Below are 115,343 nucleotides of genomic sequence, written 5' to 3' on the forward strand. Positions count from 1 at the left end.
TACCTGCTTATTTTTTACGGAATTAAGTGTTGGAGCGTGGGGCAACATAACCTTTCATGGCATGTTTCTTGGGGGAAAATATATTTTTGCGTTCTCCTCAGCTCTTGTCCCACTTGACTTCTAGAACATCGCAATTACCTCAAGAAAACTAGGGCTTGCGCCAAGCTTCTAGCGCAGGCGGAAACCTTAGTTGAACTTCGAGTTTATCAACCGATAAAGTTGGCAGTTTTTAAGAAGTAAAATATTCCAGTGCCTTGGGACATCGGAAAAAATAGCTACAACGCAAAAAGCTCTTTCCATATTCTTATTGATGGGCCAGTAAAATTATGGTAAAATATATTCAGTAGTAATTACCATAATAGGGGTGAAAATAAATGGAATTAGATAATAATAATCATTCGGTATTCTTGATGTATTATCACCTTGTTTTGGTTATAAAATATCGCCGGGAAGTCATTGATGATAAAGTTTCCCATCGGCTAAAAGGGATTTTTGAGTATATATCACCCCATTACAATGTTGCTTTACAGGAATGGAACCCTGATAAAGACCATGTTCATATTCTGTTCAAAGCGCAACCCAATAGCGAATTATCAAAGCTCATCAATGCCTATAAAAGCGCATCCTCACGTCTTATCAAGAAAGAATATCCTCTCATCAAAGAAAACCTTTGGCAAGAATATTTCTGGTCCAGAAGTTTTTGTTTACTCACGACAGGGGACGCGCCGATTGAAATGATCAACCGCTACATTGAAAGCCAAGGTGAGAAGAGATGAATAAGGCCTTCAAATATCGTATATACCCTACGCACGAACAAGAAATTCTGATTAATAAAACCTTTGGCTGTGTCCGATTTGTCTATAACAAAATGCTCGCGAACCGGAAAGAAATCTATGAACAATTCAAGGATGACAAGGAAGCGTTGAAACAACAGAAATATTTATTACCGGCGGACTTCAAGAAAGAATTTGAGTGGCTCAAAGAAGTGGATAGTCTGGCTCTGGCCAATGCTCAACTGAATTTGCAGACCGCTTACAAGAATTTCTTTCGGGATAAATCAGTCGGTTTTCCTCAATTCAAAAACAAGCACCGTGACAAGAAATCCTATACGACCAACAATCAAAAGGGCACCATTCGGCTGATGGACAGCAAAACAATCCGGTTGCCGAAACTAAAAGATGTACGGATTAAACTCCATCGGCAATTACCAAAAGAGGCCGTTATAAAATCGGCAACGATCAGCAAAACCCCTACAGGCCAATACTCTATCTCCGTATTGGTGGAGTACGAAACCGACATAGTGCCAATAACGCCCACAGTAGAAACGGTATTAGGTTTGGATTATTCATCCAAGACATTGTTTGTCGACAGTCAAGCCAACAATGCGGACTATCCCAAATTCTACCGTCAAGCGGAAGCAAAATTGAAGAAAGCCCAGCGCAAATTATCCAAACGTCAGAAAGGGAGCAAAAACCGCGAAAAACAACGTCGGAAAGTAGCAAAATTACATGAGAAAGTAGCGAATCAGCGTAAAGACTTCTTGCATAAACTGTCCAGGCAGATAGCCAATGCCTATACAGCGATTGCAATTGAGGATCTAAATATGCGGAGTATGGCTCAATGCCTCAATCTTGCAAAATCCACAAATGACAATGGTTTTGGTATGCTAAAAACGTTTCTAGCCTACAAACTCGCTGAACAAGGAAAACAGTTAGTCGTTATTGATAAGTGGTTTCCGTCCAGTAAAATGTGCAGGTTCTGCAACAACGAAAATAAAGAACTATCCCTATCCGATAGAACATGGACTTGTACTCATTGTGGAGCGGCATTAGACCGCGACATAAACGCGGCTATCAATATCAAAAATGAAGGCTGTCGCTTGCTTGGCATAGCCTAATCAAACTTAAGAACCGTTGGGCAAACGGGGATAGCTTGGTCATTATACTGGCGTTAGCTGGTACGTCCCAAGAAGCCCCCACTTCTAAGCGTTAGCGTAGGTGTGGGTGGGAGTATGTCACCTACTTTACTTCTAAAAGAAAACTCCTAGAATATACATTGCACTCAATTAACCAGTATTATAAGGAATTTGAATTATAATCAAAGGCTTCATCGGCATTCACATTTTTTGCTTCCTTCTTAATCATGAGCAAGCGAAACATATCATCCAAACTTATAAAAAGACGAGGAATGAATCCTCGTCTTTTTATATAAGTTATTTTCTCTCCATCTCAAATCAAATAATTATAATTCTTCTCAATCATTTGCAGAACTTTCGCGATATGACCGCGAACCACCTCTTCGGCTGGTATGATAATAGAATCGGACAATGCAATTACTTAATGAGTTTTGCGAAAAGTTGCTTTTAACTTCGTTGTATAGAGTGTAAGGACTTTTACAAGGAAAGGGGGGAAACCATGAAGAACAATAACGATTACATACGGCGCTTGAAAAATAAAGAGGAAGATGCTCTGGAATTTATTATGGATAAATACTTCCCTTTAGTGAAGGGGATTGTCAGTCATGTCCTGCTTCCTATTGGGAGTCAGGAGTTGGTGGAGGAATGCATTAGCGATGTTTTCCTTGCCGTTTGGCATCATGCGGAAAAGTTTAAAGGAGATGGGGAAGAGGATTTTCGCAAATGGCTCTGCGCTATCGCTAAATACAAGGCTATTGACTTTTATCGCCGGGAAAGAAAATGTGTTGAAATTCCTTCTTCCGATCGTGAGGGGATAGACCTGTTTCCGTCCCAAGCTTCGGCAGAGGAGCAGGTGCTTTTTAAAGAAAATACAAGGGAAATGAGAAAATTGCTGAACTCCTTTTCTGCAACGGACCGCAACATATTTATAATGAAATTCTTTTGGGATATGCCTTCGGAAGAGATCTCCAGAAAATTAGGATTGACAAAATCCGCTGTCGATAATCGTATTTACAGGAGTAAAAAACAACTGGTAAAAGGTGTTATGAGCTTAGGAGAAGGGGGAAATTAACCGTGAAAGACCTTTATGAATTTTTTAATGAGATAGATATTGACCCGAATGAGTTTGCAGAGGCAGAGGTGGATGAGCTGGAAAAATCAAGAGTCAAAAAAAGGGTAAGAGAAGGGATTGCCGAAACGGGTCATCCGAGCGGACCGAAGAAATGGAGAAAAAGCAAGGCCATGACGGCTGCAGCCGCTGCCATGATTATGGCGGTAGGGATCTCCGGCTTTGGCTTGGCCTTTCCCGCTTATGCCAAGGAAGTTCCGGTCATCGGTGATATTTTCCGCTTTTTAGATGACGGACGTACGGGAGTTTATGATTTATATACAGAAAAGGCCTTGGACATCAATATGGTCAAAGCAGATAATGGCATTGAAGTGACGTTGAATCAAGGCATTTATGATGGAAGAACCTTATCCCTCACCTATACCATAAAAACCGCTAAGGATTTTGGGGAGAGACCCTATTTGGATAGCAGGATTGATGTTGATTCTGCCCAGGGTTCCGCAGGCAGCGAGCATTTAAAACGGGTCAGCCCCGGCGTCTATGTAGGGCAAAGCAACTATACATTTTTTAGTGAGGAGGAAGCCCGGGATGCTATTTCTTTCCGCTGGGGAATTTCCGGGATGACGAATATAGAGGAGGGAGCAACCGAAGAAAATAAGAAAACACCCTGCAAGCTGAGTTTCAGCGTAGCTTTGAATGCTCTGGACTTTACCGAGGTCAGGATTGATGATAATCAGGATCGGGCCCGGGATGTGGCTATTAGCTTAAATCGCCTCTCCCTAACCCCCATCAATACTCTTCTCTACTACTCCGAAATAGTCCCTAATAAACTTACCCATGCTGTGCAGATGGATTGGGAAATCAAGGACGATTTGGGCAATATCTATGAGTATGAAGAGAATGGGGGGCAGGGGAAAATCGGTGATGAAATGACCGGAATGACCGAAATGGAAAGCATCATCACCTTTAAACGCATTGATCCCAGGGCGAAAACCCTGTTGATCACGCCGACCATGAAACTGATTCCTACCCGGGGTGGCGGTGTGACAGTCGATGAAAAAGGCCATGAAACCCAGTTCAGCTACGAAGGGTTGCCAAAGGGGGTCACTGCCGGAGAGTGGAAGATGAAAGAGATTAACATAGACCTCAGTGCCGTGAAATAAATTCAATCACCGGTCCTCAGAAACAAGAGCGCGTGCCTGAGTAGGGCACGCCTTTTTATTTGCACCTGTTTCGTTAATTTCCAAGAATTTTTATATTGTAATCACCTTAACAAGGCTTTAAAATGGAGTAAACTCTGAATAAACAGTTTTTTACAGTTAGCAGGCAGTTTAAAATATAATCGAAAGGGGATGACCTTATGATTGAACTTAAAAAGGTGACTAAGATTTTCAGCCCTCCTGTGAAGGCCGTTGACAATATTGATCTTTCGGTAAGAAATGGGGAGATTTTCGGCTTTTTAGGACCTAATGGTGCCGGTAAGACGACAACGATCAAGATGATTACAGGGATATTAGCCCCCGACAGCGGGAGTGTAATGATCGATGGGGTGGATATTATCAAAGATCCATTGCAAGCCAAAAAACATTTTGGCTTTGTCTCGGATAGTCCCAATAGTTTTCTAAGACTTAAAGGAATAGAGTATCTCAATTTTATTGCGGACATTTACGATGTTTCGTCTCAACAAAGAAAAGAGCGAATAGAGATGTTGAGCAATCGCTTCGAGATAACCCATGTTTTAGGCGACCGCATCCAAAGTTATTCCCATGGTATGCGGCAAAAAATTATGATTATGGGAGTTCTTGTCCATAATCCTTCCGTGTGGATTATGGATGAACCCATGACAGGACTTGATCCCAAGGCCTCCTTTACATTGAAGGAAATGATGCGGGAACATGCCAATAAGCAAAATACAGTTTTCTTTTCTACTCATGTCCTTGAAGTTGCGGAGAAAATATGTGACCGGATAGCTGTCATCAATAAGGGCCAAGTCCTTTTTTGCGGAAAGTTGGAAGAAATGAAAGATCACTTTAAAGACCAAGATGAGTCTTTAGAAAAAATGTTCTTGGAAATGATCGAAGATGAATAAAAAAATAATTGTATTAACAAAAACCTTAATGAGAAATTCCTTTAGCTTTACAACAGACCCGAAGAAAAGGATAAGGCAAGCCATGCTTTTGGCCTTCATGGCGCTCTGCTTTTTGCCGATGGTTGGGGGTCTGATTAAATTTGTAGCAAAAACGTATGATGGGCTTGCTTTAGTAGGAGAACAAGGAGTTTTGCTAAGTCTGGGTATGGCCTTAAGCGCTTTTGTCATTTTTTTCTTCGGACTTTTCTACACCATGAATACCTTCTATTTTTCCGAGGACATTGAAACTTTGCTCCCGTTGCCGGTTAAATCATCCCATATCTTAGGGGCTAAGTTTATTACGGTGACAATCTTTGAGTATTTGACAGAAGCGCTCATAATGCTGCCGCTATTAATTGTGTACGGGATTAAAGGCGGACAGGGTCTTTTATATTATATTTATGGTTCCCTTCTATTTTTAAGCCTGCCTGTGTTGCCGATTGTCTTGGCTTCAGCTGTCGTAATGGTCATCATGCGGTTTACCAATCTTGCGAAGAACAAAGATGCCTTTCGGATAGTCAGTGCCATAGTTGCTATATTTTTTGGGATTGGGGTCAATATTTTCACGCAGAAAATGGTATCGAACCAGGGAATAGGCCAGCTCGGCGACAACTCGCTAGTGACAACGACTTCGGCTATTTTCCCGCCGGCGAAGCTTGGTGCACTTGGCCTCATCAATAATGCGACTCTCGGTGGACTGGGGTATATCTGCCTATTTTTAGCCTTATCTTTGATGGGGTTTTACCTCTTTTTAATCCTGGGCAACCTGCTTTATTATAAAGGGGTTACAGGTGCAACCGTTTCGAAATCACGGCATAAGTCTATCACCGGTCAGGAATTGAGCCGGCAAACTGAACGAAACCCTGTGCTTAAAGCTTACGTGTTAAAGGAATTACGGATTCTCTTCAGAACCCCCTCTTATTTCATCAACGGTATCCTGGTAAATTTCATCTGGCCCGTATTCTTGATCATACCTATGGTCATAAAGCCGAAAGACATGTCCGAACTTGTACAGCTCAAAGCAATGCTGCAAAACCCGACCATTGGCGGGATAGTCATCGGGGTAGGATTCGGTATTATGCTTATGACGGCTTCCATCAATGGTATAGCATCGACATCCATATCCAGAGAAGGAGAGAATATCTTATTTAACAAATATATCCCTGTCAGCTACAGGACACAAATATTGGCAAAAGTAATTACCGGAGTACTTTGGGGGATTGTCGGAATGTTGATAATGTGTGCCGTTGCGGCATTTTTGTTCGATTTTCCGGGGTCTCTAGTGGCTGTGATTAGCGTTGTAAGCCTGCCGGGAATTCTTTTTGCTAATCTGGTTGGCGTTTTCATTGACCTTTTGAACCCAAAACTGCATTGGAGCGATGAACAAAGAGCGGTAAAACAAAACCTTAATCTATTATTTAGCCTTGTTATCTGCGTTTTATTCACCGGTTTAAGCATTTGGATCTTGGTGAAGTTTCATTTCACGATCAATCAGGCCGCAATCAGTTTGATTTCTTTCTACGCTCTTCTGGATATAGTGCTTTATGGGGTTCTAATGAAGAAAGGCAGTGCTCTGTTTAGTAAAATTGAATACTAATCTCCTTATTTACAAATAGCCATTCTTGTCATATACTAGAGCCATAGTACATTACACTACTAACGTACTATGGCTCTAGTATTTTTCCGGAGGTGAAAGCGGAGGTGAATGGCATGATCTTTAATCCTGACAGCATTAAGCCTATCTATGTTCAAATCGCGGATTGGCTTGAAGCGGAAATATTAAGCGGAAACCTTCCGGAAGAGGAACGAATCTACTCTCAGTATCAACTCGCCGAGATGTTTACGATTAATCCGGCCACCGCAGCCAAAGGCCTTAATCTTCTTGCAGAGGAAGGGATTGTTTACAAGAAACGGGGGCTGGGAATGTTTGTATCCCCACAGGCCAAGGAATATATTTTAACCAAACACAAGAATCAAATCCTGGGCAAGCTGATTAGGGAGCTTGTGGAGGAGGCCCAGCGTCTTGGGGTGGGGGAAAGGGAACTCATCCGGATGATCGAAAAAGCCCGTAAAGAAGAACAGGAAGAGGCTCAGGGAGAAGGGGAGGTTAGACAATGAGTTTCATCGAAGTGCACGACCTGAAGAAGACCTATGGAAACATCCAGGCGATCCATGATTTATCCTTTGCCATCGAGGAAAATACCATCACCGGATTGATTGGGAGAAACGGTGCCGGAAAGACCACCCTGTTAAGAATGATCGCCGGTCATCTGAAGCCTACCCAAGGCGAAATAAAAGTGCTCGCACGGGACCCCTTCGATGATCTTGCGGTTGCCGGGAATATGATTTTTGTGGATGACACGATGGTTTTCCCGGATTCCTTAACCTTGGTGAATATCTTAAAGGAAGCCGCGGCCTTTTACCCTTACTGGGATAGCCGGATCGCTGACGGGCTGTTTGATTATTTTCGACTGAATCCCCAACAACGCCATGGAAATTTATCTAAGGGAAGCAAAAGCATCTTTAACGCAATTATCGGCATTGCCTCCCGCTGTCCGCTGACCCTTATGGATGAGCCTACCACGGGGATGGATTCGGCCGTGCGCAAGGATTTTTACCGGGCCTTGCTTAAAGATTATATAGACCACCCCAGAACCGTGATTTTGTCCAGTCATTTATTAGGAGAGCTCGAGGATATTTTGGAGGATATTTTACTCCTTGACCAAGGAACCAAAAGGGCTCATCGTTCCATCCTGGAGATGAAGGAATATGCCCTAGGCTTTAGAGGAAATGCCCAAGTTATCCGCGAGAAGCTTCTTTGCCGCCTTGAGGAAGAAGAGATTCTGTATCAAGAGGAGTTTGCCAAGGGGAGCTTGTACCTGGTGGCCGAGACCGAGCACCTTCCCGAAGGTTACGAAAAGCTGAGACAGCATGAGGTGGAGATTGTCCCGGTAGGTATTGATGATCTGTGTATTTACCTTACGGCTGGGAAAAAGGGAGGGATAGATGATGTCTTTAAACGAGGTTAAGCTTTCATCCGTTCGCTTTAAAGATATTGTCCTGAAACAATATCTCTATAAACTTAAAGGTCATTCCGGGTGGATCCATTCCTTGATCCTTATCCAACTGATAAGTTTGCTGTTCTCCATGAGTCCAATGGGCGGTATGTCCTCAGGAGGAGATTCTTTTCATATCAATATCAACACTTATACAGGGGATGCCTTTTTAGTATTGACTATGATCTGGATGGCTGTGATGACGTCTTTTCTGGGCTCACAAGCTTATCGGAGTATAGATTTTTCTTTGGTGTCGAACCGAATCACCAGCTACGTATCCAATGCAGCGCTTATCCTCACCTTTGCCGTATATGCCGGGATAACGGGAACTCTGATGAGTCTGCTTCAGCGAATGGTCCTGGTTAAATCTCTGGGTGAATCTGAATTTATTTTTGGGGGAGTGCAGATGGCCCCTTGGGATATCCTTCTGAGTATTTTCGTCGCGACCCTCTATCTGCTTCTTCTGGCTTCGGTCACCTATCTGATCCAGATGGTTAGCGCACTGAACAAGGCCGCCGGAATCGCTTTGGGAGTTTTTATCCTTGCCTTTGGGTTTGGATGGATTCGGATTTTTGAATTTAAGGTTGAGAATGTTCTGCTCTTTTACACTGCGGAAAGCTCCTTGGGGCTCTTCGCCTTAAAAGTAATCGGCTCGGTTGTCCTCCTTTTGGGGCTAAGCATGCTTATTTCCGGGAGAATGGAGGTTAAGAGATGAGTATAAGTTTTATTACCTTGTCACTGATTATTTTGATTATGATAATCCTCTTTTCCTTTATAAAAAGAGCGGTGAAACCGAGGCTGAACAGGTTCAATCAATGGAAGAGCAATTTGCTTTTGGCGGGGGGTTATCTGGCGTTGCTGATTCTCCTCATACCCATAACCGGATTATTGGATAAAGGGGAGTCATTTATATCCCCAAATCCAGACAAGGAACTCTTAGCTCTAACTCCCGCGGACTGGTCAAAGGATGGGCAGAAATACCATCTTCCCGCGGATGGGCGCTTCGAGGAACAAACCGGACTATACGAAAATAGCCATCAAACGTTTAAAGCCGAAGCCCCTCAATTAAAAATAACGACTGCAGAAAATCTAGGCAATGGGCAGATTTTCCTGGAACGCAGAGGAAGTGCTGATGGGATCATCGAGGTCGCTACCTATGTGGCACCTTATTATGCCAGCGCCAACGGAGCCATGCCCCTTGATTTCACTAAATTGATTGCCCCTCCGCAGATATCTCTGGAAAAAGGGATTTTGAAGATTGAAAGGCCGATTGAACAAAGCTGGGTGTTTATAAACTTTAACGATAGTTTTACGGTGAGACAATTTAAACCCGAAGCCCAGAGCGCCGGCGGAAGTAGCATGATGATTCAGGGACAGCAGGGGATTCTGGTCCGCATACCCTCTGATCTGGAGATAGTCAGTGATGATAACACCCGGGTCCAATGGGTGAGGTAGGAATAATTAAATCATCCGAAATATAAATCCGGAGATATAGGGTATTAACCAGATAGCCCAAACCCAAAGGCTGAATTGATGAAATTTAGCAATCATCACCTTATCTCTTTTAATCAAGACAAAAGTTGCCCAAATGGCATGAACAAGCATTAAGATTATGGCTAAAGCACCGGTAATTCCATGGAAATATGAAGTCGATGTGATCATTCCCATGGTTTTGGTTATGGCCTCCATAATCAGGGTGCCTGTTGTATCACAGACTAAGCCTAAATAAAAGAACACCAGGTGCCAAACTTTTAGCGTCCCTTGAATCTTTTCAGACCAAACTCCTACAGTGTAAAAAACTAACGCGAGACTGATAAAAATAATGGCATAACTTAACATCTCTTTTTCCTCCGATCTATTTCTTGATCTGTCTATGCATTAGATTTTAATGAACGTCGTTCATATTAGGAGTATATGAACGACGTTTATTAAAAGGCAAAAAAATATATTAAAAATCAAATTTTTAAATGATTATATAATTCATCAAAAGTTATATATTCGTTTCTATTCAGGTAGATCAAATTAGACATGATAAACTGGGCCAGCTTATACGAGGATAGCGAAGAATTAATATGGCCTTTCGTTCTTTCAATATCTATTAATTCACTTAGCTTATTATAAAGAAGATAAAATTTATCCGGGGACTCGTGATCACAACTGATCCTATTGCTCGGTTTTTTAATCGCAGCCATTTCAATGAATATTAAAATGTAACTACTAATAAATTGCCGGAGTGATAGATATATTTTTCTAATCTTTTCTTTGAATGGCTCATCTGTAGTCATCAATTGATCGACTAAGTTGGAAATTTCCCACCAGTCCTCTCTGACAATCTCCATAACAACTTCATCTTTAGTCGGAAAATAATTATAAAAAGTACCTAAGGCAATATTGCATTTTTTCGCGATCTCCCGGACATTGAAATCATTATATCCTTTTTGGGAAAGGAGATTTCGGCTTTCCAGAATAATAGTCTCTTTCAGATTTTCAATAATCTTGGGCATGACTACCTCCAAAGTTTCCTTTATGAACTATGTTCACATTATACTGCATTTCAATTTTAGACGCAAGTCTTTCTGAAGGGCAGCGTTCACAAATCATCCTGTTTCCCTTATAATTAGCGTGTCAATGTTAATGAAAATTATGGCAGTCTAAATGAAAAAATGAGAGGAGCGAACAACAATGAAAGCATGGCAATGTGTAATTTGCGGTTATATTCATCGGGGCGAGAACCCTCCGGAAACGTGTAAAGCCTGCGGCGCAGGAAGCGATCAATTTGTTCCGGTAGAAGTTCCGGATAAGAAACCACGCCAAAAATAAGGAATTCCTCTAAGGCAGGCACTGCTCATTAATAAGAAAAACTCAGGGACTCGAAGTAACGGAGCTCCCTGAGTTTTTAATTTAAGCTTTGTCGGTTTAGGTGTTAAACCGTAAATTTATCGGCGGTACTCGTCAACTCGTTGGCATTGCGGTTTAGTTGAATCATGACATGATTTATTTTTTCCAGCCCCGTAGAAATTCCTGTGGCCGCAGCGACAACCTGCTCAGCACCGGCTGCTCCTTGACTTATGGTCTGATTGATATTATTCATGGCTGATGCAATCGAAACAGCCATTTCATCTAGCGTTACTACTGTACCTGAAATTTGGCGTGCAAGGCCTGTCAATGTGTCGGCATCAATTTGGTATTGATTACCGGTCTCCACAAGATGGTTATAATCAGGTACAACAACGTCATTAATGAATTGTAATGTATTCAAAGCTCCATTTGAGAGGTCCTCATGGGCTTTGATTACTTTCGTCACTAAATCTTCGATCTCTTTAACGGTTTCCGAGGACTGTTCTGCCAATTTACGCACTTCGTCAGCCACGACAGCAAAACCACGTCCGTTTTCTCCGGCCCGAGCTGCCTCTATCGCGGCATTTAAGGAAAGTAGATTGGTCTGGTCCGCAATAGCGGAAATGCCTTGGGTCAACTCCGCTATTTTTTGTACAACTTTTGATTCCTCAATTGCATTTTCGAGGGATTCTTTTTCATTTTTATAGATTCCCGTTGCGTGGATTTGGGCTTGAACTGCCTGACTTTTTAATTTCAACGCCCGTTTTTCGATCGAACTTGCCTCATTGCTGCCATGATTAGCCTGTTCTCCAAGTTCATGAATATAGCGTGTGAGTTCTTCATTTGAAGCAGTAATCTCCTGAGACGCTGCTGCAATTTCTTGAAAGCCTGCTGATACCTGTTCGGTAGACGCTACCATTTCTTCTGAACTGCTCGAAATGTTACTAATTGCGTCAGTACAATTCATAGTTGCAGAAGTCACTTGTTGAGTAACATCTTGGGATTGTTTAATTAAATTTTTCAATTTACCGGAGGCATTACCTAAATGCTGTACGAGTTGTCCGATTTCATCATTGCTAGCTTCGGCTTCAACTGTAAAATCACCCATGGCCAAGGCTTCGGCAATAGCCTGCCCTTTAGCAATTGATTTTTTAACGGAACGAATAATATAGACTGAAAGCAATAGGGTTATCACTAAAGCAAGCCCTAAGATGATCAAAATCGTAGAAATGAGCTTATGTATTTGGACACTAATATTCATTTCTTCAGATTGCAGCTGACTGTTTTGATAAGCAATAAAATCTTCTATTACCTTTAATGTTGATGCATTAACTGCTGAAGCAACATTTACCCCATATTGGTTGGCCGCAGCTGCCCCTTCGGTTTGGTATAATTCAATCATTTTCTTTTGATGGGGAGCAAATTCAGCCATTTTTTCGGCAACTGCATCGAGTTGCTCTTTATCTTCTGCTGATACATTCGCTTGAAGTGACTCCAAATCTTCATTTGCCTTCTGAATCGAACTATTTAACTCATTATAGAATTTTACGTTGCCGGAACTAAAATACCCTCGCTGGGCAGCGGTTTGGTTTGCAAATTGTAAAGCAATATCCTGTGCGGTGCTTTGCGTTACAATATGATATTCGGAGATGTTGCTGGCAATTTTGCCCAGCACGTTGACTTGATAATAAACAACACCGACAATGATTGACATAAGTAAGATAAGAACCGTGTAACTACAAGTTAGCTTTGTTGATAATTTCATCCCTTAACCTCCGAGAATTATTGCGATATTCTAAATAATTAACGACATTCAATGATTATTATATGACAAATATTGTCGAATATAAAGTGCTTTTAGGATATTTTGAAAATGATTCTGCCGTTGAACCCCTAAATCAAAAGCCATTGCTATTGAATGCGTCTAAAAAAAGCAAAATCAGCAGATGTTAAAAATCTGCTGATTTTTTGCTAAAATTTAAGCTATTTTACTTTTCTAATGACTATTCTGTTTCGATCGTTAACTTATTCCCAGTTTCTTCAACGGCTACTACTTGCTCAGTAGTATCAATTTCAGAAGCGTTCTCATCTTTAGGCAACTTTCCCAGACATTCCGAGATCTTTTGATTGATGATACCGATACCAAATAAGATAAAAGAAATACCACCATAGACAGCGATGGGTTCAAATATTCCGGGGAGCAGCTGACTCGGTACTAATTGCTTAATAACTTCATCAGAAGGATAGCCTTGAGCTACATACTGATCAAGAACATTTTTAAATAATAAGACATTATTAACCAGAAAGGCAATCGCAATAAGAGCTATTAAAGTAGCAACACAATATAATACGATTGAACTGATAGGACGTTTAGAATTTTTTTCTTTTTTAAGTTTCATAGTTAAATCCTTTCTTAAAAAATTGCTTACAATCTAAATAAGGTACTCCACCCAATTATGCCCAAGCTTTCTTTTTTTAATTACTGATAACCATGGTTACTCCTTTCCGGCTGGAGGATGACTTTCTACAATCCTATTTTATAGCGGGAATCTGAATAATAGCTGAGGATTATCTGAGAGTTTACTGAACGAAGTAGAGATGCTTCTCGCTAATTGAAGGGGCTTTTTTTAGATAATTGTTAGATAATTGGAAGGAAAATGATAAAATGAAGAGAAAGTTAAATAAAACATACGAATTTTCAGTTTTAAAATATCAGATGCTTGGAAATGTGTTAATAACACTTATTTAACGTCTGATTTCATTTGGTAATTACAGGGCAATAGTTAGTATTTAGATTAAATAGCGGGAGGTATTAAATAATGGAATCCATTTTTTTTGCAGCACTGACGCCGGGTATGGCTCAGATTGCCAAGCAGGCGATGCAAGAACTCCATTTATCTTTCCCGATTCAAGTCGTCAATTTTGATCAAGGATCAGAGGTAATTCGAACTAATCCCCAGGTCGATGTCATGATCAGCAGGGGCCTTATGGTTGATAGGTTACGGGAACTTACCGACAAACCGGTGGTAGGAATAATCATGACGATTGCTGAAGTTTTAGAAGCGGTGCAGCGGCTGACCGCAGACGGTGCATCAAATGTGGGAGTAGTCGCTCATAGTGGATTTATGGGAATGGACAGCTCGGATTATGTTATAGGTGAAACAACGATACATCTGAGACCCTGGAATTCGTCTCAGGACATACCCAAAATACTGGAGCAGTTGAGTCAGCACGGTGTTGATGCAATTACAGGAGACAAAGGCGCTTATACTGCGGCTAGTGAGCGGGGTTATAAAGTGGACCTGCTGGAATCAGGATTATTGGCCGTGAAACGAGCTATCAATGAGGCCTTAAAAATTGCTCAGGCTCAGGAGCGAGAACGAGTAAGGGAAGCAGAGAAAGCGAAGCGCTTTGAGCAGGTGGTATCTGAACTCTATTCAGAGCTAGAACAGTCGGCTGCTTCTGTAGAGGAACTAGCGGCCTCATCAGAAGAACTTGCGGCTTCAAGCCAAGAATCCTCTAATATTGCCCAATCAGCCGCACATGAAGTCAATGGTATCACAGAGATATTGGATGTGATTAGGCGGGTGGCTCAGCAGACTAACTTGCTGGGACTTAACGCCGCCATTGAAGCTGCCCGTGCAGGTGAACAGGGAAGGGGATTCTCAGTTGTAGCAGAGGAAGTACGTAAGCTGGCTGAGGAGAGCAACAAATCGGCTCGGGAAATTAATGAGATGTTAGAAAGATTCCGTGAGTCGGTAATTCAGGTACAGAAAAACGTGGAACAGAGTGATGTAATCACTCAGGAGCAGGCTAAGGCCACACAAGTGCTGGCTCAGAAGTTGGATGGCCTTAGAGCGGTTGGGGAAAAGCTAATAAATATGGCCTAAATGCAATGTCAGCCAGAATGGCTTTGGGGGTAATGCAATGTCGTATACTAACCAACTCTGTGTCACGGGTTTAACTCACTTGTTTAATAAAGATATAGTTGAAGCATGGATGAATGAGGGAAAAGAGTATTATTTTAAAAAGGGTGACTTCATTGAAAACAGCGCTATCAATGAGAGCCATGTCTTCCTTGTAAAAAAGGGAAGCGCTCGTATTTTTCATCTTCATGAAGACGGAAAAGAATGTGTGATTGGTTTAATCCAGCCCGGAGATTTTATTGATTTATTAGATATATTTACGCATAAAAACAATGCCGTCCTATCGAGGGCTTTGACCGATGTGACCGTTGCTGCCGTTTCGAAAAAAGAAATACGGAAAATTGTTGAGGAAACACCGGAGCTTGCGATGGCCTTGCTTGAACATTTTTCTTTTAAAATTCAAGAAATGATCGAGATTTTAGAACAGGTCGGGTATGGAAAGGTCGAAGAAAGACTGATCTATTTATTCAAAAAGCTGGGTAATTTACAGCAAGGGCAAGAGGGGTGGTATCCTTTGCCGACATCGCTGACCCATCAAGATATTGCCGGTATGATTGCTTCGTCTCGGGAAACGGTGACCTTGCTCATCAATAAACTTCTGGGCTTAGGGGTTTTAAAACAAAGTGAAAATAGGCTTTGGATCAACATCCGTAATAAAAATTAAATTAGTGAAAAATACGTAATCTTCCTAACATACGAATGTGAGCAATGCTATTAATATGAAGCTAAAGTTTGATTCGTATTACGAGGAGGAGATCATATGAACAATATTGGATTTGAAAACCTTGAACAAACGGCAAAGGCTATCCAAAAGAATCCGGAATTGGCGATGAAAAATTGGTTTGCCCATGTAACTTGGAAAAATGGAATTCAGAATGAGGCTTCAATTCGGAACTACAGCTTTTTGATGGACGAGCCTGCGCCGCTAGGGGGAACGGATACTGCCCCTAATCCGGTAGAGTATTTAATTGCGGCTGCTGCGAGTTGTTTTGCAATTACGTTTGAAGTTATGGTCAGTCAACAAGGCATCAAAATTGAAAAAGTTGAAGCGGATATCCAAGCCGATTTAAATGCTGCTGTATTTTTAGGCTTACAAGAAGGAAACGGCGGAATTCTAAATCCTGTTATTAAATTAAAAGCAGTAACCTCCGCACCCCAAGAACAAATAAAGGAAATTGCCGAAGCGGCCCTTGCCAAATCACCTGTACTGGCAAGCCTCAACACTCAAGTTGAGTTAATCTGCTGTTAATAAAAAGCTGCAATAGAAGTTAAGCTTCTGTTGCAGCTTTATTTGAACTCAATTAAATAGGAAGGCTTTTATTTCACAAGATGAAATATATTCCAATAAGGGTAAAGGATTGCTATGAAAAAGACAAAGGTTAAAATTGTCTTTGCAGTATTCATCTTGATGAAGTGTCCCATTGAGATTTTGCCAAAACCGAACATTAAGAGATAAGGGGCAACCTCATAAGGGAAAAAGACCATATCGGTGGAGATCACTAATGTCATGACTGTGGCCATCGGGTTTAAGCCAAGATCGACAGCGATCTGAGCAAAAGGCAAAGATAATCCCGCCATCATCGCATAAGGCGTCATGAAAAGATTGCCGATCATACCAAAGAACATCATCACAACCAGGGCCAAAAGCGGAGTTGAATTTTGCAGCATTGGAGTGACCAAACCGGATATCAATTTGCCGAAACCTAAGGCTCCGCCAACGACACCAATTCCGAGACAACTGGCAATAAAGAAAAAGATGCTAAAGTTAATCTTTTTAATCGATGCTTTTGTTCCCACATTCACTTTAGGTAAGAAAAGTACATACGGAAGAAGCATAAAACCATAGGCTGCCGGGAGTTTATGAATTGGGGTAGTGAATAGATAAGCCATCAACATGACCAATACAACCATGGCTTTTTTCTCATTAGTGGAAACGGGGCCTAAGGATTTATATTTATCGCGGAAATACTCTTTTCCGCCTTCGAGCTCAATCGATTTTGTGTTAAATACCTTGGCTAAGATAAAAAGGAATAGGATGAAGAACAGAAGGATAGGTCCGTTATAAATCAACATTTCATACCAGTTAGCGAAAAAACCGGGAACAACTTGACGGATACCTTCTTCAGCTAAGCCCAGATAACCGGGATTATACATAAAGCTGCTGGGGGCACCTTCACCGCCTAACATTGCGGCAAAACAAAGCAATGCGCTTTCTTTCGATAAATCAAGGTTTAGAGCTTTGACAATGCCATATCCGAAGACCATCATGATAATAAATGCCTGACAAAAAGTGACAAAGTTGAGGGCTACACCTGCGAAAAATACGCCAAACATGATTCCTGTGAAATTACCGCCGCATTTATAAATACACCAGTAAGCAATTCTTGGCAGCAAGCCGCATTCTTCCAAAACATTGGCCAGCAGCATGGCGCCAAAGATCATCCATACCGTATTGCTGGTCCAGGATCCAAAAGCTGTTGCGGGGTTAACAATACCGCTGATCATATAAAGTGTAGGCAGCATGATTGCGGGTAAAATTGGATCAAAGAATTCAAAGGCCATGACAATAATAATAAAAGTAGTGATCACGAAGAAGATTTTTAAGGGAGCTGTGTAGAGTTCAGAAGTTGGAATGAGATATACTATAAGTGGGACTAAAAAAGTTATAAGCCATTTGATGAGTGTTTTACTGCTGTGCTGTGATTCCTCCATAAATAATCGTTCCTCCTAAGCGACTTGTATTGGTGCAGCAATACGATTTTGTTAATGGTGCGATAAAGAAAATCGCTTGACAAGTTGAAGTTTAACAGAGGTTATAGATCATAAGATATAACCTGGGTTATATTTCAAAAGATTATGTGAAAGTAATTATTTACATAATCAATTTATAACCGGGGTTATATTGTATAATGGTTTTTTGAAATATAATTTTACTTAGGACATTCTTAATGTACGTAATGAACTAAATGTTATGTAATGAACTAAAAACAAACGATTTGCTTTAGCCGGCTTACAGGGAGGGATACTTATGGAAAAGCAAATGAAAAACTTTATCATGAGCTTAAAGGATTCTCACATATGCTATTTTAAAAAAGGGGATATCATCATTAAGCAGGATGAGAAAGTAGAGTTTGTGTATTATCTTGTCGATGGATTGATTTATCGTACTGTTCTGTCAGAAAAAGGTGATGAAACAATCTATGATACAAAATCTGGAGATAACTATTTGAAATCGTTATTAGGGATTTTATATTTATTTGATACCGGGATTAGCTATACCAATTTCATTGCTAAGACGAATTGTATTTGTTATCAGATCCCTAAAGCAACGATATTAAATTATATTCTGGATAAGCCGAAAATCCTGCGCGAACTTATTGATATCGCCATGAATTTTTATAATTCAACGATTGTCTTGCTTCAGAATAAACAACAAAGGAACGCCGTCAATCGATTGTGCCAATTTTTATTGGAACAGGCCAACGTGGTCAATGGCAAACTAGCCGTTCGCAAGGCATGTACTAACGTTGAAATAAGTAAGTTCTTAGGAATTCATCCGGTTACAGCCGCAAGAATTATTAAATGTTTAATTGACGAGAAAGTCATTATCCGATGTAGAAATGGATTAACGATACTCGACGAAAATAAGCTCAAGGAATATGCTCAAGAAACGCGTACTATGACATATTCGTAATATATTAGCTCGAATGCAAGAGGGCAGGGCTTTATGGGTTAATTTCCATAAAGCCCTACCCTCTTATCTTTGGAATTTAATCTCGAATATTTTGACGGATATAACCGGGGTTATTTTTAGTTTAAATTATTTTAGCTATGCTGAAGTAGAAATTATCTCTGGTCTGCATGTGCAGATGCGGCCGCGATAATTGATGTTTTGAAAGTTGTGAAATCATGTAATCGTGTAATATGGGAGGTATTAGGCATGGCTAAAGTCGTTGTTAAATGGGAAGAAAATATGAATTTTAGGGGATTCGATTCCGACGGACGAGATGTTTTATTGGATGCTGCGGCCATTTATGGCGGGTTGGATAAAGGAATAAGACCGATGCAGCTTATGCTGATTGCTCTTGGAGGCTGCGCCTCAATCGAGATCGGAAATGTTTTAAACAAAATGCGGATCGCCTATGAAGAGTTTAAAGTCGAATTAGAGGGTGAGAGAGCAGAAACAGTACCCCAAGTCTTTACGAGCATCTCGATGAAATTTATTGTCAAGAGTAAGGATTTATCGCAGGAGAAACTGGAAAGAGCGATAAAACTAGGGGAAAGTTATTGCTCCGCCGCCAATATGATCAAAAAAGCCTGTCCTATTGCAGTCAGCTATGACTTAAATGGTATAAGCTACACACTTTAGATAAACGTTTTAGATAAACGATAGATGGAAATATTGCTAAAAGGGTTAAATGGGAGGAGGAAAGAAAGAATGACCAAGCCAATTAAGGAATTAGCGTTCAGAGATGATATCCTCTACTCCGACAAACATACCTGGGCAAAAGTCGAAGGTGATCTTGTGAAAATTGGTATCACTGATTTTGCACAGGATCAACTCGGAGATATCATCTTTGTGGAATTGCCCAATAGCGGAGAAACTTACAGCAAAGACGATACATTTGGTCAAGCTGAATCGGCGAAGAGCGTTTCCAGTCTATACATGCCTTTGAGTGGGACAATTGTAGAGGTTAACACCCTGTTGGAGGATTCACCTCAATCTGTTAATGGGGAGCCCTATGATAAAGGTTGGATGATCGTGGTTAAGTACAGCAACCCTGATGAATTGGCCGAACTCCTATCTAAGGCAGATTATATGAATCAAATAAAATAGACTAAACTAAAATAAAATAAGCTAGACTAAAATAAAATAAGCTAGACTTTTGTGCTTGCAATGATTAGCGCATAAAGGAAATGAGTATTGCCTTTGGAGGGAAAAAAGTGACGTATAAAGCTGTGGTAATTGGCGGCGGACCTGCCGGCTATGTGGCTGCCATTAGAATAGCTCAACTGGGGGGTCAAGTTGCAGTCGTCGAAAAAAACAAATTAGGGGGTACTTGTCTTAACAGAGGATGCATACCCACAAAATCTCTGATCGCTGCGGTCGACAAATTAAAAGCGGTTGAAGATGCTGTTCAATTTGGGATTGAAGTAAGCAAACCGGACATTAACTTTGTTAAGATTCAGGCCAGAAAAGATGAAGTCGTTGCGAAGCTGGTAGAAGGTATTCACTTCTTATTGAATAAAAACAAGGTTAAGCTGTTTACGGGCTCTGCTAAAATCAAAGCTGCAGGTGTGGTTGAAGTCGAAAATAACGGTGAAACGGAAGAACTGTTGACTGAAAACATCATCATTGCTACCGGTTCCAGTCCTGCTTTAATCAAATCTTTAGGTTATAACGGGACGAGTATCATGACCAGTGAAGAGATATTAAGATTGCCCGAGATTCCTAAAAGCCTCCTTGTCATTGGCGGGGGTGTCATTGGCAGTGAGTTTGCCCACATTTATGGGAGCCTGGGAACAGAAATTACGATGCTAGAATTGGCACCCAGCATTTTAAGTATCCAGGATGCAGAGATTGCCCGCCGCATGCAGAGCATCTTTAAAAAGAGAAAGTATAAAATCGTAACCAATGCAGTCATTAAAAAGATCACGGAGATCGAGGGGGGTATCCGGGCCGAATTAGAAAATGGGGATACCATTATAGCTGAGAAGGCCTTGATCTCTATTGGCCGTACGCTCAATACCCAAAATCTGGGACTCGAAGAGATGGGTATAGAAACCGGTTCCAAAGGCGAGATAAAAGTCAATGATCAGATGGAAACCAATATCAAAGGTGTTTATGCGATTGGTGATGTGGTCATGAAGTATCAGTTGGCACATGTCGCTTCAGCCCAGGGTATTGTTACGGCTGAAAATATCATGGGCCGGAAAGCAACCATGGATTATTCGGCCGTACCCAGCTGCGTTTTTACAAGCCCTGAGATAGCGATGGTTGGGTTGACCGAGAAACAGGCTAAAGATAAAGGAATTCCGGTTAAAATCGGTAAGTTTAATTTCATGGCTAACGGCAAGGCCCTGAGCATGGGCGAAGGAGAAGGCTTTATTAAGATTGTGACGAATGCGGAAACGGATGTAATCTTAGGGGTTCACATTATCGGACCCCATGCCTCGGATTTGATTGCCGAAGGTACGCTGGCTGTTAAAAATGGCTTAACCGCCGGCAATATTGCCGCGACGATTCATGCCCATCCCACTCTTGCGGAAGCCATGATGGAGGCTTCAGAAAATGTCCATGGCTTAAGTATACATGGTTAATTTTTACAGACTCGCGTAGGGTTCTTTAGAACATAAGGATGAGTTCCCTTTGTATTATATGAGGAGGTCGGCAGACAGAAAATGGTCAGCCGACCTCCTGTTTTATCCGATAGCTAACTGCCACTAAGTCACTGGACATAGGAAGCTTGCTTGCTTTGCAAGCTTAGCAGACTTGTCCTCTGTGGGGATAGTCAACTAAACTGCAGAAACAAGTGCGATAGTTCCACCGGAACTATCGGGAGTCAAAACTCCGCCTGCAGTTTTCTTTACAATCCATTTTTTATGATTCACTTTAAGAGTATACTAGAAATTAATGAAGAAGGTTGACCATAATCGGAGCGGCAAATATCGTAATGAATCCGGTTAAAATCATGGATACGCTCGATATTGTTCCTGATGTAGTTCCAAATTCAAAAGCCTTCGTTGTCCCTGAAGCATGTGCACTTGTACCGAGAAGGATGCCTCGGGCAATGCAATTATTGATTTTCAGGTGTTTAATAATCGTTGGCCCGATGAGGCTGCCGATGATCCCTGTGATAATGACAAAGACGGCCGTGATTGCCGGGATACCGCCGATGACCTGGGAGATATCCATGGCCATAGGTGTGGTTACCGAATGGGGGATTAGACTTCCAATCATTTCAGAATCTAAATGGAACAAATGGGCGAAGAGTTCTGAAGAGGAAAGAGCGACACCTGTTCCGAATAACACACTAAGAACAATGGGAAGGGCATTTTTCTTAAATAAATCAAAGTATTTATAAAGGGGAACCGCAAGGGCTATTGTTGCCGGCTGCAGGGCGTACGATATGTACTTAGCGCTTGTGTTATAGGATTCATACGGAGTATTGCTCCAGAGTAAAAGGATAATTAAAAAGAGGGGGGTTATAAAAAGAGGGGATAGTAATGCTTTATTATTAGAGGAGCGATAGATCCTTTTTGCGCCCCAATAAATTGCAATTGTGATGATAAAACCGAATACATTAAAGATCATTAAGTGTTTTTCTCCTTTTCTTTATTGCTTTGAATGTTTTGGGCGAATAGTCCGGTAAAGACCATGACCACGACAGAACTGATGACGATCACAGCAATCAAGCTTAAGCCATTCTCAGAAAGCATAGTTTTGTATTGAATTACTCCGACAGCAGAAGGGATTAAGAAAAGCATGATGTTGCTAACGAGCCAATTTGCTCCGGTCTCAATCCATTCCAGACGAATGAGCTTCGTCTCGAGTAGAAAAAATACAACAATAATTCCTAAAACAGTACCGGGTATCCTTAAGTTGAAGTAATCAGCGATTTGATTGGTACACAGTGATATCAGAAATAATATGATAATTTGTGTTATCGCTTTAATAATTTGTGGCATATATTGATCTCTCCTTTAATTAAAGTTTACAGTAATTCTAATATTAGGTAAAATACATATAAGGAATAAGGATGATTCCTTTTGGTTATCCATTGAGAGGAAGGAAGAGAAGATGGATATACGCCATTTAGAATACTTTATGGAGGTCGCGCGCTATTGTAGTTTCACAAAAGCTGCGCAAACCTTGTATATCAGTCAACCCGCCATTAGCAAGGCGATTAAAAGTATCGAGGACGAATTTGGAATTATCTTATTTGATCGCTCAGGGAAGCGGGTTGTATTAACCGATGCCGGGAAAATTCTTTATAAGCAAGCGAAGGGTATCGTGAAGTCCTTTCAAAACATATCGACGGAGATCAATGATCTGATGAATTTAGAAAAAGGCAATATCACCATAGGCCTGCCGCCCATGATCGGATCTAATTTTTTCCCCAAGGTTATCGTTCAATTTCATGAAAAGTATCCAAACGTGGAGATCCACCTGGTTGAAATCGGAGCAAAAAGGGTAGAAACAGAAGTCGGGAATGGAAATCTGGATATGGGGGTTGCTGTTTTACCCACGAATGAGGAGATTTTCCATACCCTGGAGTTTGTAAAGGACAGCTTAAGATTAATAGTGCACCCAACGCACCCCTTGGCAGGAAGGAAAGCGGTGACCTTATCCGAGCTGGCCAATGAAGATTTTGTATATTTTCATGAGGATTTCACACTGCATGACCGAATTTTGGAAGAATGTCTAAAGCTGGGTTTTGAGCCGCGTATCCTATCGAAAAGCTCCCAGTGGGACTTTATTGTTGAGATGGTCGCTTTTAATCTCGGAGTGGCTTTAATGCCGGAGACCATTTGCAGAGAGCTGACTTGTGTTAAAGTCCTGCCCCTTATCGAGCCGGAGATTCCTTGGCACTTAGGGATAATCTGGCGAAAAGACGGCTATCTTTCCTTTGCCGCGCAACAATGGATCAGGACGCTGGAGTCATTTTGGGAAGAAGAAACATTAAAAGCAAAACCAGAGGAGATAATGCCGGATGGAAATTGTGAATAATATTAAAGACACAGCTTTGATTTTCGAGGGCGGTGGAATGCGGGCAAGTTACACAGCAGGCATTTTAAATAATTTACTGGAAAATGAAATATATTTCGATTATGTTGCAGGGATTTCCGCGGGATCCAGCCATTGTGTCAATTATTTATCACGGGATACCGAGCGTGCCAAGCGCTCATTTGTGGATTTAGTATTAGAACCGAATTTTGGCGGATGGAAATTCTTTTTTAAAGGGGAAGGGTTTTTCAATTCCCGGTATATTTACGAAGAGACTTCCTATCCCGATGCCGCACTGCCTTTCGATTACCAAACATTTATAAATAATCCCGCACAATTGCGCATTGGTACGTTTGAGCGGGATAGCGGAGAAATCAAATATTATACGAAAGAAGATATCCATGACATCAAGGACATCATGAAAATTGTCCGTTCTTCGTCATCTATGCCCATCTTCATGCCGCCGACCCATTACGGCGAGCACTACTATATCGATGGGGGGCTAGGCGGGGGAATCGCTCTCGATATTGCCAAAAGGGACAAAATGCAAAAGTTCTTTGTGATTCTCACCCGTGAAAAGGGATACCGAAAACGTCCCTTAAAATTTAAAGGGGCGATTAAAGCCTATTACCGGAAGTATCCCTTAGTTGCAGAAGCCATGATCAACCGATATGTTAAATATAATCAAACGCTTGAGGAGCTTGAACAATTAGAACGTGAAGGGAAGGCCTTCTTGGTCTATCCGGACATCATGCCGGTTTCCAATCGTGAGATCAATTTTAACAAGCTCTCTGAAAGCTACAAACTGGGGTATGCCCAGGGCAGGCGAGATTTACAGCGGTGGAAGGAATTCTTGGCTATAGAATAGAACCGTTTTACTAAGATATTAAAATACATCAAGAAAAATGATTAAATTTAACACTGTTGTTCATAGAATACATTTGTTATCCTATTTATTAATGAAAGGCAAAGAAGAGGAGTAGTAATTATAAACCTGATCTCAGAAAGCTGTTGGACGATGTAAAACAGCAGAGGGAATATAATGAACTCGCCTTGGAGCTTCTGATAAAACAGACGGATTTCCACCGTTAGAGGGAAGGGATATAGACATCATGTCTGTATTCAAAGAGTGCATGATTTGATCATGAAATAGAGTGGTACCACGTAAGAGTAATCTTTCGTCTCTATTTGTGAAGTTTCACAAGTAGGATGAGAGATTTTTTTTATCAAGATTAAAGCATTTTTATTTAGAGGGATGGGGTTAATAATGAGAAATTACGAAAAATATGAGAGAGCTTATTTTATGCCACCTGTTGTAACCTATGATTGGGTAAAGAAAGATCATATTGAAAAGGCGCCGATATGGTGCAGTGTTGACCTTCGGGATGGGAACCAAGCGCTGATTGAGCCGATGAGCATCGACGAAAAATTAGAGTTTTTTCAATTGCTGGTGGAGGTTGGCTTTAAGGAAATCGAAGTCGGTTTTCCGGCGGCCTCAGATACGGAGTATCATTTCATAAGGGCGTTAATCGAAAAAAAGATGATTCCCGATGATGTCACGATTCAAGTGTTGACCCAAGCCAGAGAGCATATTATTAAGAAGACGTTTGAAGCGGTTAAAGGGGCCCCACATGCGGTTATTCACCTCTATAATTCAACCTCTGCAGCCCAGCGTGAGCAGGTATTCAGAAAGAGCAAAGAAGAAGTTAAAAAAATTGCGGTAAAAGGTGCGAAATTATTAAAACGGCTCGCAGATGAAACCCGTGGAAATTTCTCTTTTGAATATAGTCCTGAGAGCTTCCCCGGTACGGAAGTTGACTATGCCCTTGAGGTGTGCAATGCGGTATTGGATATATGGCAGCCGACAAAGGATAACAAGGTCATCATTAATATACCGACAACGGTAGAAAATGCGATGCCACACGTCTTTGCTAGCCAAGTCGAATATATCAGCCAAAATCTTCAAAACCGCGATTCCGTCGTCTTAAGCATCCATCCGCATAATGACAGAGGCTGCGGTGTTTGTGATGCGGAGCTCGGAATTTTAGCGGGAGCCGACAGAATTGAAGGGACATTATTTGGTAACGGTGAAAGAACAGGGAACGTCGATATTATTACGGTTGCCATGAATATGTACTCCCATGGTGTGGATCCGATGCTGGATTTCAGCAATATGCCTGAAATCAGCAAAAAATATGAACGCCTTACGAGGATGAGGGTATACGAAAGACAACCTTATGCCGGAGAACTTGTATTTACCGCTTTTTCCGGTTCCCATCAGGACGCCATCGCCAAAGGAATGAAATGGAGAGAAGAAAGAGAAGCGGCTAAGTGGACCGTTCCTTATCTGCCCATTGACCCTAAAGATGTGGGAAGAGATTATGAATCAGACATCATTCGTATTAACAGCCAATCAGGTAAAGGTGGAGTCAGTTATATTTTAAAACACAATTTCAAACTATCCCTTCCGGAAAAGATGAAGGAGGAAGTGGGGTATTTTATCAAAGGGGTTTCCGATCAAGAGCATAAAGAGCTATCACCTGCCTTGATCTATCAGATATTTGAAGATCAATATGTCAATAATTCTCCGGCCTTTCAAATAAGGGAAGCGCATTTTAGACAGATCGATGGGATCATGGCCGAAATCGTGATTGACCATGCAGGGACGCCTAAAATTGCAACGGCCAACGGCAATGGACGTTTAGATGCTGTCAACAACGCGATTAAAGAGTATTTTGGCGTAAATTATGAAGTGGCGATCTATGAAGAACATGCCTTGGAAAAGGGTTCATCCTCCAAAGCGGCAGCCTATGTCGGCATAAGCTCTGATGACAAACTTTACTGGGGTGTTGGCTTTGATGCAGATATTATCAAAGCCTCAATTGCCGCGCTTACGGTTGCCGTGAATCAGCTTCCCGAAGTTAAAGGGTTATCCGAGGACAAGGATAAGAGAATGTCAGAAATCCTCAATTATGTACAGGCCAATTACCGAACGATTACTTTGGATGATTTAGCCAATAAATTTTACCTGAGCAAACCCTATTTATCTAAATTGATTAAGGAAAAGTCAGGACGGACATTTGGGGACAATGTAAAAAAAATCCGAATGTCAAAGGCTTGTATGCTCTTAAAAAATGGGAACATGACTGTTGAACGGATCGCCGAGGCTGTCGGCTATCAGAATGTAGAGCACTTTAACAGATTATTTAAGGAAAGCTATGGAATGCCGCCTGTCCAGTTCAGAAAGCAAAAGGAAGTAGAAACAGGCTCTGCTAACTAAATTGACATCTATGAAAAAGGAAATTCCCTTCATGCTGTAGAATTTAGAGAGACTATCAAGAAATATATTTTGTTATTAAGAAGGGATTAACGTGAAACTCATATCATGGAATGTTAATGGCATCCGCGCTTGTATAAATAAGGGCTTCCTAGACTTCTTCGAAAAGGAAAATGCCGATATTTTCTGTATCCAGGAAACAAAAATACAGCAAGAACAGATTCCCTTTCAGCTTGAAGGCTATTATCAGTATTGGAATTTTGCACAAAAGAAAGGGTATTCAGGGACAGCCGTTTTTTCGAAAAAAGAGCCGCTCCATGTTTTCTATGGTATCGGAAAAGAGGAACATGATCAGGAAGGAAGGGTCATAACCCTGGAGTTTGCAACGTATTATCTCGTGACGGTTTATACGCCGAATTCCCAGAGGGGACTTGCGCGGCTGGAATACCGCATGAAGTGGGAAGATGACTTTTTGAATTATTTAAAAGAGCTGGAGCGGTCAAAACCCGTAGTCTTTTGCGGCGACTTAAATGTGGCTCACAAAGAAATCGACTTAAAGAATCCCAGTACCAACAAGAACAATGCCGGTTTTTCGCTTGAAGAAAGAGGTAAATTTGATGAAGTAACGAACCATGGTTTTATTGATACTTTTCGTTATTTTTATCCGGATCGGACAGAGGCCTATACCTGGTGGTCCTATATGTTCAATGCCCGAGCGAATAATGCGGGATGGCGAATCGATTATTTCTGTGTTTCCGCAGGACTCAAAAATTCCCTAAAAGACGCCTTCATCTATAAAGAGGTTTTAGGTTCGGATCATTGCCCGATCGGGCTGGAAATAGATGTTGAAGATTAGGTGTGTTTTCATTAAGAAATTATAATCTCTGAAAAATTTGAAGTTCGATCCCTGTAAGTCAGCGATCTCCACCGATAACATTTCAGCATCCCAGCCCACATTTAAGGCTAGGCGATTGTTGGCAATAATGTATGCCTGATTCTAAGCTTTGGTCAGGTGCTCTACAAAGACGCAAGAAACCTCGTGATGCCTTCTCCCTTGGCAGCGAGGATGCGCCCATGACCTGCTATGAAGTTCAAAATCTCGTCCACAATGACTGGGTTGACGAAGCCGAATTCCCGTAACGATGCCCGCAGCTGGGGGATCTGTTCCTTGCTATGGGTTCGGGCATACGACACGAGTTTATCTATATTCACTTTCTCAAATCGTGTTTTTCAATGTCTATTAGTGTTCTCTAATGTTATAATTGTTTATTATAAAGAGCGCTACAACATATAGGAACAATTGGAACGTGGAGGATACTTTATGGGGTATAAAAACATTGATGGCTTGATGCGGCATTTGCGAAACAACGGGATCGCTATAACAGGCAGTACTCAAAAGCGCCAACTGATGAATACAGGCTATTTTCATGGTTACAAAGGATATCGTTTCTTTAAGACATCAAGTCGTCGACTACCATTCGTTTCCTATGAAGAAGTCTATGCTACTATTCAATACGATGCACGGCTAAAGTCCCTTTTTTATGACAAAATGATGCTCATAGAGACTGCGGTAAAGAATATCGCACTTGAGTGCATTTTAAATAAAGCCAAATCCGAAAACATCCAAGATATGTATGATAAAGTGGTTAGCAGCTACAATAACGTGCCAGCAGGAGCTGACGCGGAGACAAAGAAAAAACTTCAACAGAAAAAGCTAAACCTGCAAAGCACCATCCAGTCGTATCTCTCTAGAGCTTATAAAGATAACAATCCAAAAATTACACACTTTTATAACAATATGAGTTATAGCGGGGTCCCAATTTGGGCGTTATTTGAAATAATGACAATGGGAGACTTTGGTTTTTTGCTTTCTAGTCTGACGTATGATACACGCGACACCATCTCCCGTAAAATTGGCCTAAATGTCGCAGGGGACACAAACCGCGAATTGGTATACAAATACATCTACACACTAAAAGATCTCCGCAATGCCATAGCACACAATGCAGTGATTTTTGACACTCGTTTTAGGAATATCGACCCAACGCGAGCAATGAAGCAGTGCCTCATACAAGAGATTGGTTTACCTTATGTAAATTTCAAGACGTTAGGAGATTATCTTATTCTCATGTGTTATTACTTGAAAATCTTGAAAGTGCCCAAGACTGAGATGAGAGCATTTATTCGTGAGTTCGAGCGTATAACGAATGACTATATAAAAGCAGTCAATCCACAGGTTGCCTCCATTGTGATCCATGCCGATTTACCCGTAAGACTAACGGTTTTGAAAAATTATATTTAGACTTGCATTTTTTTCTGGCCAACTGTATAATTTAATTACTAATTGGGGTATGTGTTTGCGGATGCATACTTGAGGGAGTCGGAGTGATCCGGCTTCCTTTTCGTTATGTTAATATATGCTGAATCCGGCCGACTCTTTATCTTTATCTTTTTCGATTAATAGCTCATTGCTTTGAAAGCGGGTTCGGGTACCTTTAGCGCACGTGTATGGAGTTTGTGGAGGTATCGGATATCATAGCCCATCTGCTATTATGTTGATCCCCTTCGCCAATAATCAATTATCAAACATAATTACTCGTTATTACCAATTTAAGATACATTACGCCGTTTAAAAATAATGAAGCCCCTCAAGGATAGTCATAAGACTAACTTTGGGGGGCTTTTTAAGTTGGAATACATTTGAATGCATTTTTAAAATTATGAAGAGACATAATAAGCAGTGTTAACAAGGAGGGTGATTGTATGACGGTGGCTTCTCAAGTGAAACAAACTCTGGCGAGTTTGAAAGGGGCCAGTGGTACGCTGAGAGTGTATAGCACGCAAACGAGAGATGAAGAAGCAAGGGGCATGTTTACAGAGGCACTAGAAGAAACGCAAGCCATTATTGAAGACCTGGAAAATCGTTTGAAGACGCTTGAATTTGAAGAACCCCAATATAAAGGGAACTAAAAGGCGGGTATACAAATGCAGGAATGGGTACTGATACTGTTAAAAACGATCGGATTATTTATTTTAGTGTGGGCTGCCGTAAGGCTATTAGGCAAAAAAAGCTTGACCCAGATCGATACGGTTAATTTTATGTGCTATTTTATCATCGCTGATATTACTTTATTAGCCTCGGTTAATATTGTCCCCTTGTTTTATGCTTTTATTGTTCTGATCACCTGGATTTCGTTACCGATTGCCTTAGATTATCTATCGATCAAAAGTAAAATGCTCCATGACTTGATTAAAGGGAAAGAGTCTGTGCTTGTTAAACACGGCAAGATAATGGAAGAAAATCTCCTGAAGACAAGGATGACAGGAGAGGATCTCTTGGCCCAGCTTCGTTCGAAAAATGTTTTCAACTTGGCAGATGTCGAGTTTGCCGTCATGGAAACAAACGGAGAAATTAATCCTTTTTTAAAATCTCATAAAAAACCAATAACCGCTTACGATCTAAGCATTAAAGTTGCTCCTCAAGCGGAGCCGCAAACAGTAGCCTTGGATGGAAACCTGTTAGAAGAGCCTCTCGCTTCCTTGGGTCTAACTCCGGAGTGGTTAAAGACAGAACTCAATAAAATGGGAGTGGCCCTTGAGAATGTTTTTATTGCCCAAGTTGACTCATCCGGCGATTTATACCTTGACCTCTTTGATGATGTGCCTCAGCTCCCGCCCCCGAAAATTAAAGAAATGCTCTATGCCACCCTCGAAAAATGCCAGGCTGACCTTACGACGTTTTCCTTAGAGACAGAAGACACTGAAGCAAAAACAATGTATTCAAGAAATGCCCAAAAACTTGAAGACCTTCTAAAGCGGTTACGCCCTTACTTATTGCGTTAAGTCATATCTAATTCTTAGAGGTGTTGTTATGTCCAGTAAAAAGAAAAAGAAGCTAACTCCTGCGCAGCAGGAATACCAGAAGTTTGCCCAGGAAAGGGAGCCGAAGCGGCCCATCCTTTTTAACTGTGTTAAGGCGTTTTTTGTAGGAGGGTTTATTTGTATGCTGGGTCAAATCCTCCAAATGTTCTTTGTGACCTATTTCCACTTTTCTCAAGAAGCGGCAGCCAATCCCGCAACAGCGGTTCTTATCATTGTTACGGTTTTACTTACGGGCATAGGCGTTTTTGACCATATTGCCCAATTCGCAGGGGCAGGTACGGTAATTCCGATCACAGGCTTTGCCAATACCATCGCTTCAGCGGCGATCGAGCATCGAAGTGAAGGATATGTTCTCGGAGTCGGCGGAAATATGTTCAAATTGGCCGGACCGGTTATCGTTTATGGCGTATTCTCGTCTTTTGTGGTGGCCCTTGTCATTATAAGTTTAAGAGCATTGGGTGTGATGTAGATGTTAAAAGGTCATCAAACATGGGTTTTTGAATCTAAACCGGCGATTATTGGATCGGCTGCAATCGGAGGTCCTTTTGAGGCGAAAGGGAACTTAGCAGCAGACTTTGATCTCCTTCACGGAGATATTTGGCTGGGGCAGGACAGTTTCGAAAAGGCGGAACAGAAACTCCAGGAACAAGCCTGTGAAACCGCGATTAAGAAGGCCAATATGAAGAAGGAAGATGTGCAGTTTTTGTTCAGCGGGGATTTAATCAACCAGATTCGTCCTAGCAGCTTTTCGGCCCGGACGTTATCTGTTCCCTACTTTGGACTTTATGGCGCGTGTTCGACTTCGATGGAGGGGCTCTCCCTGGCATCCCTGGTTGTTGATAGTCAATTTGCTCAGAATGCCCTTGTTTGTGTTTCCAGTCATAATGCGGCTTCGGAGAAACAGTTCAGGTATCCGACAGAATATGGTTCCCAAAAGCCGCCGACAGCACAGTGGACAGTCACTGGGGCAGGGGCTGCTTTAGTATCATCCAAAGGGGATGGACCGAGAGTGACGGCGGCGACGATAGGGCGGGTTATTGATATGGGGCTCACTGATCCCTTCAATATGGGTTCGGCGATGGCCCCGGCCGCAGTCGATACCATTGAGGCCCATTTCCGGGATTTGGGTCGGGACCCAGGTTACTATGATGTCATCACCACTGGTGATCTTGGACGGGTAGGGCATCGGATTGCGGGCGACTTATTGCAGAAACATGGCCTGGATATCCCGGAAGAGATATTTACCGATTGCGGCGTACTCATCTATAAGCAGGATCAACCGATTGTCATGGCGGGAGGCAGTGGGTGCGGCTGCTGCGCCGTTACAACCTTTGGCCATTTCCTCAATCGGATGCGCAAGGGAGAACTGAGGAGGATTTTGGTTATTGCAACCGGCGCTTTACTGTCTCCTATGAGTTTCCAGCAAAAAGAAAGTATTCCTTGTATCGCTCATGCGGTTAGCATTGAGATCTAAAGGAGAGGTTTTCATGGATAAACTGATTTGGGCGTTTATTATCGGGGGGCTGATCTGTGTCATCGGCCAGTTGCTTTTGGATGGATTAAAACTCACTCCGGCGCATACAACCGTTACCTTGGTTGTGGTAGGCGCGATACTGGGCGGTCTCGGCCTTTATGATCCACTTGTCAAATTTGCAGGTGCAGGAGCGAGTGTGCCGATCAGTAGTTTTGGTAATTCTCTGGTTAAAGGGGCCTTAGATGAATATGCGGCTGTTGGACCGATCGGGGTGCTCACGGGTATTTTTCAGATCACGAGCGGTGGGATATCCTCAGCCATTATTTTTGGCTTCCTTGGAGCGCTTATTTTTAAACCTAAAGGATAAGACTTGGCCGGTGGCGAGTTAACGAGGGGAGGTGAAAATAATGACAGTTGGAACACAAATTCAGCAAGCTATCGCAACGGTGCAAAGCGCAGCGGCTTCGATGAAGACGTTTGCCTTGGAAACTCAGGATCAAGAAGCTAAACAAACCTTTGAACAACTGGCTCAAACGTTTGATTCAGCACTAACGGATTTACAAGGAAGAGAACAGTATATACAAGGCCAAGAACCCCAGTATAAACAACAATAAAGAAGACTTGGTAAGTGGCGAGCGAAGCGAAGACAGTTACCTAGTCGCGCTTATCCTGCCAGACTTAACAGCATGCATCGTAGGATAAAGAAGACTTGGTCGGTAGCGAGCAAAGCGAGGTAGCGTCCTAGTCGCCCTTATCCTGCCGGACTAACCCACATGCATCGTAGGATAAAGAAGACTTGGTCGGTAGCGAGCAAAGCGAGATAGCGTCCTAGTCGCGCTTATCCTGCCGGACTTAGTAGCATGCATCGTAGGATAAAAAACTTACTTCAGGTGGAGTTTTGACTCCATCTGAAGTTTAGACTTTCTATACGAAAGCCCCGCCGAAGGAAGTAGACTCGACTTAGCTTGTGTTACTGTCCCTCTTGAAGTAAACTAAGTTTATCATTTATAATGAGCGATCTTATTTGTAGTAAGGAGAAAGAGGCTTCTAATATGTCTGGAACAGTAATCAAAGTGACGAAAAGTTTTACTTTTGACGCAGCCCATTTTTTACCCAATCATAAAGGCAAGTGTTCTTCCATGCATGGTCATACCTATCGCTTGGAGGTTATGGTAGTCCGTGAGGACGGGAAATTGATTGAGCATGGTTCAGAGGAAGGAATGGTTATTGATTTTTCTGATCTCAAAGCGATTGTTAATGCTGAGGTGATCGAAAAAGTAGACCATAAACTCCTAAACGAAGTATTCTCGTTCAGGACAACGGCGGAGAATATGGCCGCACATTTTTTTAGTGTTCTTACGGATAAATTGCAGCCGTATGGCGTTAAGGTGGAGAAGATCAGATTATTTGAGACCCCGGATTCTTATGTGGAAGTCGAAGACCATGAATGATATAAATATCAAGTATCCATTGATTGAAAGCTTTACAAGTATTCAGGGTGAAGGAATTCATATGGGTAAGGGTGCGACTTTCCTTCGGCTTGCAGGGTGTAATCTGAGGTGTCGCTGGTGCGACACAGAATATTCCTTTGATCCTTCGAAGGCACGCTGGATGAGTGCCCAAGAAATTGTGGATGAAATCGAAATGCCGCACCAACATATCGTGATTACCGGTGGCGAACCGACCTTATATGATCTTGGGCCTTTGGTTCGGGAACTCCATAAGCGGGGCAAATATGTTGCGATTGAAACGAATGGAACCCATCCAATCCCGGCGGAATGGGAAATTGATTGGATTACCGCATCTCCTAAACCTGCCGGCGGGTTTGTTTTAGCATGTCCGGCGGACGAGCTTAAGTATGTCGTGGATGATGATTTCAGCATAGACTGCATTACTGACCGAGAAATGCCGGAGGGACGGATTTTTCTTCAGGTCGAAAGCGGACGGCCTGAATCGGCCCAAAAAGCCTATGATTTAATCCAGCAATATCCGGAGCGCCGCTTAAGACTGGGAATTCAATTACATAAAATTCTTGATATAAAATAACCGGGGTAATATTGGAGGAAATATACCGGAAGGATTTCTGATGAATACATTTGCACTGATTTTAATTGTATTAGTAGCTTCGACTCTGCAAGCTGCGACTGGATTTGGATTTGCAATTATGGCTATTCCTTTTCTGCTTTTATTATTCGAATCCCATGATGCAATTCAGCTTAATATCATACTCTCCCTAATTATTTCACTTCTTATGATTTATAGAGTTCGCCATGAAATTAATATTGAGATGCTCAAACGTCTAACTCTAGGCAGTTTAGTGGGAATTATTCCGGGACTTATACTTTTCATATTATTTGATGTACGGCCTTTAAAAATGTTTGTGAGTATCGTAATTATTGCAATAGCAAGTTTATTAGTCGCTAATATTAAGTTTAAACAAAGCAATATTAAGGAGTTATTTGTTGGAGCTTTTTCCGGTTTTCTTACGACAAGCATAGGTATGCCCGGTCCTCCGCTGATGATCTATTTTGCTGGAGCTAGAGTTGATAAAGCAACTATTCGCGCTACCACGGTAGCTTATTTTGTGGTTGTTTCTTTGGTAAGTCTTGCTCTTCAATTTTCCTTCTATAATACTTCGGTTGTTGTTTGGAGATCAACCTTATGGTCGATCCCCTGTATATTGGTTGGAACTTTATTGGGGCAATGGATATTTACACGAATGAATCAGCGGCTTTTGCAGAAGATAATTTATCTGCTATTATTTTTTACAGGTATATATTTGTTAATTTCAACTCTATTTTCATTTGTGAAACAATAATAGTTGCAAGATAGAAACAAGAGACACTACATTTTTCCCCCGGCCATTAACTTTGCTTGGGGAATTCTTCGTAATATTATTGCGGAAAGAGGCGCAAGCAAAGCCCCGAGACCAAGTACGATGAAGGCCGGTGCCCAAATTTGCATCGTTGACGTATCTACTGAACCATTATAAAATTCGAGAATATGACCAAAGATAATGGGAGCAATAATCGTCATCGAATAGCCGATCATAAATTAAGACCCCCAATAGATAGCGCTTTCATCCTATCGAAGGGGGCCTTTTGTTTAACCAAGTCCGTCCAAACTAATTCGTGGGAAGTTCTCCCTTTAGGGGACGGAAATGTTGAGCGATCTTTTCAAAATGATGATAGAAGAGATCTAATTCACCTAGATATTCCTTTTTCCAAGGCTTATTTCTTCCACAATAGTGGACAACAACAGTATTTTCACGGATCCAATCCATATCAATTTTGGAGTCCCAATTTTTGGGATGGAGATTGTGGAGAATATAGTAGCGTTCATTAAGGTTATAGATTTTCGGATCGACAGCTAGGGTTCGATCGCCATAGACGCCGTTGAGAACATCCTGATCAGGTAAAACCAAACGATTCTTATAGTCTTCAATATAGTCAAAGACTTCGTGAATATCCTGCTGTTTTCGGAGCAATACCAGATTTAGCATCATTACTCCGGAGTTGACATAGGTGCTTTCCTCGGGCATTTTCAGGCGGACCCGATTGATCTTTTCCAAAGGCTCATTGACATGGGATGCCGCTGCAAACAGATTACCCTGAAAATCAATGTTATAGAGGTCCTCTATGGGGTTGATCACGACAAGGTCAGGATCAAGATAGAGGATTCGATCAAGGGCTTTGGGAAGAAAGTGCGCGGCGAAAATCCGGTAATACATTTCTTTGGGATAACGGCTTGTAGTAGGGGCCTCACTCAGCCAATCATCGGCAATTTTAATGTTGATAACAGAACATACGTCAGGATGAATATGATTTTCAATCCATGTGAAGTCTTCCTCGGACATCGTAGTATGGGCAATGTAAACGGTGAACCGGATTCCCGGATTTGAGTGGATTAAGGATGTAAGCATAACAACCAGATGTTTGATGTAATTGGAATTTAAGGTCACAAGTACATTCATAAAAGTTCTCCTTTTATTCATTACTCTTGGAATTATCTTTGGTGGGAGCGGAAAACTCTTGAATTAAGAAATCACATAAATTCTGGGTCGAATAGGGTCTGGCTAAGGTTTTAATTGCATTTTTAATGGTGCGCTGCCGTTGGGGGGAGTCCAGCAGGAGATGGAGAGATTCATCAATCGAAAATGTTTTTGTAGCAAGAAGAGCAGCCCCATTATTCAGGAGAAATTCAACATTGCGATCCTCGACGCCGGGCAGTTGGTCAATCATGATCATCGGCAATCCTTTGGCTAAGGCTTCGGAAGTTGTAATCCCGCCCGGTTTTGATAAAATGCAATCACAAGCATCCATAAGAATATCGACATTATGGATATAGCCATAAACAGTCAATTTTTTGCGGGTGGATTTACCTTTGAGCTTTTTATACAAGCTTTTATTGCTTCCGCAGACGACAAACATCTGCAGGTTTAAATCACAGTGATCAATTTCATCGATATATTTATCAATATTGCCAAAACCCATACCGCCTCCCATAATGAGGACATTCTTGGGATGATCATCCACCCCAAGCAGGGAACAGGCACTTTTTCTGCTTCGTTTAATTGAAAATCGGGTGTCTATGGGGATTCCCAATGGCAAAACCCGCCCCGTTTCTATTCCCCGTTTCTGCAACTGGTGGTTTAATAATTCACTGCCCACGACAATGTATTCAAAGTGCTCGACATCCTCCCAATAGGTTTGAACGGTAAAGTCGGTGATAATTCCCACGGCTGGAGCCGTTACTTTGCCTTTTTCCTTGAGGACATCTACCACTTGAGCGGCATAAACCTGGGTGCAAAGGATCACATCCGGATTATATTCGGCGATAACTTTGTGGAGCTTAGAAGCAAGCATTTGATTTTTAACATGAGCGATTGAGTATTCCGAAGTTGCATCTCTTTTTTGGTTAAGGTCATAAATATCTGAAGCAAAGTCCTTGACAAAGGTCATCGATTTCATGGAAAGATAGTAGCCCTTGGAGATAATATCCTTGAGCAGAGGCTGAATGTTCTCATATAGATCCAAGACAATGTTCTCAACATCATGCTCGGTTAAATAGGAGGACAAGGCCTGCGCAACAGAATTATGACCGTTGCCTAACGGTACCGTAATAATAATAGCTTTCATAAATTCACCTCTAAAAAGTTTCATGACCCGCAAGCGCAGCTTACCGTGCTTCCGCCGCAGGTGGCTGCTGCGGAAGCACGTGTGCTAGCTCTAATATTAGCGAGATAGTATAGCCATAAATTCATTTCCGGTGATGGTCTCTTTTTCCAGCAAATAGCGGGCAAGCTCATGCAGCTTATCGCTATTATCCTTCAGAATGCCAATCGCTTTCTCGTGGGCATGCTTAATAATGGACAGAACCTCATCATCGATTTTGGCTGCTGTATCTGCGGAGCAATTCAGGGAGGTATCTTCACCGAGATAGGGGTTGTTGACCGTTTCTAAAGCCATCATGTCAAAGTTTTTACTCATTCCGAGACGGGTAACCATGGCCCGCGCAAGTTTTGTCGCCTGTTCGATGTCATTGGAGGCTCCCGATGTAAAGGTATTAAATATTAATTCCTCCGCGGCACGTCCCCCGGTAAAGGTCGTGATCTTGTTAAAGGCTTCTTCCTTATTCATCAGGACACGTTCACCTTCTTCGACTTGCATGGTATAGCCCAGTGCCCCTGAGGTTCTGGGGATAATCGTAATTTTATGCACAGGAGCGGAGTCTGTTTGCTTAGCGGCTACAAGCGCATGCCCGATTTCATGATAGGCAATAATTTCTTTTTCCTTCTGGGAAATCACGGCTCCCTTGCGTTGGTATCCGGCGATAACCACTTCAACGGATTCCTCTAAATCACTTTGGCTGACGACTTTTCTGCCGCATTTAACAGCGCGCAGTGCGCCTTCATTGATAATATTGGCTAAATCTGCACCTGAAGCCCCTGAGGTTGATCGAGCGATAGCGTTGTAATCAATAGCGGCTTCCATTTTAACCGACTTGGCATGAACCCTTAAAATCGCTTCCCGGCCCGCTAAATCCGGAAGTTCAACAGGGATGCGGCGGTCGAATCGACCGGGGCGCAGCAGCGCTTTATCGAGCGATTCCGGGCGGTTGGTTGCGGCAAGGATAACAACCCCTTTCTTTCCGTCAAAACCATCCATTTCTGTCAGCAGCTGATTGAGGGTTTGCTCACGTTCATCATTGCCGCCAAAGTTGCCGTTGCCCCGTTTTTTTCCGATCGTATCAATTTCATCAATAAACACGATACACGGCGCCTTTTCATTAGCCTGCTTGAAGAGATCACGAACTTTGGCAGCTCCCATCCCGACAAACATCTCTACAAACTCCGAGCCTGAGATGGAGAAGAAGGGGACCTTTGCTTCTCCGGCTACGGATTTAGCGAGCAGTGTTTTACCTGTTCCCGGAGGACCCACAAGCAGAGCACCTTTTGGCAGATTGGCTCCAATATCGGCATACTTGGCAGGGTTATGCAGAAAATCGACGATCTCCATGAGGGCCTCTTTTGCTTCATCCTGTCCGGCAACGTCGGCAAAGGTTTTTCCGGTCTGGGCTTGGACATAGATTTTGGCTTTACTATTGCCAAAGGACATAGGAGAAAAGCCGCCTCCCATTTTCTTTTGCATTTGCATGGTCAATAATTGCCCAATCCCCAAAAAGAAGAGAATCGGCAAAATCCACGTTAATAGGAAACTCATAATTGGGGAATTCTCTTTAGGGTAAACCTGGGAGAATTTAACCTCTTTATCAAGCAAGCGATTAACAAGATCAGGGTCAGTCACTTTACCTGTCGTGTACTGCTTGTTTGCTCCGGAATCGTCAGTAGCGACGAAATTAATTTTCTGATCCTGAATTTCGACTTCAGTGACAGCCCCTTTATCAACCATAGCTAAAAAAGTACTATAGTCCACATCCGTGATCTGCTGCTTAAAAAGTTGAGGGAACACAAAGGCATTGAGTACAAAGAGAACAAGCAGCATGATGGCGTAGTACACAATTAAAGATTTTTTCGTTCTCATTGGTTTTTTGGGCTTTTTGGGGTTGATCGGGTTATCCATTTTTTTCACTCCGTTATCTGCTTATTTTTCGGGAGAATCGAGGCGATACATTTTTTGAATAAAAGATCTCACTTTTTTCATGCTCTCAAAAACGGAAAACACCTCTTCGTCAGATGTATTTTCCCAAAAAGCACCATATTTCAACTCAAGAGTATCTCCGATTTTTCGAAGGGTGTCCAGCCCCGTTTCCGTAAGAGCAAGCTGAACATAACGTTCATCTTCAGGATTGCGAAGTCGCTTTAAATAGCCTCCTTTTTCTAACTTTTTGCACATTGAGGAAGCATTGCCGCTAGAGAGACCCATGATATTTCCTAAACTGCCTACGGTATGTCCGCACTCTCTTATTTCCATAAGAATCCGTGTCTGCATCAGAGTTAGGCCATGTTCTTCAGCAATGGGGCGGAAATCGCTGACAAAACATTCGGTAATCGTACGTAAAAAATCCCAGAGCTCATTTTCGAAAACTATGCTTTTCATATTCATCCTCCGCAACGTATATCCATAATACATATCCTATATCTAATAATATGTTTACACTATAGATATTATTTGTTACAATTATTTTTGTCAATAGATGATTATTGAAACCGGGGGCGCAAAATGAAGAAACTTTTTAGACTTTTTGCCAGCAGGGCTTTTTTATTCGGAATACCGATCCTGCTTCAAGCGTTTTTTCTGATTTTATATATCTGGAAATTCAGCATTTATTTTGTATATTTCTATACATTCTGTACGGTGCTAAGTGTTATCGCTGTTTTAAAGGTCTTGACAGGGAGGAGCAATCCCGCTTATAAGATAGCCTGGATTATTCCGATCATGCTGTTTCCCATCTTCGGAGGGCTGGTCTACTTATTGCTTGGGCAGAACAAATCAAGCCGGCGTACGAAATTGAAAATGCATGAGATTCAGGAAATCACGACTGATTTACTGGGTCAAAATGAGACGGTTATTGAGGAAATTCAGCTCAAAGATCGAAGTGCGGCAAACCAGTCTCGGTATATCAATAATTATTCCCTTTGCCCGGTCTACAAGAATACAACGTCCGAATATTTATCAACCGGTGAAAAAATGTTTGAACGTTTTCTAATGGAAATCAAAAAAGCGCAGCACTTTATTTTCCTTGAATATTTTATTATTGAAAAAGGGGTTATGTGGGATTTCATTCTGGAGGTTCTCGTTGAAAAAGCGAAGCAAGGCGTTGATGTTCGGGTTATTTATGATGATGTGGGTTGTCTCTTAACCTTACCGTATGGTTATGATAAGCAGCTTGAGAAACTCGGAATTAGATGCTGTGTGTTTAATCCGTTTGTTCCGATCTTATCTTCGCGCTTAAATAACCGCGATCATCGTAAAATTGCAGTGATTGATGGCACTACGGCATTCACCGGGGGGATCAATCTTGCGGATGAATATATTAATGCTTATGAAAAGTATGGACATTGGAAGGACTCGGCCATCATCATTCAGGGTGAAGGTGTTTGGAGTTTCACGGTGATGTTTCTGGCGCTTTGGAATTATATCAGGAAAACAGAGGAGGATTTTAAATCATATCGGATATCGCAGGAAACCGAAACCTTTGCTTCGGATGGATATGTTCAGCCCTTTACGGACAGTCCTTTAGATGATGAGTCGATAGGGGAAATCGTCTATCTTAATCTGATTACTAACGCAAAGCGCTATGTCTATATCAACACACCTTACCTTATTCTTAACTCAGAGATGGCTATGGCTTTGTGTGCGGCTGCCAAACGTAGCGTCGATGTTCGAATTACAACCCCCCATATTCCGGATAAATGGTTTGTTCATGCCGTGACCCGGGCAAATTATGAGATTCTTGCGGAAAGCGGCGTGAAAATCTACGAGTACACGCCAGGGTTTAATCATGCTAAATCCTTTGCTGTGGATGATGAGTTCGGAGTAGTGGGAACGATCAACCTTGATTACCGGAGCCTATATCTGCATTTTGAATGCGGCGTCTGGCTCTATCAGACCAAAAGTATTTTAGAGGTTAAAGATGATTTCCTGCAGACCTTGGAGCAATGCAGTCAAGTTACGCTTAAGGATTGTAAGTCGGTTAAATGGTACAGAAGGTTTGGACGAATCGTTTTAAAGGCTTTTGCACCACTCATGTAATCGGATAGAACCGAAAATTAAGTTTAGTTAGGGCTGTCGCAAAACAGCCCCTTGCCCATTTGAGGCATACCTGAAATAAAATCAGTATATAGATTAATAAAGTTGTTGACAAAACACTTGTTATATTTTACACTAAGTATGTGGTAACACCACATACCACATACCACGTACCACATACCGTTATTCAAAATAGGGTGTGGAGAAAAAAGAAGGAGGAAAAGCCATGAGCAGCCATAAGTTTCTGGTGCACGAAGACGGAGATCATGTTGGCGTAGCCGTAGCGGACATAAAGGCCGGCGAACAAGTCATGGGAATCGCAATCCATTCCGGTAAAGAGTATCATGTCAAAGCAAACCAAGACATTCCATTGGGTCACAAAATTGCTCTAACTGAAGTCAAAGCAGGTGCTTCCCTCATTAAATACGGCGAAAATGTGGGGACAGTAACCCAAGATATAAAGGTTGGGGATTGGGTGCATACGCATAATCTAAAGACTGCGAGGTGGGATTATGGAAACTAAGATTTTAGGCTATCGCCGAGAAAATGGACATATTGGCATTCGTAACTATGTTCTTATTCTTCCTGTAGATGATTTATCGAATGCCGCATGTGAGGCCGTTGCTAAAAATATTGCCGGAACACTTGCATTACCTCATCCTTATGGTCGTATTCAATTCGGAGCCGACCTTGAGTTGCACTTCAAACAAATTATTGGAGCAGGACGTAATCCCAACGTAGCGGCTGTCGTTGTCATCGGGATTGAGCCAAACTGGGCAAAACGCGTAGCCGATGGGATTGCTGAAACCGGAAAACCGGTAAGCTACTACGGTATTGAAGGTCATGGCGATTTAAAAACGATCGAAATGGCATCCCGAAAAGCCAAGGAATATGTACAATATGCGACTTCCCTGGAAAAAGTCGAGTGTGAGCTAAAAGATCTGGTCGTCAGCTTTAAATGCGGCGAATCGGATACGACTTCCGGTCTCGCAGGAAACCCAACGGCAGGTGTAGTCGGTGACCGTCTGGTTGAAATGGGCGGGACGGTTATCTTCGGTGAGACACCAGAGACAACGGGTGCCGAGCACGTTCTGGCTAAACACTTCGCCACTCCTGAACTCGCTCAAAAGTATCTGGCAGTTCATAAAGAGTACATGGATATGATTGAGTCCAAAGGCGCTGACCTTCTTGGATCGCAGCCGACACAAGGGAATATCGCAGGCGGTCTGACGACCATTGAAGAGAAAGCGATGGGCAATATTCAAAAAGCCGGTAAAACTCCGATTATCGGTCTCTTGGATATGGCAGAAGAACCGACGAAACCGGGACGTTATTTCATGAATACATCTGCAGCTGCAGCTGAATGTATAACGCTCATGATGGCAGCGGGGGCAACCCTTCATATCTTTATCACCGGACAAGGCAACATCGTCGGAAACCCGATAGAGCCCGTGATCAAGATGTCAGCAAATCCGAAAACCTGTAAGGAAATGTCTGAGCATATTGACGTGGATATCAGCGGTGTTCTCAGCCGGGAATTAACCCTGGATCAAGCAGCGGATAAAGTGATGGATTGTATCGTGAAAACAGCCCGTGGTCGTTTAACCGATGCGGAAACATTGAATCACAAAGAGTTCGTCTTAAATCGTCTCTATCCCAGTGCTTAGATAGGAGTTTGGGTTTAAACTAAAAAGATGAGTGGGTCAGGGGTGAAAAGAGTGAAAACAATAGAAGTACCTTACGGTCATAGTTTCCAATCGTGTTTAATACCGGACGGGGTTGAATGTGTCTACGGCCGATTAGGCAAGGCGGAGCCAGATGTTGATACCGGCGAACAAATTAATGCGGCTTTAATGGATTTAATAGGAGATATTAACTTAGATAAGCTTAGAGGTGCTCAGTCCGTAGCTATTGCCGTGAGTGACATGACTCGCCCTGTACCCACTCGCCTCATTTTAGAAAAACTGCTCCCTTGGTTAGCTCGGCGGGGAATTTCCGAAAAGCAAATTACAGTTCTTGTGGGTGGTGGCCTGCATCATCCGGCAACTCAAGAAGAGATCAGCTATATACTGGGAGAGAAGCTCCAAAAACGGCTTCGTATCTTGGCGCACGACGCGGATGATAAGGACAGCCTTACTTTTCTGGGTACATCTTCGATGGGAACACCGGTCTATGTCAATAAATATTTTGCCGAAGCAGATTATAAAATCGTGACAGGCATGGTTGATGCTCATCAATTTATGGGCTTTACTGCCGGTGTTAAAGGCGCAGTCATCGGCTTAGGCGGCAGACCTACCATTACCGGAAATCATGCCCGCCTTTTTCAACCCGGTGCGGAACTTGGACATATCGAAGGAAATCCCGCCCGTATGGATCTGGAGGAAATCGGTCGAATTATTGGCGTGGATATGATCGTTAATGTTGTTCTGAATTCAAAGAAAAAAGTGGTTAAAGCAGTTGCCGGACATCCCGTGACAGCGCATCGTGCTGCCGCTGAATTTGCTAAAAAAATCATGGGAGTACCCATGAGTCCGGCTGATCTTGTTATTGCCTCACCGGGAGGCTTCCCTAAGGATATCAATGTATACCAAGCTCAGAAAGCGTTGACTCCCGCTTCACAGCTGGTAAAGCCCGGGGGAACAATTATCCTGGTCGCCCAATGTCCCGAAGGGTCTGGCGAAAAAAGTTTTGAAAAAGAAATGTCCCTCTATAACAGTCCGCAAGACGTTGTTACCGCTTTTAAACAAAAGGAATTTGTCATTGGACCGCATAAAGCGTATCTTTGGACCCGGACATTTTTAAAAGCAGAAGTCGTCTTAATATCCGATGAAATTTCTCCACAATTGGCGAAAACACTTATGGTAAGAGTGTTTAAGAATTTACAAGATGCAGTTGCTGAAATTATCCCTCATTATCCAGCCAATTTAAAAATAAACGTATTACCCAATGCTAACTCAATTATTCCTATCATCAAGGAATAGAAAATACAGTTTGGTAAAACAAAGGAGGAAAAGCCATGAGCAGCCATAAGTTTTTGGTGCACGAAGACGGAGATCACGTTGGCGTAGCCGTAGCCGACATAAAGACCGGCGAACAAGTCATGGGAATCGAAATTCATTCCGGTAAAGAGTATCATGTCAAGGCAAACTACGACATTCCATTGGGTCACAAAATTGCTCTAACGGATATCAAAGCAGGTGCTTCCCTCATTAAATACGGCGAAAATGTGGGGACAGTAACGAAAGATATTAAGGTTGGAGACTGGGTGCATACGCATAATCTAAAGACTGCGAGGTGGGATTATGGAAACTAAGATTTTAGGTTACCGTAGAGAAAACGGACGCATCGGCATTCGTAACTATGTTCTTATTCTTCCTGTAGATGATTTATCCAATGCCGCATGTGAAGCCGTTGCCAAAAATATTGCCGGAACACTGGCACTGCCTCATCCGTATGGTCGTATTCAATTCGGAGCCGACCTTGAATTGCACTTCAAACAAATCATCGGAGCAGGACGTAATCCCAACGTAGCAGCAGTCGTTGTCATCGGAATTGAGCCGAACTGGGCAAAACGCGTAGCCGATGGAATTGCTGAAACCGGTAAACCGGTAAGCTATTTCGGCATTGAAGGTCATGGAGATTTAAAAACGATCGAAATGGCATCCCGAAAAGCCAAAGAATATGTCCAATATGCAACTTCCCTGGAAAAAGTCGAGTGTGAGTTAAAAGACCTGGTCGTCAGCTTTAAATGCGGCGAATCGGATACGACTTCCGGTCTTGCAGGAAACCCAACGGCAGGTGTAGTCGGTGACCGTCTGGTTGAAATGGGTGGGACGGTTATCTTCGGGGAGACCCCTGAGACAACGGGTGCCGAGCACGTTTTGGCTAAACACTTCGCTACGCCTGAACTGGCGCAAAAGTATCTGGCAGTTCATAAAGAGTACATGGATATGATTGAGTCTAAAGGCGCTGACCTTCTTGGATCGCAGCCGACTCAAGGGAATATCGCAGGCGGTTTGACGACCATTGAAGAGAAAGCGATGGGCAATATTCAAAAAGCCGGTAAGACTCCAATTATTGGCCTTCTTGATATGGCAGAAGAACCGACGAAACCGGGACGTTACTTCATGAATACATCTGCAGCAGCAGCGGAATGTATAACGTTGATGATGGCAGCGGGGGCAACCCTTCATGTCTTTATCACCGGACAAGGCAACATCGTCGGAAACCCGATAGAACCCGTGATCAAGATGTCGGCAAACCCGAACACCTGCAAAGAAATGTCTGAACATATTGACGTGGATATTAGCGGCGTTCTCAGCCGGGAATTAACCCTGGATCAAGCAGCGGATAAAGTGATGGATTGTATCGTGAAAACGGCACGTGGTCGATTAACTGATGCAGAAACCTTGAAACATAAAGAGTTCGTCTTAAATCGTCTCTATCCGAGTGCTTAGATTAAAATTAATAAGGGCTTCTTCAGGGAAGCCCTCTTAAATAACCCGGGTAATAACTTAAAACCGTATAAAGTATGTTCATAAAATTTACGAAATAATATATGTCGAAAAATGTAATATTGTCTATTATAATAAAGATGACACCATTAGAAATAATGATCAGAGAAGTGTCATTCTTGAGAAACGGGTATCCAAAAGGAGATTTCGGATTTTATTAGATTCGTTTTATCCATCAAAATATTTTTTCGCTGAAATAGTGGGATTAACGCACTATATATACTTTGGAGTTAGCATGTGAAAAAAATTATATTCATAACGTTTTCCAAGGTCAATAAATTAAGAGGAGCGAAAAAAATGAATAAAAGAAAAAAACTGATAGCCATAATTCTAGGGGTAGCCTTAATCTTCTCGATGACCTTAACCGGATGTAACAAAAGCGGTAAAAACGACACGAGTGGCAAGTTGAATTATCCGACTAAACCTGTAAATATGATCATTGCCTTTACAGCCGGTGGCTCAAGTGATGTTCAAGCAAGAATTATGCAGAAGTACTGGGATAAATATGTTCCCCAACAAAACTGGGTATTCAACTATAAAACAGGTGCAGGCGGAGCGGTAGGATTTGCAGCAATTGCTGATTCAGCTCCGGATGGATACACTATCGGCGGAGTAAATACGCCTCATATGGTGCTTCAACCTCTGGGTCAAGGAGCTCAATTTAAGATCGATGATTTCGAATATATTTGTCAAGTTGTTGATGATCCTCAAGTACTGGCTGTCAATAACAAGAGTAAATTTAAAACATGGCAAGAAGTTATCGATTATGCCAAAGCCAACCCTGGCAAGTTGAAGGTGGGTATTGTCGGTACCTTTACAGGCCATCACTTAATGTATTTAGATCTGAAAGATAAAACGGGTGTTGAATTAACTCAAGTTGTTTATAAAGGTGCGGCCGACCAAAATGCAGCTCTCTTGGGCGGTGAAATTGATGTGATGATTGGAAATGTTAATGATGTAATGCGCAGTGTGGATCAAATGAAAATCTTAGCTGTAGCTGCTGATGAACGGAGTTCTTTCCTTCCCGATGTACCGACCTTTAAAGAAACCGGACTTGACTTAGTATCCGATATTCGCCGCGGATTTGTTGCACCTAAAGGTACAGATCCCCAAATCATAGCTTATCTGCGTGATGCCTTTAAAAAGATCAACGATGATCCTGATTATATTGCCGATATGAAAAAGGCAGGCCAACCCCAAGCTTATCTGAGCGGTGAAGACTTCGAAAAGTATGTTCATGATCAAGATGCTCATGCGAGACAACTTTTAACTAAATACGGTTTAATGAAGAGCTAATGCTAAGATGAGGAATGGGGGCATTATATTTGCCCCCTAAATATCCAATAGAGGAGGCTTACACTATATGTGGGAGAATATCCTAGCAGGTTTTGTCAATAGTTTAGTGCCCATCAATCTCCTGCTGATGATTCTCGGCCTGGTCGGCGGAATTATTATCGGTGCACTTCCCGGTTTGACGGCCACGATGGGGGTTGCTCTAATGGTTCCAATTACCTTTGCCATGGATCCGATTAGTGGACTGATCATGTTAGGAGCTATTTATTCCGGAGCTATTTACGGAGGATCTAATTCAGCTATTTTAATTAACACACCGGGTACACCTTCTGCTGTGGCGACGACCTTTGACGGGTGGCCTATGACGAAGAAAGGCCTAGCGGATGATGCGTTAAATACTGCACTTATTGCCTCTGCTTTCGGCGGTTTATTTGGAACTTTGGTCCTTCTTTTTCTAGCCGCACCGATGGCTCAATTGTCACTGAAATTCGGAGCTCCGGAGTTTTTCTGGCTCTGTATTTTTGGACTCAGTACAATTGCTTCTATGTCACAGAACAATGTTCTCAAAGGGCTGCTATCGGGTGCCTTTGGACTGCTTATCAGTACGATTGGGCTTGATCCGGTGTTAGGATTACCTCGATTTACCTTTGGGAATTATACGTTTGTTCAAGGTATCGAAGTTATTCCTGCAATGATCGGGCTCTTCTCATTTTCACAAGTGATTTATTTGGTGGGAAGCAAAAATAATTATATTGCAGATTACAAGGCTAAAAAAGGTGTGACCTCCCGAATTTTAAAACAGATGGCTAAGACCTGCAAGGCAAACCTTATGAGGTCTTCCATTATTGGGGCAATCGTCGGAATTTTGCCGGGTGCCGGTGGCGAAATCGCCTCAATTATTTCCTATAATGAAGGGAAAAAGTGGGACCACAATAAAGGTAAATATGGCACAGGAGTTATTGATGGGGTATGTTCGAGTGAAGCTGCGAATAACGCAACCATTGGAGGAAGCTTGATTCCTATGCTGACCCTAGGTATTCCGGGTAGCGCCGTAGCAGCCGTTATCATGGGAGCTTTATTGGCTCAAGGGATTCAGCCAGGCTTTAAGATCTTTAGCAACAATGGTGAATTAGCGTATTCATTTATCGTTTCGATGTTAATTGCCAATATCTTAATGGTGGTCGTTGGATCTATTCTCATCAAGGGGACGGCCAAAATTCTTAATGTTCGTACTTCCTACATTGGTGTGGCTATTGTTGCTTTAGCGATCATTGGCTCTTATGCGATCCGCAATAGCATGTTTGATGTTGCAATCATGGTTTTCTTTGGCTTAGTAGGACATTTTGGCGGCAGGATCGGCATGGATACAGGCGCTGCGGCTTTAGGAATTATCCTGGGACCTATTGTGGAAGACAATCTGAGTAAGTCAATGGCTATTGCCGGGGCGGAGGGATCGATATTTACAGTTTTCTTTACCCATCCGATTTCTTTAATCCTCATTATCTTGACCCTTATCTCTGTCCTATCTCCTCTATTTTTAGGTAAACATAAGAGTGAAAAGGAGGCAAAAGCTAATGACCAGGCGTAAAGCGGATTTAATCGCTGGAATTGTATGCGTTTTGATTGCTTCGATTTTCTGGATACAAGGTTCTAAGCTTGAGCCGGATAGCAATTTGTTTCCAAAAGTATTAGAGATTTGTATGATAGTCGGAGGTTTTGCTTGTATTGGGAAGAGTCTATTATCCAAAAATAAACAAGACGATCTACCGGATGAAGCGGAAAAGCTTGATTGGATTAAAGCTATTGCCATTATTGTAGCCTCGATTATTTATATCTTCGGGATGGTGTATGTCGGTTTTTATGTGACGACATTAGTCTATTTAACGCTGGGTTCATGGTATCTCAATGATGAAGACCGCTCCTCGTTAAAGGCTATAGTTGGATCACTCGTGTTCGGGTTAGGTGTGACAGTGGTACTTTATCTGACGTTCAATGTATTTTTACAAGTTCCGACGCCGAACAGTTTATTGTTATAAATCAAAAGGGTTGGCCCCTTGTTAAGAGGGGTCAATTTTTTCAACTGGCAAACCCAATAATCTAAAAGTTAGAACGATTTAGACATAGATTATTAGGTATGATATAATACCAACGAATTTAATTTTAAGGTCGGTGTTATCATGTTTGAACCAGTTAAAACGTATAGTAACTTATCTGAGGAAATAGTCAATCAGATTATGCAGGAAGTAAGTAATGGTAAGCTTAAGCCAGGCGATAAGTTACCTTCTGAACGCGAAATGTGTAATGTGTTTGCCGTGAGCAGGACAGTAGTTCGGGATGCGTTAAAGACTCTGGCAGGGTTGGGAATTGTTACGATTCGCCATGGTATGGGAGCTTATATAAATGAAGTCGATGTCTCGGAAGATGTATCTCGACTATCGTCATTGCTTCAGATTTCAAAAGGGACGATAGAGGAGCTATTTCAAATTCGAGAGATATTAGAAAGCAAAGCAGCGTTTTGGTGTGCGCAAAATGCCAATGATCAGGATATCATGCAACTGGAGGAAATTATTAGAAGAGGTAAAGAACTTGGGAATGAGAACGAGTCGAAGCTTGCTTTGCTTGACGCTGAGCTTCATCTCAAGATAACTGAAGCTGCAGGGAATAAAGTTTTAAAGAGACTTATGGTTAACCTATTAGATTTAACCGGAGAAGTAAGAGTCAGCGTTTTAAGAATATCGGGACGTCAACGTCTATCCGTTCTAGAGCATGAGACGATTGTTGAAGCGATAAAACAACGCAATCCGGAATTGGCGTATCAAAAGATGGTGGAACACTTAACGAACGTAAGATTGGCAATCCTGAATGGTTCTCAAGCTTCGGAAAAAAAGTGAATAAAAGGATGAGGGATAAAGAATGAGTCCTTGTTTCTCGTTTCAAAAGATTGATCATTTTTGTCAGGCCCTCCTGATCGCGAGTGGTGTTCCAGAGACTGAGGCAAAAATTGTCGCTTCTATTCTGGTTGATACGAGTCTTGAAGGAATTGATACCCATGGAATTAGCCGACTGCCCGTTTATCTTAAGTGTTTGTTGAGTGGTCGGATCAATCCGGCTCCCTCTATTCAGAACACGATTAATGGTGCGGTAGCCAGCGTGGATGGAGATAATGGACTTGGCCAATTAGTAGCCTATCGTGCTATGGAAATTGCCATTGAGCTATCCCAAAAATACGGTATTGGTTTTGTTACAGTTAGAAACAGTAACCATTTCGGGGCGGCTTCTACGTATTGTAAAATGGCGGCAGAAGAGCAAATGATTGGACAGGTGTTTACGAACTCGCCGAGTGGAATCCCTCCCTGGGGAGGGAAAGCACCTTACTTCGGGACCAATCCGATAGCTTACGGATTTCCCAATGGCAATCAGCCTGTTGTTATAGATATGTCTTCCTCAACCGTTGCCCGTGGCAATATCATTTTGGCCGCAAAGGAAGAGAGGGATATTCCCGAAGGATGGGCCATTGATAAAGAGGGAAAACCAACGACAAATGCTAAAGCAGCTTTAGAAGGCGCCGTTCTCCCTATTGGCGGGGCAAAAGGATATGCACTGGCTCTGGCGGTCGAAGTCTTTTCAGGAATCATAAGCGGCTCCGCATATGGAAGTCATGTGGGATGGATTAATGATGATGCGGTCGAGCCTGCAAATATAGGACACAGCTTTTTGACGATTGATATCTCACGTTTTATGCCTATTGAGGAATTCACCCAAAGAATGAAAGATATGATTCGCGAAATTAAAGAAACACCAAAGGCTGATGGAATAAGTGAGATTCGCATTCCGGGTGAGCGGCGTCAGATCATAGCTGAGAAACGCAGAAGAGATGGAATCCCGATTAGCGATGGATTGCTTTCGGAACTTAATAAGTTTGCAAAAAAATTTAAAATTTCCATGCTTTAGGACTTGACATCTTCTTCCTAAAGGCTTAGAATCAATCACATAACACAGGATACTTATATATAACACGATGAAGGGAAGTTCAAGGTCTTTGTTAGTTAGAGAGCTGACGGTGGGTGCAAGTCAGTCTGACAGGCTTATAGATTCCATCCCGGAGTGGCCAATGATGAATTGTGACGGGTTCCGCCCGATAGCGCGGACAAAAGTTGGCCGATACGGCAACATGGGTGGCAACGCGGGAATACCTCTCGTCCCTATAAGGGATGAGGGGTTTATTTTATTTAATTTTACCTTCAGCGTTTCCATACATTTGAAATCGGTTGAAACTTGGGTGGCACCGCGGAAAATTCCCGCCCCAATTAAGGGGTGGGTTTTGTTTATTTTCAAAAAATATATTAACGAAATTCTAAGGAGGAATTCAAAATGAAAAGAGTATACAATTTTTCGGCGGGACCGGCCGTATTACCGGAGGAAGTCCTTAAAGAAGCAGCAGACGAGATGTTAAACTACAATGATACCGGAATGTCTGTGATGGAAATGAGCCATCGCTCCAAAGCCTTTGAACAAATTATTCAAGATGCCGAAAAAGATTTGCGCGATTTGTTGAACATTCCCGATAATTACAAAGTTCTTTTCCTTCAAGGAGGCGGCTCCCAGCAGTTCGCCATGATTCCGATGAACTTAATGAAAAATCGGGTCGCAGATTATATCAAAACAGGACAATGGGCCAAGAAGGCCATCGCCGAAGGAAAGATTTACGGCAAAGTCAATGTCATTGCCTCTTCGGAAGATAAGACCTTTACGTATATCCCTGATCTTAAAAATTTAAAAATCTCTGAGGACGCGGACTATGTTTACATCTGTCACAATAATACCATTTATGGCACAAGATATACCGAACTGCCGGATACGGGAGATAAAATCTTAGTTGCCGATATGTCATCTGATTTCTTGTCCGAACCCTTTGATATCACGAAATACGGTCTCGTCTTCGCAGGTGCTCAGAAGAATGTAGGTCCTGCCGGTGTCGTTATTGTCATTATGCGTGAAGACCTGATTACCGAAGATGTCTTACCTGGAACACCGACGATGTTAAAATATAAAACTCATGCCGATAATGATTCGCTTTATAATACGCCTCCGGCTTACGGCATCTATATTTGCGGCAAGGTTTTCAAGTGGCTGAAGAAACAAGGCGGCCTTGAAGCGATGAAGAAGAGAAATGAAGAAAAGGCAGCTATTCTTTATGATTATCTCGATTCAAGCAAGATGTTCAAAGGAACAGTCGTTAAAAAAGATCGCTCTTTAATGAATGTACCCTTTGTTACCGGATCTGATGAATTAAATGCTAAATTTATTAAAGAAGCAAAAGCTGCCGGCTTTGAAAACTTGAAGGGACACAGAACCGTAGGCGGAATGAGAGCCAGTATCTATAATGCAATGCCTATTGAAGGGGTAAAGGCATTAGTCGAATTGATGAAAAAGTTTGAAGCAGAAAATCAATAAGAGGGGTGTATAGAAATGTTTAAGGTTAAATGTTTAAATAATATTTCTAAAGTAGGTTTAGAGCTGCTTACGGATAATTATGAGCAAATCGAAGCATTTAATGAAGCGGATGCGGTACTTGTCAGAAGCGCAAGCCTTCATGATACAGAGTTTCCTCCTTCGTTGACCACCATTGCGCGGGCCGGGGCAGGGGTCAATAATATTCCTTTGGATAAATGTGCGGAAAAGGGTATTGTGGTTTTCAATACACCCGGAGCGAATGCCAACGCCGTAAAAGAGATTGTTATTGCTTCCTTAATCTTCGCTTCCCGAGATATTATCGGAGGTGTCAATTGGGTGACTTCGGAGAAGGATAATCCCGATATTGCCAAACTCGTTGAAAAGAAGAAATCGCAATTTGCCGGAAATGAAATCAAAGGCAAAAAGCTTGGGGTTATCGGACTGGGAGCAGTCGGTGTCCAAGTTGCCAATGCCTTAAACAAACTTGAAATGCAAGTCTACGGATATGATCCTTTTATTTCTGTCGATGCAGCTTGGAAACTCTCTAAATATATTAAGCATACAAAGTCTCTTGATGAGATCTTTAGGGAATGTGATTATATTACCGTCCATGTGCCTGCAACCGATGAGACCAAGGGTATGTTAAACAAGGATGCCTTTGCGCTCATGAAGGATGGAGTAAAAATCCTCAACTTCTCCCGGGATACTCTGGTGAATGAGGACGACATGCTTGAAGCCTTGAAATCAGGAAAGGTCGGCTGCTATGTTACGGATTTGCCCACTCCCAAGATGGTTGGTGTGGAAGGAGTAGTTGCAGTTCCTCACCTGGGTGCTTCGACAAGTGAAGCGGAAGATAATTGTGCGGTTATGGCTGTTAAAGAGATTATGGATTATCTCGAAAATGGAAACATTAAAAACTCCGTGAACTATCCGGCTTGTGATATGGGAGTATGCATGCAAGCGGGTCGGATTGCCATCAACCATAAAAATAGGCCGAATATGCTGGGTCAATTTACCGCTGCTTTAGCGAATGAAAATATCAACATTTCCGACATGATCAATAAAAGCCGGAAAGAATACGCTTATACCTTGATGGATATTGAAACCCCGACGACCGGACAAATCATTAAAAAACTGGAAGCTATTGACGGCGTTTTAAAAGTAAGAACCATTAAGTAAAACGGGAGGGGTAGTTTTGGCGATTATCAGACCCTTTAATGCGGTAAGACCAAGAGCGAATGTTGCGGATAAAGTGGCGGCACTCCCCTATGATGTTTACAATCGGGAAGAAGCATTAGCCGAAGTCTTAAAGGAACCCTTATCCTTTTTGAAAGTGGATCGCGCGGAAACCCAATTTCCGGAAGACTTTAATCCCTATGATGCTCAAGTCTATGGAAAAGCAAGGGATATTCTTCAGCAGATGAAAGAAGAAGGTATTCTGATTCAAGAAGGGAAAAACTGTTACTATATCTATGAATTAACCATGAATGGGCGTTCCCAGACCGGTCTGGTGGGCTGCACAGCGATTGATGATTATTTGAATAATGTCATTAAAAAGCATGAGAAAACAAGAGAAGATAAAGAAATTGACCGCATCAATCATGTCGATATTTGCAATGCGCAGACAGGACCGATTTTTTTAGCTTATCGTTCTCAGAAAGTTATCAATGATGTTGTGGAAAAAGTGAAGCAGGGAAAACCTTTGTACGATTTTACGGCTCCGGATGGAATTAAACATGCGGTATGGAGAATCGATCAGGAAAAAGATATTGAAACCATCGCGAACGGATTCAAGAATACCCAGAGTATTTATATCGCGGATGGGCATCACAGAGCGGCCTCAGCGGTAAAGGTGGGTCTTAAACGCAGAGACGCCAATCCGGGGTATACCGGGGACGAAGAATTCAATTTCTTTCTGTCCGTTCTTTTCCCGCATGATCAGCTGATGATTTTAGATTATAACCGTGTCGTTAAAGATTTAAACGGATATAGTCCGGATGAATTCCTAAGTGAAGTTGCCAAAGAATTCGTGGTCGAAGAAGTAGGGCCGGAACCGTTTAGACCCCAGGAGAAAGCAACCTTTGGTCTGTATTTAGACGGAGTATGGTATAAGTTAACGGCTAAAGATGAGATCCGTTCACAGGATCCCGTTGAGGGACTCGATGTTTCCTTGCTGCAAAATCATCTCTTAACGACAATCCTTGGGATCAAAGATATCAGAACCGATAAGAGAATTGATTTTGTCGGCGGGATTCGAGGACTTAAAGAACTCGAAAAAAGAGCAAATCAGGATATGAGACTGGCTTTTTCCATGTATCCCACTTCAATTAACGAATTGTTTGATGTCTCAGATGCCGGACGGCTGATGCCGCCTAAGTCGACTTGGTTCGAACCGAAGCTGAGAAGCGGATTGTTCATCCATGAACTGGAATAAAAACTATCGGGTAATAGTTGACTAAAACCAATTAATGTTATAGTATAGGTGCATTAGTTAATTGAATATGAATTCAACTTCTTATCAAGAGTGGTGGAGGGACTGGCCCGATGAAACCCGGCAACCGGTATTTTAGATACAGCGGTGCCAATTCCTGCGATGGAAACATTGATAGATGAGAGAGGAAGTAATGCTTAGAAGAACCCTCTTTCGAATGAAAGAGGGTTTATTTTATACTGTCAGAAGTATAACCTTCGATAGCATACTTTCTTCCAGCATAAGTGCAACCAACGACTTCGCATTTCTGGATGCGTGCTTAAAAGGCACGGCGAAGTCGGGTTTTCTTTATCGATTTCATGTTCTGTTCATTTGAAAGGGGAGTGTTTTATGCCAATTAATATACCCGATGGTTTGCCGGCAATTGAAATTTTGAACCGAGAAAATATTTTCGCGATGAGTGAGGGCCGGGCGACACACCAGGATATCCGCCCGCTGAGCATTGTCATTCTTAATCTTATGCCCAATAAAATCGTGACGGAAACTCAGATCCTGAGGCTTTTGAGTAATTCGCCTTTACAAGTCGATATCACCTTGCTTTATCCGGAAACTCATACGTTTAAGAATACGAACGAAGAATACCTTGTTAAGTTTTATGAAACCTTTGATCAGATTAAAGATCGAAAATTTGACGGTATGATTATCACCGGTGCGCCGATTGAAAAATTGGACTTTGAAGAGGTTGATTTTTGGCCGGAACTTGTTAAAATTATGGACTGGAGCCGGCACAATGTTTATTCAACCCTTTACATCTGCTGGGGAGCGCAAGCCGGACTTTACCATCATTTCGGAGTACCGAAGTATCCTTTGCCGGCGAAGATATTTGGGGTTTTTCCGCATACCTTTAATCAACAAAATGTCAGACTCCTCAGGGGTTTTGATGATGTTTTCTATGTTCCCCATTCCCGACATACGGAAGTCCGGAGGAAAGACATTGAAAAGGTTCCCGAGCTGGAGATTCTATCCGAATCCGAGCAAGCGGGGGTCTATCTTGTCGGGACGAAAGGCGGCCGTCAGATTTTTGTGATGGGACATTCGGAATATGATCCTTTAACCTTGAAAGCGGAGTATGATCGGGATGTTGCCGGAAATCTTCCTATTAATATACCTCAAAATTACTTTCCGAACGATGACCCGCAAAAACCGCCGATCGTGAGATGGCGGGGTCATTCCAATTTGCTTTTTGCCAACTGGCTCAATTATTATGTCTACCAAGAAACCCCCTATAATGTCGATGAAATCGATTAGTAAGTATCAAGTATTAAGTATTAAGTATCAAATATCAAATACCAAAAATAATGAAGGAAAGAAGGAATTTGCATGCAGGAAAACACCCATGACCGAGAGGCGGCTGAAAAGCTTCTCAAAGAATATGTAAAAAGTGAGACTCTTATTAAACACGCGATCACGGTCGAAGCTGTGATGCGTCATTTTGCTTCCTTATTTAATGAAGATGCTGATGAGTGGGGTATCATTGGTTTATTGCATGATATCGATTTTGAAATGTACCCTGACGAGCACTGCCATAAAACGAGGTCAATTCTTGAACCGAGACAATGGCCGGAGTCTTATATACGGGCGATAGAAAGTCATGGCTATAAGCTTTGCAGTGATGTCGAACCGATTACGAATCAAGAAAAGGTCCTTTATACAATTGATGAATTGACAGGGTTGATTTCGGCAACGGCACTGATGCGGCCGAGCAAGAGTCTATTTGATTTAACCGTAAAATCGGTAAAAAAGAAATGGAAGCAAAAGAGCTTTGCCGAAGGTGTGAATCGCGAAGTTATTGAAGAAGGGGCAGCAAATCTCAAGATGGATTTAGACTACGTCATGGAGCAAACGATTGAAGGAATGAAGAAGGTCGCCGCGCAAATAGGACTTGAAGGTAATATTGAAGCGGCAAAATAAGCGTATACCTTTAACTCGGATAAAGTAAATACAAAAGACCAGGGGCTGTTGCAAAACAGCCCCGTTTTTGTACGCCCACAATTATGGACTATTGCAAAACGACCATAGGCTTTGCAACAGTCCCCTTTTTTGCAAATTTGCCGGTTTGAAAATATAATAAAAATGTAGCATATGAATAAAGCCATCTCGGTAATATGGCGATATTCAAGAATATATTACGATATTCAAGAATATATTACGGAGAGGAGCCAAATTATGAGAAGAATAGATCGAGAAATAACGAGTTTCAACGAAATTATGACAGTGATGAAGGCGTGTGAGGTTTGTCATATCGCCTTTTTGGATGATGATTACCCCTATGTGGTTCCGATGAATTTTGGTATGCAGGTGGATGGTCATGATGTTATTTTGTATTTTCACGGTGCAAACATCGGTAAAAAGCATGATCTAATCAAGAAAAATAATAAAGTTGCCTTTGTAATGGAATGTACGCATGGAATAGTTACGAGTAAACAAGTGGGTGCTTGTGAGTGTACAATGGAATTTGAGAGTATAATGGGTACAGGCATCATCGATTATGTCGATGATAATCAAAAGGTTGAAGCACTGCATACATTGCTTGAACACTATAGTGTATGTGAAGGCCCGGAATATCATTTCCACGATGAAATTGTACCCAATACGACCGTATTAAGATTAAAAGTTCACGATTTAAGCGGAAAGAAAAGAAGTGTTTAGCGTTGGATCAATTACCGCATTTCCAGATTGAATTGCTGAATACGTTAGCATCCGGCGGAGGACTTAGGGAATTAGCCCGGCAGATATCAGCAACCTTAGATAGAGATGTATTTATTATCAATTCCACTCACCGTATTCTGGTTTCGACGCTCGCAAATGCGGATGTCAGCGAGGGTAAACTGCTCAAAATAGCAACGACAGGCCCCATCCCGGATCATGTTACAGTATTTCCGGAGGAGCAGCCCATTGAAGTTCTTGTGACTGAGCTGAGGAATTCTGTGAAAAGGTTAGGGTTTCTTTTGATTTGCGAGCCGGGGTCGGCTGATGATGAGCGACTCAAGACCATTGCTCATGAGGCAAGCCTGGCGTGTATCTTGGAGCTCCAAAAACAAGAAGAATTGCTCGAACAGGGACGGCAATATAAAGATGCCTTTCTTTTTGACTTGCTTTACGGCAATATCGAGGACCCTGCGGATATTATCATACGCGGCGGATTTTGGGGTTGGGATTTTAAGCGGCCGCATGTTGTCCTTGTTTTTGAACTGCGGGATTTTGAACAATATTCCGGCGATCCTCATTTAATGGAGATCCTTGATCAGATTGTCCAAACCGTTGTTGAATCATTAAATGAGAAGGCTATTATCCTACAAAAAAATGAACAAGTTATTCTTGTTCTGCCGTTGGAAAAGAAAAGCCGTCATGAAAAAAAAGACTATATCAACATGATTATCCAAAAGGTCAGAGCCCAAAGCAAAGAGCATCTGGAATCACGTGTCATTTGGGTAGGCGTGGGTAAGGAATACTCCAATCCTACAGAGTTATTCCGAAGCTATCAGGAGGCAAAGGTGGCTTCAACCTTAGGAAGCCTGCTCCAAGAACAAAGCCACACTCCTTTTTTTACGGACCTAGGTATAGATAGAATTCTTTATAATCATGACCGTCAAGAATTAGAAGAATTTTATCAGGAGACTCTTGAGCCGCTGGAGGAATATGACAGGCTTCAAAAGAATGAGCTGATGGAAACCTTGGGTAAATATGTTGTTAATCGCTGTGATTTAAAGCAAACGGCGGATGAATTATTCTTACATCCCAATACGCTGCGCTATAGGTTAAAGCGAATTGAGGAAATCTTGGAAATCGATATCAAGGATTTTGACACGATTCTGTCTTTAATTGTTGCTTTTAAAATTCAATATTTGAAGCAGTTATCCATTGCTAACCACAACTAATACTACTGCTATACCATGTTGTTTGAGGAGGGGCTATGATTTATCATAATGTCTGTCCGCGCAATTGTTATGATACATGCGGCATATTATCCCATGTGCAGAACGGACGTTTAGTCAAGGTTGAAGGCGACCCTCATCATGGCTATACCCAAGGTAAGCTCTGTGCTAAAGGATATGCCTACACCGAATATGTGTATAGTCCCCAACGCTTGCGTTATCCGTTAAGACAAGTTCCGAGAGGATCGGGAAATTGGCAGCGTATAAGCTGGGAAGAGGCCCTGCAAGTGATTGCCGATAAAATTATCGAGCTTCACCGGCGGTATGGGTCTTCTTTGGCGTGCGCGTATAATAAGTTTTCGGGAAATCTGGGAATTCTGCATTATGCGACAGAGGGCATGTTTAGGGGCTTCGGCTCTCACACCAAGCTTCATGGTAATTCTTGTTTAGCAGCGGGAAGTGATGCTTTCATCTATAATCACGGGCAGCTTAAGATTAAAGACCCTGAAGACATGGCTGAAGCGAAAAAAATTGTTCTTTGGGGGGTTAATCCTGCACGAACGGCCATTAATCAATGGAAATTTATCAATCAAGCGCGAGATAAAGGAGCCAAGCTCCTGGTCATTGATCCGCTGTATACGGATGCGGCAGTCCAATCGGATGTCTATCTTCAAATCAGACCGGGAACCGATGGGTTGTTAGCGATGGCGGTTCTTACCATTCTTTTAGAAGAGGGACAGCTCAATTCCGAGTATATCCAAAAACATATCTCCGGATGGGAAGCTTTTCAGAGTTATCTTCAGGAAAAGGTGACACTTGAAAAAGCGAGCCAAGTCACGGGGATACCTCTAGAGGGAATTCACGAGCTGGCGGATTATTATAAACAAAAGCCCTGTGCGACTTGGGCAGGCTTTGGCCTCCAACGGTATTCGAATGGGGGCCAAACGATGCGATGTATTGATGCTTTGGTTGCTCTCAGCGGCAACTCCTTAAAGGGGGGCGGCCTTTACTATAACAATACATTAGGCATATTTAAGGAGAACATTATTAATTTCCCAAGGCCCAAGAGTCAAGAACCGATCATCGAACGGGGAATAGATATTAACCGATTTGCCCAAGAGGCCTTAGCTCTATCCGATCCTCCGCTAAAATTCTTATGGATTGCCAGCCGTAATCCCTTGAGTCAAGATCAAGACCGTCAGGACTGGCGTAAACTTTTGCAAGAACTGGAGCTTGTCGTAACGGTCGATTTATTTATGAATGAAACGGCTGCAGAGTCGGATATCGTTTTGCCGGCGGCGAGCCTGTTTGAAGAGTATGATCTAAATCTAAGCTATTGGCATCAATGGATCGCGATTAATCAGAAGGCGATTCTGCCTTTTTATGAAGCCAAGAGTGATTTGGAGATTGCTCGAAGTTTAACGAAGGTGTTGAATCATCTTCATCCCAATTTCTCAAGCTTTCCTGATCAACTTACAGCTTTGGATTGGATTGCCCGCGAATTAACGCCGGAAATCCTTGAAAGGCTGGGGATATCCGATTGGCAGGAACTTTTGAAAGGACCGCGCAAACTAAGGATGACAGATGTGAATGGGTATGAACAAATCTTTCCGACAGGGACAGGAAAGTTTCAACTTTATTCTTTTCAGGCCAAAGAAAACCAACTTCCTGCTTTGGCAAGATTTCTGGAGCAGAGGGAAGCGAAGAATCCGTTATATCCCTTACGCCTTCTTACACCGCAGAGCTTGCTGCGGATTCATTCCCAATATAGAAATGTTTCATGGCTGAACCAGAATCAGCAGGCGGAAGTCGTGGAAATGAATCCCGGGGATGCTAAGCAAAGAAATTTAGGGGAAGGTGAAAATGTATCTGTTTTTAATGAATGGGGAATGTGCCAGCGAAAACTGAGACTGAATAGGCGTGTCCCACAAGGGGTTGTTGTGATTGCCCAAAGCGGCAGAGATTCTATTAATCAATTATTAGCAAGGCAATCCGCAGATATGGGTACTCTATACTCAAGCTCACGGGGGGCGGCCTATTATGATGCATGGGCAGAAGTCGGAAAAAGCATGAATTGAGAGGGGATGAGGGTAGCCATGCTTAAAACGAAAGGCTTTATTTTTAATGTGGAGAGGTGTGTTGGCTGCCATTCGTGTGAAATTGCCTGCAAAAATGAGAATAAAACCGCACCTGGGGTTCAGTGGCGGCGAGTGACCAAAAATCAAGATGGGACATATCTCTCTATTTCCTGTAATCATTGCTCAAGCCCGGAGTGTTTCAGAGTTTGCCCGGAACATGCCTATGTTAAAAGACGGGATGGCGTGGTCCTGATTGATTCCAACCTCTGTTCCGGGTGCAAAACATGCGTTTCGGCCTGTCCTTACAAGGCTCCCCAGTTTGATTATGCTCAGAACAGAACAGGCAAATGCAATTTCTGTATTACTCGTCAAAAAGAAGGGCTGCTTCCCGCTTGTGTCAGTGCCTGCCCGACAGGTGCTCTGCAAATGACGGATCTCAGCCAAAATTTAAAAGAGGGTACGGTAGCCACTGTGGAGGGATTTCCCGATATTCGTCTGACAAAACCCTCCATTCGCTTTTATCCAAGTAAGCCTAAAAAACGATATTGGCTGAAAGACAGCTAAATCGGGAAAATAACACAGCTAATAAAAGCATTTAAAAGGATACTTAATAGACCCAATAGTGTAGCTCTCGCATAGAAGTGAACGATTTGCGTAGGGGCGTGCAGGTTTACGAAGCTTTCATAGCTTAGCGAAGCCAGTGGTTCACCTCAGGTATTGCCCTGGGGTTTGGCGTAGCTGCTATGAAAGCAAGTAAACCAGCCCCGAAGCGCTTAAGTGAACGGATATGCGAGAGCTACAATAACTTAACGCTGATTTTACAAATTAACACGAAGTTATTTGTAGCCTTTTACAAAGATCTTTGTGTAATAATGAACATGAAAGGGAGGTGTTATCATGGACCGAAGAAATGGGTTAAGAGTTCAACCTTTATTGGAAACGCGGGTATTTGTTTACGACATATTAAGAAGAACTTTTTTAAGCGAACCGTCTCAAGAGTTTTTAAATCTTTTTATGGACAATAATTTTACGAAAGAGTTCCCATTTAGTGAGGAAAATGAGGCGATCCGTGAAGGAATTGATCAAATTGCCGTATTTGTTAAAGAACATGATTTAAGAATTAAAGATAATTACGATGCTTTGCATTGGGATTATACGCGCATGTTTATTGGACCGGACAAATTACCCGCTCCGCTTTGGGAATCGGCATACTTGAATAAAGAACGCCTTCTTTTTCAAGAACAAACCCTCAAGGTCAGGCACGCCTATTTAAAATATCAATTCCTGCCGAAAGAGTTTCGCAAGGAAGCGGATGACCATTTAGGGTTGGAATTAGATTTTATGTACCAACTGAGCAGACTTTCCCTGCAGTACTTACATCAGGATCCCAAGAAGCAAAGAGGGGTTCTGGAAGATCAAAAGGCGTTTTTGGAAGAGCATTTATTAAAGTGGGTTCCCGAACTGACTGCAAAAATTTGTGACAGTGCTAAGTTGAGTTTTTATCCGGCGATGGCCAAGATTCTCAGCGGTTATCTGATCTTAGATATTGAGGCACTCAAAGAGCTTTTAGATATTAATTATGAAGTGGTTTAAATTTACTGGAGGTGAATTACCGTGGCAAAACTTATTGAGAAGGCCATAAATTACAAAATGAACAGGAGGTCCTTTATTGGCTTAACGGCCGGTACCGCAGCAGCGATTACCCTTCCGGGCTGTGGACTGACAAAAGTAGATTCAACTACGGCTGCGGCAAATCTTGCGAATAAAGAGGGCGAGTGGATTCCGGCAGCCTGCTGGCACAATTGCGGCGGACGCTGCTTGAACAAAGCCTATGTTGTCGATGGGGTTGTCGTCAGACAGAAAACAGATGATACCCATACCGACTCACCTGATTATCCGCAGCAAAGAGGCTGCCATCGCGGACGTTCCCAAAGACATGATGTCTTCGGGGCTGATCGCCTGAAATATCCCATGAAGCGTAAAAACTGGGCACCCGGCGGCGGTAATAAGGAATTACGGGGCAAAGACGAATGGGTCCGTATTTCATGGGATGAGGCGTTGGATCTTGTAGCCGGAGAATTAAAGCGAATTAAAGAACAATATGGGAATAAATCCATTCTCGGTTCAAACAGACTCCTTAATTTCTACGGCGGGGGCCTTGTGCGATGGGGATCATCTTCCTCAGGGGCCTGGGGAGTCGTTCAAGAATGTATGACAGGGATGTTCTCCTGGAAGTCAAACGATAGATTGGACTGGAGAAATGCGAAACTCATTGTTTTATGGGGATCCAATCCTGCCCGTGCTAACTTAGGAAATCCGACTTACAATCTTATGCAGGCGAAAAAAGCGGGAGCAAAAATTGTCATTGTCGATCCTTTTGTCACGCCATCGGTAAAAACATTAGCGGATGAGTATATTCCTTGCCGACCGGGAACCGATACGGCCCTGCTTCTGGCAATGGCTTATCACATGATTGAAAAGAATCTGCAAGATCAGGATTTTCTGGATCGGTGTACGGTAGGATTTGATAAAGATCATCTACCGGAGGGAGCAGACCCTAAAGAGAATTTCAAAGATTATGTTTTAGGGACTTATGACGGTGTTCCGAAAACTCCGGAATGGGCTTCCGAAATATGCGGAACAGACCCGCAACTGATTAGGGAATTTGCCACCGAAATAGCCACAACTAAACCGATGATTTTTACTTCGTCCTTTGCACCTGCACGTACTTACAGAGGACAGCAATTCTGTCAGGCCTTCCTTACCGTGGGTTGGATGACCGGAAACGTAGGAAAACCGGGTGCCGGAGTCTGGACGATGAACTATGCGGCTAATCAAAGTTATGGGGGTAAAACCCTTGTCAAAGCCGGAGCTACAGGTCTTCCTCCCGCTAAAAATCCATTATTCCCGGATGTAACCTATGGACCCTATGATGGTTACCGATGGGCTAACCCCAAAAATCCGATTGCCAATGGTATGGCCTATTGTGAAACGTATGATGCCATCTTAAACGGTGAATATACCGGAACAAACGGACGAGGGAAAGTTCCTTGCGATATTCGCTTAATTTGGCTGATCCGTGATGGATACGGCTACAATTACCTCAACCAATCCTCGGATATCAATAAAGGAATTGAAGCCTTCCGCAAAGTCGACTTTGTCGTAACCAATGATATTGTTCTTTCAACCATCTCAAAATACGCGGATATTGTTTTACCGGCAACGACGGAATGGGAAAAAGACGGAATGATCTTGCAAGGAAATCCGGAAGCGATCTTTGTTACGCCAAAAGTAGTGGACCCGCTTTTTGAGACCAAAACCGAAGAGTGGATGGATTGTGAACTTGCCAAACGCCTCGGCTTAAATCCCGATGAAATTTATCCGATCAGTAGGAAACAACAATTTTTCAACGGCCTTGCCGGAGCTAAAGTGATCAATGAAGACGGAGTAAACTACGAGACGCTCGTCACGATTACGGATCAAGACATTCAAGAATGGGGCGTTAAGGGTAAACCCCAACAAGGAAAGATTGCGTTGAATGACCTAGTGAAACAAGGGGTTTACCAAGTGTCGAGAACCCCGGGTGACAAACTCGGTATGATTCAAGGCGCCGATTTTGTGAAAGATCCCGGGGCTCATCCGCTCACGACCAAAAGCGGCAAACTCGAAATCTACTGTCAAGCTCTATCCGATAAGATCGCAGCATACGGCCTAACGACGATCCCCCCCATCGCGAAGTATGAACCGCCAATGGATGGCTATGAAGCTACTTTCAAAGATTGGAAAAGTAAAGAGAAGGGTGAATATCCCTTCCAGCTTGTGACGATTCACTATGGAAGACGTTCTCATTCTACCTACGATAACATTCCTCAGCTGAGAGAAGCCTATCCTCAGGACTTCGTGATGAATAAAAGAGACGGGGAAGCTCTCGGCCTTAAAAATGGAGATACCGTTTTAATTGAGAGCGCCTGCGGGAAAGTGATCCGACCCCTTACCCTCACCGAAGCCATGATGCCGGGTGTGGTCGCTCTTGGTGAAGGAGCCTGGGCAGAGTTTGATGAGAACACAGGTGTCGATAAAGCCGGCGCCACCAATACCCTTTGCGCCGCCCGGTTAAGCGGACAAGGAGAAGAACCTTGGAATACAACGATTGTTCGTGTTGGGAAATATAACGGTGAACCGTTAAAGCCGGATGATGAGTGGAAGCAAAGAGTTATATTTTAGGAGGTGATACCTGATGGGACAAAAAGGGTTTTATTATGATTCAGTTGTTTGTACGGGATGTAAGGCATGCCAAATTGCCTGTAAAGATAAAAATGATCTGAAAGTAGGGGAGCTGTTCCGTAAAGTATATGATTTTGAAGGCGGAACGTATCCCGATGTCTGGGGATATTCCCTTTCTTTAGGCTGTAATCACTGCGATCACCCAAAATGTGCTGAAAACTGCCCGACCGGCGCCATTTACAAACGTGAAAAAGATGGCTTGGTCGTTCAGGATCGGAATAAATGTATCGGCTGCAGATTGTGCACCTGGTCTTGTCCTTATGGACGTCCTCAATACCTTAAAGAACAGGGCAAAAGCGGAAAATGCGATGGATGTGCTGACTTGGTCGACCAAGGCTTAAATCCGGTCTGTGTTGATGCCTGTCCGATGAGAGCCATCGAATTTGGGGATATTGAGGAACTGCGCCGAAAATACGGCACGAATGCAGACGCCCAAGGCTTACCAAGCTCAAGCGAAACGAAACCTAATGTGGTATTTAAGACAAAGAAAATCTGATTCTATAATTCTTAAGAAAAGGAGGTAAAAGAAATGTTATTTGCAGAAGAATGGCCTCTCATGACCTTTACTTTATTAAGTCAGTTAGCCATTGGAATATTCATCGTTTTGATGCTGGTCAAAGCCATCATTGGAAGTCAGGATGCTCAGGCTTCGAAAGGCATAAAATTTGGATTCACTGTAGTCGGCCCTGTTACCTTGTTAGCTTTAATCTTTTCTGTATTTCATTTGGGGGATCCCTTGGGAGCCCCACGCTCAATCTTAAATTTAGGTTCCTCCTGGTTAAGCCGCGAAATATTGACCGCGGGCGGCTTCCTTATCCTTTGGTTCGTCTTTTGGTGGTTATCCCGTAAGGGTAAAGAGAGCAGCGCTTTAGGCTGGATTACAGCACTGGTGGGTTTAGCGGCGGTATTCAGTATGGCCAACATCTATAGTTCCTCAGTTCGTCCCGCTTGGGATAATGGTAATACCTATATTGCTTTCTTCGGAGCAACCTTTGCCATGGGGGTACTCGGAGCAAGCAGTGCTATCATTTATGGTATGCAGGGGAGTGCCCTATCCTCGACCTTGACTAAAAGTTTGAAGAACATGGGTTATCTTGGTGCGGCAGCTGTCCTGTTACCCCTCCTCTCTCTTCCCGTATTTATCTCCGGATTAAAAGGCGGAGAGGCTGCAGCCGTTGCTTCCGCCCAAATCTTAACCGGAAGCATGGCTATGTTAGTGATCAGTGCAGTCCTGCTGGTCTTAGGTATAGCACTTCTCCTTCACGCCCTATTTAAAGGGGATCCTAAGGTAAAATCGACCTTTGCCAATTTAATCTATGTTGCCTTGGTTCTCGTCCTCATCGGCGAATTCATGTGCCGTTATCTCTTCTATGCAATCGGAATTTCCCCTATTATCGGATAATTTATTGGAGGTGAATTACCGTGGCAAATCTTATTGAGAAGGCCATAAATTATAAAATGAACAGAAGGTCCTTCCTTGGTTTAACGGCCGGTACTGCGGCAGCAATTACCCTTCCGGGCTGTGGACTGACAAAGGTAGACCCGACTACAGCTGCGGCAAATCTCGCGGATAAGGAAGGCGAGTGGATTCCTGCTGCATGCTGGCATAATTGCGGCGGGCGTTGTTCGAACAAGGCTTATGTTGTGGATGGAGTGGTTGTCCGCCAAAAGACGGATGATACCCATCCCGACTCTCCGGATTATCCGCAGCAGCGGGGCTGCAACCGAGGCCGTTCCCAACGGATGCAAGTGTTTGGCGTTGATCGCCTGAAGTACCCCATGAAGAGGAAGAATTGGGAGCCGGGCGGCGGTAAAAAGGAACTGCGCGGCAAAGATGAATGGGTCCGCATTTCCTGGGATGAAGCTTTGGATATCGTCGCCGGCGAAATCAAACGCATCCGGGATCAATATAGCAATCGCGGGATTTTTGCCTCGGGTGCAGGGGATCTGGGGAGAGTGCTTGCTTTAGCCGGCGGTTATATCGGTTCTTGGGGAACCTCCTCATGGGGGTCCTGGCGCTGGGGTCCCGAAAAATTCGGTATGGCGGAAGGGTTTTATGAGCAAAGCATCAATGACCGGATGGATTTGCGCAACTCACAGTTAATTGTGATTGTAGGCGGAAATTCGGCTTGGAGTGCCCCCGGCAATCCAACTTACCATTACCTGCAGGCTAAAAAAGCGGGTGCCAAATTTGTAGTCATTGATCCTATCTATTCGGATACGGTCGAAGTCTTAGATGCCAAGTGGATACCGATTCATCCGGGAACGGATCATGCGATGTTCTTGGGTATGGCTTATACCTTGCTTCAGGAAGACAACCCCACCACCAATCCTTTGATTGACTGGGATTTCCTGAATAAATATACCGTTGGTTTTGACAAGGATCATATGCCGGCCGGGGCTGATCCCAAAGATAACTTTAAGGACTATGTTTTAGGGGTTAGTGACAATACGCCGAAAACGCCGGAATGGGCGGAGCAAATCTGCGGCGTATCGGCAGCGACCATCCGTGAATTGGCGATTCAGATTGCGAAGACAGAGCGTGTCGCTTTGCTGACAGCTTGGGGAGCGGCACGGATTCAAAACTCGGATTCTTGGCCGCAAATGTTTATGACCTTTGGCGCGATGACGGGAAATATGGGCAAATCGGGATGCATGACAGGCGTAAGCTGTCACTACTCAACGGCAAATGGCGGACCCAGCCTGGTCAAACCGGGGGCAGCGGGATTGCCGCCGATTGCCAACCCAATCAAAGAAACCATTAATGATATTGAAATGTGGAAAGCTATTCTTGAGGGTAAATATACGGCAGGTTATAACCAAGTGAAAGATGTCAACATCCAGATGATCTATCATGGCTATGAAGCTCACCTGCAGACGCGTTCGGCCCAAGCCTTAGGAATTGAGGCGCATCGCAAGGTAGAGTTTGTGCTTTCCGCCAGCCACTTTTTAACCACGAATAGTAAATATGCGGATGTCGTACTCCCAATTATTACGGAATGGGAAAAAGTCGGCGGCTTCGGAACGTTTATCAATCGGGACAGCCTTGTTTATTGGCGTCAAATCACAGAACCCCTTAATGAAGCCAAGAGCGAAATGTGGATTGCCCAAGAAATTGCCAAGCGGCTGGGACTTGATGACTCCAAAATTCTGCCGGTGAGTGAAAAACAGCAGTTTTATAATCAGATTGCCGGCAGCAAGGTTATGGCTGCCGATGGCAAAACGATGGAGCCCCTGGTCACTCTGACTGAGGCGGATATTCAGGAACTTGGCGCAACAGGTAAACCTCAGCAGGGCCGAATTACGTATCAAGAACTTAAACAAAAGGGCGTTTATCAAGTTGAACGTAAACCGGGTGACAACCTCGGGTTTATCGCTTATGAAAACTTTGTCAAAGATCCTGCAGCCAATCCTTTAAAAACGGCAAGCGGCAAACTGGAAATCCATTGTCAAGCTTTGGCTGATTTTGTCAAGAGCAAAGGGTTTACTGAAATTAAGCCGATTCCAACCTATAACCCTGCGGTTGAAGGCTACGAAGCGACCTTTAAAGATTTCAAAGCCCAAGTTAAAGGGGATTACCCTCTCCAAGTCATCAATCCTCATTACCTGAGACGATCTCACAGTATTCTCGATAACAATCCTTGGCTGCGGGAAGCCTGGCCGAACCCTGTATTTTTATCAACAAAAGATGCCGAAGAGCGGGGCATCAAAGAGGGTGAAACCGTACTCATCAAGAGTTCACACGGTCAAACCTTACGTCCCGTTCATGTCACCGAATGTATTGTCCCGGGAGTCGTCGGTCTTCCTCACGGAGCTTGGGTTGAGATGGATGAGAAAAATAAAGTGGATAAAGCGGGATCAGATAATATGCTGACAGGCCCGATCACAACCGGACAAGGCATCGGGGGCTGGAACTCAACCCTCTGTCAAGTCGAGAAATGGACAGGGGAGCCTCTTCAGGAAGATTGCAAATGGCCCCTGCGGATCGTTCTCTAGAAAGGAGTGAATGACATTGGCACAAAAAGGCTTTTATTATGACCAAACGAGATGTATCGGCTGCAAGGTTTGTCAGGTTGCCTGTAAAGATAAAAACAATTTAAAAGTCGGCCCTCGTTATCGCCGAGTTTATGATATGGAAACGGGAAAATTCCCCAATCCCCATCGTGCTCATTTTTCAATCAGCTGTAACCATTGCGACAATCCGAAGTGTGTTGAAAACTGTCCTACCGGTGCACTGCAGAAACGGAAAGAGGACGGCATTGTAACCCATGATCATGACAAATGTATTGGCTGCCGCCTTTGCACATGGTCTTGCCCCTATGGAGCGCCTCAATATAAAGAGGACGAAGGTAAAGTCGGCAAATGTGACGGCTGTGCCGATTTAGTGGCTAAAGGGGAAAACCCGGCATGTGTGGATGCCTGTGTGATGCGTTGTTTAGAATTCGGCGATATTGAAGAGCTTCGCAAGAAACACGGAGTGAATGCCGATGCACCCGGTTTGCCCGGCTCGGAGACAACCCATCCCAACTTGATTATTAATGTGAAGGAACACTAAATTTTTAAGGATTAGGCGTAAGGAGGTAAAGAAAATGATTTTTGCCGAAGAGTGGCCCTTGATGACATTTACGCTCTTAGCGCAGTTGAGTATAGGAACATTTATTATCCTCATGCTTTTGAAAGCGCTCATGGAAAATCATGAGGCTCAAGCATCAAAAGCGCTGAGCTTTGGATTTACAGCGGTAGGCGCTGTCACATTATTAGCTTTGATTTTTTCCCTATTTCACTTAGGCGATCCACTGGGTGCTCCGCGTTCCATTTTAAACCGCGGATCATCTTGGCTGAGTCGTGAGATATTAACGACAGGCGGTTTTCTTGTCCTATGGTTTATCTTTTGGCTGCTGATGCGCAAAGGAAAGGAAAGCACTGCCTTGGGTTGGATTACGGCCTTCGTGGGATTAGCCGCGATTTTCAGCATGGCCAATATCTATAGTTCTTCGGTTCGTCCGGCTTGGGCCAATGCAAATACTTATTATGCCTTTTTTGGTGCAACCTTTGCTATGGGTGCCGTTGGTGCTGTGAGTGTTTTTGCCTTGGGTATGAAAGGCGCTGCCTTTTCCAAGAGCGTGACGAAGACTTTGACAACGGTCAGCTATATTGGAATTGCTTCAGTTGTTTTACCCCTCCTTTATTTTCCCTTCTACCTATCCGGATTGAAGTCAGGCGGAGTCACATCATCAGCATCAGCTCAGATTTTGACGGGTAGTATGGGTTCGGTAATCTTCAGCGCCATCCTTATGCTGCTGGGTGCGGTGCTGCTCGTTTTCCTTCTGAAAAAACAGGAGCAGAAAGGACAGCACTTTGCGATGAATACGATACTCATCGCCCTAGCTCTTGTTGTTATCGGAGAATTTATGAGCCGCTATCTTTTCTATGCCAGTGGAATTTCACCGATTATAGGCGGTTAGTTTCCTTTACCCAAATGATTAGTCTCATCCAAGTTTCCCTTTACGGGGAACTTGGATGAGACTTTTGCTTAGTGGCGCTAAGTCCGGCAGGATAAGGGCGACTAGGCCGCTATCTCGCTTCGCTCGCTACCGGCCAAGTCTTCTTTATCCTTTTTCAAAAAAACTTTATAAAAAGCATTGACTTTTAGAATGATTATAATATAATAGGAAATGTAAACAACGACTTTCGAAATTAAATAAAAGAAAATAACAAAAGTTAAAGGAGAGATTTTTAATGAAAAAGTTTGTATGTGCAGTTTGTGGTTACATTTATGAAGGAAATGAAGCACCGGCCCAATGCCCGCAATGTAAAGCTCCGAAAGAGAAATTTACGGAATTAGTTGAAGGAGAACGGCAATGGGCTGATGAACATAAAATTGGAGTTGCCCAAGGCGTAGATCCCGAAGTACTCGAAGGATTAAAAGCGAATTTCAATGGTGAGTGCACAGAAGTCGGAATGTATCTTGCGATGAGCCGTCAAGCCGATCGTGAAGGTTTCCCGGAAGTTGCCGAAGCTTACAAACGGATTGCTTTTGAAGAAGCAGAACATGCTTCAAAATTTGCAGAACTTTTGGGTGAAGTTGTCTTCCCGGATACCAAAAAGAATCTCCAATTAAGAGTAGAAGCAGAATACGGAGCGACCCAAGGTAAGAAAGATCTTGCGACTTTAGCGAAGAAGCTCAACCTGGATGCCATTCATGACACCGTTCATGAAATGTGCAAAGACGAAGCTCGTCATGGCAAGGCTTTCCAAGGATTGCTCAACCGTTATTTCAAATAAGATTATTGTCTGATATTTGAAAAAATGATGATCTGAGGGTATTGATTCGTTAACTTGGTTTAGTTATACTGAACTCAAAGCGGAGAATAAGAAAATAATAATATAAAAAGTAAAAAAGGAGAGATTTTTAATGAAAAAGTTTGTATGTGCAGTTTGCGGTTACATTTATGAAGGAAATGAACCACCGGCCCAATGCCCACAATGTAAAGCTCCGAGAGAGAAATTTACAGAATTAGTTGAAGGAGCACGGCAATGGGCTGATGAGCATAAAATTGGAGTCGCCCAAGGCGTAGACCCTGAAGTACTCGAAGGATTAAAAGCGAATTTCAATGGTGAGTGCACAGAAGTCGGAATGTATCTTGCGATGAGCCGTCAAGCCGATCGTGAAGGTTTCCCGGAAGTTGCCGAAGCTTACAAACGGATTGCTTATGAAGAAGCAGAACATGCTTCAAAATTCGCAGAACTTTTGGGCGAAGTTGTCTTCCCGGATACCAAAAAGAACCTCCAATTAAGAGTAGAAGCAGAATACGGAGCGACCCAAGGCAAGAAAGATCTTGCGACTTTAGCGAAGAAGCTCAACCTGGATGCCATTCATGACACCGTTCATGAAATGTGCAAAGACGAAGCTCGTCATGGTAAGGCTTTCCAAGGCTTGCTTCAAAGGTACTTCGGATAATACAAAACCCAGAATCATTGAAATATTAAATTAAAAAATAAAAGGGACTGTTGGAAAACAGTTCCTTTTATTATGGGCTTTAGCCTGTTGAGCGCAGCGAAATAAAAAACCACCTGCTATGCGGGTGGGGATCCAAAAGTTATACAAAAAAAAGCACCTTTCCGTTAAAGTAGAGTTGTTCAAGCTACTAAATTAACGGAAAGAAAGGTGCTTTTAATGGCTAACAAAGAAAATAGCTTAGCTCACACAAAATGGATGTGCAAATATCATATCGTGTTTACTCCTAAGTATAGAAGAAAGATAATCTTTAATCAATATCGAGAAAGCATAGGAGAAATATTAAAGCAACTTTGTGGCTATAAAGGAGTGGAGGTTATAGAAGGCCATCTAATGCCGGATCATGTTCATATGTTAGTGAGCATTCCACCCAAAATTAGTGTATCAAGTTTTATGGGCTATTTAAAGGGGAAAAGTGCACTAATGATCTTCGACAAACATGCAAACTTGAAGTATAAGTTCGGGAATCGACATTTTTGGGCAGAGGGCTATTATGTGAGTACGGTTGGATTGAATGAAGCAACAATAAAGAAATATATTGAAGAACAAGAGAGACATGACATAGCTCTCGATAAGTTAAGTGTTAAGGAGTACGAGGACCCTTTTAAGGGTAGCAAGTAATACAAATACCCCTTTAGGGGTGGCAAAGGTGGCAAAGACAAGTAGCTTGAACGTATGTGAAAGCCAGCGTCTTTAGGCGCTGGTCAGTAACAAAGGCTTATAGCCTTATCCCAAACCACCCGTTGGACGGGTGGTGATGATATTATTGTCGTGTATTGAATAAAATTGTAGTATTGTGTATAATTATATAATCAAACATTTGGAAGGAGATATTATATGTTTAAGAAAGGATTAAAAGTGGCTCTGGCATCCCTAGTAATTTTGTCGTTAGGATTAGCGGGATGTGGAAATACGAGCAATACACAGGATACTTCAAAGCAAGCGGCAAATTCCGGGAGTGCTAAAGTCCTGAAGGTAGGAACGGACCCGACATTTGCACCCTTCGAATTTGTGGATGAAAAGAATAACACAACCGGCTTTGATGTTGATTTGATGAAGGCGATTGCTGATGACATGGGATATACGGTTCAATATGAAAATTCCGCTTTTGACGGCTTAGTGACTTCCCTGCAAGCCGGTAACTATGATGCTGTTATTGCCGCGATGACGATAACACCTGAGCGCCTAGAGAGTGTGGATTTTTCTGACAAGTACCTCATGGCAGAGCAATTTATTGCCGTTAAAAAGGGTTCCCCAATTAAAACAACGGCAGATCTTAAAGGGAAAAAGATTGGAGTTCAAAGCGGAACAACAGGTCAAACAGTTGTCGAAGGATTAGGAATTTCCCCCTTGAAATTTGATGCCATTCCGGATGCAATGAATGATTTGCTCAATGGCGGCGTGGACGCGGTTGTTGCAGATTCACCGGTTGTCCTCTACTTCATTAAACAAAACCCTAACTTTAATATCGAATATGTCAAGGGTGATTTCACGAAAGAATACTATGGTATTGCCGTGAAAAAAGGAAACACCGAACTTAAAGATAAGTTCAATGCTTCCCTGAAAAAGCTGCATGATTCCGGAACCTATAATGATATTTACAAAAAGTGGTTTAACGTTGATGCTCCGGCCATTCAGTAATTAAGTTTACCGCGCTGATTAAAAGGCGTTCAGAGTGATCTGGACGCCTTTTGAGCATTGCAAGACAACAGGAGAGTGTGCTTTTATTCCCTTGAATAATAATGTGCAGAAATGTATAATAACGAAAGAATTGTCAGATTTACGAGAGGAGGATTCCGGTGGAAGGTATCCGTTGGGAATTAATGATCCCCAGTTTTGGACCCCTGCTGCAAGGGGCAAAGGTCACTTTAGAACTAACCGCAGGAGCTGTGGGTATAGGTATTATCCTTGGTTTGTTTTTGGCATTGATGAGGTTATCCGGTAAACGGGTTTTTAGGGGAATCGCTATTTCTTATATTGATTTCTTCCGAGGAACGCCGCTTCTTGTCCAAATTATTTTAGCCTATTTTGCGCTTCCGCAAATTTTGAATTTTACACCCCCGGATAATTACAGATATGTTGCGGCTATTTCGGCGATGGGCTTAAATTCGGGAGCTTACATTGCTGAGATCTTCCGGGCAGGAATTCAATCGATTGATCGGGGGCAATCTGAGGCAGCCCGATCATTAGGAATGACTCAGGGCCAAGCGATGTGGTATGTTGTTCTCCCCCAAGCCTTTAAACGAGTTATCCCGCCTTTGGGAAATGAATTTATTGCGCTGCTCAAGGATTCATCTTTGGTCGCCTTTATCGCCTTGGAAGATTTGATGTATTCCGGAAAAATTATTGTGGGACGGACTTTTCAACCCTTCCCGATTTACATTGAAGTCGCTTTAATGTATCTGGCGATGACGCTCGTCCTTTCCCGTGTGGTCAGTTATACCGAAAGGAGGTTCGGGAAGAGTGATATTCGTTAAGAATTTGCATAAATCGTTTGGAAAACTTGAAGTTTTACGCGGGATCGACTGCCATGTCAAAGAAAAAGAAGTGGTCGTGGTTATCGGGCCGAGCGGTTCCGGAAAAAGCACGTTTTTGCGTTGTTTAAATAAGCTGGAAGATCCTACAAACGGCGAAATAGTCATTGATGGTATTCCTTTGAATTCGGAAACGAATGTGAATGCCATAAGGCGTGAAGTCGGGATGGTGTTTCAACGCTTTAACCTTTTTCCTCATATGACCGCTTTACAGAATATTATGCTTGCTCCGGGGATTGTCCGTAAAACGAATAAAAAGGAAGCGGAAAATACTGCAATGGAGCTCTTACAAAAGGTGGGTCTTGTGGAGAAGGCTCAGGAATATCCCGATCGGCTTTCAGGCGGTCAGCAGCAGCGTGTTGCTATTGCCCGAGCTTTAGCGATGAAACCGAAGATTATGCTTTTTGATGAACCCACTTCCGCTCTTGATCCTGAAATGGTGGGAGAAGTTTTGGCGGTTATGAAGAATTTAGCGGGTGAAGGTATGACTATGGTCGTCGTGACTCATGAGATGGGTTTTGCCCGTGAAGTCGGAGATCGTGTCATTTTCATGGATGAGGGGATCATTATGGAGGAAGGAAAACCGGAAGAGGTTTTTAGAAATCCTCAGAATCCGCGAACCCAATCTTTCTTAAGTAAAATTCTTTAAAAGAACGCGCGTTTAAAAAGAACGCTTTTTGGTTATCCTCATGAAGGAAGGCTTTCTGGCATGTGTTTTCTTTTTTGAAAACCTCCAAGCGGCCAAATTCAAGGAGGTAGTTTTTTAGTGTTAGGTAAAGTTAAATGGTTCAGCAAGCAAAAAGGATATGGATTTATTGAGAGTGAAAACGGTCAGGACATTTTTGTTCATTTTTCCTCGATCAAGGGTGATGGATTTCGCACCTTGGAAGAAGGCCAGGGGGTTGAATTTGATATCATCGAGGGGGCGCGCGGAGAGCAAGCCTCAAATGTAAGTATTCAATAAAACCTAGGAAAAAATCGTAACGCAATTTTTAGAAGTCTTTAAAGCTTTTAAAAAGTATAGATTAAGTTTAATCTTTTTCTTTATTTGCAAAGAAAAAAGGGAATTGTAGAGAATTGTATAAGACAATTTACAACGATTCTCTTTTTTTCGTTTGATATAGGAAACTTACTTCAGGTGGAGTCTCAACTCCATCTGAAGTTTAGTTGACTTATCCAGGGACTTAGCGCCACTTATCTCCTGATTAAGAAGAGGGAGTTTTAGTGGCGGTTAGTCATCGGATTAAAAAATCTGGGACTGACATGCAGGATTTTTCAGGGAAATAGGGAATATTATTATCAAGCTGATTAAAAGGGGGTTCAAACTATGAACATCATAATTCGAGGCAAGCATATTGAAGTTACGGATGCCCTGAAAGCATATGTAATTAAACGTGTAGGTAAACTTGAAAAATACTCGAACGAATTTATGGATGTTAAAGTGACATTGGTAGTTGAGGAAGGACGTCATCGGGTGGAAGTCACGGCCCCTATTCATGGCATGATCTTGCGTGGAGAAGAAGAAAGCAACGACATGTATGCATCGATCGATCTCGTCGTAGAAAAACTGGAGCGTCAAATTGATAAATATCGTACCCGGATTAACAAACAGATGCGTTCCAAAGTCTTAAAAGATCACGAGATAGAGCATCCTGTGGATAATGAAGATGAAGACGAAATCGTTCGCCGTAAAAAGTTTACTTTAAAACCGATGTCTGTGGAAGAAGCGATTATGCAGATGAATCTTGTCGGACATAACTTTTTTGTCTTTACCAATTCCGACAACCATGCCGTCAATGTTGTGTATCGCAGGCATAGCGGAGATTATGGATTGCTCGAACCCGAAGAAAAATAATGGACCCAATAACAAGAATATTCTTAGAAAAGAGGCCGCACAAAACGGGCCTCTTTTCCGCTGTTTTTGGCAAGGGATCTGAAAATACTTTTGCAATTTGTTTCGTCAATCCAGGTTGCACCTGATGTTGGGTAATGCTAAAATGAGATGATACGCTGGGACATTTGAAAGGTGGATCGGTTAATGGGGTTATTAAAGAACTTTCTAGATGATAATGCTCGGGAAGTAAAGAAATACCAGAAAAGGGTACGGGCTATCAACGAACTTGAACCGGAGATTCAAGCTTTAAACGATGAGGATTTACGAGGCAAGACGGCGGAGTTTAAACAGAGGCTAGAAAATGGGGAAAGCCTGGATGATCTTTTACCGGAAGCTTTTGCAGTCGTTCGGGAAGCTTCACGCCGGGTTATCGGGCAACGGCATTATGACGTACAGTTGATCGGCGGCATGGTTTTGCATGACGGCCGGATTGCCGAGATGCGTACCGGGGAAGGAAAAACTCTCGTAGCGACCTTACCCTCTTACCTTAATGCTTTAACGGGTAAAGGAGTTCATATCGTTACGGTCAACGATTATTTGGCTCGCCGTGACAGTGAATGGATGGGTCAAATCCATAAATTTTTAGGATTATCCGTTGGTTTGATCGTTCATGGCTTAAATTATGCCGAACGCCGTGAAAGTTATGCTGCCGACATTACTTACGGAACGAATAATGAATTCGGTTTTGATTATTTGCGCGATAATATGGTCACGCGTCCGGACGGTCTGGTCCAGCGCGATCTCCATTATGCAATCGTGGACGAAGTAGACTCCATTTTAATCGATGAAGCCCGTACACCTTTGATTATTTCCGGTGAGGCGGACAAGCCGACCGATTTATATTTTCGGGTTACTCAAATCATTCCGCGCTTAAAGGCTGAGGAAGATTATAACCTGAATGAAAAAGACAAGGTTGTAACCCTTACCGAAAAGGGGATCAGCCGGGTTGAAACGATGCTGGGCGTGGATAACCTGTATGATGATGTTCACACCGAGTTAACTCATCATGTGAATCAAGCGTTAAAAGCCCATACCCTTTTTAAACGTGATCGTGATTATGTTGTTAAAGACGGCCAAGTCATTATTGTTGATGAATTTACGGGACGGCTGATGTTCGGACGTCGTTACAGCGAGGGACTGCACCAGGCTATTGAGGCCAAGGAAGGCGTCAAGATCGAGAGAGAATCACAAACCTTGGCAACGATTACCTTCCAAAATTATTTTAGGATGTTTGAAAAATTAGCGGGGATGACAGGTACGGCCTTAACAGAGGAGCCGGAATTTAAAAAGATTTATAAGCTCGATGTTGTTGAAATTCCTACGAATAAACCCGCTATCCGCCAGGATATACCGGATGTAGTATATCGTACGGAAAAGGGCAAGTATGAGGCTGTCGTTGAAGAAATCGTTAAACGGCATGCCAAAGGACAACCGGTTTTGGTAGGTACGGTTTCCGTTGATAAATCCGAGAGATTGAGTGATTTGCTGGATAGAAAAGGCGTACCTCACCAAGTTTTGAATGCCAAATATCATGAAAAAGAGGCGGAGATTGTAGCCGGTGCCGGACAAAAGGATATGGTTACAATCGCGACAAATATGGCAGGCCGTGGTACGGATATTATCCTGGGTGAAGGAGTAGCCGCCCTGGGTGGTTTGCATATCATAGGTACAGAACGCCATGAATCCCGAAGGATTGATAATCAGCTGCGCGGACGTGCCGGACGTCAGGGAGACCCCGGATCTTCGCAGTTCTTTATCTCACTGGAGGACGATTTGATGCGTCTTTTCGGTGCTGAAAATATTATGGGCGTTATGGATAAACTGGGGATGGATGACAGCGTTCCGATTACTTCAAGAATGATTACGCGTTCGATTGAGACAGCTCAACGCCGTGTTGAAAACCGTAACTTTGAGATTCGGAAAAACGTTTTGGATTATGACGATGTCATGAATCAACAACGGGAAGTGATTTACGGACAGCGCCGCATGGTTCTGATGGGTGAAAATCTCCGTGAAAACATTATGGAGATGATCCGGAAAGAGGTTAATGATACCGTTGCAATGTTCAGCGGAGAAAGCCCCTATCCGGAAGAATGGGAATTAAACAGCTTTTTAGAATACCTCGATACCAACTTCTTACCTAACCATGATATTACTTCTGAGCAAGTAATGAATATGAATAAGGAAGAAGTCATCGAGTTATTGTATGACAAAACCGTAGCTTTATATGAGGCGAGAGAGAAGGCTTTTGGTCCGGAACTGATGCGGGAAATCGAGCGTGCAGTGATGCTCCAAGTTGTGGACAGCAAATGGATGGATCATTTGGATGCGATGGATCAGATGCGCGAAGGAATTGGTCTGCGTGCCTACGGACAAAAGAATCCGCTTGTCGAGTACAAACATGAAGCGTTTGATATGTTCCAGGGTATGATTGATGCGATTCAGGAAGATATTGTTCGTTATATGATGAGGGTTACACCGCAGGTGAGAGAGCAAGTTCCGGAAGAACCTCAACATGTTCACACCAATCGTGATCAAGAGGAGGCTGCACGCCCGGTGCATAATGAAGGCCCCAAAATCGGACGCAATGATCCTTGCCCCTGCGGGAGCGGGAAGAAGTATAAGAATTGCCACGGAGCGAACGAGTAAAAACGGGTGCTCAATTAATAAGGTAAAATAATTATTCTAAATAATTGAGAGAAATAGGTGAAGACTTTTTAGCAAGCCGTTATCAAACTTGGTGAAAACGCAGCATGCATACGCAGGACGAAACACACGATGTGTTTCGCCGCCAACAGAGTCAGGAGACGATTTTGGCGGCGATGACACAGGACGTGTCAAGTGTCGAGTGTGCCATGGACGGCAAAACACGAGACCATCCTGCCTCCCCAGATTAAGCGTTTGAACCTTAGTTTGATAGGCGAGCGCCACTGTCTGAACCTATTCTCGCAATTCTTTTGAAAGGGATGAAATAAGTGTTAGTAGCTGACTGGAAAAGAGAGCTTGAAAGTTTAGAAATGCGCTTGGCAGATTTGAGGGTTTCTCTTTGACGTCGCTTCGCGCAAGGATAAGATCAGTGTTTTAGAGCTTGAGCTTGGTCGTCCGAATTTCTGGGATGATCCTGATTCAGCCCAGAAAGTGATGCAGGAACTTTCATTTCAACAGGGAAAAGTGAAGATGTATGAGGATCTTCAGGCGAAATTTGAAGATTTGAATGCGCTTTATGAATTGGCGATGGAGGAAGAGGATAATTCTCTTGAACCCGAGGTTGAAGCAGAAGTCAAGAAATTGCAAGATACTTTTGCGGGACTGGAACTTGAAATCCTTCTGAGTGATCCCTATGATAGGAACAATGCGATTATCACGTTACATGCGGGTGCCGGCGGAACAGAGGCTCAGGATTGGGTTTCTATGCTCTATCGCATGTATGTCCGCTGGGGAGAACGCCGGGGCTATAAAGTAGAAACGATGGATTTGCTTCCGGGGGATGAGGCCGGAATCAAAAGTGCTACGATTTCGATCGTGGGTGAGAACGCTTACGGCTATGCTAAATCGGAAAAAGGAGTTCATCGCCTTGTGCGGATTTCACCGTTTGATGCCTCAGGCCGCAGGCATACCTCTTTTGCCTCGGTGGACGTCATTCCGGAGGTTGCCGAGGATGATTCGGAGATAAAGATTGACCCGGAAGATTTAAGAGTGGACACCTATCGCTCAAGTGGAGCGGGCGGCCAACACGTTAACAAAACGAGCTCTGCGGTGCGGATTACACACCTGCCCACGGGAATTGTCGTCGCATGCCAGAGTGAGCGTTCACAAATTCAAAACAGAGCTTATGCTATGCGTGTCCTTCAAGCTAAGCTCTTAGAGCTTAAACGCCAGCAGCATGCGGATGAGATTTCCGAAATCCGCGGGGAGCAACAAGAAATTGCTTGGGGCAGCCAAATTCGCTCGTATGTCTTCCATCCCTACAATATGGTCAAAGACCATCGTACCAATGTGGAGACTGCAAATGTCTCTGCGGTTATGGATGGCGAGATTGATGATTTTATTGCGGCTTATCTCCAAACCACAAATAAGGATAAGTAATAGGCGAATCAATTCAATTGCTGTAATATGAACTCATTATTTTAGGGATAATGGGTTCATATTGTACATAAAACAAAGATTGCAACACAAATTAGTAAAGTAATGTTTTAGGGAGGGATTTAAGCATGTCAGTTCTCCAAGTGAAACGAACAGCGAATCAGCTTCGTCAAGATATCATTACAGCGCTTGTACCGGCTAAATCAGGCCATCCCGGGGGGAGTCTGTCTGCAGCGGACATCGTGGCAACGTTATATTTCCATGAGATGCGCATTAAACCCGAAGATCCCCATTGGCCGGAACGCGATCGTTTCGTTCTGTCTAAGGGTCATGCCGCACCTGTTCTTTATGCAGCTTTAGCTGAAAAAGGATTTTTCCCGAAGGAGGAACTCTTGGGCTTAAGACAAACCGGACGGATGCTCCAAGGGCATCCGGATATGAAAAGGGTCCCCGGTGTTGATATGTCGACAGGTTCCTTGGGACAAGGCTTATCCGCCGCCAATGGTATGGCTCTGGCCGGGAAATTAGATAAAAAAGATTATCGGGTGTATGTTTTGATGGGTGACGGCGAGATGGCCGAAGGTCAAATTTGGGAAGCGGCTATGGCCGCGGCTCATTACAAACTCGATAACGTCACAGGTATTTTAGATTATAACGGACTTCAGATCGACGGGTCGACCGATCAGGTCATGTCAACAAGTCCTTTGCCGGATAAATGGAAATCCTTCGGCTGGCATGTGATCGAGGTTGACGGACATGATATCGAAGCGCTAATCGCGGCTTTTGCCGAAGCGAAGGCGACCAAAGGAAAACCTACTCTCTTGCTGGCTAAGACAATCAAAGGTAAAGGGATCTCCTTTATGGAGAACCAGGTTGGCTGGCATGGCAATGCGCCGAGCGCAGAACAAGGAGAACAAGCGCTTGCGGAATTAAGAGAGGAGGCATCACACCTTGGCTAACCAAGCAACACGGGATGCTTATGGTAAGGCTTTAGTTGCCTTAGGAGCTGAAAATCCTGACATTATCGTTTTAGAGGCAGATTTGTCCAAGTCTACGAAAACCGCTGAATTCTCAAAGCATTATCCCGAACGTTTTTTTAACATGGGGATTGCCGAAGCGAATATGATGGGAACAGCCGCCGGATTTGCCACAACCGGAAAGATTCCGTTTGCAAGTACCTTTGCTGTGTTTGCAACAGGCCGGGCTTTCGAGCAAATCCGTAACTCGATTGCTTATCCTAAACTTAATGTTAAAATTGCCGCAACACATGCCGGCATAACGGTTGGCGAAGACGGCGGTTCCCATCAGGCGATCGAAGATGTGGCGATTATGCGCGCTCTGCCGAATATGACGGTTCTCGTTCCCGCCGATGGGGAAGAAACGCGTCAGGCCATTTATGCGGCGGCTAAATATCAGGGCCCTGTTTATATTCGTATGGGTCGTCTTGCTGTTCCTATGCTTTTCGATGAAAATTACACGTTTGAGATTGGCAAGGCTAATGTTATCCGCGAGGGCTCCGATGTAACCTTATTTGCGAATGGTGTTATGGTTTCTGCAGCATTAGAGGCGGCAGAGGAATTGGCCGGACGGGGAATTCAAGCGGCAGTTGTCAATGTCGCTTCTGTCAAACCGCTCGATCAGGAGACGATTGTGCGGATGGCAAAAGCCACGGGTGCTGTCGTTACAGCGGAAGAGCATACGATTATCGGCGGCTTGGGGAGCGCCGTGGCCGAGGTACTGGCGGAAAATGTACCAACGCCTATGGTAAGAGTCGGGATTAAAGATAGTTTTGGTGAATCCGGACGCCCCTATGAATTATTAGAGAAATATGGCTTAACCGCAAGGCATATTGTCGAAGCCGTGGATAAGGTTTTAAAGAAGAAATAAGTCACTGGTAAATATAACCTTTGTCATGTTGTCCCGAATCTGTGAAAATAGAGGAGGGGCTTTTTTTTATCCTAAATCCTAACAGGAAATTCCTACCTCGCGTCGAATTGAAAAAGAGGTTAGAGGAAAAAAGGGAGCTGACACATTAAATGAGGAGGAAAGGGCTATTATGATTCAGTTTACAAATGTTTCGAAGATATACTCGAATGGTGCCAGGGCCCTTGTCGATATTAACCTAAAGATTGAAAACGGCGAATTCATCTTTCTAGTGGGTCCAAGCGGTGCAGGAAAATCGACGCTTATTCGCTTGCTTTATCGTGAGGAAACTCCGACTCGCGGTCAGGTCACTATCGATGGAAAAAATCTTTTGCGGATGAAAGATTCCGATGTCCCGCACCTTCGGAGAAATATTGGCGTGATATTTCAGGATTTCCGATTATTGCCGACTAAAACGGTATTCGAGAACGTGGCCTTTGCTCAAGAGGTTATCGGTGTAGAAAAGAATGAAGTCAAAAAACGGACCCGGGAGGTACTCGATCTTGTGGGATTAGCCACCAAGGAAAAGGTTTTTCCGAATGAACTTTCCGGAGGAGAGCAACAACGGGTTTCCGTTGCCCGGGCGATTGTGAATAGGCCTGCTTTACTCGTAGCGGACGAGCCTACGGGTAACCTTGACCCGGATACGTCATGGGAGATTATGGATTTGCTTTACAACATTAACAAACGGGGCACAACGGTTGTCATGGCAACACATGCCCGGGATATTGTAGATCAAATGCAAAAACGGGTTGTGGCGATCGAAGACGGAAGAATTGTTCGGGACGATCTCCAGGGAGGATATGGATATGTCAATTAACTCCTTGAAGTATATGGTGCAAGTCGTTTTCAAGTCGATACGCCGAAATTTTTGGCTAAGTCTCGCTTCAGTCTTAACGGTAATGGTTGCTCTTGTGATTTTAGGGGCATCTGCTTTCTTCTTCCTTAACGCCAATAACATGGCTAAAGACTTTGAATCTCAAGTTGAAATAGCGGTATTTGCCGACGATAATGTGAGCCGTGACGATATTCAAAAATTGCAAAAGCAGGTTGAAGGATTAAGCGGAGTAGCCTCAGTGGAATTAACTCCAAAAGAAAAGGTTTTAAATGATTTCTCGCAGTCCATGGGATCGAGTAATCTTGTATCTGATTTAGGGGGGACCAATCCTTTTCCAGATAAACTATCGGTGCAAGTCACTGACCCTCAACAGGTTCAGGAGGTTGCCGATCAGATTAAAACGCTGAAGGGCGTAGGAAAAGTCCGCTACGGGCAGGGCGTAGTGGACCAGCTTTTGAACTTTACCCATTGGTTGCGCTGGATTGGTATTGGTATTGTCATCGCCTTTGCGGCGGCATCCTTAGTTTTAATTTCCCTTAATATTAAAATGAATGTTTTCTCACGGCGGCGTGAGATTCAGATTATGAAATTGGTGGGAGCAAGCAATTGGTTTATTCGAGGGCCTTTTCTAATTGAGGGGATGTTTCTTGGGTTCCTCGGAGGACTGCTCGCGATTCTAATCGTTGGTTTTGGTTATCAATGGCTGGCAGGATATATCAGCTCCAGCTTAACGTTTATGCCAATCGTTCAGGATGCCGGCATGATTGCCCAAGTGCTGGCTATGATTATCTTGGCAGGTATGGCAATTGGGGCGATAGGCAGTGTTATTTCACTTCGCAAGTTTCTTAAGGTCTAAAGTTTAACCGACTAGATGTAAAGGGAGGGGAAAAATGTATAGAAAATGGGTAGTATCCCTGATTATATCGGGTACATTACTCGGAAGTACAGTTCTTCCGCTCCAGGCGGGGGAACTCAACGACGCGATGGATCAGCAAAAAGGTTTACAACAAAAACAAAATCAAATTCAAGGCAAGTTAAATGATTTGACTTATTCCGAGGACAAGCTTAAGACGCAAATTCAAACGTTGTCAACGCAAATCACTTCCGCAAAAGCGGAATTAAGCCAAAAACAAGAGTCATATAATCAAGCTCAAAAGAAAGTTGCCGCTTCCGAAAAAGAACTGGAAAAACGCAATCAGGCGCTTGAGGAGCGGCGTGGGGTATTGCAGAAACGAGTCAGGGTTATTTACGAAGAAGGTCAGCTCAGCTATTTGGAGATTCTTTTTCAATCGACTGACTTAAGCGATTTCATTACCCGTCTGGAGTACTTTACCAGGCTGGTGGAAAATGATCAGAAAATACTGGCGGATATTCAAACTGAAAAAGAAAATATAGAACAGAAAACGAAGGAGCTGCAGTCTCAGCGTGATCAGGCGGCAGAGCTTCAAGTACAGGCAGCAAAGGTAAAAAGTGATTTAGACAGCAAGAATCAGCAATATCAAACCGCTCTCAATGATAATAAAAAGGCACAGGATGCATTATCGGAACAGAATAAGCAATTGGCTAAGGACTCTGCGGCGATTGCTGAGAAAATCCGTCAATTAACATCATCCTCATCGGGGAAAGTTTTAGGGACGATAAATACTTATCCTCTACCGGGCTATTATGAAGTAAGCAGCCCTTATGGCTGGCGAATTCACCCCGTAACGGGCGAGAAAAGTCTACATACGGGAACGGACATTCCTGCTCCGGGGGGAACCGCAATTCTTGCCGCAGGTACCGGCAAGGTGATTATGGCAGGCTGGTATGGAGCCTACGGCAACGCGGTTATTATCGATCACGGAGGAGGTTATACTTCCCTTTATGGTCATCAGTCTCGGATTGGAGTCTCCGTAGGAGATCAAGTTAAAGCCGGAGATGTTATTGGTTATGTGGGTACGACAGGCTGGAGCACAGGCAACCATCTGCATTTTGAAGTACGTGTTAACGGAAACCCCACTGATCCGCTGCAATTTTTTCGTTAGTATGAGTGCACTGGGATGAGCATATAATAGCACAGGGTTTGTCTTAATGTTGAGCTGCAAGGCATAGAGATTGAGCGTGGCTGCAGTAGCGGGTAGGAAGGGGCTAGAATGTTGCAAGAGAGAGATTGGAAAGACTTTTTTAAGCGTGTCGGGTTAGTTGTGGGCGTTGTTAGTATAATCTTTACCGTAGTGGTTGGCGGGTTCATGATTGCAAACTGGCAGACTGTGGGGAGGCTGGCCCGTGTAGTCCGACTTGTCCAGGCGGATTATTTAGAAGGAACTTCGGCGCCCCAGCTTATTGAGGGTGCGACACGAGGGATTGTCGATTCCTTGAATGATCCTTATTCAGTGTATATGGACGCCGAGGAAAATACCCAGCTCATGGAACAGATTGAAGGAAAGTTTGGCGGAGTCGGAATTATTATCAGCCTTAAGGATCCTAATAAACTAGTCGTCTTACGCCCGATTAAAAATTCTCCGGCAGCGAAAGCAGGCGTGGAGACGGGTGATGTAATAACAAAGATTGACGATCAAGATGCAACCGCGATTCCTCAGGACAAAGCCGTTGCTTTAATGCGTGGAGATCCGGGAACAAAAGTTTCTTTAACGATCTATCGTGAAAGTACGAAGCAGACGCTGAGTGTCCCCTTAACGCGGGAAGCCATTTCCGTACCTACGGTTGACGGCGAAGCTTTGCCCGGTAATCCCGATATTGCCTATATCGATATCTCCCAATTCTCAACAAATACGGCCAATGAATTAAAAAGTGTTCTTAACTCAATGGATATATCCAAATATAAGGGAATTATTCTCGACCTGCGCTATAATCACGGCGGTGAGTTAGATGCTGCAGTAGGGGTTGCCAGTCGCTTTGTTCAACCGGGTCCCGTTGTTTACATCGTGGATAATCAAGGACATACGGTCACCAAATCGGCAGAAGATAATTTCCTGGGTAAGCCTTTTGTAGTCTTGGTTAATGAAGAAAGCGCATCAGCTTCGGAAATTGTTGCGGGCGCGATTAAAGATCGGGGAACGGGAACCCTAGTCGGGGTAAAGACATTCGGTAAAGGAATTGTCCAAACCATATTCCAGCTTGATGCAGGAACGAGCGTTAAACTGACGACTGCAAAATATTTAACCCCGAATAAAATCGATATTCATAAAAAAGGAATTGAACCGGATGTACAGGTGGAGTTAAAGAAAGGTGAAGATGCGACAATCTCGCCTACGGATAAAAAATTTGACTCCCAGCTGAGTCAAGCTGTGAAGGTTCTACGGGGGCAAATAAAATAGAGAATGCGTCTTTTGCGGAGTATGGATTTAGGCGGTGATAATCCTGAAAGCGTTGAAATGCGTTATGAAGACGAGAACATCTGGCTCACGCAAAAAATGCTTGCAACGCTATACAACGTAGAGGTTCATACTATAAACGAGCATATTTCTAAAATTTATACGGATGGCGAGCTTACACAGGAGGCAACTATTCGGAATTTCCGAATAGTTCAAACCGAAGGTTCGCGTCAGGTAAGCCACGAAGTTAAGCATTATGTCGAAGAAAATTTTAATAAAACCATCCCTGGAATAACACTATGGGCGAGTTAAAAGAGAGAGGCGCTATCCCTTTTGTGGGACAATGCCTCTCCTTTGTTTTTTCCGTACCGTGCCTTTTGGAGGATATCTTTTTTTCGCATAAAAGGGGTGACCCTTCACCTTCCACCCGCATAAACTACGTCGAGCAGAAAAAAAGGGGGGAAGGACATGGTCCAGAAACCGGTTGTACGCCATTTTTTAGCTGAAGGAGTAACAAGCAGGGGTTACATATCACTTTTGCCGGATATGATGACGGAATGGGAACGCACTTATGTCCTTATGGGTGGACCGGGAACAGGAAAATCGACGATGATCAAAATGATCGGCCTTGAACTTCTCGATCGCGGCTATGAAGTTGATTTTATACGCTCAGCACGCGATCCTGATTCGATGGCAGGGTTTAGTATTCGTCGGAATAACCTAGTCATGCTGGACCTTTATGAAATTGCCCCGTTAAAATGGCGCGCTCCCGGGATCATAGAGCGGTTTATCGATTTTACCCCGATGTGCGATTTAGCAAAGCTCGAACATTATCGATCCCGAATTTTAGAGCTTGAAGAAATAGAAAAGCATGCCCAAAAAGAAATAGGGATCTATTTAGCCGAGGAATTCGGTGAGAAAATGCGAGGAAAAATGCCTGCCGTCGCGGAGACAAAGAAACGGCCATGGCTGCCTGATATTTATTCAATATTAAATGATAACGAGGGAAGAGACGGGACATGGGTTAAAGCCCAAAATGCGTTGCAAAAGCTTCAAAAAAGTAAGGTTACACCTTTCTTTCTTCATGGGCTGGATTGTGAAGGATGGCTGAATCTTGCGCCCCATTATTTAACCGATTTTGATCAGATTCATTTGGACGGAAAAGAAACATCGGAAGCCATGGATTGGATTCTCAGCGAGGCTGAGCAATTGGGCCAGATCATCGATATGGTTCTCCATCCTCTTTATCCGGAAGAAATCATCGGGATTGTATTTCCCCAGAGAAATCTTGCGATTTGGCAGGGGAAACCCGATGAATTAAAAGATCAAGGACTTGACCGTCCCTTTAGTGAATCCCTCAAAAAGACCTTAGTTCAGTATCAAAATACAAGGGATCTCTTGAAATCCATATATATGGAGGTCATTGATTTTTCCCAAGTGGACAGGTTAAGGGATGAGCTGCTCAATCAAATATTAAGGGATCTAGAGGATTTGCAGTAATGTCCAAATGTAAAGACTATTTGACATCTGTTCATAACATGATATACTAAAGATGTAAAGAATGTTTTACATTCTTAAAGGAGTGATGTTATGAAAGGTTTTAGAAAAATGGATGAAATGGAAAAATACATTTCATACAAAAGTGTGTTTTGGACTTATGCTTACATGGTTGCTTTTCTGGCGGTTTGGGTGGCGATTGACCTATTTAACAAGGTATCTGCCGGCATACCACTATTCCTGTTTGTAACACAAATGTTGGTTCAGACTTCGATTCGATTTGCTTTAGAAAAACGGATGGATGGAAAAGATGAATAATCGGATTAAGGAATTAAGAAAAGAAAAAAATATGACCCAAGAGGAATTAGCCCAAATATTATGTGTTACACGACAGACCATAAATGCCATAGAAAATAACAAGTATAATCCAACGCTTGAGCTTGCTCTTAAATTAGCAAAATTGTTTTGCGTTCATGTAGAAGAATTATTCATATTGGAAAATTAAATTCATGTAATAGCTACAGTATATAACTCTTACGTGATTGGAAAAGATAATAATTAAATCAGAGTTTACTAAATCAGTCTTTACTTGAATAAACGAGTTAAAACCATACTGATAAGGCTTAAGATAATTGCTCCCCAAAAGGCCGCGGAAAAGCTGAGAATTTGGAATCCGGGCACAAGGAAAGCAGTCAGGGATAACATAAGAGCATTGATGACCAAGGTAAAAATACCGAGGGATAGAATCTGCAGAGGAAAGGTGAAGAATGAGAAGACCGGCCGAATCAAGGTATTGACAATTCCCCAAATCAAAGCGGCGATGATTGCCGTGAAGAAGCCTCCAAGATATAAACCCGGTATAACAGCAGCGGTAACAATTAAGGCTAGAGCATTAACTAATAACCGTGTTAAAAATCCACCCATAAAAACACCCTTTCAATACGCATTTTTCAGGAAATTAGGGGAAAACTAAACAAGGATTCGAGCCTGGAAAGGAGCGTGTCCCATGAAAAGAATTCTCCTAATAGGTATGGTTGTTGCTCTTAGTTTAACCATAACGGGCTGCAGTTTACAAGGCCTATTTGGGAAAAAGGATAAGTCGCAAAGCTCTTCGGGTAATGAGCAAAAGAAGGTCATTGCTGTGGCTTTGGACGAACAGGAGCCCAATAAGGCTCTAATCCTAAGCGGCATAGAGGACATGGCCAAAAAGGAAAATATCGAGCTTAAAGTCATTTCCCAGGGATCTGCGGGAGGGGCCCAAAAAGGCTCTTCGTCTGCGGAGAAAAGCACACAGGGAAGTGATTCCGGCGGAAGTTCGAAGGGCGAAAGCAGTAAGGATTCTTCATCCCAGTTAAAAGGGGCAAAAGTCCTTATTTATCAAGGTGGAAACCCTCAGCTTTTACAGAGCGTTGAGGAAAATCAAATTCAGGTCATTGCTCTAAATGAATTGCCGGAAGGGATTAAACCGGCGGGAATTATCTTGCCTGATCCTCAAGAGACCGGAAAATTGATGGCCGATTCAATTTTGAACAAAGTACCGGAAGGTCAGATTGTCGTGATGCAAGGAGATTCCGGCACAAGTACCTCACAGGTACAACTCGCGGCGATTAAGCAAAGCCTGGGCAAAAATCCTAAGCTGACAGTTCAAGTCCTGGCCAGCCCCGATGGGACAGAAGCGGTAGCCCAGAAGGGGTTGCTTGAGATAATTCAGAAGAACCCGGATAAAGTGAAAGCGGTTATTGCCCAAAATGAAAAATTGGCGTCCCAAGCGGCACAAGTATTAAAAAGCCAACAATTAGAGAAAAAAGTACTCCTGGTCGGAGGACAAGCCAATCAGCAATCTCTGCAGCGGATTGCAAGCGAGACTCAAATTGCCGATATCGATACCTCACCCTATATCCAAGGAGTCAACGCTTTTCAGTGGGCCCAAAAAGTTGCGGCTAAAGAATCATTGAATATCGATGAATCGGTAACAGGGGATCAGGGTGAAGTCCCGGCAAAAATCATCCCAGTCAAATCAGTAATGGCGGATAATTTAGCAGTCGTGCAAAAGAGTTATGCGAAAGCCGCGGAGAAGGCCGCGGCAGCCCCAAGCCAAAATCAGCAAAACCAAGGCGGTCAAAAGGACCAGAAAGACCAGAAGGACCAGAAGAATTCAAGCAATACAGGAAGCGATCAGGATAAAAAGAACAGTTCTCAGGGACAGAGCGGAAGCCAATCCTCAGGCGGACAGGTTCCTGGGGGGGCAACTAAAGTGACGGAGAAGATTCAAACCATTATTACGCGGGAATATCTCGATGATAAGGGGAAGGTTCTGGGTACGGAAAAAAGTTCCAGTGAGCAAAATCGGACCGTTCCTCCCGAAATGTTGAAACAGGAATCTCAGCAGAAAAGCCAGCAGGGTCAAGAGGGCCAGCAGAAAGGTCAACAAGGGCAGCAAGGATCAACAGGATCAGCGAAGTCAGCAAAATAATAAGTCTGATCAGGAACCTCATATCTAAATTGATATGGGGTTCCTTTTAGTGTTATAATCGTATTTAGAATAAATTTAAGGAAAAGGGGATCAGAGATTATGGAGTTTCGTTTGCATGCTCCTTATCAGCCCTCCGGGGATCAGCCGCAAGCGATTGATGCACTGGTCGCCGGAGTATTAGAAGGAAAACGTCATCAAACCTTGCTGGGGGTAACCGGCTCGGGAAAAACGTTTACTATGGCTAATATTATTGAAAAAGTTCAAAAACCAACGCTTATCTTAGCGCATAATAAAACCTTGGCGGCTCAGCTTTACAGCGAGTTCAAGGAATTTTTTCCGGAGAATGCCGTCGAATATTTTGTCAGTTATTACGACTATTATCAACCGGAAGCGTATGTGCCTTCGAGTGATACCTATATTGAAAAAGATGCGTCGATCAATGATGAGATTGAAAAGCTACGCCACTCGGCTACGGCTTCTTTATTCGAGCGTAAAGATGTTATTGTGGTCTCAAGTGTGTCCTGCATTTACGGTTTAGGTTCTCCGGATGAGTATTATGATTTAGTCTTATCCTTAAGACAAGGACAGGAAATTGACCGCAATGCGATCTTGCGCAAGCTTATCTCAATCCAGTATGATCGTAACGATGTTGCCTTCCAGAGAGGGACCTTCCGCGTACGGGGGGATGTCGTGGAAATTTACCCCGCTTCATCTACAGAACGGGCGGTTCGGGTGGAAATGTTCGGCGATGAAATCGAGCATATTTATGAAGTGAACGTTCTGACAGGCGAGATTCTCGGGGAACGCCGTCACGTTTCGATCTTCCCAAATTCGCACTATGTAACTGATCAGGACAAGTTGGTGCTTGCTTGTGAAAATATTGAGGCGGAACTTGAGGATCGGCTTAAAGTATTAAAGGCCGAAAATAAATTACTGGAAGCGCAGCGACTCGAACAGCGGACACGCTATGACCTTGAAATGCTCCGTGAAATGGGGTTCTGCAACGGAATTGAAAACTACTCCCGCCATATCACCTTCCGCGAACCGGGAGATACACCATTTACCCTGATTCATTATTTCCCGAAGGATTTCTTATTCATGGTTGATGAGTCCCACGTGACACTGCCTCAAGTCCGCGGCATGTACGAAGGAGACCGATCACGCAAAACGACCCTGGTGGACTTTGGTTTCCGCTTGCCGTCAGCATTGGACAACCGTCCGCTTAAGTTTAACGAGTTTGAACATTTGGTTCCTCAGCGGATTTATATTTCTGCGACCCCCGGTCCTTATGAATTGGAGCACTGTCCGGAAATGGTTGAACAGATTATTCGCCCGACAGGTCTGTTGGATCCCGAAATTTTTGTTCGTCCTTCAAAAGGCCAGATTGATGATTTATTGAATGAGATTCAGCTGCGGGTGGATCGGGATGAACGGGTCCTGGTAACGACGCTGACTAAAAAAATGGCGGAAGACCTGACAGATTACATGAAAAATTTGAACCTTGCCGTCAAGTATCTTCATTCTGATATCACAACTCTTGATCGGGTAGAGATTCTTCGTGAGCTGAGGCTTGGGAAAATTGATGTGGTTGTTGGGATTAACCTCCTCCGGGAAGGGCTGGACTTACCGGAAGTGTCCTTAGTGGCCATCCTTGATGCGGATAAGGAAGGATTCCTGCGTGCCGAACGCTCATTGATCCAGACTATTGGACGGGCTGCCCGCAATGTTAACGGGAAGGTTATAATGTATGCCGACCAAATCACGAAGTCAATGAAAATAGCCATTGACGAGACAAACCGCCGCCGGACGATTCAACAAGCCTATAATGAGGAGCACGGAATTATTCCGCAAACCATCCGCAAGAAAATCTATGATGTTCCGGAAGCGACCAAGGTTGCGGAGAAAAAAGCGGCCTACGGCAATAAGCTGCCCCCTGAAGAACTGACAAAGCTTCTTAAAAGCCTGGAACAAGAAATGCGCTTAGTGGCGAAAGATATGGACTTTGAGCGGGCAGCTGAAATTCGGGATGTGATTATTGAACTCAAAGGTGAGGAAAATAAGTATAAGCATTCTGTTCAGGCCCGAGGCAAGAAACGGGAAAGCCGCGGAGCCCAATCGAGCACAGCCGGCAGTAAGAGGGGCAAGTCAAAGGCTGCATCTTTACGACAAAAATAACGCATCTTCGCATCAAGTTACGATTACAGTATGCGAGACTCTTCGCAAGTAGTCATCAGGCTTGGGCATAACTGCTTGCAAAGCAAAATTATTACGAGAGCGAGGAAGATTAATGTTTCATGAACTCCGCAGGCAAGACCGAAAAATGGGGGACAGCGATGTATTGGAACTTCTCCGCAAGGCGGAGTATGGTATCCTATCGACCGTTGATGCCGAAGGTTATCCTTATGGGGTGCCCCTGAGCTACATCTATAACGAAAAAGATCAGGTCCTATATTTTCATTGCGCACGGGAAGGGCACAAGTTAGATAATATCGCTTTTAATAACAAGGCTTCATTCTGCGTAGTCGGCGAAGCGCAAACTTTAGCCGATCGGTTTAGTGTTAAATTTCAAAGCGCTATTGCCGTAGGAGAGGTCTTTGAATCCGCTAAAGAGGAAAAGCAGGAGGCTCTTGTCGTTTTCCTCAAGAAATACTCGGCTGATTTCATGGAAAAGGGTTTAAAGTATTTAGCCGCTGACGAACCCAATTGCCGCGTTCTTAAATTTCAAATTGAACATTTAACTGGAAAGACAAGGGACAGTTAATATTCGAAGGAGGATCTATGGCCCAGGAATTTATCAAGGTACGAGGGGCTCGTGCCCATAACTTAAAAAATATCAGTGTGGATATTCCGCGGGATAAGTTTGTCGTTGTCACCGGATTATCCGGGTCGGGAAAGTCATCTTTGGCCTTTGATACGATATATGCGGAGGGACAGAGAAGGTATGTCGAATCCCTATCCGCTTATGCCCGTCAATTTTTAGGTCAAATGGATAAACCGGATGTCGATTACATCGAGGGACTATCCCCGGCAATTTCGATTGACCAAAAAACAACGAGCAGGAATCCACGCTCGACAGTAGGAACAGTCACTGAGGTTTATGACTATTTGCGGTTGCTCTATGCTCGGGTTGGACACCCCCATTGTCCGCACTGCGGCCGAGAAATCAGTCAGCAAACCGTTCAGCAAATGGTCGATCAGATCATGACTTTTCCCGAACGAACGAAGCTGCAGATTTTAGCCCCCTTAACGAAAGGCAAAAAAGGGGAGCATGTTAAGCTCTTTGAAGAAGCGCGCAAAGCGGGCTATGTCCGAGTTCGCATCGATGGAGAAATCCATGATCTGAGTGAAGAACTAAAACTTGAAAAGAACAAGAAGCACTCGATTGAAGTTGTCATCGACCGCATTGTGATCAAACCGGATAGTGCGGCACGGCTAGCCGATTCCTTAGAAACAGCACTCAAGTTGGGTGAGGGCAATGTCATCGTCAATATCATCGATGGGGAGGAAATCCTTTTCAGTGAGAATTTTGCCTGCCCGGAGTGCGGAATTGCCCTAGAAGAAATTTCCCCGCGCCTTTTTTCCTTTAATAGTCCTTTTGGGGCCTGCCCTGCTTGTACAGGCTTAGGGGCAAATTTAGAAGTTGATGCCGATTTGATCCTGCCGAACCATAAGCTTTCCCTCAATGAGGGAGCGGTTGCGCCATGGGCAAAATCTCAGTCCAATTATTATCCAAATATGCTCCAGGCGGTTTCCAAGGGGCTGGGTTTTACAATGGATACTCCCTTGGAGCAGTTAAATGAGGAACAATGGCAAGGCCTTCTTCATGGAACTGAAAAACCGATTCAATTCCGATATATCGGTATTTTTGATCAGCCTAAAGCTTTCAATGCTCCTTTCGAAGGACTCATTCCCTATTTTGAACGCCGCTATAGAGAATCGTCTTCAGACTATGTCCAGGCCGAAATGGAGAATTACATGACTGAACGGTCTTGTCCGGTTTGCAAGGGAAAACGTCTTAAACCGGAAGCTTTAGCCGTAACCGTAGGGGATGCCGGTATCGATAGCGTGACCAATATGTCGATAACAGAGGCCTTGGAATTCTTTGATCATCTTGAACTCAGTGCAAAGGAACAGATTATTGCTCGCCAAGTGTTAAAGGAAATTCGTGAGCGTTTAGGCTTTCTGATCACTGTGGGTTTAGATTATCTTACCCTCAGCCGAGCGGCAGGAACTCTCTCAGGCGGTGAAGCGCAGCGGATTCGTTTGGCAACGCAAATCGGCGCCGGTTTGACGGGTGTGCTCTATGTCCTGGATGAACCCAGTATCGGACTTCATCAGCGGGATAATGAGCGACTGCTTTCGGCCTTGGAACATTTGCGGGATTTAGGCAATACCCTTATTGTGGTCGAACATGATGAGGATACGATGTATGCCGCGGATCATATCATCGATATCGGACCCGGGGCCGGAGCGCATGGGGGCAATGTTGTCGCCCAGGGCACATTGGAAGAGATCAAAGCAAATCCGGATTCTATTACCGGACAATATCTAAGCGGACGCAAAAAAATTCGGGTTCCCGCAGAGCGCCGCAAGCCGAATGGCAAATGGCTGACCGTCAAAGGAGCTAAAGAAAACAATCTGAAAAACATTACGGTTAAAATTCCTCTCGGAGTATTTACATGTGTGACCGGAGTATCCGGTTCCGGTAAAAGTACGCTTGTCAATGAGATTCTTTATAAAGCGTTGGCTTCGGAGCTGAATGGGGCAAGATTAAGACCCGGCGCTTATAAGAGTATCGAAGGAATGGAATATTTGGATAAGGTCATTGATATTGACCAGTCGCCGATCGGGAGGACTCCACGCTCAAACCCGGCAACCTATACCGGTGTATTTGATTTTATCCGGGAGCTTTTCTCTCAGACTCCGGAGGCGAAGATGCGGGGCTATTCCCGCGGAAGATTCAGCTTTAATGTTAAAGGCGGCCGCTGTGAAGCCTGCCACGGGGATGGAATTATAAAAATTGAGATGCATTTCCTGCCCGATGTCTACGTTCCCTGTGAGGTCTGCCACGGGCTGCGGTATAATCGAGAAACGCTTGAAGTTCGCTATAAGGGAAAAAGTATTGCCGAGGTTCTCGAGATGACGGTAGAGGAAGCAACGGAATTCTTCCAAGTTGTTCCCCGAATTGCGCGTAAGCTGCAAACCCTGCGGGATGTCGGCCTGGGTTATATTCGTCTGGGACAGCCGGCAACGACCCTTTCGGGTGGGGAGGCGCAGCGGATTAAGCTGGCAACCGAACTCAGCCGCCGCGGCACAGGTAAAACCATTTATATCCTTGATGAGCCGACGACAGGGCTGCACATCGACGATGTGAAGCGGCTCTTGGAGGTTCTTCACCGTTTAGTTGACGCCGGAAATACCGTACTCGTTATCGAACACAATCTTGACGTGATCAAAACCGCGGATTACCTGATTGATCTCGGACCGGAAGGGGGAAATCGCGGCGGAGAGGTTTTAATCGCCGGGACCCCGGAAGAGGTAGCCGCAGAGGAAACGTCTTATACAGGGCAGTTTTTAAAACGTTATTTAGGCGGAGAGGCTTGCTCGGAAGTGCAAATAGCCAATAAGTAAACGTGTTAACGAGCAACGGAAGGGGCTGTCGCAAAACAGCCCCTTCCGTCAATTATGCAAAAAAAGGAAAAGCTCTTAAATTGTCGAATCTGATATAATATAACAAGGAGATGATTTTTTGTCCGATACTAAAATCCGCTTAATTGCTATGGATATGGATGACACTTTGCTTAGGGATGATTGGACTATTTCGGAGCGGACAATAGAGGCTATTCGGCAGGCAAGGAAACAAGGGGTTTATGTAACAATTGCCACAGGGAGAATGCCTGCGGCAATGCGGCCGTATGCTCAACAGTTAGAGATAGATGTTCCGGCGATAACCTATAACGGAGCAATGATTCAGGAAACCCTTAGTGAAAAAGTTCTTTACCGAAAAATAATACCGATTGAGACCGCTCGGAATATTATAGATTGGCTTTTACAACATGATATTCATGTTCATGTCTATATTAAAGACCGGGTCTATGCTGAAAAAATGAATGATTGGTCCAGAAAGTATCAACGTGCAACCCGGGTTCCTATTACCATCACGAGTATATCGGAATGCTTGGCGAATGAAAAAGAAGGCGTTGAGAAAATTCTTCTTTTCGGTGAGCAAGGGGTGCTGCAAGAGTGGAATAAAATAATCCTTCAGCGGTATGAGGGACAGGTACGAACGACAGTATCGAAATCTTACTTTTTAGAACTCATTCATCCTACAGTCAATAAGGGAGCTGCTTTATCCGCCTTGGCTGAGCGTCTGGGAGTCAAGCGAGAGGAGGTCTTGGCAGTAGGAGACAGCTTAAATGATATGGAAATGATTCGTTATGCAGGTATTGGTGCGGCGATGGGAAATGCCCGCCAAGAACTGAAAGATGTTGCCGACGTGGTAACGGCGACGAATCAAGAGGACGGGGTAGCTCAAGTCATTGAGAAATATGTTCTTAGTAAGAATTAGAAATGGAATTATTAAAAATAGGATTATTAAATGGAATTATTAGGAGAGGCGTATAAAATGTTGCGGCTAAAACGGATTAAAAAACAAACTAAATTAAATCATTATCCGCTTCTCTTCCTCATGCTTGTTTTAGTGCTCAGTCTTGTGGGTTGCAGCAGAGGGATAACTTCAGCTTACTCTCCTGCCGAGGAGTCGGGACATCAAGATGAGGTCATCAGCCAAGATGATCCCGATCAGGATCAGGAGGAAGAGAAGAAAATAGAGATGGAGAAGGAAACGTCCCCAAGCGATGAGGAAAATCAAACGGCAGACGGGGAAAACGTGCCCGTGCGTGTTACCGAGGGTGAACCTATTGCTGCCGCTTCGCCTGTGCCGGATCCACCAAATACTCCGGTGCGGTCGTTTTATGAATTAGCGGGAAGTCCGCCAATGGCACCCGGGCTGGCGATGCGAACAAGAACATTTAGCAATGAACCCGCGAAGATTGTTTATCTCACATTTGACGACGGGCCATCGGCCAATACGCCCCATATATTAAAGATCTTGAAGGATGAAGGCGTTCAGGCTACGTTTTTCGTGATTGGAACTCAGGTTGAAAAATTCCCCGACTATTTACAGCAGGAATACGCAGAAGGCAATTCAATCGGCAATCATACTTATTCTCATAATTATGCGGATATTTATCGGGGTCCGCAGGATTTCTTAGCCAGTATCAAAAAGAACGAAGATCTTATTTATCGCTTAACAGGTGTCCGGCCTCCGATTATTCGGACGCCCGGCGGCACTCAAGGGCATTTTAATGTAAAATATTATAATGCTGTTGATGCTGCCGGTTACCTCGTCTATGACTGGAATGTCAGCAGCGGGGATGCCGCCGCACCGTTGGTTCCTGCGGATCAATTGCTGCGCAATGTTCAGAGTCAAATTCCGGGCAAGGACCGGGTTATTCTGCTGATGCATGATACACCGGGGAAAACAACGACAGTAGAAGCCCTGCCGAGTATCATTCACTATCTGAAACAAGAAGGCTTCTCGTTTGGTGTATTAAAATCAGATATAGCTCCCATACTCTTTCGCGGGGGGTTTACAAGTTAGTTGGCATAAGAATTGCAATGTACGGGTCTAACGGCTATACTGGATAGAGAAGGGGGTCGATTCTTTGCGTATCCTTTTAGCCTCTTTGAACTCAAAATATGTGCATACAAATTTGGCTCTGCGCTATTTGCGGGACACGGTTCGACCTGAATTTCCGGAAACAGAAATCCGTGAATTTACGATCAATGATCGTGTCGAGAAAATTGCGGGAGAAATATATGAAGCCAGGGCGGAGGTCATTGGCTTTTCCTGTTATATTTGGAATCTTACTGAAACTTTGGCGGTTATCCGACAACTGCGCTCCGTTTGCCCCGATACCCGGTTTATCCTGGGCGGACCGGAGGTTTCATATGATGCGGGGGCCTTTCTGAAGGAACATCCGGAAGTTGACGGGGTTGTTTATGGGGAAGGTGAAGTTACTTTTTTAGAACTCCTTCGCAGGTGGCGTGACAAGCTGCAACCGGATTCGGTCTTAGGCCTAGCCTGGCGTGAACGGACTGCGGAGGGTTTGACGATCCGGCTCAATCCCCCGAGGCCGTTACTTCCGTTAGATGAAAATACGATTCCCTATCAAGAAAAAGAGGATTTTCAAGGGCGTCTCGTTTATGTGGAAACGACTCGCGGGTGCCCGTTTAATTGCCGGTATTGTCTATCCTCGACTATCTCGGGGGTACGCTATCTCGATCCGGAAACGTTGCGGACGATCTTAAGGCGTCTTTTGGAATATGGCGCACGTACGATTAAATTTGTGGACCGAACCTTTAATGTGCGCAAGGAGCATGCTTTTCGAATCCTCGATATTGTGAGGGAGGAGGCTGCTAAGTATCCTCCTGAAGAGGGAATTCGAGTGCATTGCGAAATTGCCGGGGAACTTTTAGACGAGGAGTGGGTCAATTATCTTAAACAATATCCTCCGGGGCTGGTGCAGTTTGAAGTCGGGGTTCAATCCACATATCGCCCGACGCTTCAAATCATTGAGCGCACACAGCACTTTGACCGCTGGTCAAAATATATCCGCGAACTGCAGCGGTTAGGCACGGTACCGCTTCACCTTGATCTCATTGCAGGCTTGCCGGAGGAGGATTGGAGCCATTTTCGCCAGTCCTTTAATGATGTTTATCAGGTTCAACCGGATATGCTGCAGCTCGGTTTTCTTAAGGTGTTAAAAGGATCGGGCTTGCGGGAAAAGAGCCATGAATACGGATTGGTCTTTTCCCCGGATCCCCCCTATACCATTTTGCAGACCCGTTCAATGAGCCATGAAGAGCTCCTTAAACTCCATCGTTTGGAAGATGTACTGGACCGCTATTATAATTCCGGAAAGTTTCGGGAGATTCTCAAAAAGGCTGTGCCGCTCTTCCCGACTCCATTTGACTTTTATCATGAAATGGCGGAATACTGGCATCGTCAAGGATGGTTTAGACAAAGCTGGTCAGGCAAGGCTCTCTTTAATAAGTTATGGGAGTTCCTCGAAGCGATTCTCCTTAAAATCGAGCAAGGAATTCATAAGCTGACCGAGCAAGGGCTTCGATCCGAAGAAAGTTCTTTTCTGCGGGAAATCCTGAGAGAACGATTGCGATTTGACTATTTTCGCTGGGAACGACCTTCCGTAGTTCCGGACTTTTTACAGAGCCCTGAAAGACAACTTCCCGAAGATTATTCGGCGCGTAAGATCCGCATTCAAGGGGATGAACGTTGGCAAAACCGGATTCCTCAGCGCAAGCAGATGGATCGGCGTCAATGGGCGCGCGCCACGGCTGTAGAATATTTTTCCCAAGAACAATGGGTTTTATTTTTATACCAAAAGGGACGGAGTGAAGCATACCCCATCGCTGCCCCGGAGCAAGGGCAATGAGCAAATAACGAAGGAGAGTATCGATGAAAAAGAGGCCGTTTTCGCCGATGAGATTTGGACTGACTCTCGTAATGATCATCTTAGCGCTTGGATTTATGACCGGCTGCAATCGAGGTCCCAAGCAGGGCCTTCCCGGCGGTGATGCTCCTGCGGTGATCGAGATTTGGCATACACTGCAAGGCTCTGAAGCGGACAGTTTTAATCAACAACTTCAAAGCATTATGGATCAACATCCCGAAGTATTGCTTAGGGCCAAAGCAGTACCTGAGGAGCAGCTGGCAGAGTTAACCCATCAAGCACAGGCCGGGGGCGAAGGACCGGATATTATCATCGCGTCACAGAAGACGCTGACGAAACTTTACGCCCAAGGGGCATTGGGCCCCGTAGCCGCGGAGAGTGATGCTTTTACGGGACTGGCAACTCCCTATCAGTATGGTGATAAAGTTTATGCCCAGCCGTGGCTGACGGATGTACCCCTTTTATATTATCGCAGTGATCTCGCGCTGCCGCCGGCAAGTTTAACGCAGTGGATCGAGACCAAAGGTGCGATGGTCATTCCTTCGCTGGACACTGAACTTCTGAGTACATGGTGGACCGGGCAAGGAGGCAATCTTCTTAAGGGGCAAAGCCCCAGCCTCGATGATCCTGCCAATTTGATCTTTGCTCAACAACTCCTTTACTGGCGGGATAATAGGCTGCTGCAGATCGATTCAAATGCGCAGGCGCTGTTTGCAAGTAACAAGGCCGTTTATATGATTGCCCCGGCAAGTCAAGCTTTGGCTCAGGCCAACATTTCCTGGGGAAGTATTCCACTGTCAAATCTTTTGGGCGGCCAAGGACAAGGCCTGGCCGGCTCAACACTCGGAATTGCGAATTCTTCGATTAAAACAACAAAAGCGCTCGAACCGTTAATCAAAACAGTCGAAGAAGCGCTTCTCAGCCCCGAGATTGAGCGGAATTTTGCTCAAGCCGGAACACGCTTCCCGGCAAGTGTGGCCTATTATCAAACCGCAGAGGGTCAAAAAGGGGTTGCTCCTCAGGTGGCTGAAAGTTTGAATAAGCTTTGGCCTCTAACGGGAGATGCTTTGGAGTGGAAACTCCTGCCTTTGCAAGATGTCGCTTGGCAGAATATCTGGGGTGGAACGGCGCCGCAAGATGCCTTAGCCCAGGCTCAAGCGGAGGCCCTTAAAGTCATTTCCGGGAAGTAGCCGGGAATGAGGAAGCTGATCTAAAATATCTTGAAAAGACTTTAGGAGGTGATGGGATGGAACCAAAATCCACAAAACTACTGGTGATCACGGGTTTATCCGGGGCAGGCAAGACTCAGGTTTTACAGTGCCTTGAGGATCATGGCTATTTTTGTATCGATAACTTGCCCCCTGCTTTCATCGTAAAATTTGTTGAGCTTTGTGCTCAGTCTCAGGGAAAAGTATGTCGGGCAGCTATTGTGTGTGACTTGAGGGGCGGGGAATTTTTCGCTTCTTTAACCGAAGCTCTTAAAGATTTGGAGAGGGAAGGCTTCCTTTATGAGATCCTATTTCTTGAAGCCTCGGATGAAGTTCTGGTGCGGCGGTACAAGGAATCCCGGCGTCGGCATCCTCAATCGCCTCAAGGACGGATTTTAGACGGAATTACCGAGGAACGAAAACTTCTGTCCGAACTGAAAGGGAAAGCCCATAAAATCATTGATACCTCGAATCTTCTTTCACAACAGTTAAGGCAGCAGATTGCCGAACTTTACGGCGAAGGACAAGAACAAGCACAGCTTGCAATTTCCGTCATTTCGTTCGGGTTTAAATATGGGGTGCCACTCGATGCGGATTTGTTAATTGATGTTCGTTTTTTACCAAACCCCTATTATGTGGAAGAGCTTCGGCCGCTGACGGGAGAACATCCCTTGGTAAAATCTTATGTATTTAATAACCCTGTGGCTCAGGAATTTATGAATCGCTATCTTCACCTGCTTGAATTTATCCTTCCTTATTACGTTAAAGAAGGGAAAAGTCATCTGGTGATTGGGGTCGGTTGTACGGGTGGGCAACATCGCTCAGTTGCAATTGCGGAAAGAATAGGAGTCTTTTTGAGCGAGCAGCATTATACCATGAGTGTTAAGCACCGAGATGCCGCACGTAATCGAAAAGGAGAGAAAACCGGATGAAAAAGAAAGCAGGCGATTTTGAATCCAATGCCTTCAAGTGGCTCTATCCTAATCTCGGTGTAAAACGTTGGTTTCTTTTAGCTGTCGCTGGGATCTTCTTATTTACAGCGGGTTTATCTGTGATGAATTATGGAGTGGCTTTGGGGTATTTGGAAGTGCAGTTCAGGGAAATGGTTTACCATTTAACGGGAAGTGCGCCACAAACCGCTGTGCCGACAGGAATCTTTATTTCGTTACTGGGAATTGCGGCAATTGTTATTGGTTTTAAACGCCTGTTAAACTCAATTATTTCTGTTCTTCTGCCGGAAGATGAGGGCAAGGTTGTAGACGTCATGTATACTCGCCAGCATCTGCGGCGCGGTCCCAAAATTGTGGTTATTGGCGGGGGAACAGGGCTCTCTTCCCTTTTAAGGGGCCTCAAGGAATATACGTGTAATTTAACGGCGATCGTCACAGTGGCTGATGATGGCGGAAGCTCCGGTAAACTGCGCAACGAAATGGGAATTTTACCGCCGGGGGATATTCGGAACTGTCTCGTTGCTTTGGCAGACAAAGAAAACATCATGGAAGATCTTTTTTCCTATCGATTCAATACCGGAACGTTAAACGGACATAGCCTGGGAAACCTGCTCATTGCCGGTTTAGCTGATACGTTTGGTGATTTTCAAAAGGGGGTAGAATCGGTAAGCAAGGTTTTTGCTCTCAGAGGGAGCGTTTATCCTTCGACACTGGAACAGGTGGTGCTAAGTGCGGAGCTTGCGGACGGAACGATAATTAAAGGTGAAACCGCCGTGCGCAATGCGGACGGGCGGATTAAGAGAGTCTCTATCGAACCCTCTAACTGTCATCCTATGCCTGAGGCATTAAAGGCGCTCGAAGAGGCGGACTTAATTGTTTTAGGACCGGGGAGCCTTTATACAAGTGTGCTTCCCAATTTATTAGTGGAAGGGATTCGGGAAAAGATAAAAGAAGCTTCGGCACCGTGTGTTTACGTTTGTAATATTATGACCGAGCCGGGGGAGACCGATGACTATACGGTGGCTGATCATCTTCAGGCCATTGTTGACCATTGCGGGGCTGACTTCGTTGATGTAGTTCTTGCCAATAATAAAGAGATTCCTCAAGAACTCTTAGAACGTTATGCACAGCAAGGCTCTTTCCCGGTTATCGGTGAGGCTCGGAGTGCGGAATGGCTTGGGGTAAAATACGTCGAACGGGATTTGCTCCAGGCGGATGACATAATCCGCCATGACTCTGAGCGTCTGGCCAAAGAGCTGATCAGACTGCTTTTTCGGATGAAACCGGTGGGAGAACGGATTGCCTTAGTCGATGCATACCTTTTGCATCAGAAGTTAAGGGAAGACGCTTAGAAAGGACTGAGGGCAGTGTCTTTTAGTGCGATGACAAAAGAGGAACTGGCACGAATCACAGTGCCTAAGGTGTGCTGTAATTTAGCGGAACTTGCGGCCTTGGTCCGGATGGACGGAACGCTGCAGATCTCTAACCAGGTTTATGCTTTAAATGTCGTGACGGAAAGCGCTCCGGTTGCCCGTAAAGTTTACCGTTTAGCGAAAACGGTTTTGAATTTGCCTGTGGATATTGTGGTTCGCCGGAAGCTTCGATTGAAGAAAAATAATTCTTATCTCGTAAAAATCTATCCCAAAGATCAATCTGATCTTCAGAAACTCGGCATTTTAGATGCGAACGGGGAAATTCAACCCGGAATTTCGGATGATCTGATTAAACATAAGTGTGATCAAAAGGCTTACCTGAGAGGAGCCTTCTTGGCCGGAGGCTCGATCAATAACCCGGAAGGGACATATCATCTTGAGATCATCACCAATGACGAGAATCATGCGGCAGGGTTATGCAAACTTTTAAACCGCTTTCACCTTGGAGCTAAAGTGAGCAGACGTAAAAACTGGCATGTCGTATATATTAAAGAAAGCGAGCATATCGTGGAGTTTTTGGGCTTTATCGGGGCTCATCATGCGCTGCTGGAATTTGAAAATGTCCGTGTGTTTAAGGATATGCGGAATCAAGTGAATCGCTTGGTGAATTGTGAAACGGCCAACCTCAATAAGACCGTAGATGCTTCTGTCCGCCAGGTGGAAAATATCAATACCATTATGAATACGATTGGTTTAAAGGCGTTATCAGAGCCGTTGAGAGAAATCGCCGAACTTCGATTGGAATTTCCGGATGCAAGCCTCAAAGAACTGGGGGAAATGTTACATCCTAAGGTTGGAAAATCCGGAGTGAATCATCGGATGAGAAAGATAGATGAACTCGCTGAGAAGATCCAGGACCAGAACGGGTCAAAGAAAATTTACGGGGAGGATATGAAGTAGCGTGCGGATGGGTTATGATCTTCGACTGGAACAAACTCAAAAGTTAATAATGACACCCGAACTGCGCCAGGCCATCACGATTTTGCAGTTCTCAGCACTTGAGCTCTCAAGTTTTGTTGATGAACAGCTGCAGGAGAATCCTTTGCTGGAAGTTGTGGATGGGAATGCCGCAAACGCAAATGATGCAAATGATGCTAAAGAGAAAGAAACGGATCCCGTAAAGTCAGAAGAATCGACTGAGCCTGAGACTACCTGGGATATGGACTGGGAGGAATACTTTCAGAGACAGGAAGATCGAGTAACCCGGGAATATGAGCCGGATGATCCGGACAAGAAGCGATTCGAACCATTTGTTGCCGCCGCACCCACTTTGCAGGAGCATTTGCTTGAGCAGCTTCATGTTCAGAAACTTTCGATTCCGGTCGAGCAGGTTGAATATATCATCGGCAACCTGGATGATAACGGATACCTTGAGATTCCCTTGGAAGAGATCGCCCGGGATGAGGGTATCTCTGAATTGAGTGCTCAAAAAGCACTGTCAGTCGTTCAAATGCTGGATCCATTGGGAGTGGGAGCACGCACTCTGGAAGAATGTTTACGCCTTCAGCTGCCCTTGATTCCTGACGCTCCCAGCCAAATGCCGGAATTTCTCAAGCATTTGGAGGATTTAGCAACCGGACGTCTGCAAAAGATTGCCGCAAAAATGAAAATTACAATTACCGAGGTTCAGACCCTTGCCGATTGGGTGCGTAAGCTTGATCCTAAACCCGGCCTGCGTTTTTCGGGAATGAGTGACGTTCGTTATATTGTGCCTGATGTTGTGGTAGAGGACATTGACGGCGAATTTATAATCTTGGTCAACGATATTACTGTGCCCAGGCTGGGCATCAATCAGGCCTATCGCAGCGCTTTAAGCCAGGATAAGGAGAATGATACGCGAAAGTTCGTCGAACAAAAGCTTAATGCCGCGGCTTGGTTAATCCGCAGTATTGAACAACGGCGGACAACGCTCTATAAAGTGGCCAATGCCCTTGTTAATCGCCAAGAGGGTTTTTTACGCAAGGGAATCCGTTACTTGCATCCTTTGACATTGAAGGATATCGCCGATGAAATCGGGGTTCATGAATCTACGGTAAGCCGCGCCACAGCGAATAAATATATCCAAACTCCGCGGGGAATTTACGAGTTTAAATTCTTTTTCGCATCGGGAATTAAGAATGAGCCGGGTGTGACGACAGAAGGGATTAAGCAGGCCTTAAAAGACTTAATTGCCGGTGAGAATCCCAAAGCACCATACTCCGATCAGAAACTTTCGGAGCTGCTTAAGGCTAAAGAGATGGAAATCTCCCGTCGTACGGTTGCGAAATATCGGGATGAATTAGGAATTCCTTCAACAGCATTGCGCAAACGATATTAAAGAGAAGGGGTGAGTAAGATAGCCATTATACGAACGACCGGATATGACCGGGTACTCTTAGAGATTCGTACAAGAATACTGGCCCTTGCCGAAGCGGTTCGTGAAGTCTTACTCAAGGCCTTAGCAACCTTGGAAAAGCCGGAGCAGCAGGAAGATTGGCGAGCCCTGGATCAGGGGATTGATCAAGAGAGGGATCGGCTCTTGGAACAAATCGTGAATATTATGAGCCTTCAACAGCTCAGAAAACTGGAATTGCGCTGGATGTTGGGGCATCAACGGATGGTGCAGGAGTTAGAGCGAATCGCAGATTATGCCTGTGATGTTGCGGAATTGAGCCGACTGTGCCCTGAGGGGAATTGGGCCGAGGAAATCCTGCAGATGGCTGATTATTTACTGAAGATGTACGATTATGTTTTAGCCATACTCAAGAATGAACAAGAGATCATTAAGGATATCAATACTGAAGATGATTCGGTTGATCGGTGCTATGCTCAACTTAAGGAGAGGCTATTAGGCGATGACCGGAGTCAAAGCTTAAGCGGTGAGCTTGGTCTGGCTTTGGTGTTGGCTCGAACGATGGAGCGGCTCGGCGACCATATCGTCAATGTGGGTGAAATGCAGGTTTATATCAAGACGGGTCAGAGACGCCTTGGCGGATAGGGGTGAGAACGATCGCGGCCTTAAGTACAATATTTGCGTTTTTAGGCGGTCTGGGTTTATTTTTGTATGGTGTACATATGACTTCGGAAGCACTCCAAAAGTTTTCCGCAAAGCGTTTGAAACAGATCCTGCAGTCGCTCACGAAGAAAAAGGTGTATGCCGTTCTTTCGGGAATAATTATGACGATCGCGTTTCAAAGCAGTGCCGCAACCACGGTTTTGGTGGTCGAGTTTGTTAATGCCGGCCTGATCAACTTGGGCCAGGCTTTGGGTGTTGTTCTTGGCTCAGCCTTGGGTACATCGATCATTATTCAATTGATCGCGTTCAAGTTTCTGGTTATTGCGTTAGGTGCGATATTTGCGGGGTTTACACTCTATATTTTGGGGAAAAAGCAATGGAAGCATTTAGGCCAGTCCCTCATTGGATTTGGCCTAATTTTCGTGGGGATTGCCTATATGTCAGATGCTGCCGCACCTTTGAGGAATATCCCCGCAGTTAATTCTTTTTTAGAGCATTTAGGTTCCGCACCCTTTATGGCCATCCTTGTCGGGCTTGTCCTGACGGCGGCTCTGCAAAGCAGTACGGCAGTTTTTGCCATCATGATGTCGATGGCGAGTCAGCAGCTGATCGATCTTTCAGCAATTATTCCTCTCGTTTTGGGATCTCATATCGGGGGAACGGTGACGACTCTGCTCTCAAGCTTAACGGCGGAAAGGATGGATGCCAAACGCACCGCAATTGCCAATACAGGCTATAAGGTGGTGGCAACGCTGCTCCTTTTTCCCTTTATGGAACAGTTCCAGACTCTGGTACAGTGGTCCACTTCAGATTTAACGAGGCAGGTTGCCAATGCTCATCTCTTCTCGGCCCTGTTCATGGTCATTATCTTTTTTCCCTTTAACAACTGGCTCGCTAAGGGGTTGAAGGTTCTGATTCCGGATCGTGCAGGTTCGAAGGCGCCGTTTAAGTTCCGGTTTATTGAGGAGGCGGCAAAGGAAGTTCCGGCTATTGCCTTGAAGCAGGCTTGGGAAGAGACTTATGCTTTAGCTTCTTTAATCGAAGAACAAATGCTTCAAAAGATCGCCAAGGTTTTTGCCGAAGATCAGACTTCGGCTTTTGAAGAAGTCATGGCTACGGAGGAACAGGTCGATTGGTATTATCGCCATATCATGCGCTTTCTCTCGAGGCTGTCCCAGAAAGGATTAACAGAGGAGCAAGAAGAGGAAAGCATCAATATGCAGTTTATTCTTAAGGAATTGGAGCGGATCGGCGATACCTTTGTAGGGATGGTTCAATTCTTGGAGAAAATGGAAGGGCAGAATTTGAAACTCACCAGAGCTGAATGGGATAGCTTAGAAGAACTTTATGATAATGTCGCCGCTCATTACACGGCGATGGGCCAATCCCTGCGTACGGGAGATATGCAAAGCGCCGAGGAGATTATTCAGGAGCGTCCGGAAGTGATTCGCCTTCAGCGTTCCCTGCAGTTTGAGACACTGGCGCAAGCCGGGACTTCTCAAGCGGAGCTAAGTGGTGGATCTGATGAAGAGAAGCTGCGCTATGCGGTTCTGGATATGCTTGATCGAATTTACAGCATTGAAGATAATATTGTGAACATTTCGCAGGTTGTGTTAGGAATCGTTTGACCCACGCGAAAAGCAGCGATGACTTTCCTTTTTGAGAGCAGGAATCTATTGCTTAAAGGAGAATATTTAAGGGTTGTTGGATTTAGTGTGTAGGAAATCCAATCTGAGGAATAATAAATACCGTTCGGTAAGAAAGCAGGAGAAAGGAAGGAGAGTAATTATGAATAAAAAAAGCATTAAAGATATTCAAGTCAAAGGGAAACGTGTCCTTGTGCGCGTAGACTTCAACGTACCCATCGATGATCAGCAAAAGATTACCAACGATACCCGTATTCGTGCGGCTATACCGACCCTCCGTTATCTTCTGGAAGAAGGGGCGAAACTTATTCTCGTTTCTCATTTTGGCCGTCCTAAAGGACAAGTGAACCCTAAATATTCCTTAGTACCTGTTGCTGTACGTTTAAGTGAGCTCCTGGGACAAAACGTTCCCTTGGCCAAGGATTGTATCGGACCCGAGGTGATGGCCCAGGTTACAGCCTTAAAAGAGGGGCAGGCCCTTCTTTTGGAAAATGTTCGCTTCCATCCTGAAGAGGAAAAGAATGATCCTGAATTTGCCAAGCAATTGGCTTCTTTAGCGGAGATCTATGTCAATGACGCTTTTGGAACAGCCCATCGCGCGCATGCTTCGACTGAAGGCGTGGCCCATTATCTTCCTGCCGTAGCCGGACTTCTTATGCAGAAGGAAATAGAAGTTATGGGCAAAGCCTTGGAGAACCCGGCCCGCCCGTTCGCAGCCATTATCGGGGGAGCGAAGGTTAGTGATAAAATCGGCGTGATCGAGAACTTATTAAAGAAAGTCAATTTTTTGATTATCGGCGGAGGAATGGCCAATACCTTCCTCAAGGCTCAAGGATATGGCGTCGGCAAATCTCTGGTCGAAGAGGATAAACTGTCTCTGGCCTCTGAACTGCTGGCTAAGGCCAAAGTCTTAGGCGTAGAAATCGTTCTCCCGCAGGATGTTGTTGTGGCGAAAGAATTTAAAGCAGAGGCTGAGCACCGAGTTGTTGCGGCAGATCAAATCGCTGAAGATGAAATGGCTTTAGATATAGGACCCGCAAGTGCCGAAGCCTTTGCGAAACAGATCATCCCTGCCCAGACGATTGTTTGGAATGGACCCATGGGTGTATTCGAGATGGAAGCTTTTGCTAAAGGCACAGAGAAGGTTGCCCAAGCGGTTGCAGCGTGCTCGGGAACCACGATTGTCGGCGGCGGTGATTCCGTAGCGGCTGTTGAGAAGATGGGGGTTGCCGAACAGTTAACGCATATCTCGACCGGGGGCGGCGCTTCTTTAGAGTTCTTGGAGGGAAAAGTTCTTCCCGGAGTGGCAGCTTTAAACGATAAGTAATTTTTCAGTAAAAGGAGATTAATTATGTCGAAAAGGCATCCAATTATTGCGGGCAACTGGAAGATGAATAAAAATGTTCGTGAAGCACAAGAATATGCCGAAAAACTTCTAGGGCGAGTGGGTGAGGTCACCGATGTCGATGTTGTTGTCTGTGCACCTTTTACGGCTTTAGGTGTGTTAAAAGATGACCTTGAAGAAAGCGTAATCCACATTGGTGCACAGGATTTATTTTGGGAGGCCTCAGGGGCATATACAGGCGAAATATCGGCGGAAATGCTTGTTGATATTGCGTGTACCTATGTTATCGTCGGGCATTCCGAGCGTCGCGAGATTATGCATGAGACCGATGAGGAGATTGCTAAAAAGGTTAAAGCTGCTCTGAAAGCCGGACTCACGCCAATCCTATGTGTCGGCGAAAATCTGGATCAACGTGAGGAAGGACGGGCGTTGGCTATCGTTCGGGGACAAGTTGAAAAAAATTTAATGGAATTGCCGCCGAAAGAGCTGAAACGGGTTGTCATTGCCTATGAACCGCTTTGGGCTATCGGAACAGGCAAAACATCATCCAGTGAGGATGCCCAGATTATGTGTGCGGCCATTCGTTCAACCTTAGCGGGAATCGCCGGTGCGGTTGCCGATGAAGTCAATATTCTCTACGGCGGGAGCGTCAAAGCGGACAATATTGCCGAATTGATGGCTCAGCCGGATATTGACGGCGCCCTGGTGGGTGGAGCAAGCCTTGATGCCGATGACTTTGCCCGGTTGATCGAAAATGCGCGAGCCTCTCTTCAGGGGTAAAGGAAACTTACTTCAGGTGGCGGTTAATCATCGGATAACATGTGGTTATTATGAAAGCGGGGTGAAGGTGTTGACAGGAGAACGGGCAAGAAAACCGCTTCTTTTAATGATTCTTGACGGATGGGGTTACAGCCCCGAGACTAAGGGAAACGCCATTGCCCAGGCTCATAAGCCGAATTATGATCATCTGCTGAGGACTTACCCCCATACCTTATTAAAGGCCTCGGGGGAGGCTGTAGGTTTGCCGGAAGGACAGATGGGAAATTCGGAAGTGGGTCATTTGAATATCGGAGCCGGCCGTGTCGTCTATCAGGAATTGACGCGGATTTTTAAAGCGATCAAGACCGGAGAGTTTGCGAAGAACCCTGTTTTAGCAGAGGCCATGGAGCGGGTGAGCCATGGGCAAGGGGCCTTGCATTTAATGGGCTTGGTATCGGATGGGGGAGTTCATTCTCATCTGGAGCACCTTTTTGCCCTGCTGGAGATGGCTAAAGCGAAGGGTGTCCAAAAAGTATATGTCCACGCCGCTTTAGATGGCCGAGATGTTTTACCCCAGAGTGCCAAGATCTATCTGAATCAGTTGCATGAAAAGTTCGAAGAACTGGGAGTCGGTCAGGTTGCTTCGGTATCCGGCCGGTATTATCTTATGGATCGCGATCAGCGCTGGGATCGGGTCGAAAAAGCGTATCAGGCACTTGTTCAAGGAGAAGGCTTGAAAGCGCCCAATGCTATTGCGGCGGTTGAACAATCCTATGACCGCCGGGTCAACGATGAATTTGTCGTGCCCACGGTGATTATTGATGGGAAGGGTCAGCCCCTGGGTAAGATTCAGGAGGGTGACAGTGTTATTTTCTTTAACTTCCGCTCCGATCGGGCGCGCCAAATCTCCCACGCTTTTGTGGATGAGGATTTTACGGGTTTTGAACGCAAAGTACATCCTAAAGTTCATTATGTTTGTCTTACCGAATATGATGTGACCCTTCAGGCTCCGGTTGCTTTCCCTCCGCAGAACTTGGAGAATACGCTTGGAGAAGTGCTTGCACAGCAGCACAAGAAGCAGCTCCGAATCGCGGAAACGGAGAAATATGCTCATGTGACCTTCTTCTTTAACGGCGGGGTAGAGGAACCCTGCCCGGGAGAAGATCGCTGTTTGATTCCTTCACCGAAGGTCGCTACCTATAATCTGAAACCGGAAATGAGCGCGTATGAGGTAACCGAAGAGCTTTTAAAGCGCATCCAAAGCGATGTCTATGATGTCATCATTTTAAACTTTGCGAATACGGATATGGTGGGTCATACCGGCGAATTTGAGGCCGCGATTAAAGCCATTGAAGCGGTTGATCGATGTATCGGCAAGGTCGTTCCCGCGGTTCAGGAAAAGGGCGGGACAATCTTGATTACGGCGGATCATGGCAATGCCGAGGCCAAAATTGACCTTGCGACAGGCAGACCTCTAACCGCTCATACGATTAATCCGGTTCCCTTGATCTTAGTTGATGAGCGGCTTAAAGATCGTCAATTGCGTAAGGGCGGAGCTCTTTGCGACGTGGCTCCGACGATTCTTGAGCTTTTAAACATTCCTCAGCCTTCGGATATGAAGGGGTTAAGTCTGGTTGAGGTTTGAAAATAATTCATACTTAGGAGGTATTTAATCATGTCAATTATCAGTGATGTCTATGCCCGTGAAATTTTGGATTCACGCGGCAATCCAACGGTTGAGGTCGAAGTAACCCTAGAAGATGGTGCAATGGGTCGTGCCGCAGTTCCCTCCGGAGCTTCGACAGGAGCTTTTGAAGCGATTGAATTGCGTGACGGTGATAAAACCCGTTATTTTGGCAAAGGCGTTTTAAATGCGGTTGAAAATGTTAATGCTGAGATCGCCCCTGAAATTGAGGGCTTAGATGCTTTTGATCAACCCGGTTTGGATCGGGTTCTTATTGACCTTGACGGAACAGACAATAAAGGAAAATTCGGAGCCAATGCCATTCTCGGTGTTTCCTTAGCCAATGCCAAGGCTGCCGCAGATTGCATAGGGATGCCCCTTTATCAATATCTCGGCGGTGTCAATGCGAAAGAGCTGCCCGTTCCGATGATGAACATCTTAAACGGCGGTAAACACGCGGACAATAATGTGGACATCCAGGAATTCATGATCATGCCGGTTGGCGCAAAGAGCTTCCGGGAAGCTTTGCGGATGGGGACGGAAGTCTATCACAGCCTTAAGGCGGTATTAAAGGAGAAATCCTTAGCGACAGCGATTGGCGATGAAGGCGGTTTTGCTCCGAGTCTTGAATCCAACTCCGATGCCTTGCTCTGTATTGTCGATGCGATTCAACGGGCAGGCTATGTTCCCGGTGAAGATGTCGCCTTAGCTTTGGATGTCGCTGCTACAGAGTTATATAAAGACGGGGTCTATCATCTTGCCGGGGAAGGCTTGACTAAAACCGCAGATGAAATGATTGAATACTATGAAGGATTAGTTGAAAAATATCCGATTGTTTCGATTGAGGACGGACTTGCCGAAGAAGACTGGGAGGGCTGGCGGAAACTCACAGAACGCTTAGGCGGGAAAATCCAACTGGTGGGTGATGACTTGTTTGTTACGAATCCGAAGCGTCTGGCCAAAGGGATCAAGGAAAAATGCGCTAACTCAATTCTGATTAAACTTAACCAGATCGGAACCTTGACTGAAACTCTGGATGCTATTGAAATGGCGAAACGCGCAGGCTATACCGCCGTTATTTCCCATCGCTCGGGAGAGACCGAGGATGTCACGATGGCTCATATTGCCGTTGCCGTTAATGCCGGCCAAATTAAGACAGGGGCACCTGCCCGCACCGAACGCGTGGCTAAATATAACGAGTTGCTGCGGATTGAGGAAGAACTGGGTGAATCAGCGATTTACAGAGGAAAAGAAAGTCTGGCAAGATAACTTATTTTGGAGTAATTTGAATATTAACCGGGGACTTGGATGGTGTTGCAGCGTCTAAGTCCTTGCCTTTTTTTCTTTTTATATGCTAAAATAGGATACTAGTAACTGTAAAAGATTTGAGCAGAGGGTACACTTTTTTGAGGAGGTGAATGGCGTTATGTTGGTCTTTCTTACGGTAATACTTTTGATTAGTTCAATAGGCTTGATTGCGACTGTACTTTTACAATCCGGCACTGGGGCTGGCCTTGGGGCAATCGGAGGTGCAGGAGAGGCTTTCTTTGGGAAAAAGAAAGGGATGGATGAACTGTTCGAGAAATTGAGCATTATTTCGGCTGCACTTTTTTTATTGAGCTCTTTAGGAGTAACCTGGATTATGCGATAAGTTCCGGGGCTCCTTTTTCTTTTTTTTTGTACTAGCGAAAAGTATAAGTTTTTGAAATTATAAATTATAAGCTTAAATTAATCATTTGCTCTAACTCTACATAATTATTGTGATAAAGGAATACAGATTAGACGTCTAGGATTAGGGAAACTCAATAAATGCTCACAGTGGGACGGGATTTAAGTTTATCCATTAAAACTTAGGAGGTTTATTGTCATGGATTTTGCTTCAATGCCGATTATAGCCGTTTTGACGGGTATAATTGGTCTTATCTTTGCATTTTATTTTGCTTCTAGTGTGTTAAAAGCCAGTCCGGGAAATGCCCGGATGCAAGAAATTTCCCAAGCCATTCAAGAGGGGGCTATGGCTTACCTCAATCGTCAATATCGTACACTTATTCCTTTCGTCATTATTATCTTTTTCCTCTTGTTTTTCTTAAAAGGGGCAACAGGATGGCAAACCGCTGTTTCTTTCCTGTGTGGTGCCATACTTTCGGCTGTGGCCGGTTATATTGGAATGAACATTACGACTCGAGCCAATGCGCGGACGACTGAAGCGGCCCGAACAAGCCTGAACAAGGCGTTGGGGGTATCGTTTCAGGCAGGTGCGGTTATGGGATTATCCGTTGTGGGCTTAGGCATCATTGGAGTCAGTGCTCTTTACCTTGTGTTTAGGGATGCGGAAATTATTAACTCCTTTGCGTTTGGCGCAAGTGCGATTGCCCTCTTCGCCCGTGTCGGCGGAGGAATTTATACGAAAGCAGCCGATGTCGGTGCAGACCTTGTGGGTAAAGTTGAAGTCGGAATTCCCGAAGATGATCCGCGTAATCCGGCCGTTATTGCCGATAACGTAGGTGACAATGTCGGTGACACTGCAGGTATGGGTGCTGACCTGTTTGAATCCTATGCTGCTTCCACAATCGCAGCTATGTTGGTCGGCGGAAGTGTCTTTGCTTCAGTTGATCAGGGATTACCCGGCATAATGTTTCCCTTGATGATTGGGGCTATCGGAATTATTTCGGCGATTATCGCAAGCTTTTTTGTACGTACGGGTGAGAATGCCAATCCC

111 protein-coding genes, 2 pseudogenes, 1 riboswitch and 1 other annotated feature (1 of these 115 running past the window's edge) are annotated in these 115,343 nt (G+C 44.0%); of the genes and pseudogenes, 99 read left to right on the forward strand and 14 right to left on the reverse strand.

Annotated elements, in window-relative coordinates:
* The first annotated feature begins 374 nt into the window (after positions 1 to 374).
* The 10 genes from tnpA (VB077_RS04690) to VB077_RS04735 all read left to right on the forward strand — a co-directional run bounded on the left by tnpA (VB077_RS04690) (position 375) and on the right by VB077_RS04735 (position 9,623).
* Complete coding sequence (gene tnpA / locus VB077_RS04690) at positions 375 to 776, forward strand: IS200/IS605 family transposase (RefSeq protein WP_323414064.1); 402 nt, start codon at positions 375 to 377, stop codon at positions 774 to 776.
* Positions 773 to 1,897 (forward strand): RNA-guided endonuclease TnpB family protein, encoded by a 1,125-nt coding sequence (locus VB077_RS04695; RefSeq protein ID WP_323414065.1) that lies wholly within the window; start codon positions 773 to 775, stop codon positions 1,895 to 1,897. Before tnpA (VB077_RS04690) ends, VB077_RS04695 begins: the two co-directional genes overlap by 4 nt.
* Before the next feature lie 517 nt (positions 1,898 to 2,414).
* The gene (locus VB077_RS04700) at positions 2,415 to 2,987 is read left to right on the forward strand and encodes a sigma-70 family RNA polymerase sigma factor (RefSeq protein ID WP_323414066.1); all 573 of its coding nucleotides are present in this window, start codon (positions 2,415 to 2,417) and stop codon (positions 2,985 to 2,987) included.
* 2 nt (positions 2,988 to 2,989) lie between these two features.
* Positions 2,990 to 4,147, forward strand: a complete 1,158-nt coding sequence (locus VB077_RS04705; protein WP_323414067.1) for a DUF4179 domain-containing protein — start codon at positions 2,990 to 2,992, stop codon at positions 4,145 to 4,147.
* A gap of 197 nt (positions 4,148 to 4,344) precedes the next feature.
* The gene (locus VB077_RS04710) at positions 4,345 to 5,073 is read left to right on the forward strand and encodes an ABC transporter ATP-binding protein (RefSeq protein WP_323414068.1); all 729 of its coding nucleotides are present in this window, start codon (positions 4,345 to 4,347) and stop codon (positions 5,071 to 5,073) included.
* Entirely contained in the window at positions 5,066 to 6,709 is a 1,644-nt protein-coding gene (locus VB077_RS04715; protein ID WP_323414069.1) for a putative ABC transporter permease subunit, read from the forward strand. Before VB077_RS04710 ends, VB077_RS04715 begins: the two co-directional genes overlap by 8 nt.
* A 113-nt stretch (positions 6,710 to 6,822) precedes the next feature.
* A complete protein-coding gene (locus tag VB077_RS04720) occupies positions 6,823 to 7,230 on the forward strand; it encodes a GntR family transcriptional regulator (protein WP_323414070.1) in 408 nt (135 codons plus the stop codon).
* Positions 7,227 to 8,141 (forward strand): ABC transporter ATP-binding protein, encoded by a 915-nt coding sequence (locus VB077_RS04725; RefSeq protein ID WP_323414071.1) that lies wholly within the window; start codon positions 7,227 to 7,229, stop codon positions 8,139 to 8,141. The genes VB077_RS04720 and VB077_RS04725 overlap by 4 nt, the downstream gene beginning before the upstream one ends.
* Complete coding sequence (locus tag VB077_RS04730; protein WP_323414072.1) at positions 8,119 to 8,883, forward strand: hypothetical protein; 765 nt, start codon at positions 8,119 to 8,121, stop codon at positions 8,881 to 8,883. Before VB077_RS04725 ends, VB077_RS04730 begins: the two co-directional genes overlap by 23 nt.
* Positions 8,880 to 9,623, forward strand: coding sequence for a hypothetical protein (locus VB077_RS04735; protein WP_323414073.1), 744 nt, complete (start codon positions 8,880 to 8,882; stop codon positions 9,621 to 9,623). The genes VB077_RS04730 and VB077_RS04735 overlap by 4 nt, the downstream gene beginning before the upstream one ends.
* A 6-nt stretch (positions 9,624 to 9,629) precedes the next feature.
* Here VB077_RS04735 and VB077_RS04740 read toward each other — a convergent pair whose 3' ends face one another.
* Together VB077_RS04740 and VB077_RS04745 are read right to left on the reverse strand one after the other, a co-directional pair.
* Positions 9,630 to 10,007, reverse strand: a complete 378-nt coding sequence (locus VB077_RS04740) for an HsmA family protein (protein WP_323414074.1) — start codon at positions 10,005 to 10,007, stop codon at positions 9,630 to 9,632.
* A 116-nt stretch (positions 10,008 to 10,123) separates the two neighbouring features.
* A complete protein-coding gene (locus VB077_RS04745; protein WP_323414075.1) occupies positions 10,124 to 10,672 on the reverse strand; it encodes a TetR/AcrR family transcriptional regulator in 549 nt (182 codons plus the stop codon).
* 178 nt (positions 10,673 to 10,850) lie between these two features.
* Here VB077_RS04745 and VB077_RS04750 point away from each other — a divergent pair, with 178 nt between their 5' ends.
* Positions 10,851 to 10,988, forward strand: a complete 138-nt coding sequence (locus VB077_RS04750) for a rubredoxin-like domain-containing protein (protein ID WP_323414076.1) — start codon at positions 10,851 to 10,853, stop codon at positions 10,986 to 10,988.
* 103 nt (positions 10,989 to 11,091) lie between these two features.
* On the opposite strand, the gene VB077_RS04755 is transcribed toward VB077_RS04750, so the two are convergent.
* Positions 11,092 to 12,771 (reverse strand): methyl-accepting chemotaxis protein, encoded by a 1,680-nt coding sequence (locus tag VB077_RS04755; RefSeq protein WP_323414077.1) that lies wholly within the window; start codon positions 12,769 to 12,771, stop codon positions 11,092 to 11,094.
* A 238-nt stretch (positions 12,772 to 13,009) separates the two neighbouring features.
* The gene (locus VB077_RS04760; protein ID WP_323414078.1) at positions 13,010 to 13,405 is read right to left on the reverse strand and encodes a hypothetical protein; all 396 of its coding nucleotides are present in this window, start codon (positions 13,403 to 13,405) and stop codon (positions 13,010 to 13,012) included.
* 420 nt (positions 13,406 to 13,825) lie between these two features.
* Here VB077_RS04760 and VB077_RS04765 point away from each other — a divergent pair, with 420 nt between their 5' ends.
* The 3 genes from VB077_RS04765 (at position 13,826) to VB077_RS04775 (ending at position 16,181) form a co-directional block, all read left to right on the forward strand.
* The gene (locus VB077_RS04765) at positions 13,826 to 14,896 is read left to right on the forward strand and encodes a PrpR N-terminal domain-containing protein (RefSeq protein WP_323414079.1); all 1,071 of its coding nucleotides are present in this window, start codon (positions 13,826 to 13,828) and stop codon (positions 14,894 to 14,896) included.
* Positions 14,897 to 14,933: 37 nt separating this feature from the next.
* Positions 14,934 to 15,596 (forward strand): Crp/Fnr family transcriptional regulator, encoded by a 663-nt coding sequence (locus VB077_RS04770; RefSeq protein WP_323414080.1) that lies wholly within the window; start codon positions 14,934 to 14,936, stop codon positions 15,594 to 15,596.
* A 96-nt stretch (positions 15,597 to 15,692) separates the two neighbouring features.
* Positions 15,693 to 16,181 (forward strand): OsmC family protein, encoded by a 489-nt coding sequence (locus VB077_RS04775; protein ID WP_323414081.1) that lies wholly within the window; start codon positions 15,693 to 15,695, stop codon positions 16,179 to 16,181.
* 68 nt (positions 16,182 to 16,249) lie between these two features.
* On the opposite strand, the gene VB077_RS04780 is transcribed toward VB077_RS04775, so the two are convergent.
* Complete coding sequence (locus VB077_RS04780) at positions 16,250 to 17,644, reverse strand: SLC13 family permease (RefSeq protein ID WP_323414082.1); 1,395 nt, start codon at positions 17,642 to 17,644, stop codon at positions 16,250 to 16,252.
* A gap of 316 nt (positions 17,645 to 17,960) precedes the next feature.
* Here VB077_RS04780 and VB077_RS04785 point away from each other — a divergent pair, with 316 nt between their 5' ends.
* From VB077_RS04785 to lpdA, 4 genes are all read left to right on the forward strand, one after another.
* Positions 17,961 to 18,626, forward strand: coding sequence for a Crp/Fnr family transcriptional regulator (locus VB077_RS04785; protein WP_323414083.1), 666 nt, complete (start codon positions 17,961 to 17,963; stop codon positions 18,624 to 18,626).
* A 246-nt stretch (positions 18,627 to 18,872) separates the two neighbouring features.
* Positions 18,873 to 19,301, forward strand: a complete 429-nt coding sequence (locus tag VB077_RS04790; RefSeq protein WP_323414084.1) for an OsmC family protein — start codon at positions 18,873 to 18,875, stop codon at positions 19,299 to 19,301.
* 69 nt (positions 19,302 to 19,370) lie between these two features.
* Entirely contained in the window at positions 19,371 to 19,769 is a 399-nt protein-coding gene (gene gcvH, locus VB077_RS04795) for a glycine cleavage system protein GcvH (RefSeq protein ID WP_323414085.1), read from the forward strand.
* A 107-nt stretch (positions 19,770 to 19,876) separates the two neighbouring features.
* Positions 19,877 to 21,253 (forward strand): dihydrolipoyl dehydrogenase, encoded by a 1,377-nt coding sequence (lpdA, locus tag VB077_RS04800; protein ID WP_323414086.1) that lies wholly within the window; start codon positions 19,877 to 19,879, stop codon positions 21,251 to 21,253.
* 310 nt (positions 21,254 to 21,563) lie between these two features.
* Here the strand turns inward: lpdA and VB077_RS04805 are convergent, their stop codons facing one another.
* On the reverse strand, positions 21,564 to 22,247 hold the full coding sequence (locus VB077_RS04805; RefSeq protein ID WP_323414087.1) for an LrgB family protein: 684 nt from the start codon (positions 22,245 to 22,247) through the stop codon (positions 21,564 to 21,566).
* Positions 22,247 to 22,621, reverse strand: coding sequence for a CidA/LrgA family holin-like protein (locus VB077_RS04810; RefSeq protein ID WP_323414088.1), 375 nt, complete (start codon positions 22,619 to 22,621; stop codon positions 22,247 to 22,249). Before VB077_RS04810 ends, VB077_RS04805 begins: the two co-directional genes overlap by 1 nt.
* A gap of 112 nt (positions 22,622 to 22,733) precedes the next feature.
* On the opposite strand from VB077_RS04810, the gene cidR reads away from it, so the two are divergent.
* The 4 genes from cidR to VB077_RS04830 all read left to right on the forward strand — a co-directional run bounded on the left by cidR (position 22,734) and on the right by VB077_RS04830 (position 27,793).
* On the forward strand, positions 22,734 to 23,663 hold the full coding sequence (gene cidR / locus VB077_RS04815; RefSeq protein ID WP_323414089.1) for a cidABC operon transcriptional activator CidR: 930 nt from the start codon (positions 22,734 to 22,736) through the stop codon (positions 23,661 to 23,663).
* Positions 23,647 to 24,528, forward strand: coding sequence for a patatin family protein (locus VB077_RS04820; protein WP_323414090.1), 882 nt, complete (start codon positions 23,647 to 23,649; stop codon positions 24,526 to 24,528). The genes cidR and VB077_RS04820 overlap by 17 nt, the downstream gene beginning before the upstream one ends.
* 92 nt (positions 24,529 to 24,620) lie before the next feature.
* Positions 24,621 to 24,849, forward strand: a binding site (T-box leader).
* A 78-nt stretch (positions 24,850 to 24,927) separates the two neighbouring features.
* Entirely contained in the window at positions 24,928 to 26,940 is a 2,013-nt protein-coding gene (locus VB077_RS04825; protein WP_323414091.1) for a 2-isopropylmalate synthase, read from the forward strand.
* 91 nt (positions 26,941 to 27,031) lie between these two features.
* On the forward strand, positions 27,032 to 27,793 hold the full coding sequence (locus tag VB077_RS04830) for an exodeoxyribonuclease III (protein ID WP_323414092.1): 762 nt from the start codon (positions 27,032 to 27,034) through the stop codon (positions 27,791 to 27,793).
* 39 nt (positions 27,794 to 27,832) lie between these two features.
* Here VB077_RS04830 and VB077_RS04835 read toward each other — a convergent pair.
* A pseudogene (locus tag VB077_RS04835) lies at positions 27,833 to 28,149 on the reverse strand (ParB/Srx family N-terminal domain-containing protein); the annotation flags it as partial.
* A gap of 109 nt (positions 28,150 to 28,258) precedes the next feature.
* Between VB077_RS04835 and VB077_RS04840 the strand changes: the two are divergent.
* The 10 genes from VB077_RS04840 to VB077_RS04885 all read left to right on the forward strand — a co-directional run bounded on the left by VB077_RS04840 (position 28,259) and on the right by VB077_RS04885 (position 35,111).
* On the forward strand, positions 28,259 to 29,239 hold the full coding sequence (locus VB077_RS04840; RefSeq protein WP_323414093.1) for an Abi family protein: 981 nt from the start codon (positions 28,259 to 28,261) through the stop codon (positions 29,237 to 29,239).
* Between the two features lie 461 nt (positions 29,240 to 29,700).
* Positions 29,701 to 29,907, forward strand: coding sequence for a DUF1657 domain-containing protein (locus VB077_RS04845; RefSeq protein ID WP_323414094.1), 207 nt, complete (start codon positions 29,701 to 29,703; stop codon positions 29,905 to 29,907).
* A gap of 15 nt (positions 29,908 to 29,922) precedes the next feature.
* A complete protein-coding gene (locus tag VB077_RS04850) occupies positions 29,923 to 30,780 on the forward strand; it encodes a DUF421 domain-containing protein (protein ID WP_323414095.1) in 858 nt (285 codons plus the stop codon).
* A gap of 28 nt (positions 30,781 to 30,808) precedes the next feature.
* Complete coding sequence (gene spoVAC / locus VB077_RS04855) at positions 30,809 to 31,288, forward strand: stage V sporulation protein AC (RefSeq protein WP_323414096.1); 480 nt, start codon at positions 30,809 to 30,811, stop codon at positions 31,286 to 31,288.
* Positions 31,289 to 32,293: a stage V sporulation protein AD gene (gene spoVAD, locus VB077_RS04860; RefSeq protein ID WP_323414097.1), complete on the forward strand. Its 1,005-nt coding sequence runs from the start codon at positions 31,289 to 31,291 to the stop codon at positions 32,291 to 32,293.
* A 13-nt stretch (positions 32,294 to 32,306) separates the two neighbouring features.
* Positions 32,307 to 32,660: a stage V sporulation protein AE gene (gene spoVAE / locus VB077_RS04865; RefSeq protein ID WP_323414098.1), complete on the forward strand. Its 354-nt coding sequence runs from the start codon at positions 32,307 to 32,309 to the stop codon at positions 32,658 to 32,660.
* A 40-nt stretch (positions 32,661 to 32,700) separates the two neighbouring features.
* Positions 32,701 to 32,907, forward strand: coding sequence for a DUF1657 domain-containing protein (locus VB077_RS04870; protein ID WP_323414099.1), 207 nt, complete (start codon positions 32,701 to 32,703; stop codon positions 32,905 to 32,907).
* A 438-nt stretch (positions 32,908 to 33,345) separates the two neighbouring features.
* A complete protein-coding gene (gene queD / locus VB077_RS04875; RefSeq protein ID WP_323414100.1) occupies positions 33,346 to 33,744 on the forward strand; it encodes a 6-carboxytetrahydropterin synthase QueD in 399 nt (132 codons plus the stop codon).
* Complete coding sequence (locus VB077_RS04880) at positions 33,737 to 34,339, forward strand: 7-carboxy-7-deazaguanine synthase QueE (protein WP_323414101.1); 603 nt, start codon at positions 33,737 to 33,739, stop codon at positions 34,337 to 34,339. The genes queD and VB077_RS04880 overlap by 8 nt, the downstream gene beginning before the upstream one ends.
* A 40-nt stretch (positions 34,340 to 34,379) precedes the next feature.
* On the forward strand, positions 34,380 to 35,111 hold the full coding sequence (locus tag VB077_RS04885; RefSeq protein ID WP_323414102.1) for a sulfite exporter TauE/SafE family protein: 732 nt from the start codon (positions 34,380 to 34,382) through the stop codon (positions 35,109 to 35,111).
* 26 nt (positions 35,112 to 35,137) lie between these two features.
* On the opposite strand, the gene VB077_RS04890 is transcribed toward VB077_RS04885, so the two are convergent.
* The 5 genes from VB077_RS04890 to VB077_RS04910 all read right to left on the reverse strand — a co-directional run bounded on the left by VB077_RS04890 (position 35,138) and on the right by VB077_RS04910 (position 39,852).
* Complete coding sequence (locus VB077_RS04890) at positions 35,138 to 35,344, reverse strand: hypothetical protein (protein WP_323414103.1); 207 nt, start codon at positions 35,342 to 35,344, stop codon at positions 35,138 to 35,140.
* A gap of 73 nt (positions 35,345 to 35,417) precedes the next feature.
* Positions 35,418 to 36,266: a glycosyltransferase family 8 protein gene (locus VB077_RS04895; protein WP_323414104.1), complete on the reverse strand. Its 849-nt coding sequence runs from the start codon at positions 36,264 to 36,266 to the stop codon at positions 35,418 to 35,420.
* 13 nt (positions 36,267 to 36,279) lie between these two features.
* On the reverse strand, positions 36,280 to 37,431 hold the full coding sequence (locus VB077_RS04900; RefSeq protein WP_323414105.1) for an MGDG synthase family glycosyltransferase: 1,152 nt from the start codon (positions 37,429 to 37,431) through the stop codon (positions 36,280 to 36,282).
* 96 nt (positions 37,432 to 37,527) lie between these two features.
* Positions 37,528 to 39,375, reverse strand: a complete 1,848-nt coding sequence (gene ftsH / locus VB077_RS04905; RefSeq protein WP_323414106.1) for an ATP-dependent zinc metalloprotease FtsH — start codon at positions 39,373 to 39,375, stop codon at positions 37,528 to 37,530.
* 21 nt (positions 39,376 to 39,396) lie between these two features.
* Entirely contained in the window at positions 39,397 to 39,852 is a 456-nt protein-coding gene (locus tag VB077_RS04910) for a MarR family winged helix-turn-helix transcriptional regulator (RefSeq protein ID WP_323414107.1), read from the reverse strand.
* A gap of 123 nt (positions 39,853 to 39,975) precedes the next feature.
* Here VB077_RS04910 and cls point away from each other — a divergent pair, with 123 nt between their 5' ends.
* From cls to VB077_RS05145, 47 genes and pseudogenes are all read left to right on the forward strand, one after another.
* Positions 39,976 to 41,508 (forward strand): cardiolipin synthase, encoded by a 1,533-nt coding sequence (gene cls, locus VB077_RS04915; protein ID WP_323414108.1) that lies wholly within the window; start codon positions 39,976 to 39,978, stop codon positions 41,506 to 41,508.
* A 223-nt stretch (positions 41,509 to 41,731) separates the two neighbouring features.
* Positions 41,732 to 42,028 (forward strand): UxaA family hydrolase, encoded by a 297-nt coding sequence (locus VB077_RS04920; protein WP_323414109.1) that lies wholly within the window; start codon positions 41,732 to 41,734, stop codon positions 42,026 to 42,028.
* Positions 42,018 to 43,172, forward strand: a complete 1,155-nt coding sequence (locus VB077_RS04925) for a UxaA family hydrolase (RefSeq protein WP_323414110.1) — start codon at positions 42,018 to 42,020, stop codon at positions 43,170 to 43,172. Before VB077_RS04920 ends, VB077_RS04925 begins: the two co-directional genes overlap by 11 nt.
* 51 nt (positions 43,173 to 43,223) lie before the next feature.
* The gene (gene larA, locus VB077_RS04930) at positions 43,224 to 44,486 is read left to right on the forward strand and encodes a nickel-dependent lactate racemase (protein ID WP_323414111.1); all 1,263 of its coding nucleotides are present in this window, start codon (positions 43,224 to 43,226) and stop codon (positions 44,484 to 44,486) included.
* Between the two features lie 35 nt (positions 44,487 to 44,521).
* Positions 44,522 to 44,818 carry a UxaA family hydrolase gene (locus VB077_RS04935; RefSeq protein WP_323414112.1) on the forward strand — a complete coding sequence of 99 codons (297 nt, stop codon included), beginning with the start codon at positions 44,522 to 44,524 and terminating at the stop codon, positions 44,816 to 44,818.
* On the forward strand, positions 44,808 to 45,962 hold the full coding sequence (locus tag VB077_RS04940) for a UxaA family hydrolase (protein WP_323414113.1): 1,155 nt from the start codon (positions 44,808 to 44,810) through the stop codon (positions 45,960 to 45,962). Before VB077_RS04935 ends, VB077_RS04940 begins: the two co-directional genes overlap by 11 nt.
* 354 nt (positions 45,963 to 46,316) lie before the next feature.
* Positions 46,317 to 47,315 (forward strand): tripartite tricarboxylate transporter substrate binding protein, encoded by a 999-nt coding sequence (locus VB077_RS04945; protein WP_323414114.1) that lies wholly within the window; start codon positions 46,317 to 46,319, stop codon positions 47,313 to 47,315.
* Between the two features lie 67 nt (positions 47,316 to 47,382).
* On the forward strand, positions 47,383 to 48,900 hold the full coding sequence (locus VB077_RS04950; protein WP_323414115.1) for a tripartite tricarboxylate transporter permease: 1,518 nt from the start codon (positions 47,383 to 47,385) through the stop codon (positions 48,898 to 48,900).
* Complete coding sequence (locus VB077_RS04955; RefSeq protein ID WP_323414116.1) at positions 48,887 to 49,348, forward strand: tripartite tricarboxylate transporter TctB family protein; 462 nt, start codon at positions 48,887 to 48,889, stop codon at positions 49,346 to 49,348. Before VB077_RS04950 ends, VB077_RS04955 begins: the two co-directional genes overlap by 14 nt.
* A gap of 141 nt (positions 49,349 to 49,489) precedes the next feature.
* Positions 49,490 to 50,203 (forward strand): FadR/GntR family transcriptional regulator, encoded by a 714-nt coding sequence (locus VB077_RS04960; protein ID WP_323414117.1) that lies wholly within the window; start codon positions 49,490 to 49,492, stop codon positions 50,201 to 50,203.
* A 22-nt stretch (positions 50,204 to 50,225) separates the two neighbouring features.
* Entirely contained in the window at positions 50,226 to 51,263 is a 1,038-nt protein-coding gene (locus tag VB077_RS04965; RefSeq protein ID WP_323414118.1) for an Ldh family oxidoreductase, read from the forward strand.
* Between the two features lie 420 nt (positions 51,264 to 51,683).
* Positions 51,684 to 52,766 (forward strand): 3-phosphoserine/phosphohydroxythreonine transaminase, encoded by a 1,083-nt coding sequence (serC, locus tag VB077_RS04970; RefSeq protein ID WP_323414119.1) that lies wholly within the window; start codon positions 51,684 to 51,686, stop codon positions 52,764 to 52,766.
* A gap of 15 nt (positions 52,767 to 52,781) precedes the next feature.
* Positions 52,782 to 53,945, forward strand: coding sequence for a phosphoglycerate dehydrogenase (locus tag VB077_RS04975; protein ID WP_323414120.1), 1,164 nt, complete (start codon positions 52,782 to 52,784; stop codon positions 53,943 to 53,945).
* 16 nt (positions 53,946 to 53,961) lie between these two features.
* Positions 53,962 to 55,200, forward strand: coding sequence for a DUF1015 domain-containing protein (locus VB077_RS04980; protein ID WP_323414121.1), 1,239 nt, complete (start codon positions 53,962 to 53,964; stop codon positions 55,198 to 55,200).
* 78 nt (positions 55,201 to 55,278) lie between these two features.
* Positions 55,279 to 55,382: riboswitch (SAM riboswitch) on the forward strand.
* A 205-nt stretch (positions 55,383 to 55,587) separates the two neighbouring features.
* Positions 55,588 to 56,505 (forward strand): homoserine O-acetyltransferase MetA, encoded by a 918-nt coding sequence (gene metA / locus VB077_RS04985; RefSeq protein WP_323414122.1) that lies wholly within the window; start codon positions 55,588 to 55,590, stop codon positions 56,503 to 56,505.
* 72 nt (positions 56,506 to 56,577) lie between these two features.
* Positions 56,578 to 57,168, forward strand: coding sequence for an HD domain-containing protein (locus tag VB077_RS04990; protein ID WP_323414123.1), 591 nt, complete (start codon positions 56,578 to 56,580; stop codon positions 57,166 to 57,168).
* 255 nt (positions 57,169 to 57,423) lie between these two features.
* Positions 57,424 to 57,906, forward strand: coding sequence for a pyridoxamine 5'-phosphate oxidase family protein (locus VB077_RS04995; RefSeq protein ID WP_323414124.1), 483 nt, complete (start codon positions 57,424 to 57,426; stop codon positions 57,904 to 57,906).
* 2 nt (positions 57,907 to 57,908) lie between these two features.
* Entirely contained in the window at positions 57,909 to 59,135 is a 1,227-nt protein-coding gene (locus VB077_RS05000; protein ID WP_323414125.1) for a PucR family transcriptional regulator, read from the forward strand.
* Between the two features lie 35 nt (positions 59,136 to 59,170).
* Positions 59,171 to 61,210 carry a molybdopterin-dependent oxidoreductase gene (locus VB077_RS05005; protein ID WP_323414126.1) on the forward strand — a complete coding sequence of 680 codons (2,040 nt, stop codon included), beginning with the start codon at positions 59,171 to 59,173 and terminating at the stop codon, positions 61,208 to 61,210.
* Positions 61,211 to 61,228: 18 nt separating this feature from the next.
* On the forward strand, positions 61,229 to 61,774 hold the full coding sequence (locus VB077_RS05010) for a 4Fe-4S dicluster domain-containing protein (RefSeq protein ID WP_323414127.1): 546 nt from the start codon (positions 61,229 to 61,231) through the stop codon (positions 61,772 to 61,774).
* Positions 61,775 to 62,107: 333 nt separating this feature from the next.
* Complete coding sequence (locus VB077_RS05015; protein ID WP_323414128.1) at positions 62,108 to 62,803, forward strand: molecular chaperone TorD family protein; 696 nt, start codon at positions 62,108 to 62,110, stop codon at positions 62,801 to 62,803.
* Between the two features lie 57 nt (positions 62,804 to 62,860).
* On the forward strand, positions 62,861 to 65,434 hold the full coding sequence (locus VB077_RS05020) for a molybdopterin-dependent oxidoreductase (protein ID WP_416337033.1): 2,574 nt from the start codon (positions 62,861 to 62,863) through the stop codon (positions 65,432 to 65,434).
* A gap of 13 nt (positions 65,435 to 65,447) precedes the next feature.
* Positions 65,448 to 65,990, forward strand: coding sequence for a DMSO/selenate family reductase complex B subunit (locus VB077_RS05025; RefSeq protein WP_323414130.1), 543 nt, complete (start codon positions 65,448 to 65,450; stop codon positions 65,988 to 65,990).
* Between the two features lie 33 nt (positions 65,991 to 66,023).
* A complete protein-coding gene (locus VB077_RS05030) occupies positions 66,024 to 66,896 on the forward strand; it encodes a dimethyl sulfoxide reductase anchor subunit family protein (RefSeq protein ID WP_323414131.1) in 873 nt (290 codons plus the stop codon).
* A 20-nt stretch (positions 66,897 to 66,916) separates the two neighbouring features.
* Positions 66,917 to 69,490: a molybdopterin-dependent oxidoreductase gene (locus tag VB077_RS05035; protein ID WP_323414132.1), complete on the forward strand. Its 2,574-nt coding sequence runs from the start codon at positions 66,917 to 66,919 to the stop codon at positions 69,488 to 69,490.
* Positions 69,491 to 69,506: 16 nt separating this feature from the next.
* A complete protein-coding gene (locus VB077_RS05040; RefSeq protein WP_323414133.1) occupies positions 69,507 to 70,049 on the forward strand; it encodes a DMSO/selenate family reductase complex B subunit in 543 nt (180 codons plus the stop codon).
* A 34-nt stretch (positions 70,050 to 70,083) separates the two neighbouring features.
* A complete protein-coding gene (locus VB077_RS05045) occupies positions 70,084 to 70,959 on the forward strand; it encodes a dimethyl sulfoxide reductase anchor subunit family protein (RefSeq protein ID WP_323414134.1) in 876 nt (291 codons plus the stop codon).
* 274 nt (positions 70,960 to 71,233) lie between these two features.
* Positions 71,234 to 71,779 (forward strand): NADH peroxidase, encoded by a 546-nt coding sequence (locus VB077_RS05050; protein WP_323414135.1) that lies wholly within the window; start codon positions 71,234 to 71,236, stop codon positions 71,777 to 71,779.
* Between the two features lie 130 nt (positions 71,780 to 71,909).
* Positions 71,910 to 72,455: an NADH peroxidase gene (locus tag VB077_RS05055; RefSeq protein ID WP_323414136.1), complete on the forward strand. Its 546-nt coding sequence runs from the start codon at positions 71,910 to 71,912 to the stop codon at positions 72,453 to 72,455.
* Positions 72,456 to 72,671: 216 nt separating this feature from the next.
* Positions 72,672 to 73,133, forward strand: coding sequence for an IS200/IS605 family transposase (tnpA, locus tag VB077_RS05060; RefSeq protein ID WP_323414137.1), 462 nt, complete (start codon positions 72,672 to 72,674; stop codon positions 73,131 to 73,133).
* A gap of 216 nt (positions 73,134 to 73,349) precedes the next feature.
* Complete coding sequence (locus VB077_RS05065; RefSeq protein ID WP_323414138.1) at positions 73,350 to 74,153, forward strand: basic amino acid ABC transporter substrate-binding protein; 804 nt, start codon at positions 73,350 to 73,352, stop codon at positions 74,151 to 74,153.
* A gap of 182 nt (positions 74,154 to 74,335) precedes the next feature.
* The gene (locus VB077_RS05070) at positions 74,336 to 74,989 is read left to right on the forward strand and encodes an amino acid ABC transporter permease (RefSeq protein WP_323414200.1); all 654 of its coding nucleotides are present in this window, start codon (positions 74,336 to 74,338) and stop codon (positions 74,987 to 74,989) included.
* Positions 74,976 to 75,695 carry an amino acid ABC transporter ATP-binding protein gene (locus VB077_RS05075; protein WP_323414139.1) on the forward strand — a complete coding sequence of 240 codons (720 nt, stop codon included), beginning with the start codon at positions 74,976 to 74,978 and terminating at the stop codon, positions 75,693 to 75,695. The genes VB077_RS05070 and VB077_RS05075 overlap by 14 nt, the downstream gene beginning before the upstream one ends.
* Before the next feature lie 117 nt (positions 75,696 to 75,812).
* Positions 75,813 to 76,010, forward strand: a complete 198-nt coding sequence (locus VB077_RS05080; RefSeq protein ID WP_323414140.1) for a cold shock domain-containing protein — start codon at positions 75,813 to 75,815, stop codon at positions 76,008 to 76,010.
* Positions 76,011 to 76,373: 363 nt separating this feature from the next.
* Positions 76,374 to 76,901, forward strand: coding sequence for a ribosome hibernation-promoting factor, HPF/YfiA family (hpf, locus tag VB077_RS05085; RefSeq protein ID WP_323414141.1), 528 nt, complete (start codon positions 76,374 to 76,376; stop codon positions 76,899 to 76,901).
* 183 nt (positions 76,902 to 77,084) lie between these two features.
* Positions 77,085 to 79,589 (forward strand): preprotein translocase subunit SecA, encoded by a 2,505-nt coding sequence (secA, locus tag VB077_RS05090; protein WP_323414142.1) that lies wholly within the window; start codon positions 77,085 to 77,087, stop codon positions 79,587 to 79,589.
* A gap of 368 nt (positions 79,590 to 79,957) precedes the next feature.
* Positions 79,958 to 81,026 (forward strand): peptide chain release factor 2 gene (gene prfB / locus VB077_RS05095; RefSeq protein ID WP_323414201.1). Its coding sequence is split into 2 segments (ribosomal slippage): positions 79,958 to 79,987 and positions 79,989 to 81,026, totalling 1,068 coding nucleotides; the frame shifts between segments, so codons are not numbered across the junction.
* A gap of 125 nt (positions 81,027 to 81,151) precedes the next feature.
* Complete coding sequence (locus tag VB077_RS05100) at positions 81,152 to 81,982, forward strand: transketolase (RefSeq protein ID WP_323414143.1); 831 nt, start codon at positions 81,152 to 81,154, stop codon at positions 81,980 to 81,982.
* Positions 81,975 to 82,910: a transketolase family protein gene (locus tag VB077_RS05105; RefSeq protein ID WP_323414144.1), complete on the forward strand. Its 936-nt coding sequence runs from the start codon at positions 81,975 to 81,977 to the stop codon at positions 82,908 to 82,910. Before VB077_RS05100 ends, VB077_RS05105 begins: the two co-directional genes overlap by 8 nt.
* 169 nt (positions 82,911 to 83,079) lie before the next feature.
* Positions 83,080 to 83,766 carry a cell division ATP-binding protein FtsE gene (ftsE, locus tag VB077_RS05110; RefSeq protein WP_323414145.1) on the forward strand — a complete coding sequence of 229 codons (687 nt, stop codon included), beginning with the start codon at positions 83,080 to 83,082 and terminating at the stop codon, positions 83,764 to 83,766.
* Entirely contained in the window at positions 83,756 to 84,640 is an 885-nt protein-coding gene (ftsX, locus tag VB077_RS05115; RefSeq protein WP_323414146.1) for a permease-like cell division protein FtsX, read from the forward strand. The genes ftsE and ftsX overlap by 11 nt, the downstream gene beginning before the upstream one ends.
* Before the next feature lie 34 nt (positions 84,641 to 84,674).
* Entirely contained in the window at positions 84,675 to 85,808 is a 1,134-nt protein-coding gene (locus VB077_RS05120) for a murein hydrolase activator EnvC family protein (protein ID WP_323414147.1), read from the forward strand.
* Positions 85,809 to 85,916: 108 nt separating this feature from the next.
* Positions 85,917 to 87,101: a S41 family peptidase gene (locus tag VB077_RS05125; RefSeq protein ID WP_323414148.1), complete on the forward strand. Its 1,185-nt coding sequence runs from the start codon at positions 85,917 to 85,919 to the stop codon at positions 87,099 to 87,101.
* Positions 87,102 to 87,134: 33 nt separating this feature from the next.
* Positions 87,135 to 87,356, forward strand: a pseudogene (locus tag VB077_RS05130) (cell filamentation protein Fic); the annotation flags it as partial.
* 210 nt (positions 87,357 to 87,566) lie between these two features.
* On the forward strand, positions 87,567 to 88,598 hold the full coding sequence (locus VB077_RS05135; RefSeq protein ID WP_323414149.1) for a hypothetical protein: 1,032 nt from the start codon (positions 87,567 to 87,569) through the stop codon (positions 88,596 to 88,598).
* A gap of 90 nt (positions 88,599 to 88,688) precedes the next feature.
* A complete protein-coding gene (locus VB077_RS05140; protein WP_323414150.1) occupies positions 88,689 to 88,913 on the forward strand; it encodes a hypothetical protein in 225 nt (74 codons plus the stop codon).
* On the forward strand, positions 88,906 to 89,100 hold the full coding sequence (locus VB077_RS05145; protein ID WP_323414151.1) for a helix-turn-helix transcriptional regulator: 195 nt from the start codon (positions 88,906 to 88,908) through the stop codon (positions 89,098 to 89,100). The genes VB077_RS05140 and VB077_RS05145 overlap by 8 nt, the downstream gene beginning before the upstream one ends.
* Positions 89,101 to 89,180: 80 nt before the next feature.
* On the opposite strand, the gene VB077_RS05150 is transcribed toward VB077_RS05145, so the two are convergent.
* Positions 89,181 to 89,519 (reverse strand): phage holin family protein, encoded by a 339-nt coding sequence (locus tag VB077_RS05150; RefSeq protein ID WP_323414152.1) that lies wholly within the window; start codon positions 89,517 to 89,519, stop codon positions 89,181 to 89,183.
* An 82-nt stretch (positions 89,520 to 89,601) separates the two neighbouring features.
* Between VB077_RS05150 and VB077_RS05155 the strand changes: the two genes are divergently transcribed.
* From VB077_RS05155 to VB077_RS05250, 20 genes are all read left to right on the forward strand, one after another.
* Positions 89,602 to 91,068, forward strand: a complete 1,467-nt coding sequence (locus VB077_RS05155; protein ID WP_323414153.1) for a sugar ABC transporter substrate-binding protein — start codon at positions 89,602 to 89,604, stop codon at positions 91,066 to 91,068.
* Positions 91,069 to 91,167: 99 nt separating this feature from the next.
* Positions 91,168 to 93,243 (forward strand): excinuclease ABC subunit UvrB, encoded by a 2,076-nt coding sequence (gene uvrB, locus VB077_RS05160; RefSeq protein WP_323414154.1) that lies wholly within the window; start codon positions 91,168 to 91,170, stop codon positions 93,241 to 93,243.
* A 112-nt stretch (positions 93,244 to 93,355) separates the two neighbouring features.
* Positions 93,356 to 93,829, forward strand: coding sequence for a pyridoxamine 5'-phosphate oxidase family protein (locus tag VB077_RS05165; RefSeq protein ID WP_323414155.1), 474 nt, complete (start codon positions 93,356 to 93,358; stop codon positions 93,827 to 93,829).
* A 17-nt stretch (positions 93,830 to 93,846) separates the two neighbouring features.
* Entirely contained in the window at positions 93,847 to 96,699 is a 2,853-nt protein-coding gene (gene uvrA, locus VB077_RS05170) for an excinuclease ABC subunit UvrA (protein ID WP_323414156.1), read from the forward strand.
* Between the two features lie 118 nt (positions 96,700 to 96,817).
* Positions 96,818 to 97,636 carry a Cof-type HAD-IIB family hydrolase gene (locus VB077_RS05175; protein ID WP_323414157.1) on the forward strand — a complete coding sequence of 273 codons (819 nt, stop codon included), beginning with the start codon at positions 96,818 to 96,820 and terminating at the stop codon, positions 97,634 to 97,636.
* A 57-nt stretch (positions 97,637 to 97,693) separates the two neighbouring features.
* On the forward strand, positions 97,694 to 98,731 hold the full coding sequence (locus VB077_RS05180) for a polysaccharide deacetylase family protein (RefSeq protein ID WP_323414158.1): 1,038 nt from the start codon (positions 97,694 to 97,696) through the stop codon (positions 98,729 to 98,731).
* Between the two features lie 64 nt (positions 98,732 to 98,795).
* A complete protein-coding gene (locus VB077_RS05185) occupies positions 98,796 to 100,586 on the forward strand; it encodes a B12-binding domain-containing radical SAM protein (RefSeq protein WP_323414159.1) in 1,791 nt (596 codons plus the stop codon).
* Between the two features lie 23 nt (positions 100,587 to 100,609).
* A complete protein-coding gene (locus VB077_RS05190; RefSeq protein WP_323414160.1) occupies positions 100,610 to 101,794 on the forward strand; it encodes an ABC transporter substrate-binding protein in 1,185 nt (394 codons plus the stop codon).
* Positions 101,795 to 101,850: 56 nt separating this feature from the next.
* On the forward strand, positions 101,851 to 102,744 hold the full coding sequence (rapZ, locus tag VB077_RS05195; RefSeq protein ID WP_323414161.1) for an RNase adapter RapZ: 894 nt from the start codon (positions 101,851 to 101,853) through the stop codon (positions 102,742 to 102,744).
* A complete protein-coding gene (locus tag VB077_RS05200) occupies positions 102,741 to 104,114 on the forward strand; it encodes a gluconeogenesis factor YvcK family protein (protein ID WP_323414162.1) in 1,374 nt (457 codons plus the stop codon). Before rapZ ends, VB077_RS05200 begins: the two co-directional genes overlap by 4 nt.
* A 15-nt stretch (positions 104,115 to 104,129) precedes the next feature.
* Complete coding sequence (gene whiA / locus VB077_RS05205; protein WP_323414163.1) at positions 104,130 to 105,095, forward strand: DNA-binding protein WhiA; 966 nt, start codon at positions 104,130 to 104,132, stop codon at positions 105,093 to 105,095.
* A gap of 1 nt (position 105,096) precedes the next feature.
* On the forward strand, positions 105,097 to 106,512 hold the full coding sequence (gene rpoN / locus VB077_RS05210) for an RNA polymerase factor sigma-54 (RefSeq protein ID WP_323414164.1): 1,416 nt from the start codon (positions 105,097 to 105,099) through the stop codon (positions 106,510 to 106,512).
* A 9-nt stretch (positions 106,513 to 106,521) separates the two neighbouring features.
* A complete protein-coding gene (locus tag VB077_RS05215; protein ID WP_323414165.1) occupies positions 106,522 to 107,172 on the forward strand; it encodes a phosphate signaling complex PhoU family protein in 651 nt (216 codons plus the stop codon).
* A gap of 2 nt (positions 107,173 to 107,174) precedes the next feature.
* Positions 107,175 to 108,818, forward strand: a complete 1,644-nt coding sequence (locus VB077_RS05220; RefSeq protein WP_323414166.1) for a Na/Pi cotransporter family protein — start codon at positions 107,175 to 107,177, stop codon at positions 108,816 to 108,818.
* A 160-nt stretch (positions 108,819 to 108,978) separates the two neighbouring features.
* Positions 108,979 to 110,163 carry a phosphoglycerate kinase gene (locus VB077_RS05225; protein WP_323414167.1) on the forward strand — a complete coding sequence of 395 codons (1,185 nt, stop codon included), beginning with the start codon at positions 108,979 to 108,981 and terminating at the stop codon, positions 110,161 to 110,163.
* A 24-nt stretch (positions 110,164 to 110,187) separates the two neighbouring features.
* On the forward strand, positions 110,188 to 110,961 hold the full coding sequence (tpiA, locus tag VB077_RS05230) for a triose-phosphate isomerase (protein WP_323414168.1): 774 nt from the start codon (positions 110,188 to 110,190) through the stop codon (positions 110,959 to 110,961).
* A gap of 70 nt (positions 110,962 to 111,031) precedes the next feature.
* On the forward strand, positions 111,032 to 112,585 hold the full coding sequence (gpmI, locus tag VB077_RS05235; protein WP_323414202.1) for a 2,3-bisphosphoglycerate-independent phosphoglycerate mutase: 1,554 nt from the start codon (positions 111,032 to 111,034) through the stop codon (positions 112,583 to 112,585).
* A gap of 30 nt (positions 112,586 to 112,615) precedes the next feature.
* Entirely contained in the window at positions 112,616 to 113,893 is a 1,278-nt protein-coding gene (gene eno, locus VB077_RS05240) for a phosphopyruvate hydratase (protein WP_323414169.1), read from the forward strand.
* Positions 113,894 to 114,050: 157 nt separating this feature from the next.
* Positions 114,051 to 114,275 (forward strand): preprotein translocase subunit SecG, encoded by a 225-nt coding sequence (gene secG / locus VB077_RS05245; protein WP_323414170.1) that lies wholly within the window; start codon positions 114,051 to 114,053, stop codon positions 114,273 to 114,275.
* Between the two features lie 216 nt (positions 114,276 to 114,491).
* Positions 114,492 to 115,343, forward strand: partial view of a sodium-translocating pyrophosphatase gene (locus VB077_RS05250; protein WP_323414171.1) — the beginning only. 1,173 nt of this gene lie beyond the right edge of the window; only the first 852 of its 2,025 coding nucleotides appear in the window; its start codon is at positions 114,492 to 114,494; the stop codon falls past the right edge of the window.

This window comes from Desulfitobacterium sp. (genome assembly GCF_034927245.1).
In the GTDB taxonomy this organism is placed as follows: Bacteria; Bacillota; Desulfitobacteriia; order Desulfitobacteriales; family Desulfitobacteriaceae; genus Desulfitobacterium_A.

What these genes read in the sequence shown, in the direction of transcription:
- tnpA (WP_323414064.1), top strand. Translation starts at nt 375, where the DNA reads ATGGAATTAGATAATAATAATCATTCGGTATTCTTGATGTATTATCAC.
- VB077_RS04695 (WP_323414065.1), top strand. Translation starts at nt 773, where the DNA reads ATGAATAAGGCCTTCAAATATCGTATATACCCTACGCACGAACAAGAA.
- VB077_RS04700 (WP_323414066.1), top strand. Translation starts at nt 2,415, where the DNA reads ATGAAGAACAATAACGATTACATACGGCGCTTGAAAAATAAAGAGGAA.
- VB077_RS04710 (WP_323414068.1), top strand. Translation starts at nt 4,345, where the DNA reads ATGATTGAACTTAAAAAGGTGACTAAGATTTTCAGCCCTCCTGTGAAG.
- VB077_RS04715 (WP_323414069.1), top strand. Translation starts at nt 5,066, where the DNA reads ATGAATAAAAAAATAATTGTATTAACAAAAACCTTAATGAGAAATTCC.
- VB077_RS04720 (WP_323414070.1), top strand. Translation starts at nt 6,823, where the DNA reads ATGATCTTTAATCCTGACAGCATTAAGCCTATCTATGTTCAAATCGCG.
- VB077_RS04725 (WP_323414071.1), top strand. Translation starts at nt 7,227, where the DNA reads ATGAGTTTCATCGAAGTGCACGACCTGAAGAAGACCTATGGAAACATC.
- VB077_RS04730 (WP_323414072.1), top strand. Translation starts at nt 8,119, where the DNA reads ATGATGTCTTTAAACGAGGTTAAGCTTTCATCCGTTCGCTTTAAAGAT.
- VB077_RS04735 (WP_323414073.1), top strand. Translation starts at nt 8,880, where the DNA reads ATGAGTATAAGTTTTATTACCTTGTCACTGATTATTTTGATTATGATA.
- VB077_RS04740 (WP_323414074.1), bottom strand. Translation starts at nt 10,007, where the DNA reads ATGTTAAGTTATGCCATTATTTTTATCAGTCTCGCGTTAGTTTTTTAC.
- VB077_RS04745 (WP_323414075.1), bottom strand. Translation starts at nt 10,672, where the DNA reads ATGCCCAAGATTATTGAAAATCTGAAAGAGACTATTATTCTGGAAAGC.
- VB077_RS04750 (WP_323414076.1), top strand. Translation starts at nt 10,851, where the DNA reads ATGAAAGCATGGCAATGTGTAATTTGCGGTTATATTCATCGGGGCGAG.
- VB077_RS04755 (WP_323414077.1), bottom strand. Translation starts at nt 12,771, where the DNA reads ATGAAATTATCAACAAAGCTAACTTGTAGTTACACGGTTCTTATCTTA.
- VB077_RS04760 (WP_323414078.1), bottom strand. Translation starts at nt 13,405, where the DNA reads ATGAAACTTAAAAAAGAAAAAAATTCTAAACGTCCTATCAGTTCAATC.
- VB077_RS04765 (WP_323414079.1), top strand. Translation starts at nt 13,826, where the DNA reads ATGGAATCCATTTTTTTTGCAGCACTGACGCCGGGTATGGCTCAGATT.
- VB077_RS04770 (WP_323414080.1), top strand. Translation starts at nt 14,934, where the DNA reads ATGTCGTATACTAACCAACTCTGTGTCACGGGTTTAACTCACTTGTTT.
- VB077_RS04775 (WP_323414081.1), top strand. Translation starts at nt 15,693, where the DNA reads ATGAACAATATTGGATTTGAAAACCTTGAACAAACGGCAAAGGCTATC.
- VB077_RS04780 (WP_323414082.1), bottom strand. Translation starts at nt 17,644, where the DNA reads ATGGAGGAATCACAGCACAGCAGTAAAACACTCATCAAATGGCTTATA.
- VB077_RS04785 (WP_323414083.1), top strand. Translation starts at nt 17,961, where the DNA reads ATGGAAAAGCAAATGAAAAACTTTATCATGAGCTTAAAGGATTCTCAC.
- VB077_RS04790 (WP_323414084.1), top strand. Translation starts at nt 18,873, where the DNA reads ATGGCTAAAGTCGTTGTTAAATGGGAAGAAAATATGAATTTTAGGGGA.
- gcvH (WP_323414085.1), top strand. Translation starts at nt 19,371, where the DNA reads ATGACCAAGCCAATTAAGGAATTAGCGTTCAGAGATGATATCCTCTAC.
- VB077_RS04805 (WP_323414087.1), bottom strand. Translation starts at nt 22,247, where the DNA reads ATGATCTTTAATGTATTCGGTTTTATCATCACAATTGCAATTTATTGG.
- VB077_RS04810 (WP_323414088.1), bottom strand. Translation starts at nt 22,621, where the DNA reads ATGCCACAAATTATTAAAGCGATAACACAAATTATCATATTATTTCTG.
- cidR (WP_323414089.1), top strand. Translation starts at nt 22,734, where the DNA reads ATGGATATACGCCATTTAGAATACTTTATGGAGGTCGCGCGCTATTGT.
- VB077_RS04820 (WP_323414090.1), top strand. Translation starts at nt 23,647, where the DNA reads ATGGAAATTGTGAATAATATTAAAGACACAGCTTTGATTTTCGAGGGC.
- VB077_RS04825 (WP_323414091.1), top strand. Translation starts at nt 24,928, where the DNA reads ATGAGAAATTACGAAAAATATGAGAGAGCTTATTTTATGCCACCTGTT.
- VB077_RS04840 (WP_323414093.1), top strand. Translation starts at nt 28,259, where the DNA reads ATGGGGTATAAAAACATTGATGGCTTGATGCGGCATTTGCGAAACAAC.
- VB077_RS04845 (WP_323414094.1), top strand. Translation starts at nt 29,701, where the DNA reads ATGACGGTGGCTTCTCAAGTGAAACAAACTCTGGCGAGTTTGAAAGGG.
- VB077_RS04850 (WP_323414095.1), top strand. Translation starts at nt 29,923, where the DNA reads ATGCAGGAATGGGTACTGATACTGTTAAAAACGATCGGATTATTTATT.
- spoVAC (WP_323414096.1), top strand. Translation starts at nt 30,809, where the DNA reads ATGTCCAGTAAAAAGAAAAAGAAGCTAACTCCTGCGCAGCAGGAATAC.
- spoVAD (WP_323414097.1), top strand. Translation starts at nt 31,289, where the DNA reads ATGTTAAAAGGTCATCAAACATGGGTTTTTGAATCTAAACCGGCGATT.
- spoVAE (WP_323414098.1), top strand. Translation starts at nt 32,307, where the DNA reads ATGGATAAACTGATTTGGGCGTTTATTATCGGGGGGCTGATCTGTGTC.
- VB077_RS04870 (WP_323414099.1), top strand. Translation starts at nt 32,701, where the DNA reads ATGACAGTTGGAACACAAATTCAGCAAGCTATCGCAACGGTGCAAAGC.
- queD (WP_323414100.1), top strand. Translation starts at nt 33,346, where the DNA reads ATGTCTGGAACAGTAATCAAAGTGACGAAAAGTTTTACTTTTGACGCA.
- VB077_RS04880 (WP_323414101.1), top strand. Translation starts at nt 33,737, where the DNA reads ATGAATGATATAAATATCAAGTATCCATTGATTGAAAGCTTTACAAGT.
- VB077_RS04885 (WP_323414102.1), top strand. Translation starts at nt 34,380, where the DNA reads ATGAATACATTTGCACTGATTTTAATTGTATTAGTAGCTTCGACTCTG.
- VB077_RS04890 (WP_323414103.1), bottom strand. Translation starts at nt 35,344, where the DNA reads ATGATCGGCTATTCGATGACGATTATTGCTCCCATTATCTTTGGTCAT.
- VB077_RS04895 (WP_323414104.1), bottom strand. Translation starts at nt 36,266, where the DNA reads ATGAATGTACTTGTGACCTTAAATTCCAATTACATCAAACATCTGGTT.
- VB077_RS04900 (WP_323414105.1), bottom strand. Translation starts at nt 37,431, where the DNA reads ATGAAAGCTATTATTATTACGGTACCGTTAGGCAACGGTCATAATTCT.
- ftsH (WP_323414106.1), bottom strand. Translation starts at nt 39,375, where the DNA reads ATGGATAACCCGATCAACCCCAAAAAGCCCAAAAAACCAATGAGAACG.
- VB077_RS04910 (WP_323414107.1), bottom strand. Translation starts at nt 39,852, where the DNA reads ATGAAAAGCATAGTTTTCGAAAATGAGCTCTGGGATTTTTTACGTACG.
- cls (WP_323414108.1), top strand. Translation starts at nt 39,976, where the DNA reads ATGAAGAAACTTTTTAGACTTTTTGCCAGCAGGGCTTTTTTATTCGGA.
- VB077_RS04920 (WP_323414109.1), top strand. Translation starts at nt 41,732, where the DNA reads ATGAGCAGCCATAAGTTTCTGGTGCACGAAGACGGAGATCATGTTGGC.
- VB077_RS04925 (WP_323414110.1), top strand. Translation starts at nt 42,018, where the DNA reads ATGGAAACTAAGATTTTAGGCTATCGCCGAGAAAATGGACATATTGGC.
- VB077_RS04935 (WP_323414112.1), top strand. Translation starts at nt 44,522, where the DNA reads ATGAGCAGCCATAAGTTTTTGGTGCACGAAGACGGAGATCACGTTGGC.
- VB077_RS04940 (WP_323414113.1), top strand. Translation starts at nt 44,808, where the DNA reads ATGGAAACTAAGATTTTAGGTTACCGTAGAGAAAACGGACGCATCGGC.
- VB077_RS04945 (WP_323414114.1), top strand. Translation starts at nt 46,317, where the DNA reads ATGAATAAAAGAAAAAAACTGATAGCCATAATTCTAGGGGTAGCCTTA.
- VB077_RS04950 (WP_323414115.1), top strand. Translation starts at nt 47,383, where the DNA reads ATGTGGGAGAATATCCTAGCAGGTTTTGTCAATAGTTTAGTGCCCATC.
- VB077_RS04955 (WP_323414116.1), top strand. Translation starts at nt 48,887, where the DNA reads ATGACCAGGCGTAAAGCGGATTTAATCGCTGGAATTGTATGCGTTTTG.
- VB077_RS04960 (WP_323414117.1), top strand. Translation starts at nt 49,490, where the DNA reads ATGTTTGAACCAGTTAAAACGTATAGTAACTTATCTGAGGAAATAGTC.
- VB077_RS04965 (WP_323414118.1), top strand. Translation starts at nt 50,226, where the DNA reads ATGAGTCCTTGTTTCTCGTTTCAAAAGATTGATCATTTTTGTCAGGCC.
- serC (WP_323414119.1), top strand. Translation starts at nt 51,684, where the DNA reads ATGAAAAGAGTATACAATTTTTCGGCGGGACCGGCCGTATTACCGGAG.
- VB077_RS04975 (WP_323414120.1), top strand. Translation starts at nt 52,782, where the DNA reads ATGTTTAAGGTTAAATGTTTAAATAATATTTCTAAAGTAGGTTTAGAG.
- metA (WP_323414122.1), top strand. Translation starts at nt 55,588, where the DNA reads ATGCCAATTAATATACCCGATGGTTTGCCGGCAATTGAAATTTTGAAC.
- VB077_RS04990 (WP_323414123.1), top strand. Translation starts at nt 56,578, where the DNA reads ATGCAGGAAAACACCCATGACCGAGAGGCGGCTGAAAAGCTTCTCAAA.
- VB077_RS04995 (WP_323414124.1), top strand. Translation starts at nt 57,424, where the DNA reads ATGAGAAGAATAGATCGAGAAATAACGAGTTTCAACGAAATTATGACA.
- VB077_RS05005 (WP_323414126.1), top strand. Translation starts at nt 59,171, where the DNA reads ATGATTTATCATAATGTCTGTCCGCGCAATTGTTATGATACATGCGGC.
- VB077_RS05010 (WP_323414127.1), top strand. Translation starts at nt 61,229, where the DNA reads ATGCTTAAAACGAAAGGCTTTATTTTTAATGTGGAGAGGTGTGTTGGC.
- VB077_RS05015 (WP_323414128.1), top strand. Translation starts at nt 62,108, where the DNA reads ATGGACCGAAGAAATGGGTTAAGAGTTCAACCTTTATTGGAAACGCGG.
- VB077_RS05020 (WP_416337033.1), top strand. Translation starts at nt 62,861, where the DNA reads ATGAACAGGAGGTCCTTTATTGGCTTAACGGCCGGTACCGCAGCAGCG.
- VB077_RS05025 (WP_323414130.1), top strand. Translation starts at nt 65,448, where the DNA reads ATGGGACAAAAAGGGTTTTATTATGATTCAGTTGTTTGTACGGGATGT.
- VB077_RS05030 (WP_323414131.1), top strand. Translation starts at nt 66,024, where the DNA reads ATGTTATTTGCAGAAGAATGGCCTCTCATGACCTTTACTTTATTAAGT.
- VB077_RS05045 (WP_323414134.1), top strand. Translation starts at nt 70,084, where the DNA reads ATGATTTTTGCCGAAGAGTGGCCCTTGATGACATTTACGCTCTTAGCG.
- VB077_RS05050 (WP_323414135.1), top strand. Translation starts at nt 71,234, where the DNA reads ATGAAAAAGTTTGTATGTGCAGTTTGTGGTTACATTTATGAAGGAAAT.
- VB077_RS05055 (WP_323414136.1), top strand. Translation starts at nt 71,910, where the DNA reads ATGAAAAAGTTTGTATGTGCAGTTTGCGGTTACATTTATGAAGGAAAT.
- tnpA (WP_323414137.1), top strand. Translation starts at nt 72,672, where the DNA reads ATGGCTAACAAAGAAAATAGCTTAGCTCACACAAAATGGATGTGCAAA.
- VB077_RS05065 (WP_323414138.1), top strand. Translation starts at nt 73,350, where the DNA reads ATGTTTAAGAAAGGATTAAAAGTGGCTCTGGCATCCCTAGTAATTTTG.
- VB077_RS05070 (WP_323414200.1), top strand. Translation starts at nt 74,336, where the DNA reads ATGATCCCCAGTTTTGGACCCCTGCTGCAAGGGGCAAAGGTCACTTTA.
- hpf (WP_323414141.1), top strand. Translation starts at nt 76,374, where the DNA reads ATGAACATCATAATTCGAGGCAAGCATATTGAAGTTACGGATGCCCTG.
- secA (WP_323414142.1), top strand. Translation starts at nt 77,085, where the DNA reads ATGGGGTTATTAAAGAACTTTCTAGATGATAATGCTCGGGAAGTAAAG.
- VB077_RS05100 (WP_323414143.1), top strand. Translation starts at nt 81,152, where the DNA reads ATGTCAGTTCTCCAAGTGAAACGAACAGCGAATCAGCTTCGTCAAGAT.
- ftsE (WP_323414145.1), top strand. Translation starts at nt 83,080, where the DNA reads ATGATTCAGTTTACAAATGTTTCGAAGATATACTCGAATGGTGCCAGG.
- ftsX (WP_323414146.1), top strand. Translation starts at nt 83,756, where the DNA reads ATGTCAATTAACTCCTTGAAGTATATGGTGCAAGTCGTTTTCAAGTCG.
- VB077_RS05120 (WP_323414147.1), top strand. Translation starts at nt 84,675, where the DNA reads ATGTATAGAAAATGGGTAGTATCCCTGATTATATCGGGTACATTACTC.
- VB077_RS05125 (WP_323414148.1), top strand. Translation starts at nt 85,917, where the DNA reads ATGTTGCAAGAGAGAGATTGGAAAGACTTTTTTAAGCGTGTCGGGTTA.
- VB077_RS05135 (WP_323414149.1), top strand. Translation starts at nt 87,567, where the DNA reads ATGGTCCAGAAACCGGTTGTACGCCATTTTTTAGCTGAAGGAGTAACA.
- VB077_RS05140 (WP_323414150.1), top strand. Translation starts at nt 88,689, where the DNA reads ATGAAAGGTTTTAGAAAAATGGATGAAATGGAAAAATACATTTCATAC.
- VB077_RS05145 (WP_323414151.1), top strand. Translation starts at nt 88,906, where the DNA reads ATGAATAATCGGATTAAGGAATTAAGAAAAGAAAAAAATATGACCCAA.
- VB077_RS05150 (WP_323414152.1), bottom strand. Translation starts at nt 89,519, where the DNA reads ATGGGTGGATTTTTAACACGGTTATTAGTTAATGCTCTAGCCTTAATT.
- VB077_RS05155 (WP_323414153.1), top strand. Translation starts at nt 89,602, where the DNA reads ATGAAAAGAATTCTCCTAATAGGTATGGTTGTTGCTCTTAGTTTAACC.
- uvrB (WP_323414154.1), top strand. Translation starts at nt 91,168, where the DNA reads ATGGAGTTTCGTTTGCATGCTCCTTATCAGCCCTCCGGGGATCAGCCG.
- VB077_RS05165 (WP_323414155.1), top strand. Translation starts at nt 93,356, where the DNA reads ATGTTTCATGAACTCCGCAGGCAAGACCGAAAAATGGGGGACAGCGAT.
- uvrA (WP_323414156.1), top strand. Translation starts at nt 93,847, where the DNA reads ATGGCCCAGGAATTTATCAAGGTACGAGGGGCTCGTGCCCATAACTTA.
- VB077_RS05180 (WP_323414158.1), top strand. Translation starts at nt 97,694, where the DNA reads ATGTTGCGGCTAAAACGGATTAAAAAACAAACTAAATTAAATCATTAT.
- VB077_RS05190 (WP_323414160.1), top strand. Translation starts at nt 100,610, where the DNA reads ATGAAAAAGAGGCCGTTTTCGCCGATGAGATTTGGACTGACTCTCGTA.
- rapZ (WP_323414161.1), top strand. Translation starts at nt 101,851, where the DNA reads ATGGAACCAAAATCCACAAAACTACTGGTGATCACGGGTTTATCCGGG.
- VB077_RS05200 (WP_323414162.1), top strand. Translation starts at nt 102,741, where the DNA reads ATGAAAAAGAAAGCAGGCGATTTTGAATCCAATGCCTTCAAGTGGCTC.
- VB077_RS05225 (WP_323414167.1), top strand. Translation starts at nt 108,979, where the DNA reads ATGAATAAAAAAAGCATTAAAGATATTCAAGTCAAAGGGAAACGTGTC.
- tpiA (WP_323414168.1), top strand. Translation starts at nt 110,188, where the DNA reads ATGTCGAAAAGGCATCCAATTATTGCGGGCAACTGGAAGATGAATAAA.
- eno (WP_323414169.1), top strand. Translation starts at nt 112,616, where the DNA reads ATGTCAATTATCAGTGATGTCTATGCCCGTGAAATTTTGGATTCACGC.
- secG (WP_323414170.1), top strand. Translation starts at nt 114,051, where the DNA reads ATGTTGGTCTTTCTTACGGTAATACTTTTGATTAGTTCAATAGGCTTG.